This window comes from Bradyrhizobium sp. sGM-13, from assembly GCF_018398875.1.
Taxonomy (GTDB): domain Bacteria; phylum Pseudomonadota; class Alphaproteobacteria; order Rhizobiales; family Xanthobacteraceae; genus Bradyrhizobium.
The window spans coordinates 1-114957 of sequence record NZ_JAGWDK010000016.1; the positions used below are offsets into that span (position 1 = coordinate 1).

Sequence of the window (114957 nt, forward strand, 5' to 3'; positions counted from 1 at the left end):
TGCAAGGCCAGCTCGTCGGGCTGCCCAACCATAAGTCCGCGTTTTTACACAGCCTGGGTCACAAGCGGCGGTCGAAGGATCGCTGATGCCAAGTCAGGATTGCCCTCAAATTCGGACTCATGCGGCGCAGCAAATTGGCTCGAGCCCTTCGACCACGACTTCGCTGGTTTCACGGTAAGATCAAGGTTTGGCGGGTCTTCTGACCTCAACCTTCTCTCCGACATCGATCACCATCAGATCTTCACCAAGTTCCACTGGGCCCGAGTAGGTCCTCCGCGTTGGGGGAATCAGATCTTGCTCGGTGGCGTTTGGCAACACGACGTGTGAATACACCGCCAGCTTGGGCCTTGTCCGAGCAAAGACCTCGCCCGCTTGCTCCGGCGTGGTGTGGTGGGCGATGATGTTTGCTGCCTGCGCCGGCGGAACTCCAATGCGCTGGAATGTCTCTGGCGAGACAACGTTGTGAACCAACAGATCAGCGTTCTGGGCGTGCCGAATGAGATTTTCAGAGATGCGCGTGTCTCCGGAAAGCACAACGGACCGGCCGGAGTAATCAATCCGAAAGCCGAACGCAGGCTTTACCGGCGTGTGGTCCACCTCGAACGCGGTGATCTTCACGCCGTTGTTCTCATATACGACACCCTCGGTAATGTCCTCGGCGAGAATGACCACGCCGTTTGGTGGTGCTCGGTCGTCGTCTAATCGAATCCGGATATCGTACTCAAATGCTTGCGCGAGGAACGACATCATGCGCTGGGTTCCTGTTGGCCCCCGCACCGGCAGTGGTCGATCCCGGCCTGGCCGCCCCACAAGCCAACCGGTCAGCCACAGATCCGGAAAGCCGACCACGTGATCCGAGTGCAGGTGAGTGAGAAAGACGGCATCTATTCCCTGCCAGGGCACCTTGATCTGATTGAGTCGCTGGAGGGCGCCTCGGCCTGCGTCAAAAATGAACTTCTGCTCACCCGCCTCGACGAGGGTGCTCGGCCCGAACCGGTTCATAACGGCGGGGGGACATCCTGTGCCTAAGAGGGTAATTTTGATGTCTTGCCCCTGGGCGACCGCCGGGAAGATGAGAGCAAATAGGGCGATTCCAAAAAAGCTGAAAACTGAACGACTTGACGCCGCGAAGAAGACTGAGCGGATCATGGATGCGCCTTCTCGTTACAATTTGGTGATCGGCTGCCCAGAAGCTGTCGCTATCCCAAGCCGCCGCATGATGCGGTACAATTGACCTTGCGTCCTGAAAGTTTGCCGAAATTTTCGGAAAGAGACCTGTAAGAGGTCGGCCTTGCTTGAGTCATCGCAGCATTCAATCGTTCTCAGCGAGCGGACCATTGACCTCGGCCGTGAGCTGTTGATCGATGGGCGCGGCGACATCGTACCCTTGCGGCCTCGGGCCTGGCTATTACTTCGGCTTCTCGCGACGCGAGCCGGGCGTTTGGTCGGCAAAGATGAAATCATGGATGAGGTCTGGCCGGACTGTGAGGTCACGGAAGACTCTCTCGTCCATGCCGTAGGCGACGTCAGGCGTGCCTTGGGAGATGTGGATCGATCCGCCTTGAGGACCTTGCCGCGCCGCGGCTACATGCTGGCAATCAGCGGAAATCAGGTTGCCGGGCCCAGCCGTTCGATCGACGTGACGCTCGAACCCGCCGACCCTGGAGAACCGTCGCCTCCATCTGCGATGCCGCACCTGTCTATCGTCGTTCTACCGTTCGCAAATCTCGGCGGCGATCCTGAGCAAGAGTATTTCGCTGATGGTGTAACCGACAGTCTTACAACGGACTTGTCGCGCATCGCCGGCGCATTCGTCATCGGCCGTAACACCGCGTTCACCTTCAAGGGAAAAGCGGTAGACGCGAGGGAGATCGGCCGTGAGCTGAACGTCCGTTACGTGCTGGAGGGGTCGGTGCAGCGCGGGGGCAATCGCTTTCGCCTAAACGTCCAGTTAACCGACACGCAAACCAGAACCCATGTGTGGGCCGAGCGGTTCGACAAGTCGGCTGCCGACTTGTTGGATATGCAAGACGAAATCGTGTCCCGGCTCGCAAATACGTTGAACGCCGAACTCATTAAGGCCGAAGCACGGCGCGCAGAACGGATGCTCCGGCCGGACGCCATGGATTTATACTTTCAGGGCAAGGCTTTCCTGAATAAGGGCGTGACGCCCGCGTTTTTGGCACGAGCGAAGGACTTCTTCGTGCGTGCTGTGGCGCTTGACCACGACAACATCGAAGCGGCAGTTGCCGCAGCTCAGGTCGATGTATCAATGGGTTCATCCTTTATGACCGATGACGGATCAGTGCATTTCAAGGCCGCAGAGAACGCGCTCAACTGCGCGTTGTTGCGTGCGCCGAATCATCCCAGAGCTCACATGCTCCTTGGTGCAGTTCACATTCGGACGTGCCGCGCTGCCAAAGGTATCGCTGAATGCCACCAGGCGCTGAGGCTGGATCGGAATCTAGCCGATGCACATGGGTTCATCGGGCTTGGAAAGTATGTGCTGGAGCGCAGCGAGGAGGTCGAGGGGCACATTCAAGATGCGCTGCGAGTGTCCCCGCGCGATACGCGTTCCTTTCTTTGGTTCATGTTTGTCGGGATGGCCAAGTTGATGACCAAAACCGACATTGAAGCGATCGGCTGGCTGCGCCGAAGCATCGAGGCCAATCCCAATCACGCGCTTTCTCATTTTCATTTCGCCGGTGCACTGGCGATGATGGGAGACCTGAAGGAGGCACGATACAGTGCAGAGACCGGCCTGGCGCTGGATAGCAGCTTCACCATCCGCCGATACCGCTTCAATGTCTTCCGGTTCAACAATCCAGACTGGATGGCGAGGCTTGAGCAATTGTATGAGGGAATGCGCGCGGCCGGGATACCAGACGGGTAATGTTAGCTTTGGGTCACGCGGTCGGGGATCGCGGAGGCGAAGTCCGGACTGCCCTCAATACCAGACTAGCCCAGAGCGAGGAAGGGTGGTCGGCTTGGGGCCAGAAGCTGACCTCAGCGGCGCTGGCTCTAGACGTCTCTAAGCTCCAAGGGCGATGCGCCGACCCATGCCCCCGCGTGCAATGCGGCGTAACAATCGGCGCGATGCTAGGGAACCGTGTGCCGCGGGCAACAGTTACCCCCGCGACGAAGCGGAGTGGCGCCGTCGGACGTTGATAGTTCAGGACGGGGCGGTGTATCTTTACTTTCTAGACCGAACGATCGGCAGACTTGAGGGCGAAGGAAAGGTCATGCGCGCCTTGATCCTAGCATTGTGTATCCTAGCGATCGTCGACAGCGCGCACTTTGCTAAGGCTGGTCTGAGCAGCACGCCTCGCGAAACGTTGGCACCCGCCGAAACGACAATAGCTACCGACGAAGCGACTCAGGAGACCGAGGAACAGATCGGCCTCACCAAGGCAAAGCGTCGTGGAGTGCAACGTGGGCTAACCAAGCTCGGGTTCAAGACCAAGGTCAATGGGAAGTTCGACGAATCGACTCGCGCCGTCATCGCGCGCTGGCAGGAGGAGCACGGCTACCCTACGACTGGCTTCCTCAACGCCGCCCAGCACAGGGTACTAACGAACGCCGCGGCAGAGGCTAGCAAATCTGGCCATCAAGACCGTCGTCGCGCTGGGAGCCGTACTCGCCATTCGCGTGGTGTCGGCGGTCCAATCGGCGCGATCGGCGGCGCGGTGCACGGTGTTGTGGGGGGTGTGGTGGGCGGACTATTCCGCAGGTGACTCGTCCAGCCTCAAGATAGTTCGAAATACGCCTAAGCAGCCTAGCACTTTGTTGGACGGCTGTGACGATCGAATCGCCTAGGGCGAACTCAGGGCATGCGCGTGGCTAGAGGCCGGAGGGTGATGTCGGAGATGGGGCAAGAACGACAAAGCTCAGGGTGAGCATAATAGGTCCGCTTTCGGGTGCATAGCGTCCGACCCGCTCCTTGGCGGGCCACATTGAGCCGGATTGTCTTGCCGTGATTCAAGCCCCTTATCGCCTTCGTCCAGCTCGCATCCATCCGGCTATGGCTGGCTGCGCGTAGTGGGTCCACGCTCTAGAACATCCCCTCACGATCCGCGCGCTTCTTCTTTTTCGAGCGCTGCCAGACCACGCCGGGATATCCCTTCAGCGGCACCAGCGGTTCGCCGGTATAGGCCCACTCCTGCAATTCCTCGATCGCGATGTGATAGAGCGGCTGGCGGCCGGTGCGGCCTGAGAACAGCGCGCGAGGAATGTTGACCATATGGGGCGAGCGCGGACGCTCATAGACGACAGGCGTGCCGCAATTGGAGCAAAAACTCCGTACCGTCTTGGTGGCCTCGTCTTCGTATCGTGTGAGACTGGCCTTGCCCTTGGTAATGCGAAAGCGCTTGCGCCAGCTTCCGACATAGGTCGCGTAGGCCGCGCCATGGGCGCGGCGACTGGCCGGCGAATGATCGTGCCAAGCCCAGCGCGCCGGCACGTCGATCTCGAAGGCAACCTTGCCGCACAAGCATTGGCCCGCGGCAGGTTTGCCGAGGGATACGGCCTTGGTTTTCTTTTGCTCCAGCTCGCCTTCAGGAAACATTTTTCGGGTCCTGCTCTCACACTCCGTCATTGCGAGGAGCGAAGCGACGACACTCCGTCATTCCGGGATGGTCCGAAGGACCAGACCCGGAATCTCGAGATTCTCCGATGCGCAATTGCGCATCGTAGTTCGATGCTTCGCATCGCCCCGGAATGACGGGTTCACTTTCTACGATTTCGCAATGACGCCTGTGGTTCACGCCTGCTCCAGCTCGGTATGCTCCGGATAATCGGTATAGCCTGTCACATCGCCGCCGTAGAACGTCGCGCGGTTATAGGGCGTCAGCGGGAAGCCGCGCTGCAGCCTGCGCGGCAGGTCCGGATTCGAAATGAAGATGCGGCCGAAAGCGACCGCGTCGGCATGGCCATCCCTGATCGCCGCATCGGCGGTCTCGCCGGTGAAGCCGCCGGCCGTGATCAGCACGCCCTTCCAGATCGGGCGGAATAGCACCATCGCCGACGGCACATTCTGGTGGTTTACCTCGGCGCGGCCGGCGCCGGAGGAGCGCGGCTCGATGAAATGCAGGTAGGCGAGGCCGAGCGGATTGAGCTGTTCGACGGCATATGTGTAGAGCGGCATCGGGTCCGGCTCGCCGCTGCCGTTGGCGACACCATAGGGCGACAGCCGCACGCCGACGCGGTCGGCTCCCCATACTTCGACCACAGCCTTGGTCACCTCCATCAGGAAGCGCACGCGGTTCGGGATCGAGCCGCCATACCGATCGGTGCGCAGGTTGGTGCGCGACTGCAGGAACTGCTCGATCAGATAGCCATTGGCGCCGTGCACCTCGACGCCGTCGAAGCCGGCGGCAAGCGCGTTCTTCGCGGCCTGACGGTAGGCGTCGATCACGCCGGGAATTTCCGACGTCTCAAGCGCGCGCGGCGTCTCGTAGGGCACCGCCTTGCCGTCTGCCGTGCCCGTCTTCAGGTCGGCGATCGGCACCGCCGATGGCGCGACCGGCAACACGCCGCCCGGCTGGAAGGAGGAATGCGAGACGCGCCCGACATGCCAGAGCTGCAGGAAGATGATTCCGCCCCTGGCATGAACCGCATCGACCACCTCGCGCCAGCCGTCGATCTGCGCTTCCGTATAGATTCCGGGAACGCCGGGGCTGCCGAAGCCCGTCGCTATCACGGGCGAGGCTTCGGCGATGAGCAATCCGCCCGGCGTCGCGCGCTGCGCATAATACTCCGCATTCAGCGGCCGCGGCGCGAGGCTCGGCTTCGCCGCTCGCATCCGCGTCAACGGCGCCAACGCGAGACGATGATTGAGCCTGTAGGGGCCGACCTTGAGTGGCGAAAACAACCATGGATAATTCATGTCTCTTCCAGAACTCCGTGTTGATACGGTCATGTAACTGCTTCAGCTTGTTCGTAAAAGGTTCAGGACAACGGCGGCCGAAGCCGCCGCCATCGCATCCACCGATCTGAAGCGTCTTAGGCCGTCTTGATCCAGACCGCCTTGACGTTGAGATATTCCTCGACGTGCTGCTTGCCGGACTCGCGGCCATAGCCGCTCATCTTGTAGCCGCCGAACGGCACTGCCGGATCCATCGCCTGATAGCAGTTGACCCAGACCGAGCCGGCGCGCAGCGCCTTCGCGACCTGGTGCGCCTTGCTGACATTGGTGGTCCAGACACCGCTGCCCAAGCCGAAGGTGGTGGCATTGGCGCGCTTGACCAGCTCGTCGGTATCCTTGAAGGAGATTGCCGAGATCACGGGGCCGAAGATTTCCTCCTGCGCGATCCGCATATTGTCCTGCACGTTGGCGAACACCGTCGGCTGCACGAAGAAGCCCTTCGAGAGCGCGCCTTCGGTCAGGCGGCCGCCGCCGGCCACCGCTTTGGCGCCTTCCTTCTGGCCGATGTCGAGGTAACCAGCGACGCGGTCCATCTGCTGCTGCGAGACCAACGGCCCGATCTGCGTGCCCGGATCGAGGCCGTTGCCGACCTGCAGCTTCTTGCCGAATTCGGCGACGCGGCCGACGAATTCGTCATAGACATTCTCTTCGACGAACAGCCGCGTACCGGCGCTGCAGATCTGCCCGGAATTGGCAAACACCGCCATTGCGGCGCCCGGCACCGCCGCGTCGAGGTCGGCATCGGCAAACACGATGTCGGGCGACTTGCCGCCGAGTTCGAGCGACACGCGCTTGAGGTTGCCGGCGGAGGCGCGGATGATCGATTGCCCCGTGACGTGCGAGCCGGTGAAGGCGACCTTGTCGACATCGGGATGCGACGCCAGCGCCGCGCCGGCGGTCTCGCCATAGCCGGGCACGATGTTGACGACGCCAGGCGGGACGCCGGCTTCCATGCAGAGCTCGGCAAGCCGCAGCGAGGTCAGCGGCGCTTCCTCGGCGGGCTTCAACACGACGGTGCAGCCGGTTGCGATCGCGGGACCGATCTTCCAGACGGTCGCAGCGAGCGGGCCGTTCCAGGGGATGATCGCCCCGACCACCCCGACCGGCTCCTTCAACGTGTAAGAAAAGATATCGCCGGGCAACGAGTTCTCGATGGTCTCGCCGTGCAGCGCCGTCGCCTGCCCGGCGTAATAGCGGAGCATGCCGAGCACGCGCAGCTTGTTGCCGCGGGTGCGGCTGATCGGCGCGCCCATGTCCATCGTATCGAGCTGCGACAGCTCCTCGAAATTCTTCTCGACGAGATCGGCGAGCTTCAGCAACAGGCCTTGCCGCTCATACGGCTTGACCTTGCTCCAGGGTCCCTCGAAGGCGCGGCGGGCCGCCGCCACGGCGCGGTTGATGTCCTCCGCGTCACCCTCGGCGACGGTCGCGAGCAATTCGCCGGTCGCCGGATTGTGGGTCTCGAACTCTTTGCCGGAGGCGGCGTCGACCCACTGGCCGTCGATCAGCATCCTCTTGTAGGAACCATCCGCGTAAGGATGGCGCGTGATCGGAATCGCCTGCGTGACTGCCATGTCTACACTCCCTTGAAGTCGGTTGGTTGCCGCTATGCTTGCACACATATAACCGTGGCATGAACCGTAATGCGGCCGAAGGCTTGCGGAAAGCAGCCGATGCGAAAACCTCCCATGCCCGTTCGTACATGGTAGTCTTTCGTACATGGTAGTCTAAGGCGTCGGCCCCGCGAATACATACCTTAACTGTCCGGAGAATGACGATGCCCCATCCCGCGATGTCGCCAAATCATGTTGCCGTGATCACCGGGGGCGCCTCCGGCATCGGGCTCGCCGCCGCGATGCGTTTCGCCGGCTTCGGCATGAAGGTGTGCATCGCCGACATCAGCGCCGAGCGCCTCGCCGAGGCCGCGGCCAGACTGGCAGCCGTCGCCAGGGGCGGCGCGGACGACATCATGACGGCATCGGTCGACGTCAGCCGCTTCGATGAGGTTGCGGGCCTGGAAGCCGCGGTGCAAAAACGGTTCGGCGGCACCGACATCCTGATGAACAATGCCGGCATTGGCCCCGACAGCAACAGTTTTGGTCCGCTGGAGAACTGGCAGCGCATTCTCGCGGTGAACCTGTGGGGCGTCATTCACGGCACGCAAGTTTTCGTACCTCACATGGTCGAACGCGGGCGGCCCGGTCTCGTGATCAACACCGGCTCCAAGCAAGGCATCACGACGCCGCCCGGCAACCCCGCCTACAACGTCTCGAAGGCCGGCATCAAAGCGCAGACAGAAGCGCTGCAGCACGAGTTGCGGAACCTGCCGGGCTGCAAGATCAGCGCGCATCTGATGATCCCCGGCCACGTCTTCACTCCCCTGACCGCGCGCGGCCGCACCGAGAAGCCGCCCGGCGCCTGGACGCCGGAGCAAACGATCGATTTCATGATCGAACGCATCGACGCCGGCGACTTCTACATCCTCTGTCCGGACAACGACGTACCGCGGCAACTCGACGAGCGGCGCATGTTGTGGGCGATCGGCGACATCGTGGAGAACCGCCCCGCGCTGTCGCGCTGGCATCCGGATTATGCGGAGGCGTTCGCCAGATTTGTGAAGGGGGAGTAGCCGGACGGTGGAATCGTAGGGTGGGCAAAGCCAACGGGTCGCGCAACGCGCGCCCGATGACAGGCTCCGCGTGCCCTCCATCGCGAGCGCGGCATTAAAATGGTGGGCACGTCGCTATGCTCCTTTGCTCACCCTACAACCGAGCGCTACAGCGTTACCTGCTTGTCGCCGCATTGCTTGCAGGCGTATTTGACGCGGGTCGCGCCCTTCTCGGCCTGGACGCGGTTCGGCGCGCCGCATTTGCCGCAAACCGCCTCGATCCTGGTGTTGCCCTGCTTGATGACGAGGGCCTTCTTTTCCATCGTCTCGCGGATCAGCCGCTCTGCCTCTTCACGCATCGCTTGCTTCGACATCATCCTGCCCTGTCATGAACCGCTACGGGGCGCGGTCTTATCACAGTCAAAACCCATTTCGTAGGTCGGGCGCGAAAAATCGTAAGACAAAAATTGCGTGACCGAACGTCAGACTGTTTCCGGCGTCAGCGACAGCAGGCGCCGCACCAAAGCGAGCGCGGTTTCGGTAGCCGGATCGGCCGAGATGACGGGAACCGCCAGCGCAATGACGTCGAGCGGATCGTGCGACAGGACGATGAGGTGCGTCGCGCTGTTCGCCTTCATCAGTGACATGACGCGCTCGACGGCGGGATCGGCTGCAACAAGCCCCCATGGCGCGTCGGGGCGGCGCAGCACCCGCCGGTTCGACAGGAAATCGCGCAGCAGCGCAGGATCGTAGGCCGCAAGTTCGCTCTCCCGATAACGCCGGGCACTCTCGAAGATCGGATGATGCGCGAGTTCCGCGATCAGCGCGTCGCGCGTTCTGGCTGGCGAGGCCGCGACGGAGTTGAGAACACCGGGCACCTGGGATTCGAAGTGGGCGCGCAGCGCGTCCACCATCAGCCCGATGGTGAGAACGCCCGCGATCGCAATCGCGCAAAATCGCATGACCTGCGCCGCATCGGCGTCCGGTGCGACAAACGCCGCGGCAATACCGAGAAGCGCCGAACTCGATAGCCGCAGTGCCGTCATCATCAACGCCTGACGCTGCGTCGCCGCGCCGTGTTCCGCGATCAGGATCGCGGTAACGACGAGCAGCGCGCCCAATGCCCCGAGCCTGACCGGGATACCCGGAAACAGCACCCTGAAATCGGTGACGATGAAAGGGATGACCAGGATGGCGCCGACGGCGAGACGGCCGACGATGCGATTCTCGGACGCTATCAGCATTCCTCGGTCGCGGGTTGCCAGCAGCCAGGCACAGATGGCGAAGCCACCAAGCTGGAACAGCACGAGCAGGACGGCGGCAGGCGTGGCGAGGGCCTCCAACCCGGCAGCGCCGGCAAGACCGAGCGCGATGCCGCCGCCGAGAAGCGCGATCTTGGCCGGGCGCGGGGCATGACGCCGCAGGATACCTTCGGTGACGATCAATGCGCCGAGCGGGATCAGCGCGGCCGGAATTGCCGACAGGTTGTTGAGCACCGCGCTGCCGCTCCACCACGCGGTGCCACGCACCTGGAACAGCAGCGCGATAATACCGAGCGCGACCAAAAGACGCCGTGTCAGCGGGCCCTTGGGATCGCGCCGGTGCAGCGTGATCATGGCGACGCCAAGCCCGATCGCGCCGCAGAGATTGACGATGGAATCGGCGATCATGCCAGATGTCATTTCACCCGGTGTCATCGGCCGTTCCCTCGCCAACGCCGCAAGCTGCCGAACGGACGCGTATCGTCGAGCCAGTAAACCACCGGCAGTATCAGCCGCTGCAACGCCAGCACGGCGGAGGCCGCGAGCAGCGCCGGCAATGAACCGGCCGGCACATCCCGCTGGACGTAGCGGCGGGCACCGGCGAGGTCGATGCGGCCGAGCTGAAGGACGTCGTCGCCCCTAGCGTAGTCGAGCTCGCGCGCGCACCAGGCGTTATACTGCTCGTCGCGATGTTTGGGCGCGGCTTCGAACGTTTTCTTCAGCGCGTCCGATCCGCCGGTATAGGCATTGGTGATGACAAAGCGCGCCTCGTCGAACCCGGCATCCTCACCCACGCCGAACACGGCGCGATGACGAGACATGATGCCGCGCGCCAGTTGTAGGTGCGCAAAGCTCTGGCGCGAGCCCGGATGCGGCGACGGAAAGACATCCGAAAAGGTCTGGCTGACCGTGCCGACGACCGATGGCACCTGGGTGACGTTCGAGATCCATTTCGGACGCAGGCCGTCACGGGCAAACAGAACGAGCGCCGTCAGGCCATACAGCACCCAGGAGAGCCCTTGCCCCCGCTCATCCGGATCGACCATCACGAGGCCGAGATGCGTGACCTCCACCGGCTCGCCGTCGAGCTCGACCTTCATGATCGACAGCGCGTTGAAGGCAATCGGCCGGCCCGTTGCTTCCTCTGAGATCAGCGTGACGATGGCGCGCGACAGCCGTTCGCGCTCGCCGGAGAAGATGCCGTAGGTGAGGCTCTCCTTCGGCAGTGTCTTGGCCGCCACGACGCGCAGTTGCGAGACCAACTCGTCGAGTTCAGCTTCGGAAAGCGACAGGCCGGGGGCTTCGACAATTCGCGTGACCAGCCGGGTATGGGTGCGCAGGGTGAGATCGATGGTGGGCTGGCGCAGCGCCTTCAGCCAGAAGGCGGCGTAACCGCGCAGCCGGCCGGCGGTGGACCCGACCTGCATCAGACCGCGACGTATCGCCGAATTATCGCTCCAGAAAGACGCCATGCGATCCGCCTGCACCGGGGCCGGACTTGTGCGCCCCGCCCGTTAAGGACCCATGATTGCGGCGCATCGCGGTTGCGGCAAGGTAAACGATGTGTTGAACGCTTCGAACGCCCAACATGATATGCAAACGGCGGATACCAAAGCATCCGCCGCCTGCCTTCGCCAGTACCACGCCACAGGGTACGATGCCTGAATTCCATTTGTGCGACTGCTTGGGATTTCTGCGCTAGCGCCAGTTAATGACCTATGAGTTATGCAGTCTTAGGTTGCTGCAGGGTAAACGATGCATTTAGCGGCCGCATTAAATGATCCATGATGGGGAACGGCTGACGTTGCGGGGTCAGGTCGTCCGGCTGCGACGGTGCGCGAGCAGCGAGCACGCACCTGTATTGAGCGCCCCGATGACTGCAATCGGAATCAGCGTGTGGAGCGGCGTCATCTGGCCCCCCAGTTGGGCTGCCAAGAAAAGAACGAGACCGACGGCAACGGCCGCCCCGATGATCGCGGTCAAAGGCGCCCTCAAGGAGATAGGCACAACCCAAGCCAGAACTCCATCAACGGGGCCGGCGATCGCACATACAACCAGACTGAACAAAAACGCTATCGGGACGCCGTAAAGGTCGGCGACGTACCCCCGGATCGCAATGGCCACCACTGAAAAGGCTATGAGCACTCCGAGGGCCGGACCCAGCAACACGAACACGAGCGCTCTTCGCAGCGAAGTCGGATGCCGACGGCCATCATTATTTTCAGGAGGAGGCACGGACATTCCCTTTCAGTTTTGCTTTGCCTGGTAGCGAGTTGCTGCTTCTGGTGAGAGCGAAGGCGGACGAGCGAACGGCGGATGCCGAAACATCCGCCGTCGCCCTCGCCAGCACCGCGCCACAGGTCACGCGGCTTTGGAAACTTCCATTAGCAGCCGCTCGGCCTTGGCGTCCTCAATGCGGTTCACCAGCTTGCCGCTCTCGTGCATGTCGCGCACGGTCTTGGTCAGGGTGACGCAGGACTGCACCAGCATCACAATGCCCATTGCGAGATAGCCCTTGATCCAGAGATCGAGCGGCAGGAAGAACACGCCGACAGCGACCATGAAGGCCGAGGCGGCAAACGAAATGTAGGTGAAGGTAACCCAGGCACCGCTGTGGGGTTGGACGTTCTGGTTCATGATAATCTCCTGTTGATATGGGTTTAATCGATCGGGTTCAGTTTCAGGCAGCTTTTGTGCGTTTGGCGTTCAACCGCGCGAGCACGTCGTCCGCGGTTGATTTCAGGCGTGGCCCAAAGCCCTGTTCGGCGAGCTTTTCGGCGGTCGCCAGCGGGCCGCTGGCGGCATCGAGTTCGATCAGGGCGTCGGCGGCGGCCTGGGCCTCGATCTGCCGTTCGCGCAGACGCTTCAGCGTATTCTCCGCTTCCGGCAGCGTGGATTCGTAAGGGCATGCGGCTTCGACCCCGCCCCTTCGCAGCGCGCGCACTGCTTCTGACGCGCGACGCGCGGACGCTGTTTGCGTCTGAAATCACACGCATGAAGCGCCAGGTTGCCAGCCGAGGCGCGGATTACCGAGCTTGATCGCGGCCGTCGCATCGCTCATCGCGGTCGGCCTCGAGATTGGCGATTGCCTGCGCCGCTTCGCGGGCGAGATCTTCCCTTCCGCCATCAAGCGCGGCGGTGGCGCGGACTTCGAGGTCGGCGATACGGGCGTTGGTGGCGTCGAGACGGCGACCCTCCTGCTGGTCGCCCGCGATCGCCAGCGCCAGCGAGCGCTTGGAACGTTCGACCGCCGCGGCGGCATCGCGCATCTGCTGATCGAGAATGAGCAGCGCCGCACGGTCTTCCAGTTCTTCTCCCGCGGCAGCCACACTGCCCCGGAAAAGCGTCAAAACAGTTTTGAACATCGGTAGCTCCCTGTGTTATGAGCACTGCTCATGAAAGGGTTGTAGCAACACCGTGAGCGCTGCTCAAGAATTATTTTGAGCGGCGCTCAAGATCGGGAAATGATGTCTAAGGCACTGGAAAGACGGGCCAAACTCCGGGAATCCCTGATCGAAGCGGCGGAGCGACGGATTGCCGCAGGGGGTCTGGCGGGCCTGAAAACGCGCGATCTGGCGCGGGACATCAGCATCGCCAATGGCGCGGTCTACAATCTCGTCGAAGACGTGGACGAACTGATCCTGCGCGTGGGGTCGCACACGCTGGCGCGGCTCGACGCCACGCTCACGTCTGCCGAAGCCGAAGGGCCGCCCTCCCCTCGTGAGACGCTGGTCCGCATCGCGGTCGCCTATTGCGATTTCGCCGCCGAAAATCTCGAACTGTGGCGCGCGCTGTTCGAGCATCGCATGGCCCCGGGCAAGCCGGTGCCGGAATGGGCCATCAGCGAACAGATGAATCTATTCCGACACATCTATCAGCCGCTGGCCACGCTGTTTCCAGAACGAACGCAGGGCGAACTAGGCGTGACGGCACGCAGTCTTTTTTCGGCCGTGCACGGCATGGTGCTGCTCGGGCTCGAGCAGAAGCTGATCGCGGTGCCGGTCGAAGCATTGCGAAAGGAGATTGCGACCATCGTGGGTGCGATGATCGATGGGCTCACACTTCCCGTCGTCCCGGGCAAGCGAAGCGCGACCCAGGACCCATAACCACCGATGTCAGACCTGTGGCGCGATGAGGCCACAGCTCGGTCCGTCGCCGGCAGCGTAGGTCCCGGCTCAAGGCCGGGACGACGTGGTGGGAGTTATGCCTGCGAACCGTGGTAGGCAATCTACGTCTCGATGATGACGTAGCTATCCTCGACACGGACCGGAAACGTCTCGGCCACGTATGGCCCCTTCTGCAGTTCTTCGCCGCTTTCGACCGCGACCGGATAGGAGCGCACCTTCACCCGTTTCGGATCGAACCAGGACTGGCCGTTGCGCATGTCGAATTCCCAGCCGTGCCACGGGCAGCGCAAGAGCTCGCCGACGCGGGAGCGCTGGTAGACGCCGGGTTCCGGCGAGGTCAGCCGCGCGACGCAGGCAGCCTTTTCCAACGGCGCGCCCTCGTGCGGGCAGCGATTGAGCAGCGCGAAGAACTCGCCATTGACGTGGAATACGACGATGTCGCGGCCCTCGATGCCGAACACCTTGTTGCCGCCGGGCGGGATATCGGACGTGCGGGCGACGATGTGGCGGGCCATGTGATCCTGTCGTTAATTAGAGCTTGTAGAGGGCGCGCGCGTTGCCATTAAAAATCTTGCGGCGCTCGGTCTCGGTGAGCGGCGTCTTGAACGCATAACGCGGATCATCGAAATCCCAGTGCGGGTAGTCCGACGAGAACAGCAGGCGATCGGCGCCGACCCATTCGATCAGCGAGCGCAGATGTTTTGCTTCGTCCGGCTCGTCGATCGGCTGCGTCGTGAACCAGAAATGCTCCTTCACATATTCGGACGGACGGCGCTTGAGATGCGGCACCTCGCTGCGGAACGCTTCAAAGTGCCGGTCCATGCGCTAGGTGGCAGATGGAATCCAGCCGAAGCCGCCCTCGATGAAGACGATCTTCAAGTTTGGGAAGCGCTCTGGCACGCCTTCGAGCACGAGGCTCGTGAGCTGCGCGGCCATGGTATGCGCGTTCGACTGGTGTTCCTCGACGTAATACGACGGCCAGCCGCCGCCGGTCGGCGCATGCCCGCCATAGCCGCCGACATGAATGCCGAGCGGCAGGCCGAGCTCCTGCGCGCGGGCATAGATCGGCCAATAGCGGCGGCGGCCGAGCGGCTCGTTGGCGCGCGGGCAGACGTTGATCTGCACATAGCGGCCGATTTTCGCGCAGCGCTCGATCTCGGCGATCGCGAACTCTGTGTCGTCCTGGCCGGCGAGGATCGAAGCCTTCAGCCGTGGATCACGGTCGGACCAAAGGGCGAGTTGCCAGTCGTTGATGGCGCGCTGAATCGCGGCGCCGAATTCCAGATTCTGCTGCGAGAAGATGAATAGATCGAGCACCTGCAGGATGCCGTACTCGATGTCGAGCGGATCGAGGTGCTGCTTGCGCATGAAATCGAGATCGGATCCCGGAGGCCCGCCGGTCGGCGGCCAGGCATCGCGGCGCGCGATCAGCGGCGAGGAACGCGGATAGGGCGTGGTGCCGATATAGGGCGTGCGCAGATGACTGCCGTAGGTCCGCAAATGCTCCTGCCAGCACTTCGGCATGAATTGTTCGATGTCCGAATGCGCATGAATGCTCGGATGCACGTCGCAATCAATGATGCGCAGCCGGCTTTGCGCGGCGGCTTCCTCGCCGAGGATGGGGCGGTCGATGACGTCACTCATGCGATCCTCCGTGCGTAGACTCTTTGTTTGAGCATGATCTTTCGGAAAACCAGTACCCACTTTTCCGGATCATGCTGTATTCACGCGGCGAGCTTCAGCCGCGGAAAGGTCTCCAGCGGATTGTCGGCACACATACGCGAGACGATGCTATCAGGCAGATGCGGCGGCATCGGATCGTCGCCGTCGAACTGCCAGTGCGGATAATCGGATGCGAACAGGAACATCTTGTCGGAGCCGATCTGCTCGATGACATCGGCCACGCCGGCCGCATCGGGCGGACCGTCGAACGGCTGCATGGTGACGCGGACATGGTCGCGGATGATTGAAGCCGGCTCGCGCTCGACCCAGGGCACCTCGACACGGACGCCGCGCTAGGTCTTATTGGCGCGCCACATGAAGGCCGGCAGCCAGCTCACGCCCGACTCCATCAGCACCACCTTGAGATCGGGAAACTTGCCGAACACGCCCTCATAGATCAGGCTCAGCACCTGGGCCTGAAACGCCTGCGCTTCGGCCAGATAATATTCGTAGCGATAGGACGGCCAGCCGATCGAACTCGGCGCCGTGCGATAGGCGCTGCCGGCGTGGATCGCGACTGGAAGTTTGTGTTTTGCGGCCGCTTGCCAGACCGGCCAGTAGTGCCGGCGTCCGAGCAGCGTTTCGCCCTGCGCCAGCACCAGCACGGAGACGAAGCGATTGTCGCTGGCTCTGCGCTCGATTTCTTCCACCGCCAGATCCGGCGCCTGCAAGGGCAACACGATCGAGGCGCTCAGCCTTGAATCCTTCGAAAGCCATTCGGCCGCGGTCCAGTCGTTGATCGCCCTGCAGAAACCGGCCGCCATGTAGGAATCGAACACCGCCTGTGCGCCGTAGACCACGTTGCAGATCGCATGACTTGAACCGAGCTGGTCGAACGCGCCGCGCTGCACCATCTTGAGATCGCTGCCCGGCTTGCCATTGGCCGGCCGCCAGTCGGCGCGGCCGGAGAACGGCATGTTGGGGGGATAGGAGTTGAGATCGAGGCCGTCGATGGCGCGGCTGACGACCTGCTCTTTCCAGTGATCGTCGAGATAGGGCAAGAGCGTGGTGCGGGTGCCGCCCACCGCGGGATGGATGTCGCAGTCGATCCGCGTGGCCGCCATCAGGGTTCCTCGGATACTGGTTCTTGACGAATTCTTGGCGATCTTGATGTCGCACCGGCAAATGTGCCGCCGATGCAGGGGCCGCGCAAGCGCTTAACTTGGGGGGCCGCCCTTCCCTGGATGCACGGCGGCGCGCGTTTTCCTTTTCCCTTGTGGGAGAAGGGAGAAACGCCCGCGATTGACAGGCCAATCGATCCCAACCCAAATGTCTGCCCAAGAAACGGAAACGAGGCGGAGCGCGTGGCTGGCAACGAACAAGAGAATTACGAATGCGACGCGCTGGTGGTGGGCTCCGGCTGTGCCGGGATGTCGGCAGCGGTCACCGCGGGGCATCACGGGCTCAACGTTCTCATCGTCGAAAAGGAGCCGCGCTTCGGCGGCACTACCGCCCGCTCCGGCGGCTGGCTATGGATTCCCGGCACTTCGCTGGCGAAAGCGTGGGGCATCGAGGAAAGCCCGGATCAGGCACGGACCTATCTGCGCCACGAGGCCGGCAACAGTTTTGACGCCGCGCGCGTCGATGCGTTTCTCTCCGCCGGTCCCGAGGCGGTGGACTTTTTCACCAGCAAGACGGCCGTGCAGTTCGACATGCCGCTGACCTTTCCGGATTACCACGCGGAATCCCCTGGCGGCGCGCAGGGCGGTCGCTCGATGGTGACGCGGCCGTTCGATGGCCGCGAGCTGGGCCAGCATATCAAGGATCTCGGCAATCCCCTCCCCGAACTCACCGTGTTCGGCATGATGCTGGGCTCCGGCAAGGAGATTATCCATTTCATGCGGGCGACCAAATCGCTGACTTCGGCGGTCTACGTCGCAAAACGCCTGTCGAAGCATTTGATGGACGTGATGCGCCACGGCCGCGGCATGACCTTGACCAACGGCAATGCGCTGGCCGGGCGGCTGGCGAAATCCGCGTTCGACCTGAAAATTCCGCTGTGGCTGTCCTCGCCGGTTCACGAGCTGATCGTCGAGGATGGCGCGGTGCGCGGCGCGATCGTCGAGCGCCATGGCAAGCTGGTGCGCATCATCGCCAAGCGCGGCGTGGTGCTCGCCTGCGGCGGCTTTCCGCATGATACAGCGAGGCGCAAGACGATGTTTGCGCACGCGCCCACCGGGGCCGAGCATTTTTCGCCGGGCCCCGTCGGCAACACCGGCGACGGATTGCGGCTGGCAGAGACCGCCGGCGGCCGCATCGAGGATACGCTGCCGAACGCGGCTGCCTGGGTGCCGGTCTCGATCACCGAACGCAAGGACGGCTCCAAGGGCGTGATGCCGCATTTCATCGATCGCGCGAAACCGGGCGTCATTGCGGTGATGCGCGACGGCAGGCGCTTTGCCAATGAAGGCAATTCCTATCATGACTTCGTGCAGGCAATGGTGAAGGCTGCAAAACCCGGCGAGGAGATCACTGCGTTCCTGCTGTGCGATCACCGCGCGCTGCGAAAATACGGCCTCGGCTGCGTGCCGCCGTTTCCGATGCCGCTGCGCCATCATCTCGCCACCGGCTACCTCAAGCGCGGCGCAACACTGGCTGAACTGGCTGATAGAACCGGCATCGACCGACAGGGGCTCGAAGCGACGATCGCCGAGTTCAACGCCTCGGCCGAGGAAGGGCGCGATCCCGCATTTGGCAAGGGATCACGCGCCTATAACCGCTACCAGGGCGATGCGCTGCACGGGCCGAACCCCTGCGTCGCGCCGATCAAGGACGGACCGTATTATGCGATCAAGCTGGTGGTCGGCGATCTCGGCACCTATGCCGGCATCAAGACCGATGCGCATGCCCGCGCGCTCGACGAACACGGCCAGCCGATCGCCGGCCTCTACGCCGCCGGCAACGACATGGCGAGCATCATGGGCGGCAACTATCCCGGCGCCGGTATCACGCTGGGCCCCGCGCTGACGTTTGGATACATCGCCGGCAAGCATCTTGCGGGCGGGGCTGCGCACTAGAAATGTCCGGAGCTGGAACGAACCTCGATGGAATCGATTGTCTCGAATCGAACCGGAGACCGTTCCATGCGTCTGCTACACCTTTGCGCTGCCATCGTCGCTTGGAGCTTCGTTCCCATCCTCGCCTTTGCCGGCGACGCCGAATGGCGGCGATACGTGATCGCGAGCACCGGGACCAGCGTCGACATGCCGGTCTCGATCTTCACCGTCGACGCCGGACCGCCGGAAGGCGGCACCGGACGGCGCTTTTTCACCGACGACCGCCGCGCCGACCTGACGGTGCAGTCCGTTCCCAACCCCGACAACGATTCGCCCGCCACGTTCCTGGCCAAGATGCGGTCGCCTGCCGGCATCATCTATAAACGGATCACATCTGATTTCTTCGTTGTGTCCAGCACTCGCAAGGACCGGATCTGGTACAACCGCTGCAACCGCGGCAACGGTACCCTGAACTGCGTCATGATCAATTATCCCGTCTCCGAAAAACGCCAGTGGGACAACGTGGTCACGCGGATAAGCCATACGCTGCGAAGCTAGCGCGCTCGTGACCGGATCTTAGGCAATCGGGAAAAAATAGCAGTTCTATTCTGGCGCGGGGAACCGTCCGATATGCACTGCGTTGCCGATGGTCCGCATCAGTAACCGCGAGGTTGTTTCGTGAATCGCAGGGATTTCCTCGCTGTTTCCGCATTACCTTTGGCAACCGGCGTAGCGCCCGGGTTTTTGTCCGCCGCCCGCGCCCAGCCTGCGCCGTTCGATCGATCCATCGTCCGGCAAATGGCGCGCGACCTCGCAAGCAAAGCCTACAAGGCGCCAAGCGAGAAGCTGCCCGACAATCTCACCAATCTCGATTACGACCGGTATCGGGCGATCCGGTTCTTGCCGGACCGCGCGCTATGGCGCGGCGAAAAGTTACCGTTCGAGGTGCAGTTTTTCCATCGCGGATTTTTCTACAAGAACCGCGTCGACATCTTCGAGGTGAAGGACGGCCAGGCGGCACCAATCGCCTACCGGCCCGACCTGTTTTCATTCGGCGAGCTGGCGCCGCCCGGCCCGGCCGTCGATCTCGGCTTTGCCGGTTTTCGGCTGCATGCGCCAATCAACAAGCCGGACTATTATGATGAGGTTTGCGTCTTTCTCGGCGCAAGCTATTTCCGCGCCGTTGCCAAGGGACAATTGTACGGCCTTTCGGCGCGGGGGCTCGCCATCAACACCGGCGAAGCCAAGGGCGAGGAATTTCCGTTCTTCAAGACCTTCTGGATCGAGAAGCCGGCGCCGGGCGCCAACTCCATCGTCGTGCACGCGTTGCTCGATAGCGAGAGCGCCGCCGCGGCCTATCGCTTCACCATCCGCCCGGGCGACACCACCGTGTTCGACGTCGAAATGGCGATCTATCCGCGCGTCGATCTGCAACAAGCCGGCCTCGCGCCGATGACCAGCATGTTCTTCTTTGGGCCGAACGACCGCAAGGACGTCGAAGACTTCCGTCCGTCGGTCCATGATTCAGACGGCTTGGCGGTTTTCAACGGCCGCGGCGAGGAACTTTGGCGGCCGCTTCACAACCCGCGCGACCTTCAGGTCTCTTCGTTTGCCGATCTCAACCCACGCGGCTTCGGCCTGATGCAGCGTCAGAAGGATTTTGCCGCCTACCAGGACCTGGAATCGAATTTCGAGCGCCGGCCAAGCCTGTGGGCGGAGCCGATCGGCGATTGGGGCGAAGGCGAAGTGAAGCTGCTGGAAATCCCGACCAAGGAAGAGATTCACGACAACATCGCATTATTCTGGCGCCCCAAAGCGGCGTTGCCGGCCAAAGGCGAGCACACCTACACTTACCGTTTGCACTGGGGGCCGGATGCTCCAAAGTCGACGTCACTGGCACGATTTTCCCGGACAGGGATCGGCACACGAGGCGACAACGCTACGCTCTTCGTGCTCGACGTGACCGGCGAGCGGCTGAAATCGGTCGATCCGAAAAGCTTGCGCGGTGTCGTGACGGCCGAGAAGGCGAAAATCCAGAACATCGTTACCCAGCCAAACCCGGCGACAGGCGGCTGGCGATTGAGCTTTGAGTTGTTGAAGGAAAAGACCCCGGTCGAACTCCGCGCATCGCTCGTGCAGAACGAGGAGGCGGTATCGGAGGTCTGGGTTTATCGATGGACACCTTGACGAAGGCCGGCGGTTCGCCTGGAAAGCGGGACATCCCGCTGACCGATTTCCTTCCTCCGGAATCGCCGACGGATATGACGGTGCAGGCGTTGCGGCGGTTCCAGCCGCCGCCGGCGTCCGATTTTGCGCCGATGTGGATCCGGCGCGCCTTCGTTCTGACCGGCACCGCGATGCTGACCGCGGCAGGCTGTTATGAGATGTACCGGGTGCTCCGGGTCGGAGGTGTCACGGTCCTGGAGTCGATCATCCTTGCGCTGTTCGTGCTGCTGTTTGCATGGATCGCCTTCTCCTTCATGTCGGCGCTTGGCGGTTTCTTCGTGCTGCTGATGAGAAGGAAGGATGAGCTAGGCATCGACGCCAGTGCGCCTCTGCCCGCGATCCACAGCCGCACCGCGATGCTGCTGCCGACCTATAATGAGGATCCCTATCGCGTGCTGGCGAGGTTGCGCGCGATCTACGAATCGGTGGAGCAGACCGGACACGGTGCGCAATTCGATTGGTTCGTGCTTAGCGACACCACCGACACCGCGATCTGGATCGCCGAGGAAAAATGTTTCCTCAAGCTTCGGCAGGACGTCGGCAGCGCCGCCGCGATCTTCTATCGCCACCGCCCTGAGAATACCGCGCGCAAGTCGGGCAATATCGAGGAGTGGGTCAGGCGGTTCGGCTCCAAATATGAATGCATGCTGATCCTGGACGCCGACAGTTTGATGACGGGCGACAGCATCGTTCGGCTCGTTGCCGCGATGGAGGCGCATCCGAAGGTGGCACTGATTCAGACGCTACCCGTCATCGTCAATGCAAGATCGCTGTTCGCGCGCTGGCAGCAATTCGCAGGCCGCCTGTACGGTCCGATGCTGGCCGCGGGGATCGCCTGGTGGCATGGCTCGGAAGGCAATTACTGGGGCCACAACGCCATCATTCGCGTCCGCGCCTTTGCGCAGCATGCAGGGCTACCCGAACTCAGCGGACGCAAGCCGTTCGGCGGGCATATCATGAGCCATGACTTCATCGAAGCGGCGCTGATGCGACGCGGCGGCTGGGCCATCCACATGGCGCCGACGCTCCGCGGCAGTTACGAGGAATCTCCGCCCACGCTTTCAGATTTTGCCGCGCGTGACCGTCGCTGGTGCCAGGGCAATCTGCAGCACCTGGCGCTGCTGCCAACCCGCGGCTTTCACTGGGTCTCGCGGCTTCATCTGCTGACGGGGATCGGGTCGTACCTCACCGCGCCGCTCTGGCTGATCTTTCTTGTTTTCGGAATCCTGGTCTCGTTGCAAGCACAGTTCGTACGGCCCGAGTATTTTCCGAAAGGATATTCGTTGTTTCCGCAATGGCCGGCGCAGGATCCTGTCCTGGCAGCATGGGTATTTGCAGGCACGATGGGAATGCTGATCGTGCCGAAGCTGCTGGCCTTCATCGTGCTCCTTGCCGATCGCGACACGCGCAGGAAGTTCGGCGGCGGCCTGCTGGTGCTTGCCGGCATCGGTGCCGAGACAATCCTTTCCGGTCTGACTGCGCCTGTCATGATGATCTTCCAGTCGTCCGCTGTCGGCGAAATCCTGTTCGGCCGCGACGCAGGATGGCAGGTTCAGCGCCGGGACGACGGCGCAGTCGCGCAGCGCGACATCCTCGGCACCTATTCAGTGCCGACACTGATTGGCATCGCCATGGCCATCAGCGCCTATGCCGTGTCGCTGTCGTTGCTGCTGTGGATGACGCCGGTGATCCTCGGGCTGCTGCTTTCCATTCCGATCGCAATGCTGTCGTCGTCGCCGGGTGCAAACCGCCGGTCCGGATTGTTCAGGACCCCCGAGCAGACGGCGCCGCCGCCGGTGCTGGCGCGCGCCAATGAGCTCGCGGGCGCGCCGCATTCGTCGCTCCCCTGCCCGCTGCGCGAATTGCTCGACGATGCTCGCCTGCTCGAAGCACACCTGAACAACCTCTCCGGGCAAAAGCCGCGGAAGCGCGGCGACGTCGATCCGCATCTCGCGATCGCGCGCGCGAAGATCGAAGATGCCGAAACGTTCGAGGAGGCGGCAGGGTTTCTGAGCCCGCGCGAGAAGTTCGCGGTGCTCAATGCGCCGACGGTTCTTGCAGGCTTGTTGGCGTTGCCCGATCATCGAGCGTGAGACGAGCTCCTTCGAAGTTTTACCTCATAATTGCAATCTAGAGTGGGTGATCGACTGGGATGAGGCTGGCGGCCGTCCAGTCTTGGCCGGCACGGCAAATCTGCTAGACTGCCTGCCAGCGAGGCGCAAAATGGAAACGCCTGGACCCGAGCGAAGGCTCGCAGCAATCCTTGCCGCCGACATGGTCGGCTTTAGCCGGCTGATGGAGGTCGACGAGGCAGGGACACTCGCACGCCTGAAGACCCACCGGCTTGAACTCATTGATCCGGCCATCGCCAAGAATCGCGGTCACATTATCAAGACGACCGGCGATGGCCTGCTGGTCGAATTCCAGAGTGTTGCCGACGCAGTGCTGTGCGCCGCCGAAGTCCAGCGCAGGATGATGCGGCGCAATGCCGACGTGTCGCCGGCGCGGTGGATTCAGTTCCGCATCGGCATCAATCTGGGCGACGTCATCATCGAGGAAAACGACATTTTTGGCGACGGCGTCAATGTCGCGGCGCGGCTCGAGGTGCTCGCCGAGCCGGGCGGCATATGCGTCTCGGGGGCGGTGCGCGATCAAGTCGGTGATCGGCTCGACGAGATCGCATTTGAGGATCTCGGCGAGCAGAACGTCAAGAATATCAGCCGCCCGATCCACGTCTTTCGGGTGCGGCTTGAGCCAGCAACCGCAGCGACCGAGAGTGGCAAGGATAGCTCTGCCGCGACGTCCGTTACCAGAAAGCCGTCCATCGCTGTGCTTCCGCTGGTCAACATGAGCGGTGATCCGGAGCAGGAATTCTTTGCCGACGGCCTCACCGAGGACATCATTACCGAACTGTCGCGCTTCCGCGACCTTCTCGTCATCTCGCGGAACTCGACCTTCGTGCATAAGGGCAAAGCCGTAAAGGTGCAGGAGGTCGCACGCGAACTCGACGTCGAATATGTCCTGGAGGGCAGCGTACGCAAGGTCGGCGATCGCGTCCGTGTCACCGTGCAGTTGATCGACGCGCAAACCGACCGGCATGTCTGGGCCGAACGTTATGATCGCAAGCTCGAGGATATCTTCGCCATCCAGGACGAGGTGACCGGGGCGATCGTTGCCACGCTTCCCGGCCGCGTCGAGGCCGCCACGCAGGAACGGGCGAACCGCAAGCGGCCGGACAGCATGGCCGCCTATGAATGCGTGCTCGCCGCCAAAGTCCTGCACCACCGCTCACGGCGTGAAGACAATGCGCAGGCCCAGATCCTGCTCGACCGCGCCATCGCGCTCGATCCGAATTATGCGCACGCCCACGCCTGGAAGGCGTGCGTGCTGGGTCAGACCTGGGTCTACGGTTGGTGCGAAGATCGCGACGCCACCTTCCAGCAGGTGGCTGACGAGTTGCAGATCGCGCTGGCGCTCGATGACAATGACAGCGACGTTCACCGCATCCTGGCCGCGGTGAACCTGACGCGCAACGATCATGACAGGGCGGTCTACCATCAGGAGCGGGCACTCGCACTCAATCCCAACTACGATATCGTCGTGGTGCAGCAGGGCGAGCTTCTGACATGGCTGGGGCGGCCGGAAGAAGGGATCGACTGGATCAAGAAAGCAATGCGCCTCAACCCGTTCCACCCCGAGCGCTTCTGGAGCCACCTCGGTCGCGCGTATTATTGCGCGGAGAAATTTGCCGAAGCCGCAGAGGCGTTCGCGCGGATCACGCGGCCTGATTTCACCCATCACGCCTTCCTCGCCGCCATCTTCGCGCAGATGGGCGACGCCGTTGCGGCCGGCGCGCATGCCGCAGAGGTCATCAAGCTTGAGCCGGGTTTCTCGGTAGCCGGCTATCTCGCGACCCAGCACTACAAGCACGAGGCCGACCGGGCACGCCACGAGGCCGGCCTGCTCAAGGCCGGGTTACCGGCGTGAGTTTGGCGGCGATCAGGTCACATGGTGATAGCGGAGTTATTGACGATTCGGAGAAAGCTGACGACTCTTAGAGCTTGCTCGCGGTTGGCGGCAGTCCGTCTTCGCTTTCACTTCGTTCAAGCTACGCCGGACACGCTTCGCCCTGAAGGTCTCCACGTGGCTGTGCAACGCGTAGCCCGTCAGGGCGAAGCGTGGTGGGCGCGACAGGGATCGAACCTGTGACCCCTACCATGTCAAGGTAGTGCTCTCCCGCTGAGCTACGCGCCCCAGAATGGGATGACCTGTCATCCCGCTCCAGCCTTGTTCGTATTGGGTGGGGTCCGTATATCGGCTCCAAAGCCCCCGGGCAAGGATGCTCGGGACTAATTTCTGGTGCCTTTTCGAACGAAATAGCCGCCGAATCAGGCCGCCAGCATCTTGTTGACTTCGCTGACCAGTTCGCGGAGGTGAACGGGCTTGGCCAGCACCTTGGCGTTCTTGGGTGCCTCCGAATCGGAGTTCAGGGCGACCGCGGCAAAGCCGGTGATGAACATGATTTTGATGTCTGGGTCGAGTTCCGAGGCGCGGCGCGCCAGCTCGATGCCATCCATTTCGGGCATCACGATATCGGTCAGCAGCATCTCGAACGGCTCCTCGCGCAGCCGCTGATAGGCCGACATGCCGTTGTCGTGGGGCGAGACCTGAAACCCGGCGTTTTCCAGCGCCTTGACCAGGAAACGTCGCATGTCGTTGTCGTCTTCGGCGAGGAGGATCTTGTGCATGGCGGTCAGTCGTCGAACCTGGCTTGGAGGATCATTGCGCCCACTAAGCCTGACAGAGGGTAAATTTCGGGTGAAAGGTAACGGCTTCTTGGCGGCAGCGGGCGGCGCTATTTTTGTAGCGGCGCGCATCTGGATCGATCAAGGCGGCGCTTTTCAGGCGCTTACGACATCTTCCAGGAGAACCGTGGCTTTTTTCGCTTGGCAGAATGATTACGATTACGGACAATGCATCCTTACAATACCCGCCCTTCCGGTAGAATCGGTCGCATGACCGGCCGGCCAAAGGGAAATGCGGACATTCAAGGGACGGCGCCCGACGATGACCCAGTTTGATGGCGAACTGTCGCCTCCCTTCGAGATCGTGGAGCCGCAGCGCTGGCGGGCGCCGATCATCTTCAACTCGCCCCATTCCGGTTCGGTCTACCCGTCCGAATTCCTCAACGCCTCCCGGATTGACCTCGCGGCGCTGCGCCGCTCCGAGGATTCGTTCATGGATGAATTGATCGGTGGTCTGAGCGACCAGGGCTTTCCGACGGTGCGGGTCAATTTCCCCCGTTCCTATGTCGACGTGAACCGCGAGCCCTATGAACTCGATCCACGGATGTTCACCGGCCGCCTGCCGAGTTTTGCCAATACCCGCTCGATGCGGGTGGCCGGCGGCCTCGGCACCATCCCGCGCGTGGTCGGCGACGGGCAGGAAATCTATCGCGAGCGGCTTTCCGTCGATGACGCGCTGGGGCGGATCGAGGCGCTCTACAAGCCGTACCACCGCGCGCTGCGGCGGCTGATCAACAAGGCCCATCAGGCGTTCGGGACCGTGATCCTGGTCGATTGCCACTCGATGCCGTCGGTCGGCGTGTCCAGAGACGAGCCGCGGCGGCCCGATATCGTGATCGGCGATCGCTACGGCACCAGTTGCGCGAGCCTCTTGCCCGATGTTGTCGAGCACATCATGAGCGGGCTCGGCTATTCGATCGGCCGCAACAAGCCCTATGCCGGCGGCTTCATTACCGAGCACTACGGTAATCCTGCGAGCGGCCTGCATACTGTGCAGCTCGAACTCAACCGCGCGATCTACATGGATGAGCGGCGCAGGGAGCGCAGCCCGCGCTTTGCCCAGGTGGTGACTGATTTCGCGATGCTGGCGGACGCGCTGGCACAGGTGCCGCTCGGCGACCTCGGCCCGTTCCAGGCGGCGGCGGAGTGACGCTTCGTCATTCCGGGGCACGCGAAGCGTGAACTATGGTGCGCAATTGCGCACCTGAGAATCTCGAGATTCCGGATCGCCGCTGCGCGACGTCCGGAATGACGTCTACCCCCAAAGAAAAAAGGGCCGCTTGAATGAACAAGCGGCCCAAGTCTAGGGAGGAAACGCCCAAGGAGGGCAGCGATAGCGCGAGGCGCTACCGCACCGCAACAATATGCGACCGCGCTGCACAAAAGGCAAGTGTTTTCGGATCTCTTTCGGTGCAAACCGGGTCACTCCGGCAAATCGGCAACACCGGCAGGTCTGGCCTTTTAGTTCAACTAAATCAAATACTTATGTATTTGACCGCGTCAGTTCCGTGCCTACTGCAGTGCTGGTATGCCAAAACTCGCGACTTCGTGATGGCCGGGCTAACCAAAAATCCACGCCTGAAACGAAGCCTTTCCGAAAGCGATTCGAAAGTCTGTTCGCAAGACGAATGGGAATAACGTGCCGTTAGCGATGCGCGGCAGCCCGGATTGGGCTAGGCAAGAGACGGCATTTCTAATGCGGTAAGGGACAGCCGTGACGGTCATCGATTTTACAGCGTTTATCGGGCGCCTTGCTACCGCTTCGGGCGAGACCATCCTGCCGTTCTTCCGAACCTCACTCTCGATCGACAACAAGAGCGCCAGCGATTTCGATCCGGTCACCGAGGCCGACCGCGCCGCCGAGGCGGTCATGCGCCGTCTGATCAAAGCCAATTTCCCCCAGCACGGCATCGTCGGCGAGGAATTCGGCAACGAGCGCGAGAACGCCGATTATGTCTGGGTGCTCGATCCGATCGACGGCACCAAATCCTTCATCGCGGGATTTCCGATCTGGGGCACCCTGATCGCGCTCTTGCACAAGGGCACGCCGGTGTTCGGCATGATGCACCAGCCCTATATCGGCGAGCGCTTTTCCGGCGATAGCGGCTCGGCCCACTATTCCGGGCCATCCGGCGAGCGCCGGCTCACAGTGCGCCGCTGCGCGTCGCTAAAGGAGGCGACCTCCTTCACCACCAGTCCACTGCTGATGAATGCCGCCGACCGCGAGATCTTTGGCCGGGTCGAAAATGCGGTGAAGCTGTCGCGCTATGGCGGCGACTGCTATTCCTATTGCATGCTGGCGGCCGGCCATCTCGACCTCGTGGTCGAGACCGAACTCAAGCCCTACGACATCGCGGCGTTAATCCCGATCGTCACCGGCGCCGGCGGTGTCGTCACCAATTGGGAGGGCGGACCCGCCCAGCGCGGCGGCCGCATCGTCGCCGCCGGCGACGCCCGCGTGCACGAGGCGGCGATGAAGCTGCTGAATGGCTAGCAGCACAGGACCCTAGAGCCCGATGGACGCATTGATCGTTGTCGATATGCAGGTCGGGCTTCTCAATGGGAAACCGAAGCACGATCTGAGCGGCATCATCGAGCGCATCAACCGGCTCGCCGCCAGCGTCCGCGAACGGTCAGGCGTGGTGATTTTCGTGCAGCATTGCAGCGGCGCGGAAGACGATTTCGTGCCGGGCACGTCGGGCTGGGCGCTTCTGCCGGAGTTGAATCGCGCGGCTGCCGACATCGTGATTCGCAAGACCCTGAACGACCCCTTCGCCGAGACCGATCTCGCCGCGCGCCTGAAGGAAATCGCGCCCGACCGGATCCTCATCACGGGGTGGGCAACCGATCTTTGCGTCGATGCAACGGTCCGATCGGCCGTTTCGAACCATTACGACGTTGTGGTGGTGACCGACGGCCACACTGTGAACGACCGGCCCCATCTCGACGCCGCGAGCGTCATTCGTCACCACAACTGGGTCTGGAGTCACTTGATCTCGCAGCGATCGGTCAGGCTCGCACGTACAGACGAACTCCTGCTTTGACGAGACTCGGCTTCCCCTGCAACCGACGGGACCTTGCATAGCACTGTCCATCGCGTACGATGCCCCGAACGCGCACGTTAGATGCGGGATCGGGGAGCACTCATGAGACCGCTGAGCAAGTTGCTTGCTGGATTGATGCTGCTCGTATTGCCGGCGCTAGCCTCGGCGCAGGATTTCCCGAGCAAACCGATCAAGCTGATCGTGCCGTTCCCGGCCGGCGGCCCCAACGACATCATTGCGCGGCTGGTCGGCCAGCGCATGTCGGAAATCACAAGGCAGCCGATCGTGATCGACAATCGCGGCGGCCAGGGCGGCGTGCTCGGCACGGATGCGGTCGCAAAGGCGGCGCGCGACGGCTACACCATCGGAATCGTGAGCGCGAGTGCGCTGGTCATCAACCCGGCGATGGAAAAGGTGCCCTACGACGTGGCGAAGGATTTCGCGCCGGTCACGCTGGTCACGACAGTGCCGGAGATGCTGGTCGTCGCCAGCAACGTGCCCGCCGGCGACATGAAGGAACTGATCGCGCTCGCCAAGGCACAGCCCGGGAAACTCAATTTTGCATCCGCCGGTGTCGGCGGCATGCCGCACCTTGCCGGTGAACTGCTCAAACAGACGGCCGGAATTGACATCGTGCACGTGCCATACCGGGGCGCTGCACCCGCCATCAACGATCTGCTCGGCCAGCAGGTGCAGATGGCGTTCCTCGATCTGCCGGTGCTGCTGCCGCATATCAAGGCAGGCAGCCTGCGCCCGATTGCCCTTGGCGCGCCCAAACGTGCGCCCACCTCACCTGACGTGCCGACCACCGCGGAAGTCGGCATGCCGGATCTCCTGATCGAAAACTGGTACGGCATGATCGCGCCGGCCGGAGTGCCCGGGGCGATCGTCGCCACCCTGAACCGCATCGCCAACGAGGCGATGAACGATCCGCAGGTGAAGCAGAGGCTTGCAGATCAAGGCCTGACGGTTGCCGGCAACACGCCGGGGCATTTTCGCGACTACATCGGAACTGAGGCCCAAAGGTGGGCGCGCGTCATCAAGGCTGCCGGCCTCGCCACCGGCAAGTAACGCCGGGCTTTCCCAGACCGTCAGCATTCGCGCTGCCTCACATGCTCAACGTGGCGCAGATTTGCGCAGGTGCTCGGCCAATTGCTGCGCGGGCTTGGGCAGCGCCCGAAAGCTCCGCGCGCAGATCACGAGCCGCCGGTTGGCCCAGGCGTCCCTGATCCTGATGACATTGATCTTCATCGATCTCGCGCATCGCTTTGCCGCGACTTCAGGCATCACGCCAATCCCGATGCCGGCGGCGACCATCTGACCAATCGCATCGAAATTGTTCAGCCGCGCACGAAAGCGCAGCCGCGCGCCGAGACGCGCGGCGTGTCCGCTCACATGGGCGTGCAGCGCGATCGAACTGATCAAGCCGACGAAATCGCGCTCGACCACTTCGGCGAAATCGACCTGCCGCCGATTAGCCAGTTCGTCGTTGCGCGCGGCAACCAGCACCAGCCGATCCTCGCTGAACGGCATCCGCTCGATACTGTCTGCAAGCGCGTGTTCTGCCGCAAGCCCGAGATCGGCGGCACCGATGACGATGGCGCGGGCAATGTCGCTGCTTTCGCGTTCCTCGACGTCGATTGAAATGTTGGGATGTGCGGCCAGAAAGGCAGCCAACGTCTTCGGCAGATATTCCGAAAGCCCCGACGTGTTGGCGAGGAAGCGGACGGTGGCTTTCATGCCGTGGGCAAAGTCGGCGAGGTCGCCGCGCATGGTCTCGATGTTGTGGAGCACGATCCTGGCATGGTCGAGCAGGCTTTCGCCGGCCGGCGTCAACTCGACGCCGCGGCGGCCGCGCGTGAGCAGCGAAACGCCGAGCGCTTCTTCCAGGCCCTTGATCCGCTCACTCGCCGACGCCAGCGCGAGATGGACCCGCTGCGCGCCATTGGTGATGCTGCGGGTCTCGGCCACGGCGACGAAGAGCTGAAGATCGACCAGATCAAAACGCATGGGGATTCCCTGTGGAGCCCGTCATTGCGAGCGCAGCGAAGCAATCCATTCTTTCTTAGCGCCCGAGATGGATTGCTTCGCCTTGCTCGCAATGACGGAGAATAACATCGGCCTTCGATATAGCCGAAGGCTGTCTCCGTAATCTCCAGATTGTGCCTGATACGCCGATAGGTCAATGTCCGCCCATGTTCGATTCCTTGCTCATTCTCATCGCGGCGGCGTTCCTGCTGGCCGGCTTCATCAAGGGCGTGATCGGGCTCGGCCTGCCGACGGTATCGATGGGCCTGCTCGCGGTGACGATGCCGCCGGCGCAAGCGATTGCGATCATGATCGTGCCGGCGATCGTCACCAATATCTGGCAGACCTTCAGCGGCCCGTATTTGCGCGACATCATGCGGCGGCTGTGGCCGCTGATGGCCGGCACCGTCGCCGGCATCTGGCTGAACGCGGGACTGTTGACCGGCCCCTACGCGCCCTATGGCACCGTCGTTCTCGGCACGCTGCTGGTGATCTACGCGATCCTCGGCCTCAGCAAGCTCCACTTCAAGGTCGCACGCCGCGACGAGAGATGGATCGGCGGTATCGTCGGCCTGATTACCGGCGTCGTGTCGGCCGCAACCGGTGTTCAGGTGATCCCGTCGATGCCTTATCTGCAGGCGATCGGCATGGAGAAGGACGAGCTGGTGCAGGCGCTCGGCGTGTTCTTTACCGTCGCCACAGTGGCGCTCGCCTTCAATCTCACCACCGCGGGCCTGCTGACGGCGGCAACCGCGCTGCCCGGCGCCGTCGCGATGGTGGCGTCCTTTACCGGCATGTTCATCGGACAGGCGGTACGCAATCGCATGCAGCCGGACGTGTTCCGCCGCTGGTTCCTGATCGCCATGATCTTGCTCGGCCTCTATCTTGCCGGCAGCGCCTTCGTGAAAATCCACGGCTGAAGCATCAGCGCGCCTCCAGCATCCCCACGCGGATACCGAGATAGACGAACAGCCCGCCGAGCGCGCGGTTGATCCAGGCTACCGCGCCGGCCGATTGCCGGATACGGCTCGCGGCCCGGGCCGCGAAGGCGGCGATGCAAAAACACCACAACGTCCCGCTGGTGATGAAGATCAGGCCGAGCACCAGAAACGCCAGCGTCTTGTGGGCCGACTCCGCCGCCACGAACTGCGGCAGGAACGCCAGAAAGAACAGCGCCACCTTCGGATTGAGCGCGTTGGTCAGGGCGCCCTGCCAGAACACGCGGGCAAGCGAAGTCTCGCTGCCTGCCGAGCCATTGGCTGCCACCCCGGCCTCCGCCAAGCGGGCGCGAACGCGACAGCAGCATCTGGACACCCGTAAACAGCAGGTAGGCGGCCCCGACCCATTTCAGGACCGCAAAGGCGGCAGATGACGTCATCAAGAGCGCCGACAGGCCGATGGCGGCGCCGAACACGTGAACGAGGCAGCCGGCACTGATCCCGGTCGCCGCCGCCGCCCCGCCGCGCCATCCGAACTGGATGCTACGGCCGATAATGTAGGCCGTGTCCGGCCCCGGGGTGATATTGAGCAGCAGGCCCGAGAGGATGAATAGCCAGAGTTGGTGAATGCCGAGCATCTCTATCATCATTTGATGGTTCCCTTGGCCCAGCAGCCCTATTGCGCACATGCCAATCCCTTAGGGATTGCAGTACTATCATGAGCAAATCGGGCTTCCACCAGATTGCGCATATTTTATAAACATTGGAATTGGTTGGCTGACCGCGTAGTGGTTATCCTGCCCGCTCGGGTGTCATTGGGGATATAGTGGGGATATGGAAAGACGCCTGGCAGCCATCGTCTGCGCTGACGTCGCCGGCTACTCCCGAATGATGGGAGCCGACGAGGCGGGGACGCATGCCACGTTCAAGGCCCATAGAAGCGCGATCTATCCGATCATCCTCAATCACGGCGGCCGTCTGGTGAAGAACACCGGCGACGGCTTCCTCCTCGAATTTCCCTCTATCGTCGGCGCCATCGAGGCCGCGGTCGCGATGCAGATGGTGATGGCGGAGCGTAACGAGCACCTGCCCGCCGATCGCGCCATGCAGTTTCGCATGGGCATCCACATGGGCGACGTGATGGCCGACGAGGACGAGGTGTTCGGCGATGATGTCAACATCGCGGTCCGCCTCGAATCGGTTGCTGCTCCCGGCGGCGTGGCGGTGTCGGGCAAGGCCTGTCATGAAGCGGGCAAGCGCCTCAGCGTCACATTCGTCGACGCCGGTCCCTACCGGTTCAAGAACATCGAGGAGCCGATCCATGTCTGGACCTGGCAGCCCGGGGGGGTCGATAGCAGCCCGGCCCGTAAAGCCGAGTCCGAGACATCGGCTACCAACCTGCCAGCCCAATATCGCACCGCGATCGTGGGCGTGCTGCCGTTCACGAACTTGAGCGAAAGCGCGGACGAGTATTTTTCCGACGGGCTGACCGAGGACCTTATCCACGCGCTATCACTGCAATCGTTCTATCGGGTACTGAGCCGCAACTCGACGTTCTCGTTCAAGGGCAAGAACGTGAGCACGCGCCTGATCGCGCGCGAGATCGATGCCAGCTACCTGATCCAGGGCTCGGTGCGCCGCGCCGCCAACAAGATCCGCGTCACCGCCGACTTGATCGCGCCCGAAACCGGCGAGCAATTATGGACCGGCCGGTTCGACCGCGACATGGGCGACCTGTTCGCGATGCAGGACGAGCTCACCACCAGCCTGTCGGCGGCGATCGCGGCCGAAATCTACCGGGCGGAAGCCTCCGCCCCGCCCCGCTCCTCGTCGAACGACATCACCGCTTGGGATCGTTTCCTCAAGGGGCTGTCGTACTACTACCTGCACAGCAAGGCTGACTACGAAACCGCGATCAGCCTGTTCAAGGAAGCCATCGCACTCGATCCGACGCTGTCGATCGCGCGCGCCTATCTCGCCACCATTCTGACTCAGGGTGTCCACTTCGGATGGATCAAGAGCACGCGCGAATTGTGGGACTCCGCGATGGAACTCGCAGTGAGCAGCGTCCGACTCGATCCCCGTTCGTCCTTTGCGTTTCAGATTCTGGGCTATCTGCACGCGCAGGAGGGTCACTTCGAGGCGGCGATGGATGCCGCCAAGCGGGCGGTAGGGCTTAACCCATACGATATGGGCGCCCGTGGCGTGCTCGGCGTATGTCATCTCGTGAACGGAGAACACCGGCAGGCGATCGAACTGTTTACGATGGCGGCGCAGCAGGGCAACAACGACCCCAGATATCAATGGGCGGCAGTGAACGCATTCAGCCATTATATGCTCGGACAATATGATGCTTCGCTGTCGTGGGCGCGCGAGGCCTTGTACACCAATCCCAATCACCTTCAGGCACTCGCGATCCGGGCTGCGGCTCTGGCACAATTGGGCAGGACTGCGGAAGCAGCAAACGCTGCCGAAGTTTTGCTGAGCAACTATCCCGGCCTGACCGTCGACCGGCACTTGCGCAATTTCCGCTGGAAGCTGCCGGCCGATATTGCCCATTACCGCGACGGCCTTGTGAAGGCCGGCATCCCCTTCACCAGATTGACCCTTGTCGAATCCTCGCCAAGGCTTGCCGCAGATTCCTGAGCGTCTGTGAGCCGGTCGGTTGACACAGCGTCGAATTCCGCCAAAACTTGCCACACCCTGAAGTAGCGCCCCGCCGAATTTCCTTTTCAAAACCGTCATCCGCTCCGCGTCGGTGACAGGCCATTTTTCATATTCGGCGCCTTTGAGGATTTGAGCCATGTCAGACCACCACATTGCCACCGCCCCGGGCGCTGCGCCTGCCGGGCAGTTTCCCGTTTCGCCCGATAATCCCTGCCCCTTCCTGCGAGCCTTGGTCGCCAACGGTTATGTCGGCGGCCACGTCGTGCCGCTCTCGCAACTCTCCGAAATGATCGGATTGGCAAGCGGCGAAACCGGCTCGGCCCAAAAAGAGGTGCGGCGGAAAGCCTGGATGGTCGCCGTCATTGCCAACGGCCTTGGGCCGCTGCGCGTATTCAAGAGCGCAACGTCCGGCGCCGTGCTCGACGAGCTGCGCAACGGCCCGCTCGACAAGCATGGCGGCGGTTCACGCATTCTCGACGCCGAAGCAAACGTCCACGAAGACCAAATCGAACGGCTCGCCAGCTTCGGCAAGGACTGCAAAGATCTCGCTGGAGCCATCGAGATCGGGCTGACAGCACAGGAGATCGAGGCCTTCATGGCAGACAATATCAAGCGCGACGGCGATGCCGCGCGTTGGTATTATCCGATCCTGATGAAGGGTGAATGGCCGGTCCTATTGAAGATCCTCGGCAAGGGCGAAGGCGAGGCACGTTACCTCAGCGTCACCGAGGTCAGGACGCTGTTCGTCGAGCGGCGGCTGCCGGAACGAATTACGGCACGGCTGCCGAAGCCGGCGGCTGCCAAGATCTGAGCTCTCGTGTCCCGGACGCGGGTGCAGCGTGTAACGCTGCTCCGCAGCGGCGGGACCTACTTATGGACCCCGGATCAGCAGCGCACCACGCCGCTTGCGCGACGCGCTGCGCAGCATCCGGGGCACCCCGGCGCGTACTTGCGCAATCACTTGAACAGCGGCGTGCCTGGCACGAACGCATCGAACGCAGCCCAGAATTGCGCGCGATAGCGGTCCTGCTCCTGCAGGATCTCGTGCTTGGAGCCTGCGATCACCAAATGCGAGCCGGCGCGTAAGTGATAGGCGAATTCCTCGATCGCCGCCGTTGAAACGATGGTGTCGTTGCTGGCGGCAAGCATCAGGATCGGTTGGCGGATTTCGGACGGGTAGTTCATGCCGCGAAAGGTATTCATTGCCCTGAACGCGGTATCGGCCCAAGCGACCGTCGGCGAGCCGATGCCCAGCGTCGGGTCTTCTTCCAGGATCGCGGCGTTGCGGGCGTAGCGCACGGGATCGCTGGTGAAGGGGTTGTTGATGAAAGATTCCGTTCCGGTCAGCGCATCGCTGCCGCCGGGCACGTAGCGGCCGCCCTGCCCCATCAGCCGCATGATCCGGAGCAGCGCCCGGGTCGGAAACGATGTCGTGCGCCCCGGCAGGTCGATCATCGGCGCCGACAGCACCATGCGGTCGAACCAGCGTTTTCCCGCGTGCGCCACCCGCAGCATGACCGCGCCGCCCATCGAATGCGCCAGCGCGAAATACGGCGGCGGGCAATCCGGCAGCACCACCTGCTGCACGAAGGTTTCGACGTCCACCTCGAAATCGGAGAAGTCGCGGACATAGCCTTTGCGCGGATCGCGCAGGCGGCGCGAGGAATGCCCCTGGCCGCGCCAGTCGATCATCGCCACCGCAAAGCCGCGATCGCGCAAGTCGCGAACCGTCTCGAAATATTTCTCGATCTGCTCGCTGCGCCCGGTGAAGACGCAGACCGTGCCCTTGCGGCCAGCCGGCGGGGCCCAGCGTGCAAACCTCAGTTCCGCGCCATCGGGTGTCTTGATGGTGCCCGAGACGACGTCCTCCGGAACCGGATTGGCAGGGATGGAGACGAGCGTCATGACGGGAACCGGCCAGGTGAAAAGGGCTGAAAATCAAGGCGGGAGCGTGAAAAAGGGCCTGTTTCGCCCCTCTTGAACGCCGTTTCACCCCTCCCATATCACTTCTGTGCAGGCCACTACCAGTGTTTCGGAACCACAGCCAAGGCTCCAAAACTGAGGCTGCACGGGACTAATCCCGGCCCGATGGCGGGCGGGTTAATTGCAACAGTCGCTCAATGGAGGACTATCCTATGCGTACCTACGATCTCACTCCGTTTTATCGTTCCACCGTCGGCTTCGACCGTTTCTTCAACCTGCTCGATCAGGTGACCTCCGACGGCAGCCCCGGTTATCCGCCCTACAACATCGAGCGCACCGGTGAGAACGCCTACCGCATCAGCGTTGCGGTTTCCGGCTTCTCGCATGGCGAGCTTTCGATCGTCGCGAAGGAAAACACGCTGACGATCAAGGGCGAGAAAACCGCCAACGAGAACGACAAGGACAAATCCGAAGTGCTCTACCGCGGCATCGCCGCACGCGCCTTCGAGCGCGTCTTCCAGCTTGCCGATTTCGTGCAGGTGAAGAACGCCTCGCTCGAGAACGGCCTGCTCCACGTCGATCTCGTCCGCGAGATCCCCGAGGCCAAGAAGCCGCGCAGCATTCCGATCAATTCGGGCGCGCAGGCCCCGCAGGTGGTCGACGCTTCCGTCGCCGCGTAACACGGTGGGTTCAGCCGGTATTGGCTGAACGCGAAAACGCCCCGGGCAACCGGGGCGTTTTTTTGTGCGCGCACGGCGCAATCCGGCTGCGCTCATTAACAGCGAATTTAAATGATGTCTGCTTCTGCGACCACTACTTGACCGCGCGACCCCGATATCGGCGGCACCTAGACGCGTAACATTTGAAGTTCGGCGACGTACTCACTTTGCACCTAGCACTTCAACAGACATATCCAATCAGGAGAGATCGATGGCGAAGTTACAGATTGTTGCGGCGCTCGCCGCCAGTGTGTTTGCAGGCCTGTTCGGCGCACTCCCCACGCCGGCGCAGGCCGCGGCACCGGTCAAGGTAAAAAATGTCGTGCTGGTGCACGGCGCCTGGGCCGACGGATCGAGCTGGTCGAAGGTCATTCCGCGGCTGCAGGCGGCGGGACTTCACGTCACGGCGGTCCAGAATCCGCTGACGTCGCTGGAAGATTCCGTAGCCGCGACACGCCGCGCGCTGGCCCAACAGGACGGTCCGACCGTACTGGTGGCGCATTCCTGGGGCGGCACCGTCATCAGTGAAGTCGGCACCGACCCGAAGGTCACGGGGCTGGTCTATATCGCGGCGCGCGCGCCCGATGCGGGCGAGGACTTCGTCGCGCTCTCGCAGAAATTTCCAGCGGGGCCGGCGCGCGCGGGCGTTCAGGAACATGACGGCTTCACCCAATTGTCCGAGGACGCGTTCCTGAAACATTTCGCCAATGGCGTCGACCGGAAGGCGGCGGAAGTCCTCTACGCCGTACAGGAGCCGACCGCGGCATCCCTGTTCGCCGGCCGCACCACCGCTGCCGCCTGGCGCAGCAAGCCGAGCTGGTACGCCGTGTCGAAGCAGGACTACACCATCAATCCCGATCTCGAACGGTATCTCGCCAAGCGGATGAATGCCACGACGGTCGAACTGGAGGCCGGCCACCTGTCGCTGGTCTCTCAGGCCGACAAGGTCGCCGATCTGATCCTGGCCGCCGCCGGACAGCACGAATAACTCATCGCAATGAAAAACGCCCCGGGAGACCGGGGCGTCTTTTTATTGCTGTCGTCCTTGCGAACGCAGGGACCCATACCGCGTGATCTGTCAACTACGCGATATGGCAGATGCCGTTCGCAAAACGACCGCTGGTAGTTATGGGTCCCCTAAGTTCACAGGGACGACGATAGAGTTACTCCAGAGAGTTACTCCAGCCCCTGCACGTCAGGCATCGCCTGCGTCGGCGCGAGCTGCGGCGCGGGCTTGACCGGGACCGAACCCGTCACCGCCGGCGACGCTGCGGCCTGAGCTTCGGTCGGCTTCGGCGCGGGCGCTGCAGCCTGCTTGACCGGCGCCGGTGCAGGTTTGGCGGCGACCTGACTGGCCTTCGGCATCGGCACCGTGCGGCTCGCGACATGGGAGGTCGGCCGCGGCGGCCGCGGCGCGGCCTGGACATTGGCCGAGGTGGCCGGCGCATGGGCCAGCGGCGGCGGAGCTCCCGGAATTGCCGGAAGCGCGCTGTGCTCCTCGTAGAAATTGTCGCCCATCCGGTCGGACGGCACGAAGCGGATGATCCGGCCGTTGCGTGCGTCGATCACCAGCCGGCCATCCTCGCCGCCGCGGTCGAGCGCCGCAATCGTGTAAACGAAGCCGCGCAGCCTCGGGATACCGAGCGGCGAGAATCCGTTATCGCGCAGCACGGAATAGACTTCCGTCGACGGCAACAGTCCCGGACCGTATCCATACTGCGGCGCGGCTCCGTAGCGCGGCCCGGGCTCGTCGTACGGCCCGGGAACCGGTTGCGGTGCCACCGCATAGGGAGCGTCGAAATCCGAGGCCGCCCTGTATGGCGAGCGCCCGATCTCATAAGGCCCGGGCACCTGCGCCTGCGCGCCGCCCACAAGAAGGACCAGTCCCGCCGCCAAAGATCCCGTGAACAACTTCATCACCGAAAGCTCCTGTAAGCCCCGCAGCCTCCGGACCGTAGCCGGAGCATTTTGCTCACTCGCCGACGGCCCAGGGCGAATTTCATTGCGAAATCCGGCGGTCCTTGGGCCGGATCGGGGCGCCGCTGCCGAAAACTCCAGCGGGCGGCTTTTCCCCCAGGCCGCCAAGCCCTGATCTGCATGCGGGCGAGGACTTTCACGCGCTTGTGTGATAAAGAAAAGTTTGGCATGGTCGAAGTTAGGACAGTATCACTGTCTCAATTGCGGAGCCGTCCCGGCACAGGGATTGCAACGAAACCGTGGCGACACGAGCTCCAGGGCAGTGCAGGCAAGGCCGTTCCTCAGGGACGTTGAACGCCCAAGCCTGAATTTAAGAAATTGCGGCTCGCGGCGGACGAGCGGTGGCCCGGTGGGTGCCGCAAGCGTCCAAGGTGCGCCGACGATGCGGTGAGGCCCTTAGCCTTTTTGAGAGGAATGAGATGAGCGGGTCGGAATTCGAGCGCGAAAACATCGTGACAGAAACCCTGTCGGCGACCGCGGCTTCGAAACGGGCCGACATTGCGCGCGAGCATGACTGGCGCCCGCCGGCCGAGGGCCTGTACGACCTCGGCATGGAGAAGGACTCCTGCGGCGTCGGCTTCATCGCCAACATCAAGGGCCGCAAGTCGCATCAGATCGTCTCCGACGCGATCAGCATTCTCTGCAACCTCGAACATCGCGGCGCGGTCGGCGCCGATCCGCGCGCCGGCGACGGTGCCGGCATTCTGGTGCAGATTCCGCACGCGTTCTTTGCGCGCAAGACCGCCGAGCTCGGCTTCAAGCTGCCGGAGCCCGGCCACTACGCGATCGGCGCGCTGTTCATGCCGAAGGAGACGGCGTGGCGAAAGGTGATCCAGAGCATCATCGCCGAACAGATCAAGGAAGAGGGCCTCGTGCTGCTCGGCTGGCGCGATGTGCCGTCCGACAACGCTTCGCTCGGCGAAACCGTCAAGCCGACCGAACCCTACCACATTCAGGTCTTCATCGGCCGCAACGGCACGGCGAAGACCGAGGAGGAGTTCGAGCGCAGGCTCTACATCCTGCGCAAGTCGATCTCGCAGGCGATCTACCAGCGCCGCGACCGCGGGCTCGCCGGCTATTACCCGGTCTCGCTGTCGTGCCGCACCGTGATCTACAAGGGCATGTTCCTCGCCGACCAGCTCGGCAAGTACTATCCCGATCTGCACGAAGAGGATTTCGAGAGCGCGCTGGCGCTGGTGCATCAGCGCTTCTCGACCAACACCTTCCCGACCTGGTCGCTGGCGCATCCGTACCGGATGATCGCCCATAACGGCGAAATCAACACGCTGCGCGGCAACGTCAACTGGATGGCGGCGCGGCAGGCTTCCGTTCACTCGAAGCTCTACGGCAAGGACATCAGCCGCCTCTGGCCGATCTCCTACGAAGGCCAGAGCGACACCGCCTGCTTCGACAACGCACTCGAATTCCTGGTGCAGGGCGGCTACTCGCTGCCGCACGCGGTCATGATGATGATTCCGGAAGCTTGGGCCGGCAATCCCCTGATGGATGAGCAGCGCCGCGCCTTCTACGAATATCACGCCGCGCTGATGGAGCCGTGGGACGGCCCTGCCGCGATCGCGTTCACCGACGGCCGCCAGATCGGCGCCACGCTCGACCGCAACGGGCTCCGTCCCGCGCGCTATCTCGTTACCAAGGACGACCGCATCGTGATGGCGTCCGAAATGGGCGTGCTGAAGATCCCGGAGGATGAGATCGTCACCAAGTGGCGGCTGCAGCCGGGCAAGATGCTTTTGGTCGACCTCGAACAGGGACGCCTGATTCCCGACGACGAGATCAAGGCGACGCTGGCCAAAAGCCACCCCTACAGCGACTGGCTGCATCGAACCCAGCTCGTGCTGGAGGAATTGCCCGATGCGCCCGTCAAGGGCATGCGTTCGAACCTGCCGCTGCTCGACCGGCAGCAGGCGTTCGGCTATTCGCAGGAAGACATCAACATCCTGATGACGCCGATGGCGGCGACCGGCGAGGAAGCCGCCGGCTCTATGGGCAACGATACGCCGATCTCGGCGCTGTCGGACCGGCCGAAGCCGCTGTTCACCTATTTCAAGCAGAACTTCGCGCAGGTCACCAACCCGCCGATCGACCCGATCCGCGAGGAACTCGTCATGAGCCTCGTCTCGATCATCGGGCCGCGGCCGAACCTGTTCGACCTGCAGGGCATGGCCTCGACCAAGCGGCTCGAGGTGCGCCAGCCGATCCTCACCGATGCGGATCTGGAAAAGATCCGCTCGATCTCCGACGTCGCTGATACCCATTTCAAGTCACGCACGCTCGACACCACATTCCATGCCGGCTTCGGCGCGGCGGGGATGGAGCAGGTGCTCGACGAACTCTGCGCACGCGCCGAAGGCGCGGTGCGCGAAGGCGTCAACATCATCATCCTGTCCGACCGCATGGCGGGCACGGACCGGATTCCGATCCCCTCGCTGCTCGCCTGCGCCGCCGTGCATCACCATCTGATCCGCACCGGCTTGCGCACCTCGGTCGGCATCGTCGTCGAATCCGGCGAGCCGCGCGAGGTTCATCATTTCGCATGCCTGGCCGGCTACGGCGCCGAGGCGATCAATCCGTATCTGGCATTCGAAACCATCATCGCGATGAAGGACCGCCTGCCGGGCGCGCTCGACGACCATGAAATCGTCAAGCGCTACATCAAGTCGATCGGCAAGGGCCTGCTCAAGGTGATGTCCAAGATGGGCATCTCGACTTACCAGTCCTATTGCGGCGCGCAAATCTTCGACGCCGTCGGGCTGAAGGCCGATTTCGTCGCGAAGTATTTTGCCGGCACGCACACCCGCATCGAGGGCGTGGGCCTGGTCGAAATCGCCGAGGAAACGGTGCGGCGCCATACCGACGCGTTCGGAGACGCGCAGGTCTACAAGACCGCGCTCGATGTCGGCGGCGAATACGCCTACCGCACTCGCGGCGAGGACCACGCCTGGACGGCCGAGTCCGTCTCAGCGCTGCAGCATGCCGTGCGCGGCAACTCGCAGGACCGCTATCGCGCGTTCGCAAAAATCCTCAACGAGCAATCGGAGCGGCTGTTAACGCTGCGCGGCCTGTTCCGGATCAAGACCGCCGAGGACGAGAAGCGCAAGCCGGTGAAGCTCGACCAGGTCGAGCCGGCCTCCGAAATCGTCAAGCGTTTCGCCACGGGCGCGATGAGCTTCGGCTCGATCTCGCGCGAGGCGCATACCACGCTCGCGATCGCGATGAACCGGATCGGCGGCAAGTCGAACACCGGCGAAGGCGGCGAAGAGGCCGATCGCTTCAAGCCGATGCCGAACGGCGATTCAATGCGCTCAGCGATCAAGCAGGTCGCCTCGGGCCGCTTCGGCGTGACGACGGAATATCTCGTCAACTCCGACATGATGCAGATCAAGATGGCCCAGGGCGCCAAGCCCGGTGAAGGCGGCCAATTGCCTGGTCACAAGGTCGACGCGACGATCGCGCGTGTGCGGCATTCGACCCCCGGCGTCGGCCTGATCTCGCCGCCGCCGCATCACGACATCTATTCGATCGAGGATCTGGCGCAGCTCATCTACGACCTCAAGAACGTCAATCCGGACGGTCAGGTCTCGGTCAAGCTGGTTTCCGAGATCGGCGTCGGCACGGTGGCCGCGGGCGTAGCGAAAGCGCGCGCCGACCACGTCACCATTGCGGGCTTCGAGGGCGGCACCGGCGCCTCCCCGCTTACCTCGATCAAGCATGCCGGCAGCCCGTGGGAGATCGGCCTTGCCGAGACCCACCAGACGCTGGTGCGTGAGCGGCTGCGCAGCCGGATCGTGGTCCAGGTCGACGGCGGCTTCCGCACCGGACGTGACGTCGTGATCGGCGCGCTTCTCGGCGCCGACGAGTTCGGTTTCGCCACTGCGCCGCTGATCGCGGCCGGCTGCATCATGATGCGCAAGTGCCATCTCAACACCTGCCCGGTCGGCGTCGCGACCCAGGACCCGGTGCTGCGCAAGCGCTTCACCGGCCAGCCCGAGCACGTCATCAACTACTTCTTCTTCGTCGCCGAGGAAGTGCGCGAGATCATGGCGCAGCTCGGCTACAGGAAGTTCGACGAAATGGTCGGCCAGACCCAGATGCTCGACCAGTCCACGCTGGTGGCGCACTGGAAGGCCAAGGGGCTCGACTTCTCAAAACTCTTCGTCCGCCAGAAGGAAGAGAAGGGCCAGAAGATCTATCACGCCGAAGCCCAGAACCATCATCTGGAGAAGGTGCTCGACCGCCGCCTGATCGAGAAGGCGCAGGCCGCGCTCGACCGCGGCGCGCCGGTCAAAATCGAGGAAGAGATCAATAACACCGACCGCTCCGCCGGTGCGATGCTGTCCGGAGCCGTGGCGAAGATCTACGGCCATGCCGGGCTGCCGCATGACACCATTCATGTCAGCCTGAAGGGCACGGCAGGCCAGGCGTTCGGCGCGTGGCTGGCCAAGGGCGTCACCTTCGAGCTCGAAGGCGAAGGCAACGATTATGTCGGCAAGGGCCTGTCGGGCGGCCGCATTGTCGTCAAGCCGCCGCGGAATTCCGGCATTGTGCCGGAAGAATCCATCATCGTCGGCAACACGGTGATGTACGGCGCGATCGAGGGCGAATGCTACTTCCGCGGCATCGCCGGCGAACGATTTGCAGTGCGCAACTCCGGCGCTATCGCGGTCGTCGAAGGCGCCGGCGATCATTGCTGCGAATACATGACCGGCGGCATCGTCGTGGTGCTGGGCAAGACGGGCCGCAACTTCGCAGCCGGCATGTCCGGCGGCATCGCCTATGTGCTCGACGAGGCCGGCGACTTCGCAAGGCTCTGCAACATGGCGATGGTCGAACTGGAGCCGGTGCTCTCGGAAGAGATGATCAACCAGAACACCTATCACCATACCGGCGATCTCGAAGCGCATGGCCGGGTCGACGTGTTCCAGAACCTGCTCGACTCCGACGTGGAGCGGCTGCACGTGCTGATCACGCGTCACGCCAAGCTGACCGGCTCTAAGCGGGCCGCCGAGATCCTCGCGAACTGGAAGGCCTGGCTGCCGAAATTCCGCAAGGTGATGCCGGTGGAATACCGCCGCGCGCTGAAGGAATTGAAGGTCGATGCCGACGCCGAGCCGAAAATCGCGATCGGGGCTTAGTTACACCAGCCCGTCATTGCGAGCGCAGCGAAGCAATCCATAGCGCCACAAGCCGAATTATGGATCGCTTCGCGGCTCACGCTCCTCGCAATGACGGAGGGTGACGGAAACAGACAGATGCGAACGAGAGATGCAGGGGCATCAGGTTTAATGGGCAAGATCACAGGTTTTCTCGAGATCGACCGGAACGAACGCAAGTATGCGCCGGTCGCCGAGCGGTTGCAGCATTATCGCGAATTCGTCATTCCCTTGAGCGAGAAGGACACCCGCGACCAGGCCGCGCGGTGCATGAACTGCGGCATCCCCTATTGCCACGGCACCGGCTCGGTGGCGCCGGGCACGCCGGGCTGCCCGGTCAATAACCAGATCCCCGATTTCAATGACCTCGTCTACCAGGGCAACTGGGAAGAAGCCTCGCGCAACCTGCACTCGACCAACAATTTCCCGGAGTTCACCGGCCGCATCTGCCCGGCGCCGTGCGAGGCATCCTGCACGCTCAACATCGACGACAACCCGGTCACCATCAAGACGATCGAATGCGCGATCGTCGACCGCGCTTGGGACAATGGCTGGCTGAAGCCGGAAGTCGCGCCGGCCAAGACCGGCAAGAAGGTCGCGATCGTCGGCTCCGGCCCTGCAGGCCTTGCGGCCGCACAGCAGCTCGCGCGCGCCGGCCATGACGTCCACGTCTACGAGAAGTTCGCCAAAGCCGGCGGATTGCTTCGTTACGGCATTCCCGACTTCAAGATGGAAAAGCACATCATCGACCGCCGCGTGGCGCAAATGGAGGCCGAGGGCGTGACGTTCCACTACGGCGTCCATATCGGCGGCACTTCACAAGGCGCGATCGATCCGCGCGAGCTGCTCAACCAGTACGACGCGGTAGCCTTGACCGGCGGCGCCGAAGCCGGCCGCGATCTGCCGATCCCCGGCCGCGATCTCGACGGCATCCATTTTGCGATGGACTTCCTGCCGCAGCAGAACCGCCGCGTCTCCTCCGAGCCGCTCGGCGACGTCCATATCCTGGCCGGCGGCAAGCATGTTGTCGTGATCGGCGGTGGCGACACCGGGTCCGACTGCATCGGAACTTCGTTCCGGCAGGGTGCGAAGTCCGTGACTCAACTCGAAATCATGCCGGCGCCGCCCGAGCACGAGAACAAGGGCGTGACCTGGCCGAACTGGCCCTTGAAGATGCGGACCTCGTCGAGCCAAGCCGAAGGCGCGAGCCGCGAATACGCGGTGCTGACGCAAAAATTCTCGGGCGTCGACGGCAAGGTTCAGAAGCTGCACTGCGTGAAGGTCGACGACAAGTTCAAGCCGATTGCGGGCACCGAATTCGAGCTCGAAGCGCAGCTCGTGCTGCTCGCCATGGGCTTCGTGCATCCGGTGCACGAAGGCATGCTGAAGACGCTGGGCGTCGACCTCGACCAGCGCGGCAACGTCCGCGCCAACACGGCCGACTACAAGACCTCGCTGCCGAACGTTTTCTCCGCAGGAGACATGCGCCGCGGGCAGTCGTTGGTGGTGTGGGCAATCCGCGAGGGCCGGCTGTGCGCGCGAGCGATCGATCAGTACCTGATGGGGACGACGACGCTGCCGAGGTAATCCCCCTTCCACGGCTGTCATCGCCCGCGAAGGCGGGCGATCCAGTATCCCAGAGACGTTTGCCGTAAATCCGATAAGCCGCAGCGTACTGGATACCCCGCTTTCGCGGGGTATGACAGTTTCCTTGTGGCCCCTCAATTCTGCAATCTCACGCCCAGCATCACCACCGTCGACGCCGTGCTATTCCCCGCCAGGTTCGAATCCAGCCAGTCGCGCCGCAGGGTGCCCCTGAGCCAGACGTTGCGGGTCATCTTGTAGATGGCTTCGCCCGATACCGCGTAGATCTTGTCGCGCCTGGGATTGCCCTGATAGTCGAGCGAGCCCCAGGTGAATTTTCCGATCGCGGTCAGCCAGCGGCGGAAGTCGTGGTCGACTTCGACGGTGTAGACATGCGTCAGGACGCCCGACGTGCCTGGCAGCGTGGTCTCGGTCATCGTGGTGTCGGAATAGAATTTTGCCGTCGTCAGCGGCGTCGCGGTCCAGACCAGCGAGGACGAGACGAGCAGGCCTTCCAGGCGATCGAGCCTCGGATCGACATAGTCGCGCGCGGCGTAGCCGACGGCGATTTCGCCGGTCAGTAGCCGCGAGAATTCGAAGCTGGAGCCGACCTTGACATAGCCGCCACTGGAATCGCGCGCAAATCCGCTGCGGTCGAGCCTGACGTCATGCACGCGGCTGTCGCCCTGCACTTCCACGAACGGCTTTATGCCCGGCTTCAAATCATAGCTGACGCGACCGACGCCGCCGTACTGGCTGAAGTTGCGGTCGTCGTTGGTCGTTGAAGTGCCGTCGGTGAGCTTTGAATTGGTATAGTCGGTGCGGTCGACGGTGGCGCCGGCGGAAACCTGCAGCCGGTTGAAGCTCTGGTCGACGCCGATAGTGGTGCCTACCGTGGTGAGGATCGGATATCTGGCGAGGCCGGCCTGCACGTTCGGGCTGCCGGGATTGTCCGTCGAAACGAACAAGCGTCCCTGCGCGGTCAGCCTCGTGTCGCGGCTGACATCGAGCCGGCCGTCGACATGGCCGATGAAGTTGGGCCGGTCGACATCGAGCGGCGCCGACAGCGGCGTGCCGTCCGCGTTCGGCGCGAGATGGCTGCCGTAGCCGGTGAAGGAGCCGCGGAGATCGGCCACCAGCGCATGACGCTCCCAGTCGGAGACCACCAAAAATTCCGGCGCGATCACATAGAACGGCTTGCCTTGCGCCGGGGCGAGCCGGCCGGGATTGGTGTCGTAGCCGCCCGAGAATTCGACCGCGGACTTGATCAGGAAACTGCCGGCGTAATCGCCGACCGCGCCGAACGGATCGTCATCGATCCTGAGACGCTTGCGCGGCGGCTGTCCCACCACCGTGCCCGCCATCGCCGGCGGGATCGGGGTTTTGTGCGCTGATTCCGATGGGGCAATCGACAGCCGCAGCCGCGTGTTCGACCCAATCGGCGGCGGCGGACTGCCGGGTCCGACCGGCGGCTTCGGCTTCGCCTGCCCCGGATAGTATTTCGGCTTCTTGCGCTTGCGGTTGAGCGAATCGTAGCCGATCTCGGCAGCGCCGCTCGCGGCCGGCAGACCGTATTTCGGGATCTGTCCGATCCGCGACGGCGCGGGCTTGTCGCTCTCTTGCAGCTTCGGGCTGTTGAGGGGATCGTTCACCTCTGCCGCCGTCCGGCGCAGCGGCGAATCCGGCGGCAGCATCTGACTGGCCCGCCTTGCGCTGAACAGGTCCGACGTGAGGGTTTGCGCTCGCGCTCCGGTGCCGGTCAGGGCGATCAGCGCAAGGCACGGCAAGGCTGCGCGGAAGAGGCGCGCGCGGCCGTTCCGGCCCGATGCTGGCCCCGCCATCACGATAAATATACCCCAACAAAAACAGATACTTGGTGGACGAACGCTGAACGGTCGCGGAACACGTCGTTAATGGAGTTAAAACAATTATGGTTAATGAGCCGTTGAGGGCGGCAGCCCCGCGTCGCCTCGCCGGACGGCCCATGCTATGCAGGGATTCGGGGCGCGAAGCCCTCCTTCCCTGGGACAGACATGGCCAACCCGAATCCGCTGATGGTAGAATCATCCGGCTCTGAACTCGCTGATACTGCCGTCCAATCGGCGCTGCGCACGCTCGATGCCGAAGGCAGCGGTATCGGCGCGATCGCGGCAGCGCTGCAGTCCGACCTTCGCGCACCGTTTGTCGCCGCCGTCGATCTGATCCGGAACGCCAAGGGACGGCTGATCGTCACCGGGCTCGGCAAGTCGGGCCATATCGGCCGCAAGATCGCCGCGACCTTCGCCTCCACCGGCACGCCCGCCTTCTTCGTCCATGCGGCCGAAGCGAGCCATGGCGACCTCGGCATGATCACGCCGGACGATGTCATCCTGGCGCTATCGTGGTCCGGCGAGCAGCCGGAAATGAAGAATCTGATCACCTACGCCAAGCGCTTCCGCATTCCCGTGATCGCCATGACGGCGGAGCGCGAATCTTCCCTCGCCAAGGCGGCCGGCATCGCGCTGACGCTGCCGAAGGCGCGCGAGGCCTGCCCGCACAATCTCGCGCCGACCACCTCCTCGCTGATGATGCTGGCGCTCGGCGACACGCTGGCGATCGCATTGCTGGAAGGCCGCGGCTTTACCTCGGTCGATTTCAGCGTGCTGCATCCCGGCGGCAAGCTCGGCGCGCTCCTGAAATACACCCGCGACCTCATGCACACCGGCGACGCTGTGCCGCTGAAGCCGCTCGGCACCAGCATGTCCGAGGCGCTGGTCGAGATGACGTCCAAGGGCTTTGGCTGTGTCGGTATTGTCGACGCCCGCGGACACATCGTCGGCATCGTCACCGACGGCGACCTGCGCCGCCATATGGGGCCGCAGCTCATGTCGGCCACCGTCGACGAAGTGATGACGAGGAATCCGAAGACGATCGACCGCGACGTGCTGGCCGGCGAGGCGCTGGAGATTCTCAACTCCTCGAAGATCACGACGCTGATCGTGACCGACGCCAATAAGCCGATCGGCATCGTGCACCTGCACGATTTCCTGCGCGCGGGTGTGGCGTAACTCTCAGTCGTTCCGGGGCACGCGAAGCGTGAACCTCAGATGCGCAATTGCGCATCGGGGAACCTCGAGATTCTCAGATGCGCAATTGCGCATCATAGTTCGATGCTTCGCATCGCCCTGGAATGACGGTCAGAGCGGAAACCGCGCCACCTTCTCCTCCAGCGGCAGCGCCAGTCCGTTCGCGAGATACGAGACGGTGCGGTAGAATCCGCACAGCAGGATGATCTCGAGTATTTTCGCCTCGTCGTAATGCGCCGACAGCGCCGCGAATTCGGCGTCATCAAGCGTGGCGCGCTCGTGCAGCGAATCGACGGCGGCGATCAGAGCCTGCTCTGCCGGCGACCAGCATGCGTCGGTGGCGGCGCCGAGCACGGTGGCGCGGACCTGCGCTTCCGTCAGATGCGCCGCTTCTCCGAACGTCGTGACATGCACGCCCCATTCGTACTCGCAGCCTGTTCGCGCGCAGGTACGGTCGATGACGATCTCGCGCTCCCGCAAACTAAGCGGCCCGCGATCCAGCAGGCTGCCGGCGCGGAATTTCTCCCAGGCGCGCGCATTGCCCGCCATGACGCGAAACAGCACGAGGGGCGGCGCGCCGCGCATGATGCGGTCGAACTGCTCGGCAACGTCAGGTGCATAAGGCGGCTCAAGTGGCGCGATGCGCGGCACGGTTTGTGACATGGTCAACTTTCTTGCTACTAATACAGTAGCAAAGCTACATTTTTTGTAGCATAGTGCAAGGGGATGATGGAAAGTTAAGCCACCGCCACCGTCAGGCTGGCGCCATCGGCCTGCACCACCTTGACCCGGCTGCCGGCCGGCGCGTCAGGGCCGGCGACACGCCAGATCGTGTCGTCGATCCGCACGGTGCCGGTGCCGCCGACGATCGGCTTTTCCAGCGTGAATTCCCGGCCGATCAGCGCCTTGGTCCGGTTGTTGAGAAACGGGTTACTCAGGCTACGGCTGCCCTCGCTGCGCGCAAAGTGCCGCCACGCCGGCACCGCGGCGACCGCGAACACTGCAAACATCAGGAGTTGCGTCTGCCAGGACGGGCTGATCGCAAACGACACGAGCCCGACCAATAGCGCCGCGAGCCCGAGCCAGAACATGAAGACCCCCGGCGCGAGCAATTCCAGCGCCATCAGGACGAAGCCGAAGATCAGCCAGTTCCAGGTGCCTAACGTCGAAAATATGTCAGTCATGACACGAACCTCTAATCGATCTTCCAGATCAAGCTCCTACCGCGGCGGCGTAACCGGAGGCGGGGTCGGGCCAGCGTTCGGCACCGACGATGTCCGCCGTGCGGCGGCCGCAGCGGAAGCTACGCTCTCACCAAACGTCGCCTTGGCGATCTCGCCGATGCCGGCGAGCGAGGACAGCACGCTAGTTGCTTCCAGCGGGATCATCAGGATCTTCTGGTTCGGCGAATCCGCGAACTGTCCGAACGCCTTGATATACTTGTCGGCGATAAAATAGTTCAACGCGGCGACATCGCCCTTGGCGATCGATTCGGAGACCATCTGCGTCGCCTTGGCTTCCGCCTCCGCCAGGCGCTCGCGCGCCTCGGCGTCGCGGAATGCGGCTTCGCGGCGACCTTCGGCCTGCAAAATCTGACCCTGTTTGGCGCCTTCCGCGCGCAAAATTTCCGACTGGCGCTGGCCCTCGGCCTGCAGAATGTCGGCACGCTTGACGCGCTCGGCCTTCATCTGCCGGCCCATCGCTTCCACCAGATCGGCCGGCGGCACGATGTCCTTGATCTCGATGCGGTTGACCTTGAGCCCCCATGGCGAGACGGCTGCATCGACCACGCGCAGCAACCGCTCGTTGATCTCGTCGCGATGCGACAGCACCTGGTCGAGATCCATCGAGCCCATCACCGAGCGGATGTTGGTCATGGTCAAGACGATGATGGCCTGCTCGAGATTGGCGACCTCGTAGCTCGCTTTCGCGGCGTCGAACACCTGGAAGAACGCGACGCCATCCACCGTCACGGTGGCGTTGTCCTTGGTGATCACCTCCTGCTCGGGAATGTTGATCACCTGCTCCATCATGTTCATCTTGCGGCCGACGCGGTCGAAGTAGGGAATGATAAGGTTCAGCCCGGGCGACAGCGTGCGGGTGTATTTGCCGAACCGCTCGATGGTCCAATCATAGCCCTGCGGCACCGTTTTGACGCCCGCGAACAATGTGGCAATGACAAGTAGAACAAAGGCAATCGCGAAAATGTCGAAGCCACTCATAAAGTCCCTCCAAAGCCGGTAAGGTGCGTTGCTCGGCGCGATCTCTCATTTGTCTGCAACGGCGTAGGCCCGGTTCAGCCGGCTATTCTCAGTTTACGGTTATATAGCTAGGGAATCGTTTGCGGGCCACCAGATGTTCTTGGGCTCCGAACGGCGAGTTGGTTGTTGAGGTGGTTAAATCCAGCCTTGAAGCTCGCGCAAAACGAGTTGGCGGATCACGTCCATGCCGGGCTCACTGTCGTTCAGGCAGGGAATTGCGGAAAATTGCTCGCCGCCGTTGTGCTTGAAAATCTCGGCGTTTTCCTGCGCGATCTCCTCCAGCGTCTCCAGGCAATCGGCGGAGAAGCCGGGCGTCACCACCACAATGCGTTTCACGCCATCTCTCGCCAATTTTTCGATGGTTTTGTCGGTGTAGGGCTGCAGCCACTCGTCGGTGCCGAAGCGCGATTGAAACGTCAGGACCAGCTTGGAGGGATCAAGGCCCAGCCGCTTGCGCAAGCTTTCTGTTGTTGCGACGCACTGCGCGTAATAGGGATCGCCCTTGTCGACATATTTCTGCGGCATGCCGTGAAACGACGCCACGATCAGTTCAGGCTGGAATGGCAGAGCCGCCAGATGTTCTGACATCGAGACGGCGAGCGCTTCGATGTAATCGGGATTGTCATAATAAGGCGGGCTCACCCGCAGCGTCGGCTGCGCCCGCATGTCGGCGAGCGCGCGAAACACCTCGTCGCAGACCGTCGCCGAGGTCGCCGCGGAATACTGCGGATAGAGCGGCACCACCAGCAGGCGATCGCAGCCTTGCGCAGCCAGGGCATCGATGCGCGAGCGGATCGACGGATTGCCGTAGCGCATCGCCCAATCGACCACGACATGCTCGCGATCGGCAATCGCCGCCGCGAGCTTTTCGGCCTGCGACCGGGTGATGGTCTTGAGCGGGGATTCGCCTCTCTCGGCGTTCCAGATCTTCTGGTAGTCGCGCGCCTTTCGACTGGGACGCACCCGCAGGATGATGCCGTTGAGGATCGCTTTCCAGACGAGGCCCTGATCCTCGATCACGCGGGGGTCGGAGAGGAATTCCTTCAGATAGACCCGCACCCCCTGGGCATCGGCGGTATCGGGCGTACCGAGATTGACCAGCAGCACGCCGACGCGTTGCTCCAGGGCTGCCGGCGCCGTTGCATTTCTGGGGGGAACGACCGCGGTCATGATTTCGATGGCTTCGCGCGTTGCACCATCCTTGTCAAGATAACCGCCGGTTCGCTACGCTTCCCAACTGGCGGCTGGGCGCGCGTGCGCGGGGAGGAACCATGACGATCGCCGAATGGTGCGTTTTCGGAACGGTGCTGCTGTATCTGCTGACGATCGCATCGGTCAAATGGGCCGCCTACGGCCGTTTCGACAATGCCAAGCCGCGCGATCCCGCCTTCTACCAGGACCCGATCCGCGCCCGCGCCCTTGGCGCGCATCAAAACGGCATCGAGGCCTTTCCGTTCTTCGCAGTCGCCGTGCTGCTGGCGGAATTTCGGCTCGGGCCGCAGCGCCTGATCGATGAACTCGCGATTCTGTTTGTGATCGTGCGGATCGCCTATGTCTTCACCTATCTCGGCAACCGCCCGACGCTGCGCTCGATCCTCTGGAGCATCGGCTTCGCGATCAATATCACGATCTTCTTTCTGCCGGCGATCAAGGATTATTTGCCGGTGTGAGGTTGGCGCCCCGTCGTCCCTGCGAACGCAGGGAGCCATAGCCACCGCTGCTAATCGTTAAGGGAAAGTCGTCGACCATCCCCGCAATACAACATCCGCCGCGGCGTATCGGTCCCTGCGTTCGCAGGGACGATGGGGATGGAGATAGCCGTCATGCAAAATACGACCCTCGCGTTAAGCGAAATATTCTTGATTCCTGGGCTTGACGCGATTTCTGAAAATCAGAAGTGATCTGCCCATCGTTGCCTTGCCGCAGTTCGTAGGGTGCGCAAAGCGCAGCGTGCCCACCACCAAGCAGCACAGTCGGAGATAGTGGGCACGTCGCTAGTGCGCCCCTACGATGTCTCTATGTCGACGACGACTTGGCTCAGCCCAAATGCCGCTCCCGCGTCGCGATCAAATCCCGGATCTCCTTCGATATGGGGACCGGGCGATGGGTCTGCTGATCGGTGTTGACCCAGACGATCTCGCCGGTCACGAGCGGGTCACTCTCACCCTTCTGGAAGATCGCGAGTTCGAAGGTCATGCTCGAATTGCCGATCCGCGCCACCCGCGCTCCGACATCGAGCTCCCAGTCGAACCGGACCGGCGCCTTGTATTCGATGACGGATTTCACGACGTGGAAATCGACGCCGGATTTCTTGGCGTCGGCATATTGGTCATAGCCGAGCGCGCGAAAATATTCAGTGATGGTGGTGTCGAAATAGGTCAGATAATGCGCGTTGAAGACGACGCCCTGGCCATCGATCTCGGAGTAGCGCACCCGGAACGGGTGGAAGAACCAGAATTGCTCGCGTGACATGGGGATTCCCGGCTTTGCATGTTCGGGCCGCCTGCATAGCGCACCGGAGGTGTTTCATAAAGCCGGGCAAATTGGGTTACCGAAATAGAGCTGCAGAATCTATCGCGGTAGATTGTCGTCCCTGCGAACGCAGGGACCCATACGCCGTGCCGCAAGTTTTGAGAGACTCTGTTCGACGGCTTTCGTCTACCAACTTAATCCTGTTGTTATGGGTCCCTGCGTTCGCAGGGACGACAGTTCGTCGCGTGGATCGACGACAGTTCGTCACGTGCCTCACAAACACGTCGCGCGTTCGGCGGCGAGATAGCCGAACAACAGGCCCAAGCCGAACAAGAGCACCAGGCCGGCGGCGCCGAATTCGATGCCGCGCATGACCAGCGCGCCGCCGCCCTCGTGCCCGGCGCTCAGCCGCTTTGCCAGGCCCTTCGCCGATACGGCGATCACGGCGATAGCGGCGACCGTGATCGCAGTGCCGAGGCCCATCACGAAGGTCGCGGCGATGCCGGCCAGGAACAGGCCCTGCGCCAGCGAGAATACCAGCACCAGGATGGCACCCGAGCAGGGCCGCATGCCCACGGCAAAGATCGTCCCCAAGCCGCGCCGCCAGCCGCCGGGACCGGCGAGTTGGTCCGGTGTCGGCCCGTGCGAATGGCCGCAATGCTCGTCATGAACATGGTCATGACCATGGCCGTGATGATCGCCGTGATCATGATGATGGTGATGGGCATGGTCATGATCATGACCGTGATGATGAGCCGTGGCCGATGCCATCGCCAGCTCCGGCTTCGCCTGTAGCGCGCGCATAAAACCGCCGCCCTTGGTCCAGACCAGCCGGGCGCCCAGCGCCGCGATCAGCGCGTAGCTGACGATCTCGATCGCCTTCTCCGCGCTGCACATCGTCTTGGCCGTGGAAGAGAGCAGCCAGGCGAAGACGGCCACGATCGCGACCGCCACCAACGCCTGCAGGAACGCCGAGGCGAACGACAGCACGATGCCGCGCCGCGCGGTTTCCTCATTGGCGACGAGATAGGACGAGATCACTGCCTTGCCGTGGCCGGGGCCGGCGGCATGAAAAATGCCGTAAGCAAACGAGATTCCAAGCAGCGTCCAGACCGCGCTGCCGTCCGATTTCGCCGCGCGGATGGTGGCGGACATTTCGCGGTAGAATTCGGATTGCTTGGCCAAAATCCATCCGATCACGCCGCCGACCTGCGGTTCGGCCGCGGGACGAGGACCGCCGAACGGATTCTGCGCCATCAGCGCATGCAAGGCAGCATCGAAAATCACAACGGCCGCGATCGCCGCGGCCGTCATTGCGATACCTCGCGCGAGGCTCGTGGGGAGGATCCGCCTCATGGGCAGTTCACCGTGATCTTGTTGGCGAACATCGCGCCGTAATTGGAATTGTCGCCGTTCAAGAAATTCTGCTCGTTCAGGCGCTGGGTGTTGGCGGTCTCATCGTTCGGCCGCTGGAATTGCATCTGGCAGGCGGCGGGCGCGCCGATCAGCTTGATGGGATCTTTGTCTTCGAACTTGAAGTCGATGAAGTAGGAGGGGTCGAACACCTCCAGCGCCAACTGCTTCGAGGTCGCCGGCGCCTTCAGCGGCAGCACGAAATGCAAAGTCAGCGCGCTGTCCTTGTATTCGAGGTAATAGTCGACCGGCTCCTCGAACTTCGCCTTCTTGCCGTCGGCCTTGGCGAAGGTGAAATAGGCGAAGTCCTTCAGCGACTCGACATTGGTCTGTGCCAGCGGCGCCAGTTCCTCGCGGGTGTAGACGCCCTTGGTCTTGGTCGCGACACCCTGCAGCGCGTAGGTCGAGAACATGTCATCGAACGTCCAGGCGTGACGCACACCCGTCATCGCGCCGTCGGGCGCGTAGACCACCTCGCTCCTGGCGGTGATCCAGACGTGGGGATGGGCCTGCGCGGACGATGCGCCGGCTGACCACGCGACGATCAGGCTCAACAATCCGAACAGGGCACGCAAAATGTCGTCCCTGCGAACGCCGGGACCCATACGCCGTGTCGCTCGTTTTTGGCAGTGTGGCAAAAGTTTTTCCCTCACAATGAACACCAGGGGTTATGGGTCCCTGCGTTCGCAGGGACGACGAGGAAGCGGCGCCGACTATCAGGCCGCTGGCGTTGCTTCGAGCAGGCCGCGACGGCGCAACAGCGCGTCGGCCTCCGGCTCGCGGCCGCGGAAGGCGACATAGGCGTCCTCGGGGTTACGCGAGCCGCCCGACGAATAGATGTCGTCGTGCAGGCGTTTTGCCACCGCGGGATCGAAGATGTCGCCGGCCTCCTCGAACGCGCCGAAGGCGTCGGCGTCCATCACTTCCGACCACATGTAGCTGTAATAGCCCGATGCGTAATGATCGCCGGAGAAGATGTGGCCGAATTGGGTCGGCCGGTGCCGCAGCGCGATTTCGGCGGGCATGCCGATCTTCTCCAGCTCCGCCTTTTCGAACGCCGCCACGTCGCGGCTGGCAGCGGCCGGCTGGGTATGGAATTCGAGATCGACCAGCGCCGAGGAGACGAACTCCACGGTGGCAAAGCCCTGGTTGAATTTTCGCGCGGCGAGGAAGCGCTGCAGCAGGTCGTCCGGCAGCGGCTCGCCGGTCTGGTAGTGCTTGGCGAACTGCCGCAGCACCTGCGGCTGCTCCTGCCAATGCTCGTAGAGCTGCGAAGGCAGCTCGACGAAATCGGTGAACACGGATGTCCCCGACAGCGAAGGATAAGTCACATTGGACAGCATGCCGTGCAGGCCGTGGCCGAACTCGTGGAACAGGGTGCGCGCGTCGTCCGGCGACAGCAGCGATGGCTGGCCGTCCGCGCCCTTGGCGAAATTGCAGACATTGATGATCAGCGGGGCGACGTCGATGTCGAGCTTCTGCTGGTCGCGCAGCGAGGTCATCCAGGCGCCGGAACGCTTCGAGGGTCTCGCGAAATAATCGCCATAGAACAGCGCCTTGTGCTTGCCGGCGGCGTCCTTGACCTCCCAGACCCGGACGTCCGGATGCCAGACCGGAATGTCATTGCGCTCGGAGAAGGTGATCCCGAACAGGCGGGTGGCGCAGTCGAAGGCGGCCTCGATCATGTGGTCGAGCACCAGATAGGGCTTTATCGCCGCGTCGTCGAAATCGGCCCGCCGCTGCCGCAGCTTTTCGGCGTAGTAGCGCCAGTCCCACGGGGCGAGCGCGAAGTTGCCGCCCTCCTCCGCGATCAGCGCCTGCAGCGCGTCGCGGTCGGCGAGCGCCTGGGCCCGGGCCGGCTTCCAGACCCGCTCCAGGAGGCTGCGCACCGCCTCCGGCGTCTTGGCCATGGAATCCTCCAGCCGGTAGGCGGCGTAGGTCGGAAAGCCCATGATCTTGGCGGCCTCCTCGCGGAGCGCGAGGATCTCGACGATGGTGGCGTTGTTGTCGTTGGCGTTGCCATTGTCGCCGCGCGCGGTGAAGGCCTTGAAGACCTTCTCGCGCAGGTCGCGGCGGGAGGAGCTCTTCAGGAACGGCTCGACCGAGGAGCGCGACAGCGTCACGATTGCCTTGCCCGCCATCCCGCGCTCTTCAGCGGCGGCCTTGGCTGCGGCAATAAAGGCTTCCGGAAGGCCGTCGCGGTCATCCTCGCCGAGCTCCATGAACCAGTCCTGCTCGTCGCCGAGCAGATGGTGGCTGAACGCGGTGCCGAGCTGGGCCAGCCGCTCATTGATCTCGGCCCGGCGCTTCTTGGCGACCTCGTCGAGGCCGGCGCCGGCGCGGTAGAAGTTGGTGTACGTGCGCTCCAGGAGCCGCATCTGTTCGCCGGTCAGGCCGAGCGTGGCGCGGTTCTCGTGCAGCAACGCAATGCGGCCGAACAGCACCGCGTTCATCATGATCGGGTTCCAGTGCCGCGCCATCCGCAAGGAGACTTCCTTGTCGATCTCCAGGATCGCCGGATTGGAGTGCGCCGAGACCAGGTCGTAGAACACGGCAGAGACTTTCGCGAGCAGCTTGCCCGAGCGCTCCAGCGCCGTGATGGTGTTGGCGAAGTCCGGCACCGAGGGATCGTGGGTGATCGCCGCGATCTCGGCGGCGTGATCGGCAAAGGCCTGCTCGAAGGCGGGCAGGAAGTGTTCCGGCTGGATCTCGCTGAAGGGCGGTGTCTCGAACGGCGTCTGCCACGGCCGGAGCAGCGGGTTTTCGCCAGCTTCCGAAGGGGCCGCCGTCTGCAGGGTTTCTGACATCACAATTCCCGTTTTTGCCTCGTTTTCGTGGCTCGTTTTCTTGGGCTGAAACCGGCACCGATTTCGCTCGAAAACGCTCCAGAAGATGCGGCAATCTATAGCACGCGATGCGGCATTTTTGGGCCTTTTGCGCTTGATAGATGGGGCCTTTTCGGAGAGATTGCGCCCCCAAGAACAGGACCTTTTTCATGAGCCCACAGCCCGCCTCCACATCCTCCCGCCAGATCGTCTGGCCGAGCGTCATCACCGTCATTTCGGCTGCGATCCTGATCGGCGCGGAAGTGTTCGGCGCGGCGTTTGCCGGCGGCTGGGCGCTCGCGATCCTGTTCGGCCTCGACGACACCAGCGCGCACATCCTCCAGGCGGTGCTGTTCGGCATCGGCGTGCTGATCATGGTGGCGTTCATCCGCGGCGCGCAGCGCATCGAGCCGTTCTTCAAGCGCGCCTGACGCGCATTCAAGAAAGCGCTGCGGCACAGGCGCTAAAGCGTTCATCGCCTGTCTAAAAAAATCTTAACTTCCATTCATGTTTGTCGTGAGCCGTGCGCGCCGCGAACGCTTTCGTAAGCACACGTCGGGGAAATTTGTCCCCACCCTAAAAAAATTCTTGCGAAGCCGATTCAAAAGACTTATTTCCAGCCTTGCCCAATTTCGCACGTGCCTGTGGTCGTGTGTCAGTCGGTAGGTATCCGGACAAGAGGCCGGACAGCCGCCAAGGGATGAAGAACCGAGGGTCGTTTTTCGAAGCGGCCAGCATCTCTCTCAAGAGATGCCGTTGAAGGTCTCTCCATCCTTTGCAACCGTGACTGGCAGCCGGAGGCGAACCGGCGCACCCCGCTCTCAACGGGGGACGCGACTTAAAGCAACGACGGATCGGGCTTTTTTGGTCTCTACCGGCATTCCACCGCCGGCGCGGGCTACTGAAAAGGCTTGTCCTTCATTGCCAGGTGAGCGGGCGGGAAAATTCCCAACCAATCCACGGCAGCACAATTCGGTTCTTGAGTTCGAGGCTTCGTCGCGTCTCCATCGTGCGACAACGCCAAAGCACTCACGTCCGAGATCAAATTTGAACGGGACCCGTCGCTGGGCCGTTTGGAGGGTGCTATGACCGAACGTATTCAGGAATTCCTGCGTAACCGCCGCAGCGAGGGCCAGGACACCGAGCCGTGCCTCGTCGTCGACCTCGAAGTCGTGCGCGACAATTACCAGACCTTTGCCAAGGCGCTGCCCGACAGCCGCGTGTTCTACGCGGTGAAGGCCAATCCTGCGCCCGAAGTGCTGTCGCTGCTCGCCTCCATGGGCTCCTGCTTCGACACTGCAACCGTTGCCGAAATCGAAATGGCGATGGCTGCCGGTGCGACGCCGGACCGCATCTCCTATGGCAACACGATCAAGAAGGAGCGCGACATCGCGCGCGCCTTCGCGCTCGGCATTCGCCTGTTTGCGGTCGACTGCGCCGCCGAAGTCGAGAAGATCGCGCGCGCCGCTCCCGGCGCAAAAGTGTTCTGCCGCATCCTCTATGACTGCGCCGGCGCTGAATGGCCGCTGTCGCGGAAGTTCGGCTGCGACCCGGAGATGGCGGTCGAGGTGCTCGACCTCGCCAAGCGTCTTGGGCTGGAGCCGGTCGGCATCTCGTTCCATGTCGGCTCGCAGCAGCGCAAGGTGAAGGCGTGGGACCGCGCGCTGGCGATGGCCTCGACGGTGTTCCGGGACTGCGCGGAGCGCGGGATCAACCTGTCCATGGTCAACATGGGCGGCGGTTTCCCGACCAAGTACCTCAAGGACGTTCCCCCGGTCGTGCAGTACGGCCGGTCGATCTTCCGTGCGCTGCGCAAGCACTTCGGCAACCAGATCCCGGAGACCATCATCGAGCCGGGCCGCGGCATGGTCGGCAACGCCGGCATCATCGAGACCGAAGTCGTCCTGATCTCCAGGAAGAGCGACGAGGACGAGGTGCGCTGGGTGTATCTCGACATCGGCAAGTTCGGCGGCCTCGCCGAGACGATGGACGAGTCGATCCGCTACGCCATCCGCACGCCGCATGACGGCGCGGAAATGACGCCGTGCGTGCTCGCAGGCCCCACCTGCGATAGCGCCGACGTGCTGTACGAGAAGATGCCGTACCCGCTTCCGGTAACGCTCGAGATCGGCGACAAGCTGTTGATCGAAGGCACCGGGGCCTACACGTCGACCTACTCGTCGGTGGCGTTCAACGGCATCCCGCCGCTGCGGACCTACCACATCTGACGCCTCGTTAGAGGCTCGAATAACGGGAGCCGGTGCGCCGGCTCCCTCCCTTCATTGCCGATTTTCTGACAACGCTTCGCGCGGCCTGCCTGCCGTGGAAGCGGGGACTGACGTGCCATGACTGCTTTGCGGAAGACCACTGCCGTCCTCATCTCCGATGCCGCTCCGTTTGCGATCCGCAGCGAGCGGGCCTCGGACGTCGCCGCGCGCGAGGCGCTGCTGGATGCCTGCTTTGGCGACAACCGCCATATGCGCACCTGCCAGCGCCTGCGCGACGGACGCACGCCCGCCGAAGGCCTCAGCCTTTCGGCCGTGAGCAAGGGCCGGCTGGTCGGTACGTTGCGGTTGTGGCACGTCAGCGCCGGGGGCATCCCGGCGCTCATGCTCGGCCCGCTGGCGGTGGAGGCATCCTCCCGCCAGCTCGGGGTCGGGGCTGCGCTGATGGACCACGCGCTCGCGGCGGCGAAGGCGCGTGGCCATCGCGCGGTAGTTCTGCTGGGCGATGCGCCGTACTACGCCCGCTTCGGCTTCTCGACCGCGAAGACCGGCGAGCTATCGCTACCGGGCGCCTTCGAGCGCGACCGCCTGCTCGGCCTGGAGTTTTGCGAAGGCGCGCTCGACGGCGCCTGCGGCATGATCGTTCCAACCGGTGCACGCTTGCCGAAAACAAAGGCAGTGCGGGCCAGGAAGACTAAGACCTTGCTCCTGCCGCGCGTGGCCTGATCGTCGACGACATTCTCGTGCGTCGCCGGCGCGCCGCCGGCCTCTGACTTCACCCGGCATTCCCGGTGACGTCGCCAGGGGTTGCGCGCGCCGAGGAAAAGCCCTTAAACCGCGCCCATCCCGCCGCCGGATCATTCCCAGGATCGTTCCCAAGATCGAGGTTCCGATGCCCCGCCGCCTGATTTCCACCGGCTCGCCGTTCGAGAAGACCGCCGGCTACAGCCGTGCCGTCATCGACGGCGATTTCGCCTTCGTCGCCGGCACCACCGGCTACGACTACGCCACGATGGTCATACCAGCCGATGTCACAAGCCAGGCACGTAACTGCTTTAGGAACATCGAGGCGGCGCTCAAGGAAGGCGGCTTCGCGATGGCCGACATCGTCCGCGCCACCTACTACATCACCGACATTGCCGATGCGGACGCCTTCTTTGCGGTCTGCGGCGAAGTCTTCGGCGAGATCCGTCCGGCCACAACCCTGCTGGTGGTCGCCGGCCTCTACAAGCCCGAGATGAAGATCGAGATCGAAGTCACGGCCAAGCGCCGCACCGCCTAATCCCTCCATTCCCACGAATTTCTGTTTCCGGAGACCAACTGATGAACGCACTCGCAAAAATTCACGCGAAAGTCACTGGCCCCATCGTGATGATCGGCTTCGGTTCGATCGGCAAGGGCACGCTGCCCTTGATCGAGCGCCATTTCGACTATGACAAGTCGCGCTTCGTCATCATCGATCCGCATGAGGATGGCGAGCTCGCCAAGAAACACGGCGTGCGCTTCATCAAGCAAGCCGTGACCCGCGACAATTATCGCGAATTCCTGATCCCGCTGCTCACCGAAGGCGGCGGCCAGGGATTCTGCGTCAACCTCTCCGTCGACACCTCCTCGGTCGACATCATGACCATGTGCCGGGAGATCGGCGCGCTCTACATCGATACCGTGGTGGAGCCCTGGGCGGGTTTCTATTTCGACAAGAACATCGGTCCCGAAAAGCGCTCCAACTACGCCCTGCGCGAGACCTTGCTCGCCGCAAAGCACAAGAGTCCGGGCGGCACCACCGCCGTCTCCACCTGCGGTGCCAATCCCGGCATGGTATCCTGGTTCGTCAAGCAGGCGCTGCTCGATATCGCCCGCGACACCAACACGCCCTTCAACGAGCCGAAGAGCCGCGAGGGTTGGGGCCAGCTCGCGCAGAAGCTCGGCGTCAAAGGCATCCACATCGCCGAGCGCGACACCCAGCGCTCCAGGAATCCGAAGCCGATGAATGTGTTCGTCAACACCTGGTCGGTGGAAGGGTTCGTGTCCGAGGGCATGCAGCCGGCCGAGCTCGGCTGGGGCACCCATGAGAAATGGATGCCGGACAACGGCCGGCAGCACACCGAAGGCTGCGGGGCTGCGATCTATCTGTTGCAGCCCGGCGCCAACACGCGCGTCCGTTCCTGGTGCCCGACGCCGGGCGCGCAATACGGCTTCCTCGTCACCCATAACGAGTCGATCTCGATTGCTGACTATTTTACGGTGCGCGATGGGACGAAGGTGGTCTACCGCCCGACCTGCCATTACGCCTACCACCCGGCTAATGACGCCGTGCTGTCGCTGCACGAGATGTTCGGCGCGACCGGCAAGATGCAGTCGTCGTGGCACATCCTCGACGAGAACGAGGTCGTCGACGGCATCGATGAACTCGGCGTGCTGCTCTACGGCCACGGCAAGAACGCCTATTGGTACGGCTCGCAACTCTCGATCGAGGAGACCCGCCTCGTCGCGCCCTACCAGAACGCCACCGGCATGCAGGTGTCGTCGGCGGTGCTCGCCGGCATGGTGTGGGCGCTGGAAAACCCCGAGGCCGGCATCGTCGAGGCCGACGAGATGGACTTCCGCCGCTGCCTGGAAATCCAGATGCCGTATCTCGGCCCGGTGAAAGGCTTTTACACCGACTGGACGCCGCTGTCGGACCGGCCCGGCCTGTTCCCGGAGGATATCGACACTTCGGATCCCTGGCAGTTCAGGAACGTGCTGGTGCGCTGAGCGCGCCGGCGCGAGGAGGGCTGGAAGCGCGGCGCGCCAGCCATTGCGGGAATCGAAGTGCGGCTGATGGGGGTGCACAACCATAACGTGACACCACCACAGCCGTGCCGGTGACCAATGAGCGGAAATTCAGCCCTCGTCCCTTTCTCAACGCTGATATCTGCCCGCGTCGCGATTGCCCTGATATTCCTGCAGCTCTGCCTGGGACCTGCTTTCGCCGCCGGGGACGGATGCATGGCCAGTTACTACCGTGCCAAATCACCGGCCTGCGTTGACGACACGCGGGCGCAACTCCGGCAAATGGCCGCGAACAGGCAGGCTGAACCCAACACTATTATCGGCTTCCTTGCCGAGTTGTTCAGGAATTCTCCGCAGGAGCGCGAGCGTGTTCTGAGCGCCGAGCCCTCAAACTATATGAAGTCGGTGGATGTCATCAGCCTGTATCGGGCCGGCCTGCCGGTCGAGGCGCAAAAATTTGCCGCCGCCAACAATCTTTCCGGCCTGTCCGACAAATTGCGCGCAGTGCGGATTGCGCCGCTGGACGCGGTAAAGCCATCCTCGATTCCGAGCGACAACGACCTCCTGATCGGCGCGTACATGGGGTCAGGCGACACGACGCTGATCCGAAGAATTCTCGACAACTATGCCACCGCTGACGACGCAATGGCGAATGACGGTTTGCGCGTCGGATTCATGATGAGCAAATTCGGGCCGGGCCTCGCTCCGAAGGGGCGTGACAGTGTAATGGCAAAGGTCCTCTGTGAAAAATACGACTGCAAGGTGGATCAGACGAAATTCCTTCGGGTCATGACATTGGGAATGGCGATGTGGTCGCTGCAATCGCTGTCGGCGCAGGACGACGGCATCAAGAAGACGTTGTCCGACTTCTTTTCCCGCGATGCGCGCCTCAAGAACCTTTTTGCAGCCGAGCAGGCCGCTTTCGGAAACTACATGACCGCAATCATACTCGTTTCGACTTTCCAGAAGGATCGCACCGGAGCGGACCAGGACCGGACCTACGAGCTGATGAACAAGTCCGCTTCGATCTACGAGAATCTTGGGTCCGGCAAGGAGGCTTTTGAGCCCTTCCAGAATCTCAACAAGAAGTAACGCGATACTCGCGACAACGCGGCGCAGGCCTAGTTTCCTGCTGCAGTGCACAGTGCTCTGTTCGATTCCGGCGCCAAAACGGCGCCCGGGTGCCTGGCCATCGTAACCCTCGATTAATTCAATCGCGCGATCCTGAAGAGTAATTTTCTGCGAGGGCCAAGACCGTCGCCGCAGTTTTTGAGCGACGGCTCCGGTTGGAGCCACCAACATGCGCGTCATCATTGCCATCGTTCTGGCGGCCGCGGCGCTGGCTGCGTGCACGCCCGAGAGCGGCAGCCATGCCGAGGTGACGGGCTCGATCGACAATTGCGCGCGCAAGCTCTACAGCCAGTACAATCCGAAGGACAAGAAGCAGTGCGTCGCGGTGTGCATCGCCTGCGAGCGCGGCGTGGTGACGACCTGCTCGACCGCCTGCACGCTCCGGGGCGCGATCTGATCGTACGGTGGCTCGCCCTTCACTTCGCCATGTAATCGAACGCGACCGTTCCGAGGCCGAGTGTCAGATCGGCCTTGAAATGCAGCGCGGAGACCACTTCGCGCACCGGGAGCCGCGCGACGTCGGCGAGCGCATGCGGGAAAAGGCCGAGCGCCGCGGGGCCGGTCCAGGCCTCCTTCAGCGTAATGTCTTCGAGATAATAGCGCACCAGCTCGCAAATCCGTGGGCGCCCGTCGACATGCGGGATGATCTTGAGCATGAAGTTCGGCGCCTTCATCGCTTTCAGCACCGCATCGTGATCGACCGGGCGGTGCTTGTAGCCCATGGTGGCGGAGGCGCACAGCACCGAGCCGTAATGCAGCGTGCCGACCAGCACATCGCTCTCGACGGCGATCTTCGGCGACGCCAGCTTTTTCGGAAAGCCCCAGAGCTCGCGGCCGCCGGCGATCGGCCCCTCGTCGTCCAGATACATCGAATGAACGTAGATGCCCTCCTCGCCCTTGAAACGGACCGGGATAACCTGGCCGGTCTCGGTGTAATCGCCGAAGCCGGTCGAGTCAGGCATGCGGATGAATTCGTATTTGACGACGGCCTCCGCGACTTCGAGCGGCTCGGGCACCACGGCGGCAAGCGCCTCAGGGTCGGTACGATAGGTGATGACGAAAAATTCGCGGTTGAAGAAACGGTACGGTCCCGGCGGGAACGACGGGTTGGTCAGCGGCATCGAATAGGCGGTTCGCCTGACGTCATCGATCTTCATCGCTTGCCCCTTTTGTCATCTGCACTGAGATTATGGAGCAGACGATGGCAGCGAGCGAGGCTGAAGAATCGGCACAACGTCACGATGCCGTCATAACAGTCAGACGACGCCGCCGAGATAGAGCCGCTTGACGATATCGTTGGCTTTCAATTCATCGACCGACTGCGCAGCCACCGCGATCTCGCCGTGGACGATGATGTAGCCGCGATCGGCGATGCGGATCGCCTGGTTGAAATTCTGCTCCGCCATCAGCACGGTCAGGCCGGCGCGCTGCTTGAGCTCGCCGATCTTCGCAATGGTCTGCGACACGAGTAACGGCGACAGCCCGACCGACGGCTCGTCGATCAAGAGCAGCCGCGGCGACGACATCAGCGCGCGCGCAATCGCCAGCATCTGCTGCTGTCCGCCGGACATGGTGCCGGCGAGCTGGCTGCGCCGCTCCTTCAGCACCGGAAAGGTGTCGAAGACGAGCGCGAGATTCTGCTGGATGGCGCTGCGGGCCATTTTCCTGAACGCGCCGAGCATCAGGTTTTCCGTCACCGTCAGCTTGGGAAACAGCCGCCGCCCCTCCGGCACCAGCGCCACGCCGAGATCGACGATCGCCTCGGGCGAGAGCTTTGTGAGGTCATGCGCCACGCCGTCGATCGACAGCGCGAGCCGGCCGCTATCCGGGCGCACCAGGCCCATGACGCATTTCATGAGCGTGCTCTTGCCGTTGCCGTTGGTGCCGAGCAAGGCCACCGTCTCGCCGGCCTCGACATGCAGCGTGACGCCGCGCAGCGCCTTGACGGCCCCGTAGCCAGCATCGAGGCCTTCGATGGCAAGGCTAAGTGCCAAGATAGGCCTCCTGCACCCGCTTGTTGGCCATCACCTCGGCTGGCGCGCCGAGCGCGATGATTTTTCCGGCGTCGAGACACATCACCCGTTCCGAAAAGCGCATCACCGCCTGCATGATGTGCTCGATCATAATGATGGTGATGTCTTCCTCGCCAAGGCTGATCAGGAGATCCAGCACCTCGTCGACTTCGGAAGACGACAACCCGGCCATCGCTTCATCCGAAATCAAAAGCTTCGGACGAACCGCCATCGCGCGCGCGAGCTCCATCTTGCGCAGCTCCACCTGGCTCAGCGTATCGCTCGCGGCGCCGGCTTTTGAGGCGAGCCCCATCCGCGTCAGAATCGACATCGCAACTTCTTCCTCCGCCGCGGCTGAACCAGCGGCGGCGAAGTCGAGCCCGACCATGAGGTTTTCCAGCACCGTCATGCTCCTGAACGGCCGCGGAATCTGGAAGCTGCGGGCGATGCCGCGGCGCGCGCGTAAGTGCGGTGGCAATTGCGTGATGTCCTCGCCGCAGAACACCACGCTGCCGACCTGCGGCTTCAACGCGCCGGAGATGCAGTTGATCAGCGTGGTCTTGCCCGAACCGTTCGGGCCGATCAGGCCGAACCGTTCGCCCTTTCGGATATCGACGCTTATATTGTCGAGCGCTGTGAAGCCGCCGAAGGTCCTTGTCAGAGTCCCCACCTGCAGCAGGGGTGCGTCGGCGGCTGCTGTATTCATTGCTTGCCCCCCGCGCGCAGACGGTAGCGCGGCCGCAATAGCCCAATGATGCCCTTCGGCGCGCCGACTACGAACAGCACCAGCATGATGCCGAGCACCAGCACGTTAACTTCCGAGGAGATGGTCACGGCCAGGAGCTGTTGCGTCGAGCCGAGCAGGATGGCCCCTAACACCGGGCCGATCCAGTGCGCGGTGCCGCCGATCAGCGCCATCGCCAACGCCGAGACCGAGTAGCTCAGGTTGAACGCCGAGGACGGATCGGCATATTGCAGGTACATGGCAGCGGGGGCGCCGGCCGCGGAGATCAGCGCGCCCGAGATCATGCAGGCGATCAGTTTCAGCCTCAGCGTCGGCACGCCGGTGCATTCGGCCGCGAGTTCGTCGTCCCTGAGCGCCTGCAGGCCGCGGCCGATCCGGGAATTCTGGATGTAGCGCGCGATCGCAATGGCGATGACGACCAGGACGGCCTGCACGAAAAACAGCATCTTCACATAGCTGTCGAACGGCGCCGTCACCGGCGGCCGCTGGATCTGGATGCCGGCCGCGCCGCCGACGAACCGCCAGTTCATCACAAAGGTCTCGATGATGATCGCTAGCGCAATCGTCGCGATCGAGAAGAAGATGCCGCGCATCCGCAAAGTGAGGAGGCCAACGCCAAAGCCGAGCGTCATGCCGACGACGGCGGCGGCTGCGATCTGCACCACGAGCGGCGCGCCTGTCGCGTTGAACAGCGCTACCGCTGTGTAGACGCCGACGCCGAAAAAGGCGTTGGTGCCGAAATTGACGTAACCGGCGTAGCCGCCGAGGATGCTCCAGGCAACCGCAAGCGCGATGAACTGCAGGATGACGTAGCCGGCAAAAAACGGATATTCGTTGCGGACGATCTGTGTCATCGACAGCACGGCGACCAGGAAGACGGCGACGGCGGCCCAGAATGCAATGCTGTGGCTGCGCTTGTTCATCGGCCGAGCAGACCTTGCGGCCGGACGGCGAGCACACCGAGCAGCATTGCGAACGAGATTGCCGGCGCCCAGGAGGCGCCGAACAACGTCAGCACGATGGATTCAGCGACTCCGAGGATGATGGCGGCGATCAGCGTGCCGCTGATGCTGCCGAGCCCGGCCATGACGACGACGCAGAAGGTCCGCCCGATATAGGCGCGATCGAGCGTCGGCTCGACCGGCGCCACGATGATCAGGAGCGCGCCGGCGATGCCGAGCACGGCGGTGGCGATGCCGAAGGCAAATTGCTTGATGCGGACCGGATTGGCGCCCATCAGCCGCAGCGCCTCCTCGTCCTGCGCGACCGCGCGGATCGCGCGGCCCATGAAGGTTTTCGACAGATACACGGCAAGGAGCACCGTCAGCGCCAACGCCACCGCGAACGCCACCAGTTGCCGGATCGGTATCCGAAACTCGCCGAACCGCCACGACTTGCCGATATAGGTCGCGGAAACCGAGCGCTGGTCGACGCCGAATTGCAGGATGATCAGCACCTCGATGATGAAGGCGATGCCGAAGAAGAACGCAATGCCGCGGACGGCCGCATCGCTACCGCGCCGCTCGAAGGTCTCGTAGTAGATGCGGTAGGCCAGCAGGCCGAACAGGAAAAACAGCGGCGTGATGGCGAGGCCCGCCAGCAACGGGTCGATGTCATAGCTCTCGTTGAGCTGGTACACGCCATAAGACGCCAGCACCAGGAATGCCGGATGCGCGACATGGGGAACGTCGAGCAATCCGAACGAGACGGACAAGCCGACACTGACGGCTGCATAGAAACAGCCGAGCAGCACGCCGAGCACGACTGCCCCAAGCAGCAGGTCCATCGAAAACAATTCAAGTCCCCCCTTGGCCCTGAGCCGGAAAAGCCATGAGGCCTAGTTTCGGGCAGCCTCGAAGGGAGCGATGAGCTCTCCGGTTTTCAATTTATCAGGAAATAGAATCACCTGCTTGCCGGAGGAGCGGAACTGTTCGATATCCTTGTCCTTAACACCGCGGAACTGGGCCTGCAGTGTCGCGGTTTCCTTGCGCTCGCCATCCGCAGAAAAAGCGATCGGGCCGACGATGGTCTTGTGTTCGTTCTCGCGCAGGTATTTCGCGATGCCCTTTTGGTCGAGCGACTTGGTCGCGCCGACCGCCGCCTCGATCATCTGGCCCATCGCATAGCCGAACGGCGCCAGATAATAGCCGAGCGGATCGACCTTGGCCTCGACGGCGCGCTTGGTGTACTTGTCGAAGAACTCCTTGGTGCCGTCGAAATACATACTCTTTTCCGGCAGCCAGGTATTGTAGTTCACGACGCCGTTGAGCAGCGAGCCGAGGTTCGACATTACAGCGGCAAATTGCAGGCCGACCATGCCGCCGCCGAAAATCTTGACGCTGTCGCCGATCCCGATCTCGTTCACGGCACGCAGGATGCCGGCCGAATCCGGCGGGTAGGACGCGACATAGACGATGTCGGGCTTGGCCGCCTTCAACGCGCGAATGATGGACGAAAATTCAACCGTGTTCGGCGGGTAGACCTGGTCGAAAACGATCGGGATATTGCGCTTCTTGGCGACATCCCGTGCCGTGAGCGCGAGGTTTTGCGCGAATTCCTGATCCGCCGTTAACAGCGCCATGTTCTTGCCGCCGGCCTTTTGCGCCAAGTCGAGGAACGAAGCCGCCCAGCTATCGGCCGGCCCCCAGGGTGCATTGTTGAACCACATGTCGTGGCCGACTTTACTGTTCACCTGGAACGAGAAATTCCCCATCAGCAAAAGGCCGCGCTGCTTGACGAACGGCATGATCGGCGCGGTCGGTACCGTTGCATAGGGCGCGAACAGCAGGTCGACCTTGTCGACATCGACCAGCTTGGCGTAGATCGCGGGCGTCTCCGATGCACTCGACTTGTCGTCATAGACGACCAGTTCGACCTTGCGGCCGAGCAGCCCACCCTTGGCATTGACGTCGTCGCGCCAGATCTCGATGCCAAGCAGCGACGCCTTGCCGCCGCCGGCGAGGCCGCCGGTCTGCGGCATCGACATGCCGATCTTGATCGGCGGCTGCTGGGCAAGCGCGCTCGACCCGTGCCCTACCACCGCGACGGCCATTGCGCCGCCCAGGAATGTTCTGCGTTTCATCGATTCCCCCTTATGTCGTTGTATTTCTGCGTCCGCCGGATCTTCGCCCGGCTGCGGTGAAGTGGATCGCGTCAGTTCCGGGCTAGCCGCCGGCACCCGCCGGGGTCGGTTCGCTTTTGGCTTGTTTCATGATCGCCGACGGATCGGCGCCGACGCGCCCGCTGGTCTTGTCGGCGGCGCTTTCGCGCGACAACCGCATGTCGAAGCGGATGCTCGGCATGCCCTTGATCGGGCAGTCCGGATCATTGGCCACGACGTCGACAGCAAGATCGCCGGATGAGCCGAACACGACATCATCGGCCAGATGAGGATCGTCACGCAGATAGAGCGCGGTGACGAGTTCGCGATAGCCAGGCGCGTCGACCAGGAAATGAATATGCGCCGGTCGCATGCCATGTCGCGCCTGCGCCTTCACCATCGCGCCGACCGGGCCATCCATTGGGATCGAATAGCCGAGTGGCTTGACGGTGCGCAGCACATAGAGGCCATCCGCGTCTGTCGTGAACACGCCGCGGTAGTCGACCGAGGTCGCGCTGGCCTGGATGTCATAGAGGCCATCAGCGCCGGTCTGCCAGATCGAGACGGTGGCGCCCGCGACCGGTTTGCCCGCGGCATCGGTGACGCGGCCATACAACGCGCACTCGCTGCCGGGCTTCGGATTCTTGGCGATCGAACTGCCGGCTGCAAGCGTCGGCGTGGCCTCGCGGTAGAACGGGCCGAGCAGGCTGGTGTGGGTGGCTTCCTCGAGCGCGGTCGCGTCGTGCAGTCCGTTCACGAGCGCCGAGAGGCCGAGCGTGTCGGATAGCAGGATGAATTCCTGCCGTTCCGGCGAACACATCTTGCCGGCGGCAGTCATGAATTCGATGCCCTTGATCCATTCCGCGGGCGTCAGGTTGACCTCGCGGGCGAAGGCATGGAGATGTGTTACCGCCGACGCCATGATCTCCTTCAGGCGAGGGTCGGGCGTCGTCGCCATCTGGTCGAGCACGGCGTCCGTGATCGTTTCCGGCGTTAACTCACGCATGCGTCACTCCCTGAGCTGCCGGCTGTTGTTCGACCTGCCAGCTGTTTTGCAGCAAGCCTAACCGCTTGTTGGGGATCAACACAAGGCGTTCGAAGGCGAGGGCCGGCGCCCTCTCCTGCGAATTGATACGGGCGAATAGGTCGCATGGCCCACACATTCGCGCATCAAACGAGCGCGGCAGGGCCTCAGCCCACGATTTTGCGATTGCGCAATCGGCGCAACGGCAGTGGGATCATTTTTCCTTTTCGCGGATCGGTGGCGCGGTCTTCTCTGCCGGCGCCGGCGGCAGCGCGGGCTGAGCGCCCGATTTCTGCGCATCCGGGTCAGGACGGGCCGGCTGCGGCGGAATGTCTGATGGCCTTTGCCCGGTCGTGCCGGGTTCGGACGGCGCGGCGGGCGCGGACGGCTTCGTTTCCGCGTCGGGCGTCGATTGCGTCGGCGGTGTCGCCTGCGCGACGTGCTGTGAATCGCGCGCCACGATCTCGGTCAGCGACAGCGCCGAAATGATTAGCCCGACCGCGATCAACGTGGACGCGCCCAGCATTTCCCTTCGGTATTTGCGTAGACGGGCATCAGCCGGCATATCGTTCGACCCACAAATGGTTCGTGGGCCCAACGGCCGGCAAGGCGCATAGTTCCGCGGGGAACCTGCTTCGTCACCTCTCCGAGACCCCTAAAATTCCAGCATCCCGGCGTCGCCGTCCTCGGTGCCGAAGGCCAGCAACGTGCCCTTCGCGTTCCAGGTCAGCGCCGAGACCGGCTCGCTGCCGTTGCGACGCACCAGAATTTCTGCGCCGTCCTCGAGCCGCACGATCAGCACGGTGCCGTCACTATAGCCTGCGGCCATGATGTCCTGCTTCGGATGACAGGCGACCATGGAAACGCGCGCCTGCAGCGGCGCCAGCATAGCAGGCTCCTTGCCCATCGGACCGTCCTTGCTGGCGAACGGCCAGATGATCACGCTGTCCGCACCCGACGTGGCGAGCCCCTTGCCGCCCGCGCTCCACGACATCGAGCGGACGCGGCCGGGATAGCCGCTCATCCGCATGTGCCTGTTATCGGCGAGCCGCCAGCCATGCAGCGCCGGCTCGTGCATCGCGGTGACCAGGAACTTGTTGTCGGGGCTGAAGGTGACGGCCAGATGCGAGCCGGCCCATTCCAAAAATTCCGGATTCGCCGCCATGTTGGGAAACCACAGCGTCACGCCGTTGTAATGGGCGACCGCCACGCGCAGGCCTTTTGGCGCGAAGGCGAGGCCGCCGACGGTCGACGGCGCGTCAAAAGTCCTCTCCTCGCCCTTGCCACTGCGGACGAACGCCGTCTTGCCAGCCGACCAGGCAACCGCGCCATCGGAATGCAGCGCGACATTGTCGATCCAGCGCCGTTTGGCGTCGGTCGCAAGCACCGACGTCTCTCCCTTTGCATTCAATGCAACCAGCTTGCCGTCGTCGCCACCGGTGACGACGCGCTTGCCATCGGACGTGGTGCAGAGGATGGCGCCGCCGTGCACGACCACATGGGAGATTTCTCCGGTGGCATCGGCAATTGCGACTTTTTCCTCGGCACAGACGAAGGTGGCGCGCTCGCCGAGGAAATGCACGGCGGAGACGGGAGCACCGACCGCGACGGATTTCACGCGGTCGGTCAGGGATGCAATGGTGAGTTGTTCGGAAGACATGGTTTCCGTCTCACGCAGCAATGCAGCTTTCGAAACCTTCGCGGATCGTCTTTTCCGGCAACTCGCGGCCGATGAAGACGACGCGACTTTCGCGCGGCTCGCCTTCCTTCCACTTCCGCTGATGATCGCCTTCCAGCATCATGTGCACACCCTGGAACACATAACGGTCGTCGTCGTCGGTGAAGGAGAGGACGCCCTTCGAGCGCAGGATCTTCTGGCCCTCGGTGGCGACGAGGTTTTGCAGCCACGGCATGAATTTGGTCGGGTCAAGCGGCTTGTCCGACCGCAGCGACAGCGATTGCATCTCCTCGTCGTGGTAGTGCTTCAGCCCGCCGTGGCTGTGGCTGTGATCGTGATGGTCATGGGCATGATGATGATCATGATCGTGATGGTGATGATCGTCGCCGGCGTCGAGGAATTCCGGCTCGATCTCCAGAATGCGATCGAGGTCGAACGCGCCGCGTTCCAGCACGTCTGATAGCGCGACCTTGCATCGCTCCGTACGGTGCAGCTTTGCATATGGATTGATGCCGCGAATTCGGGCCTCGACTTCGGCCAATTCCGGTTTGGAGACGAGGTCGGTCTTGTTCAGCACGATGACGTCGGCAAACGCGATCTGGTTCTTGGCTTCCGGCGCGTCCTTGAGACGATCGCTCAGCCATTTGGCGTCCGCCACGGTGACCACTGCGTCGAGCCGCGCGTTCTTCTGCACATCTTCGTCGACGAAGAAGGTCTGCGCCACCGGCGCCGGATCGGCCAGCCCCGTGGTCTCGACGATGATGGCGTCGAACTTGCCCTTACGCTTCATCAGGCCATCCATGATGCGGACGAGGTCGCCGCGCACGGTGCAGCAGATGCAGCCATTGTTCATCTCGAACACTTCCTCATCGGCGCCGATGATGAGGTCGTTGTCGATGCCGATCTCGCCGAATTCATTGACAATGACGGCGTACTTCTTGCCGTGGTTTTCCGACAGGATGCGGTTGAGCAGCGTGGTCTTGCCGGCGCCGAGATAGCCCGTCAGCACGGTCACTGGAATTTTTTGGGACGAAAGTTCAGACATAATGGCTCCGGAGCGGAAATGGTTTTGCGCACCGGCAGCAGGGAGGCCCCTGCCCTATGGGCTCAGCGCGCTGGTCAGGGCCTTTATATTGTGCCTGACCATCGCAATGTAAGTGGGAGAATCGCCCTTTTCGCCGGTCAAGCTGTCGGAATAGAGCGTTCCGCCGACTCTGGCGCCGGTCTCGGCCGATATCCGGCCCATCAGGCGGGGATCGCTGATATTTTCGAGAAAAACTGCCGGTATTTTGGTCGCCCTGATCTGGGTGATGATCTTTGCGACATCGCGGGCACTGGCCTCGGATTCGGTCGATACGCCGACCGGCGCAATGAATTCGATGCCATAGGCGGCGGCGAAATAACCGAACGCGCCGTGGGTCGATATCACCTTGCGGCGGCCGTCAGGAATTTTGGCGACCGTCTCGCGCACCTCGCGGTCCAATGCGTCGAGTTGCGCCAGATAGGCGCTGGCGTTGGACTTGAAGGTTTCGGCACTGGCGGAATCGGCGGCCACCAGCGCGTCGCGGATATTGGCCACGTAGATCTTGGCGTTGGCGACTGATTGCCAGGCATGAGGATCAGCTACCGAGCCGAGCTTGAGCGGTGTAATGCCGGTAGTCGTGGTTACGACGGTCGCCTTTCCGCCGGCGGATTTGACGAGCCGCGACAACCAGCCCTCGAACCCAAGACCATTGACGAACACCAGCTTTGCACCCGCAACCCGTTTGGCGTCCGAGGGCGCCGGCACATAAACATGCGCATCGCCGTCGGGCCCGACCAGCGTCGTGAGCTCGACGCGATCGCCGCCGACCTGGCGAACGAAATCGCCGATGATTGAGAAGCTCGCAACGACGTTGAGGCGATCCGCGGCGCGGGCCGGGCCTGCGACCGCGAGCATGGCGAGAACGATAGGCCAGTACCGGATCATGACTACGCCTCGAGATGACGGCCGGGAAACATCTGCCGGACCAGACCGCTAACAGGGCCGAACAACAGCGATGCGACATACAGCACCGCCGCGATCAGGATGACCGCGGGGCCTGAAGGAATTTTGGTCTGAAACGACAGCACCAGTCCGGCATAGCCCGAGACAATTGCGCTTGCGACCGCGATGCAGATCATGCCGGTGATGTCGCGCGACCAGAACCGGGCGATGCCGGCGGGCAGGATCATCAGTCCGACGCCGAGAAGCGTGCCGAGCGCGTGAAAGCCGTTGACCAGGTTGATGACGACCAGCGCCAGGAACGCCAGATGCGCGGGCGCGCCGGCGCGCGAGACGGTGCGCAGGAACACCGGATCGACGCATTCGATCACGAGGGGGCGGTAGATTACGGCCATCACCAAGAGTGTAATCGTGGCGTTGAAGGCGATCACCAGCAGCGTCTGGTCGTCCATCGCGAGGATGTTGCCGAACAGAACGTGCAGCAAGTCGATATTGGTGCCCTTGATGGAAACGATGGTAACGCCGAGCGCCAGCGACACCAGATAGAAGGTCGCGAGCGAAGCGTCTTCCTTCAGCTCCGTGTTGCGCGCGACGAGGCCGGCAAGCAGCGCGACCGTAAAGCCGGCGATCAATCCGCCCGTCGTCATCGCGAATAGATTCAACCCCGAGACCAGGAAACCGATCGCGGCGCCCGGCAGGATCGCATGCGCCATGGCGTCGCCGACAAGGCTCATCCGCCGCAGCATCAGGAACACGCCGATCGGCGCGGCGCCGAGCGCAAGCGCGATCACGGCGGCGAGCGCGCGCCGCATGAACTCGAATTCGATGAAGGGCGCGAACAGCGCGTCGTACAGCATCAGGCTGCCCGCGATGGCATATCGGCGGCGCAAGCTGCGGCGCTGTCGTCGAAGGCTTCGCACATCTTCATCGCGACCAGCAGGTTTTCCGGTGTCAGCACTTCGGCGGTCGGCCCCCACGCAACCGGCCCGCGCGCCAGCAGCAGGGTTTCGGGGAAGTGGCTTCGCACCATCTCCAAATCGTGCAGCGCCGCCAGCACGGTGCGCCCCTCGCCATGCCAGCGCCTGACCAGCGCGATCAGATCCGCCGACGTTTTTGCATCGATGGCGTTAAACGGTTCATCCAAAACGATGAGGCGCGAATCCTGCAGCAGCACCCGCGCAAACAGCATGCGCTGCATCTGCCCGCCGGACAGCGTGCCGATCGCGCGGTTTTCGAAACCGTTGAGCCCGACCGCGGCGAGCGCCGCCAGGATCTTCTCGCGCGCGACCTTGCCGATGCCGCCGAACGGACCCGTCGAACGCCATAAGCCGCTGCCGACGAAATCAAACACCGAGATCGGAAAGCTGCGGTCGATGTCGACGCTCTGCGGCAGATAGGCGATGTCCCTGCTATCGAGACCGCCGAGACCAATCGCGCCGGACAGCGGCTTGAGGATGCCGGCCACTCCCCGGAACAGGGTCGACTTGCCGGCGCCGTTCGGCCCGATCACCGCCATCAGCGCGCCCGGCGCGACCTCGCCGTTGAGGTGATGCACCGCCGGGTGGCGATCGTAGCCGAGCGTGACGTTTCGAAACTTTATCTGCGCGGTCATGCTCACCTCATCGCCACCAGGACAACGGCCCACAGAGCGACGCTGACGGCGAGCGCTGCGGCAAGGCGGGCTGACACGGTCATCCGCAGGATCGACCAGGGCGCGGCCTGCGCGGGATGCGGCGTCGCCGGACCGTGGCTGTGGGCGTGAGCGTGATGCGCGTGGTCGTGGGAGTGAGGCATAGGTTGACGTTATAATATAACATTACGGGAGTCCACGAGGTGGCCTGACCAAGGACCGATATTCTCCAATGCCCCTACCCGTCATATCCCGCGAGATGGGCATCCAGAGCCCAATCCTGGTTCAAGGCCTCACGGCTTGCCGATCACCATCGCGATCGCGGCCGCCAGAAACGGAAACGGCACTGAGACTGCGGCGCGAAACCAGACGAAGCGGGCCGGCATGAAGGGAATTTCCCAGAGGATCATGCGCTGGAAGGCGAACAGCGCCCAGGCGACGACATAGGCGATCACCTGCGGCGTGCCGCCGCCGACTTTCAGCGCCACCGCGCCGATCGAAAAGCCGACCACGGGGCCTCCGGGCGTCGCCGCCCCCGCAATCACCGCGGTCAGCACGCCGAACCAGCCGCTGTCGGGGCCGAGCCATCCGGTGATGACTTCCGGCGGGATGACAGCGGCGATGTAGCCCGAGCCGATCACGCCGAGTGCAATGCGCGGCACGATGTTGATGAAGTCCATCGAGCCTTCGCGCACCGACGACACCAGCACGACGCGGCCGCGCCGCCAGGCCATGAACCCGAGAATGGCGACCGAGCCCCACAGCGTGATATCGATGATCAGCGCAGACGCCGTCACGACGGCTCGCCCTTCGGGTACATCCGCACGAAGACGCCACGGCCGAGCCAGCCTGCCAGCACCGGGATCGGCAGCGAGATCACGATCCGCCACAGCGTGAAGTCGGTGCCGAGAATCGGCAGCTCCCAGGCAACCGCGCGGCCGTAACCGATCAGCGTCCAGCTCACGACCATGGCGATGGTGGCGCCGAAATCGGCGCCGACTGTCAGGAGCGCCGCCGCCACCGGATAGGCGGTGAACGGGCCGCCCGGCAGGATCGCGCCGAATGCCGTTCCGATCAACAGTCCTTTCAGGCCCGATTCGGGCCCGAGCGATCGCGAGACTTTGTCGTGCGGCAGAATTTCCGCGATGAATCCGCCGAGCAGGCAGCCGGCCAGCACGCGCGGGATGATTTCGCCGAACAGCCAGAGGTCATGCGCGAGAATATTGAGCACGCCGTCGATGCCGTCGCGCCGCCACACCAGCGCAACGCAGATCGCGACGAGCACGCCGATCACGATCATCGACCAGCCGACCGGCTTGCGGGCACGCCGTGGTTTTGGCTCGGCCTCGTCGGCTGGCGCCGGGTCTGTTGGCGGAGGTTCTGACAAGGCCGTGGGGTTTGGCGGGTGAAGCTAGTCCATCCTGCTTAGTCCCGCGCGTGGGGCGAAGCAAACGGAAGCTCGCGCGATACCCATGCGCTTCTCAGGGACGCCCATGCGAGGACATCGCGCGGCCCGTTCGTATGGCGGTTGGCTCAGGTGAACTGCCGCACCAGTGCCAGACCGCCGAACAGCCCGGCAATCGAAAGCATGACGGAGCCAATCACGTAAAGCGCCGCGAGCCCAAGCTCGCCGCGCTCGTAGAGCAGCGCCGCATCGAGCGAATAGGCCGAGAACGTGGTGTAGCCGCCGAGGACGCCGGTCATCAAAAACAGCCGCCAGGGCTGCGAGACCTCGCCCTTGAAGGCGAGATAACCCGCGATCAGTCCCATCGCGGTCGAGCCTGATATGTTGATGATGAAGGTGCCCCAGGGAAAGCTGGTGCCGAGCCAGCGGGCGCAGGTGAGATTGATGAGATGACGCAGCGTCGCGCCAAGGCCGCCGCCGAAAAAGACCAACAGATAGCTCATCGCAGCAATTTTCCACGTCAGCGAAGTCACCGGCATGCCGCTAGTGCCGGAGGCAAGCGCTCTGCGCAAGGATTGCAGCGGCTCAAATGAAAGGCGGCAGTGGGATGCTGCCGCCTCACGTATGTCATTCCGGACCGCGAAGCGAACTATGATATGCACTTCCACATCTGAGAATCTCGAGATTCTCAGATGCGCAATTGCGCACCATAGTTCGATGCTTTCGCATCGCCCCGGAATGACTGTGTTTACGCTCCGGCCTTGCCGAACAGCTCGTCAACGTAGTCCCAGTTGATCAGGTTATCGCAGAACGCCTTGAGATAGTCGGGACGGCGGTTGCGATAGTCGATGTAGTAGGAGTGCTCCCAGACGTCGCAGCCGAGAATCGGCGTCGCGCCGTAGACCAGCGGGCTCTCGCCATTCGCGGTCTTGGAGATTTCGAGCTTGCCGTTCTTGACCGACAGCCAGCACCAGCCGGAGCCGAACTGGCCGACGCCGGCGGCGGCGAAATCGGCCTTGAACTTCTCGAGGCCGCCGAGGTCTTCGGTGATCTTCTTTTCCAGACGACCGGGCAGCTTGCTGCCGCCGCCATTCGGTTTCATCCAGTTCCAGAAATGGAGGTGGTTGTAATGCTGGCCGGCATTGTTGAACACGGCCGGATTCTTGCCGAACGAACCTTTGACGATCTCCTCCAGGGACTTGCCTTCGAATTCAGTCCCCTTGATCGCGTTGTTTCCGTTGGTCACGTAAGCCTGGTGATGCTTGTCGTGGTGGTATTCCAGCGTTTCCTTGGACATGTGGGGCGCAAGGGCGTCGTGGGAATAGGGAAGATTGGGCAGCGTGAAGGTCATGGGGTGATGTCCGAACTGATGGGAGACGTGGTGGTCTAACGGGAACTCTTATAGAAGGTTCCATTGCGCATAAACATCGCAATTTGGCAAGAACGGGAAGCTTCCGGCAACGCCGCGTCCCGCGTCCAGGGTATGACAGGCATGGCAGTCGCAAGCATCGGCGCGGTATGGTGATGAAATGAGCATCGAGATCGATGTCCTGAACGGGGACTCCTCATGGCCGCGCGCCGAACCGCTGATGCAGGCGGTATGGCCGCGCCATGTCGTCGAAAAATTGTCCTGGGGTCACGTCAAATGGGCCAATGCCGATCTGCGCGTGCTGATTGACGCACCCGAGGACGCGGAGAGGCCGGGGCTGGCCTGCCATGTCGGCATCTATTTCCGCACCGCGACCTGGGACGGTCGCAAGGTCCAGATCGGCGGCATCGGCGGCGTCTCGACGCGGGAGGATTGCCGGGGGCGCGGCTATGCCACGCTGGCGCTCAACGCAGCGATCAGGACCCTGCGCGACCACGAAGCGGTGCGGTTTGCGATGCTGTTCTGCGAGCCGCACAATGAAACGTTCTATCAGGCGCGGGGCTGGCATGCGTTCAACGGCGAGGTCTATGCCGAGCAGCCGGAGGGAAGAATTCGCTTCGAGGCCATGGCACCATACGTGTTCGATTTCACCCGCAAGCCGCGCGATGGAATAATCGACCTATGCGGCCTGCCGTGGTGACCCCTGCACCAGCGCGGGTGGCTTGCGCCGGTCAAGGCCAATAATATGTCATCCATAATCTATTCGATTTGGATCAGCGGTGACGCATGACCATTGACGCCCCGCTCGACATGCGTCCCGCTGCCGCCGTTCCGCCCGCGCCGGCCAACGGCCTGCTCACCTCGCCGATCCTGCCGACGTTGCTGACACTTGCGCTACCCAACGCGATCGCCATGGTCGGCACGACGCTGGTTGCGGTCGCCGAGACCTTGTATATCGGTCGGCTCGGCACCGAGCCGCTCGCCGGGATCGCGCTGGTATTTCCTTTTGTCATGCTGACGCAGATGATGTCGGCGGGCGCGATGGGCGGCGGCGTTTCCTCCGCCATCAGCCGCGCGCTCGGCGCCGGCGACCGCGACCGTGCGGCGACATTGGCCCTGCATGCGGCGATGATCGGCGCCTGTGCCGGGCTCTTTTTCACGGCGATGATGCTGGCCTTCGGCCACGCGTTTTACGCGCTGCTCGGCGGGCGCGGCGGCGTGCTCGAACAGGCCATGCAATATTCGAACGTGCTGTTCTCCGGCGCGATCGCGATCTGGCTGGTCAACACGCTGGCTTCCGTAGTGCGCGGCACCGGCGATATGCGGATTCCATCGATAACGCTGATCGGCATCGCGCTGGTGCAGATCGCCGTTGGCGGCGCGCTGGGCCTTGGGCTGTTCGGACTGCCAGGACTCGGCATGCGTGGCGTTGCCGCAGGCCAGCTCGCCGCTTTTGCGCTGGGGGCTATCTTCCTCGTCTGGCACCTCGTCAGCGGCCGCAGCCGGCTGACGCTGAACTTCAACGGCTTCAAATTCCAGCGCGACATGTTCTTCGACATTCTCAAGGTCGGCGCGGTGTCCTGCCTGTCGCCGCTGCAAACCGTGCTGACGGTGTTGATCTTCACCAAAATCCTGGCCGGCTATGGCACCGAGACGCTGGCCGGCTATGGCATGGGCTCGCGGCTGGAATTTCTGCTGACGCCGATCGCCTTCGCATTCGGCGTCGCCTCGGTGCCGATGGTCGGCATGGCCATTGGCGCGGGCCTCGTGACGCGCGCCCGGCAAGTGGCGTGGACCGCGGGCGCTGCGGCCGGCATTACCGTCGGCGCCATCGGACTGATTGTCGCGGCAAAACCGTCGCTCTGGGTTTCGATGTTCACCGGCGACCCCGGCGTCACCGCCGCCGCCAACGTGTATTTCACCTGGGCAGGTCCGGCATTCGCGTTTTTCGGGATCGGCGTCAGTCTCTATTTCTCTTCGCAAGGTGCTGCGAAGGTCGGCGGTCCCGTGATGGCCGGCACCGCAAGGTTGCTGATCGTCGGGGGCGGCGGCTGGTGGCTGGCCTCCATGGGCGCGCCGGCATCGGCCTTGTTCGCACTGGTCGGCGCCGCGATGGTCGTTTACGGCCTCGGCACGGCGCTGTCGATCCGACTGACCCCCTGGGGCAAATGATAACGGCAAGTTGCCTTCAATCCGACGTTGCACAAAGCTGATTTGTTGCTATGCAGGCCTGCTTTTTCGTAAGGAATGATTCATGGCTTGCAGAACGGCTTTCATCATCGCGATCTCGGCGGCATTGCTGGCCGCGCCATCCGCCTTCGCGCAAGGCGCTGAGCCGACCGGCGTCTGGCTGACCCAGGCGGGCGATGCCAGGGTGAAAATCAGCAAATGCGGCGGTGGAATTTGCGGCGTGATCGTCGGGCTGAAGGAGCCGATCGATCAGGCCACCGGCAAGCCTCAGGTCGATGACAAAAATCCGAACCCGGCCCTGAAGCAGCGGCCGATGATCGGCCTTCCCCTGTTCAGCGGCATGAGCCCCAGCGGTCCCAACAAATGGTCGGGCCAGATCTACAATGCCGATGACGGCGGCACCTACGCCAGCAGCGTCTCGGTAACAGGCGCAGACACGCTAAAGATCGAAGGCTGCGTCGGCGCGCTCTGCGGCGGCGAGAACTGGACGCGCGTGGGGCGGTAAGCCGGATTCATCGATCTACTGCCGATGCGGCGCGAGCCCCCACCCTAGCCCTCCCCCGCAAGTGCGGGAGAGGGAATGCACCTTCTCTGCGTCGAACGCTCTCTCCAAGCAACTGCTAGGACTCTCTCCCGCTTGCGGGGGAGGGTTGGGGTGGGGGTGCTTCCGCATATTCGATCGCAGATGGCGCGCGATTCCCCTACGCCGCCATCGCCTTCAACGCTGACGCCGCCGACGCGTAGCCGCCGCGGGCGCCGTCGATGAAGTGGACGTGATCGCTGCGCATCACCGAGGGCGCGAAGCAGGTCATCATCGCAGCGTCCTGCCGGTGCAGGCCGTAGCGCACGATCTTGCTGGAAGCCGCCTTTGCCAGAATCTCCGTCAGCGCCCCCTCAAGCTCGACCGTGCAATCGAGGATCATCCGCAGGCCGTCGTCATATTTGCGGAAGTCGGAATTCTCCACCACCTGCTGCACATAGTTCTTCGGCACGAAATTGCCGATCTTGATGCCGAACCGCATCACCACATAGGCCCAGAGCGTGACGGCGAGCACGACGGTGCGTCGCTTCAACAGCGGCCCGCCGCGCGCGGCGCGCGCCTCATATTCGACACCGGCCGGCGGCCAGCGCAGCGGTGGCCCATCCGGCGGCACCGGCCGGCCCGCATCCGGGCTCTGCTCGACCAGCTTGATGACGTCCTCGATCACCTTGCGGAAGCGTTGCGGATCGGCGCCTTTGGCCGGCACCACCAGCACCGACAGAATGAGCCCGCGGCTCGAAGGAATTTCCTCGAACCGGCACGACAGCCCGGACAGATCTGGCTGCGTTCCCGGCTTCGCCGGCGCGACGGCGAATTCGCCCCGCTTCATCGCGGCATCCGCCCATCCCAGCCCGCCGCCGGAAAACATCGCATAGGACAGATTGGACGACGGCCCGAAGCGGGCGACTTTGATATCGAGGCCCTGCGCGCGAATGTCCCTCACCGGCACCAACGCCACCCGCATCATCAGATCGAGATCGGCCCGGACCCAGGCCGCGGTCGCCGCCAACGCCTCGCGCGCGCGCGAAAGATCGGCCGGCGACACCGCAAAGCTTGCACCGTCGCCGCCGAACACGAACGGAAACTCGCGACCATCAAGCGCATTGGTCACAGCCGCGATCACGGCGGCGCCAGCCATGTTGACTGCCTTGTAGCGCTGATTGGCGATCGCCTTGGTCGACTCGACGATGTCGGCGACACCGACGGTCCAGTCGTCCGGCAACGGCGTATACAGCGCCGGGTCCATCAGGCTGCCGAAGCCGCGAAAGACCGGGATCGCGCCATAGAAAATGTCGGTACCGTCAGACGTCGTCATGGCAATCTGCGCTACCCCGCGTTCGCACCCTTCCTAGCAGATACGGCCAGTCCTGGAATTCGGTTCAAACAGGCGACCGAATGTCCTATCCCTTTGCGATCCCCCGCAGCACCAACTGGTTCAGCCGGTTGGCAAACGCCGCCGGATCTTCCGGCAATTCGCCGTCAAGGATCTGCGCCTGCTCCAACAGCAGGAACGACAGGTCCCTGGCCGCATCCTTGTCGCCGGCAATCGCCGCGACCAAGGGATGGCGCATGTTGATCTCGAGGATCGGCTTGGTGGTCGGCCCCTTGTTCTGCATTGCGAGCAGCCGCTCGAGCATGCGGTCCTGTGCGCCGCCGCCGGCGACGAGGCACGACGCGCTTGAGGTCAACCGCTGCGAGGCGCGCACGTCAGAGACGCGCTCGCCGAGCGCATCCTTGATCAGCGCGATCGTCGTGGCTTCATCGGCGCCGCCTTCGTCCTTCTTGTCCTCGGCCTTTTCATCCAACAGCGGGATCAGTCCGAAATCGATATCCCCCTGGCTTAAGGATTTTAGCGGCTTGCCGCCGAAATCGAGCGACGCGGAGGTCCAGAACGCGTCGACCGGATCGATCAGCAGCAGCACCTCGATGCCGCGGGCGGTTGCGGATTCGAGCTTCGGATTCGACTTCAGCCGTTCGACGCTCTCGCCGGTGAGATAATAGATGTCGGTCTGGTTCGGCTTGAGGTCCTCGACATATTGCTTCAGCGAACGCTCCTCGCCCTTTGTCGTGGTGAAGCGCGACAATGCGAGCAGCTTCTCGCGGCGCTCAAAGTCCTCCCAGATGCCTTCCTTGATCACAGGGCCGAACGCATCCCAGATTTTTGCGAACGCTTCCGGCTCCTTTTCGCCGAGGCTTTCCAGCTCCGATATCACGCGGCCGGTAACGGCCTTTCGGATCTGCGCGAGCTGCGGATTGTTCTGCAGCATCTCGCGCGAGATGTTGAGCGGCAGGTCTTCGCTGTCGATCACGCCGCGGATGAAGCGCAGATAGGCCGGCAAGAGATCGGCGTCGTCGGCGATGAAGACGCGGCGGACATAGAGCTTGACCTTGCCCTTGCGTGCCTGGTCGAACAAGTCGAACGGCTTTGTCGACGGCGCAAACAGCAGCACCGCGTAAGACTGCCGGCCTTCGGCGCGATAATGCAGCGTCATCGCCGGTTCGTCGAATGCGCCGGCAACCTGCTGATAGGCCTGCTTGTAGTCTTCCGGCTTGAGCTCCGATTTCGGCCGCTGCCATAGCGCGCTGGCCGAATTGATCTGGCGCGGCTCGCCCTCCTCCGGCACCAGTTCGATCGGAAACTGGATGTTGTCGGACCAGGCGCGGACGACACGTTCGATCTCGTAGGTCTCGAGATATTTTGATGCCTCTTTCTTCAGGTGCAGCACGATCTCGGTGCCGCGGGTGACGCGCATGGCGTCTTCGTCGCTGGCTTGCGCGATTTCAAATCCGCTGCCGCCGGAGGACGACCAGACGAAGACCTGATCGGAACCGGCGCGGCGGCTGGTGACGACGATGCGCTCGGCGACCATGAACGCGGCATAGAAGCCGACACCGAACTGGCCGATCAGGTTGGCGCCGTCTTTGGCCTCGGTGAGGCGCGAAAGAAACGACTTTGTGCCGGAGCGCGCGATGGTGCCGAGATTGTCGATCAGCTCCTGCCGGTCCATGCCGATGCCGCTGTCGACGACGCTAAGCGTATTGGCCTTCTTGTTCGGCGCGATACGGATCTTGGGCGGCGCGCCGTCGGCGATCAGCTCAGGCGCTGATATCGCCTCATATCGCAGCTTATCGCAGGCGTCGGATGCATTCGAGATCAGCTCGCGCAGGAAGATTTCGGTCTCCGAATAGACCGAGTGCACCATCAGGTTCAGAAGCTCGGCGACCTCGGCCTGGAACGGCTGGGATTCGGGGGCAGTGGTGGTGGTCGTCATACGGGGCTCGCAATGCAAACAGAGCAGGACGGGAAGCCCTGATATAACAATGCCATCTGGGGTGGCAAGATTTGCGACGACGCGCCAACAGCCTGTTTGCCCCCTTACCGCTCGACGAAAGCGCGCTGGAACTGATCCAGGATCGGCTTGAAAAGGTAGCTGAGCATGGTCCGGCTGCCGGTCTGCATGAATACTTCCGCTGGCATGCCCGAGACGAGCTGCAGCCCGGCGAGCAGCCGGCGCTCCTCTTCCGGCAGCATGATCCGGACCGTGAAATAGGACGTGCCGGTCTGCTGGTCGCGAGTGGTGTCGGGCGAGACATACGACACCTGACCGATCAGTTGCGGCGTAACCCGCTGGTTGAAGGCGGAGAAGCGCACGAAAGCCTGCTGGCCTTTCCGCACCTGATCGATATCGTTCGGCTGCAACCGAGCCTCGATCTGCAGATCGTCCGAATCAGGCACCACCTCCATGATGGTGTCGCCGGGGCGAATGACGCCGCCGATGGTGTGCGCGTTGAGCTGATGGATCACGCCCGACGTCGGCGCGCGCATCTCGATGCGCTCGAGCACGTCGCGCGCGGCGACGGCGCGCTCGCTGAGTTCGGCTTCCTTGCCTTGCGCCTCGCCGAGCTCCTTGACGACTTCCGTCCGTACGTCCTGGTCGAGCCTGACCATCTGAAGCTTCGCCTCGTCAACCTTGGTTTTGGTCTCGGCGATCGTGGAGAGCAACTGGCCGCGTTCGCCTTCGATTCTGGCACTCTCGCGCTGCAGGGCCGTGAGTCGCGCGATCGGCACGAGACGCTTGTCGAACAGCTCCTGCACTCCCGTGAGCTCACCGGTGATCAGCTCCAGTTGCTTGGCCTTGGACGCGACCTGCGCTTCGAGGCCGATGATCTCTTCGCCAAGCTGCGACACCTTGCTCTGCAACAGCTCCCTTTGGCTCTCGCGTGCGGTCACCCGAGCCCTGAACAGCGAGGCTTCGGAGGCCAGCACTGTTTTGACGTTGCCGTCGTCCAGCCGGGTCGATAGTTCGGGCGGTATGGCCGGTTTGGGCAGACCGTCGCGCTCGGCGACCAGCCGCGAGATTTTCGCCCGCACCTCATCGAGCTGCTTGCTCACGACCTGAAGGCTGGCCTGCGCCTGTGTCGAGTCCAGCCGCAGCAAGAGATCGCCGGCGTTGACCCGCATGCCATTATTGACCGCGATCTGCGCGACCACACCGCCGGTCGGATGCTGGATGGTCTTGACGTTGGACTGCACCACCAGATTACCCGGCACCACGACGGCGCCCGACAAGGGCGCGAACGCCATCCACCCGCCTGCCAGTCCGCCGACGACGAGCAGCACCCGCAGCCCGGTGCGCAACTCGTTCTCGTAGGCGCGCGCCGCCCGCAGCACAATGCTCTCGCCGGGCGCGGCCGCCACATCCGCCGATGCATCGCGATTGGCAAGGAATGCAACGCCTGCGGTCACGCCGTTGCGGACCACCCGCGTCACCGAACGCTCGCGCGGCACGGCGCCCGCAGGGGCCGGCGGCGCCAATTGGGGAGCCTCGATGCGAGGCGGCTCCCGCCGCTCGTCGATCTGCAAAAGCTCCGGTCTCGACCTCGGCATGTTCATGAGCGACGGATCGTCCGGCGCGATGATCGGACCGCGCGCCTGCCGTTCATTCGGACCCGAATTGACCGCCCGGCCGCGGGGGCTGGCCGTCCGCGGCGGCGGCGTAAACTGCGGCTCACGCGCCGCGCGTCCACTGCGCACCGGCGGCGGCTCGGCATCGCGGCTGTCAGACTGCGATCCAAAAGGGCCGAGCCAAGCATCGAGCACGCGACTCATCTTGCCCTTTTTCAGCCGCTTCGGCCGGGCCGGACGCCGCGCGCCCTGACGCGGTTCGTCATTCGCCGGACGACGAAGCGGCGGCCGCTGCTGCTGATTGTCTTGTTCGAATGCCTGCCGCAATCGCTGCAGTTCGAGAATCAACGCCTGGCCTTGCGGCGCAGCGGCCTCGGCATCCGTTCCTTCGAACCGGCTCCGCACCACTCTTTCGTCGGCATGGACGTGATCAAAATTCTTCATGACGAAACACTCTCGGCAAGTGATGCGCGCTGCTCTGCCTTGGCCTGTGGCGCGGGCTGCGACGGCGCGCCCTTGCCGTTGGCGTTGCGGACGCGCGCGAACACCTCTTCGCTCGGGCCGAACGCGATCGCCTTGCCTTCGTAGAGCACCATCGTCATATCAAGCGCGGAAAGCGCGCTTGGGCGGTGCGATATGACGACGACGATGGATTTGTTCTGGCGCATGATGGCGATGGCGCGGGTCAAGGCGTTCTCACCGTCGGCATCCAGATTGGCGTTGGGCTCGTCGAGAACGATCAGAAACGGATCGCCGAATACCGCCCGCGCCAGGCCAACGCGCTGCTTCTGTCCAGCCGACAGCGAGATGCCGCCCGCCCCTATTCGCGTCGCATAACCCTCCGGCAGGCGCAGGATTATGTCATGGACGCCGGCGATCTGGGCGGCCTTGAGGATGGCGTCGGAAGTTGCGTGTTCGTCGAAACGGCAGATGTTCTCCGCTACCGTGCCGTCAAACAAGCCGACGTCCTGCGGCAGATAGCCGACGTGTCGGCCGAGATCCTCGTTACGCCATTGATCGAGGGAGGCGCCGTCAAGCCGCACCGCGCCGCGATGCGCCGGCCAGATTCCAACCAACGCCTTGGAAAGCGAGGTCTTGCCCGACGCGCTGGCGCCGAGCAGCGCCAGCCCCGCGCCGGCCTTGAGCGAAAACGTAACGCCAGACACGATCGGCATGTCGAAACCGGGCGCTGCCACCGCGAGATTTTGCACGGACAATTCGCGGCAGGGACGCGGCAGCATGACCGGCGGTGCCGGAGGCGGTGCGGTCGCCTTGCATATGTCGCGCAGACGGGCGAGGCCCTGGCGGGCGGCGGCCAGTTGCTTCCAGGTGCCGAGCGCGATTTCAACCGGTGCGAGCGCGCGCCCCATCAGGATTGACGACGCGATCATAACGCCACCCGACGCCTTGTCGACCACGACGAGATAGGCGCCGATACCGAGCATTCCCGATTGCAGAATGTAGCGCAGCACCTTCGCGGCCGAGCCGAGATTGGCATAGACGTCGGTGGCGCGGATGTTTTCCTGCAGGTAGCGCTCGTTGGCCTGCGACCAGCGCGCCGTCAACCGGTCCGTCATGCCGAGCGCGCGGACGATTTCCGCGTTGCGCTGCGTCGCATCCGCCAGCACCTGGCGCTGCGCGTTCATATCCATCGCCGCCTTGGCCGAATTGCGCGAGATCCGCTCGGTCAGCAAGGTCATCGCAATGATCGCCGCAGTACCCAGCAGCGCCGTGAAGCCGATCGCGGGGTGAAACAAAAACAGTCCGATCAGAAAGACCGGAATCCATGGCATGTCCAGGAATGCCGTCGGCCCCATGCCCGACATGAAGGTGCGCACCTGGTCGAGATCGCGCAGCGGCTGCTGCATCAGCACCGGCTTGACGCCGCGCAGCGGCAGGGTGGCGAGCGCCGAATGGATCGAGCCTTGCAGGCCGGCATCGAACAGCGTTGCGACCCGGCACAGCATCCGCGATCGCATCGCGTCGAAATATCCCTGCACCAGATAGGCGAACAGCACCATCAGGGACAGGCCGAACAGGGTCGCGAGGTTACGGCTCGGAATCACCCGATCGTACACCTGCAACATATAGAGTGGGCCCGACAGCATCAGGATGTTGATGACGCCGCTGAATACGGCGACGCCGATCATGCGGCGCGCACTGGCGCGCAGCGCGTTGGTGACGGGATCCTCGCCGGCCAGCGTCGAACGCAGGCCCGAGACCGCGCGGGGCACTGCCCGCGCTCGGTCCTGCGTCTGCCCCTGAGCGATACTCATTGAACTGCCCTACGACCCACTCGTTCGGGTCTCCCTGCAGGTCTCCTTGACGCGCGATGCGGACCATTTTTCGGCAACAATGCGACGAATGCCGATTGTTCAAGTTCGCTCGTGGGTAGAACGGTGGCAAACGCTCGGTGGTTGCCGAAACGGCGTGCACACCTTCGGCGAAGATGCCGGCACCGAAGACCCGGCGCGTCAGACAAGGGCTGCGATGTCCTTCTCGCGTGCGCTTCATTCGCCGTTTTCCCGCACGGCGTGCGTCATGGATTTGTCCGTCTATCACCTTGCTTCGGCGCTCATTGGTCGCTGTGTCGGCCGAATGACGCCATCAAGCTAAATGATCCTTCACCATGCGCGACGTCCCGCCCCCTGGCGGATGGCCGCGCCTATGCATCAATGGATTTGACTGGACAGCAGGGGACGAACAATGGCTCGCTTGGCTCATGGGGATCAGCCCGACGCTGACCTCGATCTCCCGATCGATGAAGTCGCCAACCCGCCAGTCGCTCCGGCTTCCCCGTCCACGACACCGCTCGAAGAACCGCCGCCGGCCAGTCAAACGATGTCACGGCCTGTCGGTTCGAATTTCTCCGATCTCGGCTCAACCTTCAACGGCATGGCTCGGGCGCCGGTGGATACGCCGCAACAAAACGCGCTCGGCTACGGCCCCCAACCAGCCGGCAGCATCGCAAGCCACACCAACGATCTCACCGCGGTGCAGAACAATCTGCTGGCCGAGCTCAATACAGGCCAGTTTTCCGGCGCCGCGCTCGGCCATGTTCAGGCGATGCTGTCCGACATCACCAGCGCCATTTCGGCGGCCAACGCCTCGGTGAGCGCGGGAGGCTCGTTCGGCAACGCCGCCGGCGCAGAACAAGCGCTTCGCGTCAGCCAACTCAGCGTCATCAATGCCGTCAGTACCGATCCCGTGCTGGTTAATCCGGCGCCGCCCGCGCCGCTGCCCACTGCCCCCGCCGCCACGGCGCCTCACAATCTCGCGGAGATCGGCGCGATCTTCGAGGACGTGGCCAGTCAGATCCTTGGCGGGGTCAATGACGGTAACCGGGCGCAGATCACCGATGACATCAATGCCGTGATATCGGACATGCAGGCGCTGATGACCGCCAACCCGGAGTTGTTCGACGGGCTAACCGGCGTCCATGCCGATGAGATCGTGCAGCAACTCCAACTCGAACTCGTCTATATCAACGATCCCTCGATAAGCCCCAATGCAGCACAGGCGAGCGTCGACAACATCCTCGACATCATCGACATCATCCAGAGCGATGCCAATCTGGCTGATATGGCAACGCAAGACGGCATCGGCGGCCTTTCGCCGCTTCCGGATGACACCTCGCCGGCTCCGAAATATCTCGACAATGACGTGCAGACGGCGTTCGTGGCCAATTTCATTGCGCAGTCAAATTCGCTTGGAAAGCAAGCCGTCGACCTCGTGGGAAGCCAAGACGGCGAGGCGATCGCCGCGCTGATCGATGATCTCAGAGCATTCGAGAAGAGCGTCACCGATTTCGACGCGGACCTGGGCGGCATCCTAGGCGCCGAGATTGCCGCGATGATCAAGGGATTGCAGACCGGCAACGCGACGCTGGTCGTAGCTGCAGCGGACCAGATGCACGGCAATGCGGCCGATGCCGGCGGCAACAATATCCCTGTTACCGGCGGCACCTACAATCCGGACGGCTTGACGGTCGCCGAGGTGCTGGGCATGCCGGTCGCGGAGACGCCGGCAGCCGAAACGCCGGCGGCGCTGGCCGCGGCGGCTAGCGTGCAACAAGTCGCAGCCCCCACCATCAGCGGCGAGCCGGTGATGGTTGCGACTGCCGACGTAGAGATCGGGGGCGCGGACCAAGCCAATTCGGACATGCCCGAACTGGCGCATCATTTACATCATATGTGGGGATAGCGGCGCGCGGCGCGACCTCTGGCGCCCCCGGTTACGTCGGGGACGCTGGAGGCCGATACATCAAAGCAAGAAACGCGTTCGCCGATTCGGCTCACGCGGCGGGCGCAAAAGAGCTCTTCACCGGCCTGGCCCGCAAAGAACAATCTGGACGATGGTCTCACCGACGGTTTTGAGCACCATCACTAGTGCGGCAGCGACATCGGCGGTTGGTGGGACGGCGCCAACAGTTGCTGCTCGGTAGATGAAGTAGCGGGGCGTATGTGTGAGGCAGCGTAAGACGGACTATGGGACCATCATTCTACACTGGACGTTCGTGGCCGCATTCGCCGTTGCGCTCGTCACCGGCTTACGCATTGCGACGGAAACGCCTGACCGGACCTGGATCAACTGGTTCGACGCCGTGTTGCCGCGCGACAGCGTATGGATCGCCCATATGCAGGCGGCCGTCGTCCTGGTCGCCGTGGCGATCGGCTACGTCGTCTACATGCTGCGCTCCGGTCTTGGACGCCGCGTCCAGCTCGACAAGGTTCGCCTGCGCGGTTTATTCGGCCGCGGGCAGGCCAGGTTGAGCGCCGTGATTGCCCTGATGTACTGGATTTTCTTCGTCACGATGTTCGGTTTGCTGGTTAGCGGCGGCGCACTCTACTTCGGCTTCTACTCCGGCTACGACGTGGCGATGCTGCATTGGGTGGGGACCTGGGTGATCCTCGCCTTTGTCGCCCTTCATGTCCTGACCCAATACAAGAGCGGCGGCATCTCGCAACTGCTGCGCATTTTTCGTCCCGCCCCATTGCCGGCACCGCCGCCACGGCTCGACGCCGTCGAGCTCTTGGGGCTGCTGGCCGAGCGATCGGCGCGGGCGCCGGAATCCGACGGCCCGCCGCCCGAGGTTGCATCGCATCCACTGCAGCCCGGCGCAGAGGCGCGCCGCGATCGGGCGCGTGAGCCGGATCCGGCGCCGCGATCTCATGCCGGGCCATCGAGATCGCGAAACCCGACTCTGCAGGCCAATCCGTTCCTCGTGGCGGCCGCCGCTGCGATCACCGGCGCTTCGCTCCTCGTGGCTACCGATCGGCTGGCGGTGGACAGTGTTCAGATTCGCCGCATCAATCCCGCCGACGCGCCGGTCCTCGACGGCGACACGTCCGATCGGGCCTGGCGCGGCGTCAGGCCGTTCTCGCTATTGACCGGAGAAGGCGGAAATTTCGACGGCAAGGGTGAGACCAGAATCGAAATTCGCGCGGTGCATGACGGCACCTATGCCTATTTCCTCTTCACCTGGGAAGATTCGACGCGCTCGCTAAAACACCTGCCGCTCGTCAAGCAGGCCGATGGATGGCACCTGCTTCATTCCGGCTTCCAGCTTGGCGACGAGCATCAGTACAACGAAGACAAGTTTTCGGTGCTGCTGACCACGTCGGATGTCACGCTGGCGGGCGGACGAACCTTTCATCCCGGGCCGCAGCCGGTCGCCGGCGCGCCGGCCACCATGAGCGGCCGCGGACTGCATTACACGGCATCCGGCTATGCCGACGTCTGGCAGTGGAAGGCCACGAGCGGCGCGAGCGGTTGGATGGACGACACGCATTTCGGGCCGCCGCTCGACCCGACCCCGATGCAGGCGGCAAACGTCGTTCCGTACAAGGGCGGCTTCGCGCCCGACCCGGGCACGGCAAACTACCGGGACAATTTCACTGTCGAGGCCGACGCGTCAGGCGGTTCGCGCCGGAGCCGGCTGATCGCTCCGCTGCGCCTGCCCAAAGTCGTCGCCGACACGGCGAACGCGATGGGGGATATCGACCTCGATCCCAATCACGGCGAAAGCGACGGCGCGCGATGGTTCATGACCGAGCAGGATTCCGTGCCGTATTCGACCAACGTCGACACCCGCATCCCGACGGGGACCGTGATCCCGGGCGTCATCCTGGGCGGCGAATTTTCAGGCGACCGCGCCGACATCAGAAGCGCAGCCCGTTGGGCTTCCGGCCACTGGGCGCTCGAGGTGAAGCGTCGGCTCGACACCACAAGCCAGTTCGACGTGCCGATCAAGACCGGCATCTTCATGCGGGTCGCCGCTTTCGACCACAGTCAGATCAGACATACACGGCACGTCCGTCCTATTCGTATCGAGGTGGAATAAATGTCAAGGATTTGCAAAGTCACTGTCAACAACGAGCCGTATTTGGCCAATCGCGGCGAGCTTCTGCTCGACTGGGCGTTGATGAACGGGGTCGATCTTCCGCATGATTGCCGTTCCGGAATTTGCGGCGCCTGCCGCGTGCGGCTCGTCGACGGCCAGGTATTCGGCGGCCATAGCCGGGGCGACGACATGATCCACGCCTGCCAGGCCCGAATCGTCTCCGATCTCGAAATCGCGATTGAGGCGGCTCCCGAGCCGGTGGCGCTGTCGGCGGAAGTGGCGCAGACCGTTCAGCTCGCGCCCGACGTGGTGGGTGTCGACATCGAGCTGCCGAAGCCGCTCGACTATCTCCCCGGTCAGTACTGCAAGCTGCAGTTTCAAGGATTCCCGGCAAGGTCCTACAGCCCGACCTATCCGCTGGAAGGCCGGCCCCACGATCGCATCCTGCACTTTCACATCCGAAAGGTCGCGGACGGCCTGGTATCCTCGGCGCTGGGCCACGACATCCGCGCCGGACGCCGCGTCAAGCTGACGGGGCCGTACGGTCGCGCCTTTTTCAGGCAAGGCCATTCGGGCCGCATCGTTCTCGTTGCCAGCGGCACCGGTTTCGCCCCGATGTGGTCGGTCGCGGTCGCCGCGATCATGGAGCAGCCGCAGCGCGAAATGGTCTTCGTGGTGGCGGCCCGGAGCATCCGTTCGCTCTATATGCACGCGGCGCTGTGCCGGCTGGCGCTGTTTCCCAACGTCACGCTGATTCCGATGGTATCGGAGCCGCAAAATATCTCGCATGCCGTTCGCAGCGGTCGGCCGACCGATCATTTGCCAAAACTCACGCCTGACGACGTGGTCTACACCGCGGGCGCGCCGGCCATGACCGATGCGGTGGCACGGATTGCAAAGGCCGCGGGCGCCCGATGCTACACCGATCCCTTCGTGCAGGAGCCGCGGGCGGTCGAGCAGGCCGGCCTGATGTCGCGCCTCACCGGCTGGCTCAGCGAGCCGAAGTGCGGCATCCCGTTGCAGCCGGCGCAACGCGAGGCGCCGATGCCCCGCGGCGTATCCGCCGTTGGTGCGGGCAACCGCTAACCGATGCCTGAGATGGCCGCGATATATCGCTGAACGGACATTTCGAACGCCGCCTTTGCATTGTCGGCGATGTTGCGGCCCCACCACGCGCCATGGATGCGGTCGAACGTCAGCGGCTCAACCGCGCGTGCGATCCGGCGCACGGCTGCTGCATTGAGCGGGATGTAATTCGGATAGCTGTACATGAAGCTGAGGGAGCGGCGGTCCATCGCGACCATTGCGACATCCCCGGTGAGCAATGCGCCCTTCCCTTGTACACCGGTGCGCCAATGCAGGACCGTGGCACCCGCAAAATGTCCGCCGGTTCGCACCAGCAGGATATCGTCCGAGATCCGGTGGCTGTCGCCGGTCCATGGCACGATTGTTCGATGCGGCCGAGTGACGAAAGCGCGGTCGTCGCCGTGCAGATAGACCGGCACGCCGCCGAACGCCTCACTCCAGTCCGCGACCGCGCCGTAGTAGTGCGGGTGAGAGACGGCAATCGCCTTCAGGCCACCGAGCGAACGGACGTAGTCGATCGCCTCGGGCGTGGCTAACGGCACGCAATCCCACATCACGCAGCCGTCCGTTTCGCGCACGAGTAGCGCGCGCTGTCCGATCGCAAAGCTCGGCTTGAGTCCGATGCCGGGAATGCCGAGATCGTCACGCCAGACGAGCGTGTGACGTTGCGCCAGTTCCTCGCGGGTGAGCCACGCCTGTCCCTTCCAGTTCACATACTGCCGCTCGTCCTCGCAGACCGGGCACGCGGCCGGCGGCGCAGTACTTTCGGGAAACTGGGCGCCACATTGTTCGCAGGTCCATAGCGGCATCGGCACACTCCTGTCGGAAGGAGTGGTAACGCATAGCGGCACGGCTAGCCAATATGAGGCTCGGATCAACAATTAGTAACCGATCGCCGCGCCATCGCTGCGCGGATCGGAACCGCCGCTCAGCATGCCGTTCCGCCGATCGATGGTAATGCCATGCGCATGGCCTGCCATTTCGTTCCAGGTGTCCCAGCGGTTGATGTTATGGCCGCGCTGTGCGAGCGCATCGATCGTATCTGTAGGGAACCGTCCCTCGATATGCAGCGTGTCGCGCGCCTCGCCGAGCGCGAAACGGCCGGACAGGAATCGCGGCATCTCGATCGCTTCCTGGATGTCGAGACCGAAATCGACCATGGCGGAATAAAGCTGGAGCTGGATCTGCGGCTGGCCATCCGCGCCCATGCAGCCGAGCACGCTCCAGAGCTTGCCGTCGCGTTTGGCCATCGAGGCGATCAGCGTATGCAGCGGGACCTTGCCGGGCTCGAGGCGATTGGGATGATTGCGATCCAGCGAGAAGTACGCGCCGCGATTTTGCAGGATGACGCCGGTGTTTCCCGCGACCACGCAGGCGCCGAACGCGCCATACAGGCTTTGAATCAGCGACGCTGCGTTGCCTTCGCGGTCGACAGCGGCGACATAGACCGTGTCGCCGGCGAGGCTGCCGAAGGACGGCACCATGTCCCATTTCAATGCCGACCTCCCGTCGATCAGCCGGCCCCGCAGGTGCGCGTATTCCTTCGATATCAGCCGCTCGACCGGCACCTCGACAAAGGAAGGATCGGCGAGCATCTGATCGCGGTCGTGATAGGCAATCTGCTTGGCCTGTACCATAAGATGCAGATGGTCGGGCCCGAGAAAATCCTTCCGGTGCAGTTCGTGCGGCTCGAGGAGGTTGAGCATTTCGAGCACGGTAAAACCCTGCGTCGGCGGCGGCGTGTTGAAGACAGTGACGTCGCGGTACTGGCCAGCAAGCGGCTCGCCCCAGACAGCCCTCTGCCGGCCGAAATCGGCCAGCCGAAACAGGCCGCCCTTCTCTTCCGAAAAGCGCGCCATTTCAGCCGCGACTTCCCCTTGATAAAAGCCGGACCATCCACCATCCGCGATCGATTGAAGCGTGCGGGCAAGGTTTGCATTGGTGAGCTTTGCGCCTGGCCGCGCTGCCGCCCCTTGCGGAAAGAACAGCACGGCGGCCTCGCGATCCCCAAGCAGATCATCGCGCATCATCTCGATAAAGCTTGCAAGACGGCCGGTGACCGGAAAGCCATCGCGCGCATAGCCGATGGCGCTCTCGAGCACGCTCCGCAGAGGCAATCGCCCATGGACATTGTGCGCCTCGATCCAGCTCGCCACGGCGCCCGGCACCGTGAGCGTCGCCGGCACGATTCCCCGCAGCGGGATTTCCTTCAACCCTCGCTGTTCGATCGACGAAAGCGTAGCAGTGGCTACCGCCTTGCCACCGCCATTGAGGTAGCGGATCTCGTCGGTGGCGCCGTCATGAATGAGCCAGAACGCGTCGCCACCGAGACCGGTCATGTGCGGATAGACGACAGCGAGCACCGCGCTCGTCGCAATCGCGGCATCGATGGCGGAGCCGCCGGCGCGGAGCACGTCGATGCCGGCCGCAGATGCCAGCGAATGCGGCGACGTCACCATGCCGCTCGAGGCAAGCGTCACCGGTCGGCCGGTACGAATGTCCAATTCAAGCCCCTGGAATATGCCGAGCCGTCAGGCGCAAATTCGCCTGATCGTGTACCTGCGATTCATGGTCAGGTCTCCTTGCTTGATGAAAAGAAAGAGCTCACCTGCGGACGTCAGCCGCAGCACGAATCCTTGTCACGGTTGTCCCGGCTCGCAGAGTTCCGGTCGGGCGGCAGGTCCATCGCCGGATTCTCGGCAAAGAAGCCGTTCGGCTTCAGCGTGAAGCCGACATATTCGACCGGCATTACCGGAAAATCCTCGGGCCTGCAGACATGCGTCGCCCCAAAACTATGCCAGACCACGATATCCTGGTTTTCGATGGTGCGGTTCTGGGCGATATATTTCGGCAGACCGTCGCCGCCGGCATGCTGGTTCGGAAACTCGCCGCTCGCGTAGCGTTCGTCGGGGGCGTAGCGCGTCACCCAGACGTGCTTGGTCGCAAAGCCGCCGCGCGAGGTCATGTAGCAGCCCTCCTGCGCCAGCATTGCGGGCGCACTGTGCACCATCAGCTTATACGCCGTCGGACCGCCAACGCTATTCGTTCTGTTGGGGTTGCTAATCTTCCAGTACCGCCCGGTCCGCCCGTCGGCTTCTCGGGCCGCGTCGCGCTCGCGCGAGAGCGTTCGGGCCGTGACATCGAACACGTTGCCGTATGGGTTGTCCGTACCCCACGGCCGCGGGCGGAATTCGTGTTCGGTGACGGTGTTGCCCTCGCCGTCGAGCATCATGTGCAGGCGGGCATTGAAGAAGTGCTGATGGGTTGGGCCGCCGAGATTCTCGGCGACCATGCCGCCCCACGGGTAGTCCTTGCCTGCGGCGATCGCCGCGGTCTGGATGATGCCGGTCAGTTTGACTTCGAGCTGGATCGTGCCGTCCTGATAAAAATACCAGAAGAAGCCGTAATCGTAGTTTCCGACTGTGGTGAAGAAGGAGATGACGAGGCGGCGCGACCGCCGCACCTCGAACGTTTCGTTACGGAACTCGTAATGCTTCCAGAGGATCCCGTAGTCCTCTTCATGCAGGCAGATCGCGTTCTTCATGATGCTGGGCTTGCCGTAGTCGTCGGCGACCGGCACGTCGAAATAATTGATATGGCCGAGGCAGTCGCAGCCGAGCTCGAGCGCGTTGGCGAGCTTGCCCAGTCCATACTCGCCGGCATCGAAGGCGCATTTCCAGAAATGGTTGGCGGTCGGATCGGCATAGGGCACGATCATGTCGGTGACGCTGGCTCGATAAATGATCGGCCGTTCGAGCGCACCGTCGCGGAACGATATCTGGTGCAGCACGAGGCCCTCGCGCGCGGTCCAGCCGACCCGGAACGACCAGTTCTGCCAACCGACCTTCCAGCCCTCGACCGTAAAGCTCGGGCCGTCCTTCTGCACGATGTCGAGCGGCTTGACGTCCTTGCGCGTTTGCGGGATCGACGCCCGATCGTAATTGCGCGACTTTTTCGGGATGGGGATGATGTCGGGCTCGTCGACCAGATGGACGATCCTGTTCTCGATCAGGTCGACCAGCGCGACGACGCCCTCGATCGGATGCGCATAGCCGTTGTCCTTGAGATCCCTACGCCAATAGGACACGGCGCTGACCAGCCTGCGGCCCTTCTCCACCTCGCGGTCGAAATAGCCGGCCGAGAACGGATCGACCTGAACCAGCTCGATGTCCTTGTCATCGAGACCGCGCCGCTTCATCGCGCGCCGCCAGTCCGCATCGGCCTTGACGATGTCGCCGACCTTGAACACCTCCTCGATGGTGATCGGCGGCTGGCCGTAAGGATGGGCCTTGGTCGAATACTCCTGCCACGCCGTCACGGACTCTGACTCAAGGTCCACGGTGGCGACATGCGTCGCGCCGGTCTTGCAGTCGAACAGGGTGGCGGCGGCCCGCCGTGGCAGCCCAACGCCCGGCTTCCAGCTGAGGACGTCGGACTTGGCCGGCTCTTCGAGCTGCACATGAGTAAATCGCGCATGTGGACCGAGTCGCTTTTCTTTCTTCAATATTTCGGACGCCAGCGCGACTTCGGCCTCGCTGAGCGGGTCGAGCGGGTGATCGGCACTTGTGCCGACAGATGGCTTTGTAGGTATCATATCGGACCGAATTCCCATGGACCGGCCGCAGGTTACGGCCGTCCGACACGGCGCGTCTTGAATGAACCTGCCACCTCCGGCGCTGGCGGTCCTTGCCAGAGCCACCAATCCTGCGCGACGCTGGGGGTTCATCAACCGGATGTCGTCACGCGATGCCGATCAGCGTCTCCACCGACCCGATCCGTCCGACGGAGCGTCAGGCCTTCTGGACCGAGGCGATCTGCCGGTCTTTCGCCAACATCGAGACCAAGCCGCTCGGCTCCACCCTCGTCAGCGGCCACTTCGAGTTCGTCGAGATCGGCGATGCCAAGCTCGTGCGCTTCGATAGCAGCCCGCAATGCTATACCCGTGATGCCAGGCTGGTGAGCCGGGCCGGCTCGGACGAATTCATGTTCGATTTTCAGCGGCGCGGCCGCAGCGCGATGGTGCAAGCCGGCAACGAGGGCACGATCGATCCGGGATATGGCGTGCTCTATGACGCGCGCCGTCCGTTCGAGGATCGGCTATTCGGCTCCGAACAGCGCGCGGAACTGCTGATCGCAACCGTCCCCGCTGCGCCGCTGTTGCGGTCCGTTCCCGGCGCGGAACGATTATGCGCCAAGCCTGTGCCGCTGTCCGGGACTATTGCGCGTTCGATTGCCGCGATGGTTCGCAATGAGATTTCCTTGCCCGATACGCCGGGGCGACAGGAGGAGCCAGACATCGTCGCCTTCCTGTCGGCTCTGCTGCGTCTTGCCGCAGGCGCCAGTCATCAACTCAGCCGTCCCAACCTGTTTTGCCTGATCGATACCTACCTGAGGGCCAATATCGCCGCTGTCCGGCCAGTGCCGGCGCTCGCCGCCGAATTCGGCATCTCGGAGCGGACCTTCCATCGCATCTTCGCCGACCGCGACACGACGTTCGAACGACATGTCCTACATTTGCGGGTCGAGCTGTTACGCAACCTGCTGCGGCAGACTTCGCTGGCCAACATTTCGATCGCGAGATTGGCGCATCAGTGCGGATTTGCCGATGCCGCTCACGCTGCACGCGCGTTCAAGAACAAGCATGGCACCACGCCGCGAGACTTTCGCGCAGGCGTCCTGGTTCGGTTCTAGGATGCGGCTATCGCCTGGCTAGTTTCGTGGTAGCTGCGATACCAGGCCGCGAACCGCTGGATGCCGTCCTCGATCGGGGTTGCCGGGCGAAAGCCGACGTCGCGCACGAGGTCATCGACATCGGCATAGGTGGTCGGCACGTCGCCCGGCTGCATCGGCAGCAGTTCCTTGTTGGCCTTGCGCCCCAGCTCCCGCTCGAGGATATCGAGTACGAGCATCAATTCCTGCGGCTTGTTGTTGCCGACATTGTAGATGCGCCAAGGGGCGATGCTCGATCCCGGGTCCTGAATTCCGTCCAGCCCAGGCGCGGGCTGCCCGACCTGCGGCGCGCGATCGATCAGGCGGACCAGAGCCTCTGTCACGTCATCGATATAGGTGAAGTCGCGAAGCATCCGGCCGCCATTGAACAACTTGACCGGATCGCCGCGGACGATCGCGTCCGCAAACACGAACAGCGCCATATCGGGCCGATACCACGGGCCGTACACCGTGAAAAAGCGCAAGCCGGTGCACGGAATTCCGTAAAGATGGCTGTACGAGTGGGCCATCAATTCATTGGCCTTCTTGCTCGCGGCATAAAGGCTGATCGGATGATCGACATTGTCATGCACCGAGAAGGGCAACTTCCTGTTCGCCCCGTACACGGACGACGAGGATGCGAACAACAAATGACGGCAGCCATGATGCCGGCATCCCTCCAGGACATTGGTGAAGCCGACCAGATTGGCGTCGACATAAGCGTGCGGATCCTGCAGCGAGTAGCGCACGCCTGCTTGCGCAGCCAGATGGATGACGACGGGAAACCGATGGCGCGCAAACAGCGCCGGTATCGCGACGCGATCCGCCACATCCAACTCTTCAAACTGAAAACGCGGATCGTTGCGCAGGATCGCGAGCCGGGCCGCTTTCAGTTGCGGATCGTAGTATGAATTGAGGTTGTCGAGCCCGACCACACGATGGCCCGACTGCAGCAACCGTTGCGCCACGTGAAATCCGATGAAGCCCGCGGCTCCCGTTACCAGAATTGCCTGATCCGGCATCATGCGTGCATCCTCCACCAGCCGATGTCATGACGGCTCATGCTTGTCAGTACGCCACCGATTTCGGCCGCCCCACGCCGCAGTACAGAAAACCGTTCCGCCTCACCTCCTCCGGAGAGTAGATGTTGCGCAGATCGACAATCACGGGACAGGCCATGATGGTGGACAATTCTTTGAGATCCAGCGCCCGGAACTGCTCCCATTCCGTGACGATGACGAGCGCGTGGCATCCTTTCGCGCAACGATAGGCGTTGTCGCAGAAGGTGACGTTCTCGAACACCTTCTTCGCCTGCTCCATCCCGACGGGATCGAAAACGCGCACCTCGGCTCCCATGTCCTGCAGCGCGGTGATCAGCGGAATCGACGGCGCATCGCGCATGTCGTCGGTATCCGGCTTGAACGTCACGCCGAGCACCGCAATGGATTTGCCCCGGATGTTGCCGCCGAATGCATTCGCGACCTTGCGTGCCATCGCCCGCTTGCGCTGGTCGTTGACGGCGACCACTGTTTCGACGATACGCACCGGCGCTTCGTTGTCCTGGCCGGTCTTGATCAGCGCCATCGCGTCCTTTGGAAAGCAGGAGCCGCCGAAGCCTGGCCCCGCATGCAGGAATTTCTGGCCGATCCGGTTATCGAGGCCGATCCCGCGCGCGACTTCCTGCACATTGGCGCCGACCTTTTCGGCGAGATCGGCAATCTCGTTGATGAAGGCGATCTTGGTAGCGAGAAAGGAGTTGGCGGCGTATTTCGTCAATTCGGCGGTGCGGCGATCGGTATAGAGGATTGGGGAAGCGTTGAGGTGAAGCGGCCGGTACACCTCGGCCATCACGCTGCGGGCGCGCGCATCGTCCGTTCCGATCACGATCCGGTCGGGATGCTTGAAGTCGCGGATCGCCGCCCCTTCGCGCAGGAATTCGGGATTGGAAACGATGGCAACTTTGGCGTCGGGATTTTCTTCGCGGATGATGCGCTCGACCTCATCACCGGTGCCGACCGGGACCGTCGACTTGGTTACTACCACCGCCTGGTCAGGAAGTACGCCGGCGATCTCGCGCGCCGCCGCATAGACATAGGAAAGATCGGCATGGCCATCGCCGCGGCGCGACGGCGTGCCCACCGCGATGAACACCACTTTCGCACCGCTGACGGCCGATTTCAGATCGCTCGAAAATGAAAGGCGGCCTTGGCCAACGTTCCGCGCCACCAATTCGGCCAGTCCGGGTTCGTGGATCGGCATCTCCCCGTTGTTGAGGCTCGCAACCTTCTCCGCATTGCTGTCGATACAGACGACCTGATGGCCAAAATCGGAAAAGCACGCCCCTGACACCAGCCCGACATAGCCGGCGCCAATCATCGCTATATGCATTACGGTTCCTGTCTGAAAAGCCGCGCGGCCCAAGGCCGCGCCGGCGGGAAGGCGGTGAAACGACGAGCTAGCTGCTCAATATCGATTCGCCGTCGAGATGACGGGGAAAGAAAAAGAAGTTGTTGACGTAGAACTGCCCGTTCTTGCGGCCGCCGTCCGGCCGCAGCGCATCGGCGTCCTGAAGCTTTCGGGAATCGAACTGTTCCACTCCAATCACGTCGTTGTCCTTCAGGAAGAAACCCCGATAGGATTTGTTCCGAAAGAATTCGAACACCAGGCGTGTCGCCTCGGCGCGGTGGCGGTCCTCGGCCTCGACCAGGAATACCGGCTGGCAGCGCTCCAGAAGCTCGACGGCGCCGTTCAGCACATTCAACTCGTGGCCTTCGACGTCGATCTTTACGAACGCCACGTCCTGGTCGATGACAGCGTCGAGCCGCGCGATCGGCACATGAGCGGAAACGAGCTTCGCCGAAGAACCGGCTCGCGCCTCCAGCGAGGCAAGGCCGTACACCAAGCCATCTTCGCCTTGCGGGATGAACAGCTCGGCATCGCCGTCATGATCCGACAGCGCGATCTCGTGAACGCTCACATTGCGCGCCGAGGTTCGGCGCAACAACCTCGCCATCTGCTGCGAAGGCTCGAAGGCGTGGACCTGCCGGGAAAGCCGCGCCAGCCGCCGCGTGTAGAGGCCGCAGTTTGCGCCGACGTCGACCGTCACCGCGTCGCCGGGAATGACCTTGTCGAGATAGGACAGTTCCCGCTCCGCCGATTTGGGGCGTTTCATGAAGTGCCATTGCAACCATATCGAGGGAAACGCATCCTTCACCAGCTCCTTGACGTGTTGTTTTGTGTTCATTGCTGCCTCCCTTGACGTAGCGCGCACGCCTCGTTGCGGCGTGCCTCGCCCTCGATGCGGATGCTGCCTCCCACCCCACCACACCTCAAACGCGGTCATAGATATCCTGCACGCGGACGATGTCGTCCTCCCCGAGATAGGCGCCCGACTGGACCTCGATCAGGTTGAGGGGAACCTTTCCAGGGTTCTCCAGACGATGCATGCATCCCAAGGGTACGAAGATCGACTCGTTCTCGCGCAGCAGGATTTCCTCGTCGTCGCGCGTAACGATCGCGGTGCCGTTCACCACGACCCAATGTTCGGCGCGATGATAATGTTTCTGCAGCGACAGCTTGGCGCCGGGATTGACGGTGATGCGCTTGACCTGAAACCGCTCTCCGGCATGGATCGATTGATAGTATCCCCAGGGGCGATGGACGCTGTGGGTCTGGGTTGCCGAGCGATGGCCGTTTGCCTTCAGCCGCTCGACCAATTTTCCGACGTCCTGGTCGCGTTTCCGGCTGGTCACCAGCACCACGTCCGGCGACGTGGCGATGACGAGATCCTCGACGCCGAGCGCCGCGACCAGTTGCCCGTCGCCCCGCACGTAGCAACCCGAAGCATCTTCCACTACCGCATCGCCAATCACGACATTGCCAGACGTATCCTTCTCCGCCATCGACCACAGGGCCGACCAGCTTCCGACATCGCTCCAGTCGAACGTGGCGGGAACCACCACTGCATTGTCGGTCTTCTCCATGATCGCGTAGTCCATCGAGATGCTCGGACAGGCCTCGAAAGCGCGCTCATCAAGCCGGAGAAAATCAAGGTCGCGGGTTGCGCCGGTCAGCGCCTTGCGACAGGCGGCCAGGACCTCGGGTGCCCGGTGCGCCAATTCGTCGATGAACTGACGCGCCGGCAGCAGAAATATCCCGCTATTCCAGACATGCTCGTCGCAGGCCAGCAGACGCTCGACAGTCACCAGATCCGGCTTCTCGACGAAGCTGGCGACGTTACGAATCGGAGAAGCGGCGTCCAGCTCATCGCCCATTCGGATATAGCCGAATCCGGTCGCTGCCGACGAAGGCCGCACGCCGAACAGGACGAATCGGCCGTAGCGCGCGGCCGTGATGCCGGTCGATATGGCGGCGCGAAACGCGGCGTGATCCCGCACCCAGTGGTCGACCGGCATCGCCAGTATCACCGCGTCGGGATCGGCTTCGCCGGCGAGCAGGGCTGCAACCGCCACCGCTGGAGCGGTGTTTCTTCCGAACGGCTCGAGCACGATGGTCGGACGATCGACGCCGACCGCGCGCAACTGCTCGCCGATCGCAAAACGGTGCTCGGCGTTTGCGATCACCATCGGGTCGGTAAACAGCGAGCGATCGTCGACCCGTAGCGCCGTTTGCTGCAGCAGTGTGTTCTCGCCGAGCAGCGAGAGCAGTTGCTTGGGATAAGTTTCGCGCGAAAGCGGCCACAGCCGCGAGCCGGCGCCACCGGACAGGAGAACGGGTACGATACGGCCGCGCGGCTCGATCATCGACATTGCATGGTCCTTCGATATTGCGACGGTGGTCGGTCAGAATCCGCTTCCGGACAGGAATTCTTTGCGGATCGTGCGGATGATAATCATGATGTCCATGCGCAGCGACCACCTCTCGATATAAACGAGATCGTAATCGATCCGCGAAACCGCAGGACCGAACTCGGCCGTGCTTCCCCTGCAGCCGCTGACTTGTGCGAGCCCGGTAATGCCCGGCCGCGCCGTATGCCGCTGAAAATAATAAGGCACGAGGTGTTCATAGGGCAGATCCGCCGCCAGCATTCCCGGCACATGCGGCCGCGGCCCAACCAGTGACATATCGCCTTTGATCACATTGATCAGTTGCGGAATTTCGTCGAGGCTGGTCTTGCGCAGAATTCGCCCCACCGGCGTCACGCGCGCGTCGCCCTGAACGGTCTGCTTTACACCGCGCACATCGCCCGCATCCGCGCGCATGGTACGGAACTTGTAGATCTTGAAGCGGCGGTTGCGATAGCCGTATCGATACTGGAAGAACAGCACCGGGCCCGGCGACGTCAGCTTTATCGCAACTGCGATGACGATCAGGAGTGGCGCGAAGAACAGCAATGCGCCGCTTGCCGCAGCAATATCGAACACGCGCTTTGCAATCGACGAGGATGGCTCGTTTCGCGCCCTTCGGCGCGAGCGCCGGCGGGCTCGATACGCGCTATGCGCACCGCCGCCGGCAAATTCGACAGGACGGACTGATATCTCGGTTCGCTCTCTTCGAATCGGCGCAACGTTGCTCCTCGGCGCAACGTCGCTCCGATCGAAGTTGGCTGTCACGATGGAGGCCATGATTCTCCTCTCTCTGCGGGAACCGGACTGTGAATCAAGCGCGTGGAGTTACTCGACAGCGAGCGCGACGATTTCGCAGCAGCGAACGTCCGCACTTCGCGGTCGCTAAGACTTTCCAGAATCTTGAGCGAAGTTTGGCGCAAATGCGAAAGCGGTGCCGCATCACCGCGGAACTGACTCGTTAACGAGATTTGTGCGACGCGATATTCCGATTTGTTCGGAGATGCTTAGTCTCGATTTGCCTGGTTAATGAGCTGCGCGTGACTCGAGGCTGCCATGCATAATCGAAAAGCGCGGAACAAAATCCATTGTTCGTTTCTCGATCAATGTGGCGTCGCTGCACGGGCAACAAATGCCTGTCTCGTCGTTGGTTTGTTAGTCGAAAGCCAAGCGATCCTCTGCAACCTGATGACTGGTAGTGATTAAGGCGCACGGCTGGTGCGGTGGTCGCAACGTTTGGAAAGAAAACAGAGACGGCAGCCATTCGCGAGCCGTCCACCTTGCGGAACGCTTCCAGGGAGGCGCCCATGATGGCCGAACGTCTGCACAGCCGTGCACTGGTGCCGCACGGCACATTGTCGCCCGATCGCAGGCTGAGGAACCGCATCATCATCGCGAACGCGGTTGCGTGGATTGCGATCGTGATCCTGATCTGCCTGCTCGTTTTCTAATCTATTACTTGTGGCTGCGTCTCGGCGTATGGTGTCATGGATTGACCGCCGCGCGGTTCCATGATCGACATCGCACACCATGCACCGAACGTCTGCGGGACCTTCACGCTGCGTTAACGCTTCAACGCCTGCCGATACACGCATCTATGCCGTCGGCGATATCCACGGCTGCGCCGATCTGCTGAGTGAGATTATTGCGCGCATAGACGAGGACATAAGGCGGAGACCGATCGCGCGCGTAATCGAAATCTATCTCGGCGATTACGTTGATCGCGGGCCACACTCCAAGACGGTGATCGACCTGCTCGCGGTCAGACTCGTTAACAACCACGCGGTATGTCTGCGCGGCAACCACGAAGCGGTGATGGAAGGGTTTCTTCAGGATCCGGCCATCCTGCAGTATTGGCTGCAACTAGGCGGCATGCAGACGCTTGCATCGTATGGCGTTGAACTGCATGACGAAACTGCGACGGCGAACGAAGTGCATCGCCGCTTTCTCGACACGTTTCCGCGTACGCACCAACTATTCATGCAGTGCTTGCGCAATCAGTTCAGGTGCGGCGATTTCCTGTTCGTGCACGCCGGCATTCGTCCGGATGTCCCGATCGAGCATCAGGATCCCAACGATCTGATTTGGATTCGCGATGCGTTCCTCGACTCCACGCGAGATCACGAACAATTCATCGTGCACGGCCATACGCCTGTGCCGCATCCGGATATCAGACATAACCGAATCAACATCGATACCGCCGCGTGGCGGACGGGAACGTTGACCTGCATTGCGCTTGAAGGATCAGCGATCCTCTTCCTGTGACTCGCATGCAACGTTTCGTTAACGCGTGCGCGCATATTGGGCACATGGAACTCCGTCATCACATTCTTTCGCCGTTTTTGCTTCCCTATCATCCGCGGCTGTTACGTGCATTCATGGAGATGCAGCTATGCAGCAACGGTCGTCCAGCGCCGGCCCAACCCTTCCCTCTCTTCTCTTCGTCCTTGTAATTGCCGGCATCAGTGCCGGATTTTCAATTCGTGCTTCAGCACAGACGCCACCTTCCGCATCGTCCGCGGACCGTTACGTTCTCGGTCCGAACGATCGAATCAGGCTGAAGGTCTACGGCGAACCTGACATCACCGGCGAGTATGAGATCGACAACGGCGGTCAAGTTTCGATTCCGCTCGCCGGTCACATCAAGGCTGCAGGCGCCACGACGCGGCAGCTCGAGAAAGCGATAGCATCCGCGCTTGCAAAGGGAATCGTGCGCGATCCGCGCGTCAACGTCGAGATCGCGCAGTATCGCCCGTACTACATCCTCGGCGAGGTGAAGAAGAGCGGCGAATATCCATACCGCAATGGGTTGACGGTCATGGACGCGATCGCAAGCGCCGGCGGATTCACGTACCGCGCCAACGAAAGCAAGGTCTATCTCCGCCGTGCAGGTGCCGGTGCGGAAGAGACCCACCCTCTCGACGCTCCCGTTCCGGTCTATCCCGGCGACAACATCAGGGTTCCGGAGCGCTACTTCTAGCGTTTCGGAACTGCAGATGAGGTGATGCCGCTCATGAGCGGATGATGGCGCGTGTTGCGCCGTTGTCACAGTTCGCATTTTGCAGATGCGAAATATTTTGCGACGCGAGGAAAACTTTTTCCGGCAAGGCGCGTTGCAAGCGAGCGCATCACTTCAATCTCACAACTCAAAACCTTGCGCCCGCGCACCGAGTATGAGGCCTGCCGTTCTTATGCGCAGTCGACGATCATTATTTGAGCGATGGGCCTCGCCCGATAAGTGTTCGCCGTCTTCGCGTTCCCGCAAGGGATGGGTGATGGGATTCGAGTCTGCATCGCAGAATATGTCTGAGCGACGCGGAGAGCGATCGCATTCCATAGGCGTGCCCGGCCGCTTCAGCTTCAACCTGTTGCCCGCTCCGGCGGCAGCCATCCTGCTCGGTCTCGGATCGGCCGCGAATGCACAGGCCATTCCGTGGACCAGCGGAGAGTTCGCTTCACCTTGGAACGCGCAGAAAATTTTTGAACCGTCATCGCTGCCCGACAGGACCGATCCGGACAATCGCGAAGAGATACCGCCCGAGGACATGCCGGTGAAGAAGCGACAACAGCCAGGCTATGAGCCCGTCGGTATTCGCTCCGGCTCCTGGATGTTCAACCCGTCGCTGACCGCCGGTACTTTTTACGACAGCAACGTCTTTGCGTCGAACACCGCGCCGCGTTCCGATATCGCGGCAGTGATCGAGCCGACGCTGCGCGCGCATTCGCTATGGGGGCGGCATGGCGTCGACCTGAAGCTAAATGCACAGTCGACGGCCTATAGCCAGTATTCGAGCCTGAACCAGACCAATGCCAGCCTGAAGGGCAATGGCTGGCTGGACATTACGAAGGACACGATGCTGCTGGGCAGCTTTCAGATCGCACATCTGAACGAAGGCGTCGGTACGCTCACTTCCCCCGCTAACGCCATATCGCCGACGCCATACGATCTGATGTCCGGCGACGTCACGCTACGCAAGGAATTCAACCGGCTCACGACCTCGGTCGGCTTCCGTACCGATTCCTACGACTACGGATCGACGCGCGCGCAGGACGGCACCGTCATCAACCAGGACGCCCGCGACGGACAAATCTACGCGCTGCACAGCCGGATCGACTATGCGATTTCTTCCACGCTCGGCTGGTTCGGCGGCGTGGAAGGCAATCATCGCGACATCAGGGGGACGCCAGGCCACACGCTGGACTCGCAAGGCTATCGCGCGCTGACCGGCGTCACGGTCGGCTTGAGCAATCTGGTGACCGGCGAGTTCGGCGCCGGCTATGTCCAGCAGCGCTTCGACGATCCGTCGATCGGCAACATCGAGGGTCCTTCCTACCGCGCGCGGCTGACGTGGCGGCCCACCCGTCTGCTCGACGTGCATTTCAATGCCGAGCAGCTCGTGACGCAGACCACCGACACCAGCGCCACCGGCGTGCTGGCGAATGCGGTTCAACTCGGCGTCGACTATGAACTGCGGCGCAACGTGATCGTATCGCTCGCGGGCGGTTACGAGAACGACCGGTTCTTCGGCCAGGTCCGCAAGGACAACGTGCTGACATCAGACACGCGGGTCAAATATCTCGTCAACCGCTTCGGCGCCGTTTCCGCCTACTACCGCTACACCAAGCGCGACAGCGACATTCCCGTCTTCAGCTTCGACAAACACCTGGTAGGAATGAATGTTACAGCGCAATTCTGACCTGCCCTATGTCGTCCCCGACGAACCTCCGGTTCGCCCTGCGGAAAGCTGGCAGTATCCGACCGTCGATCTGCGCGAGATGGGCCGCATCTTGCGCCGTCGCTACAGGCTGGTTGTATTACCGGTCGCCGTCCTGCTCGGGTTGGCGCTGACCTATCTGATGCTCGCGACTACTTTATATACGGCGACGTCGACCGTGCTGGTCGATCCGCGCCGCGCCAATGTCGTCGAGACCAACCAGTCCGTGCTGTCGAATTTCGGCACCGACGATGCAACGATCGAAAGCCAGACGCTGCTGATTCAGTCGGTTGCGATCCTGGTACGCGTCGTCGGCAAGCTGAAGCTGACGGAGGATGCGGAATTCAAGCCCAAACCCGGCCTCCTCGATCCGATCAAGCGGCTGTTCAGCATGTTCAGCAGCAGCGGGCCGAGCGACGGTGCAAGCGCCGAAGATGCCGCCAGGGCGCGATCGGTCGAGATCCTTCAGAGACGGATGAAGGTAACAAGGCAGGGCACCACCTTCCTCGTCGACATCGCCGTCAGTTCGGAATCGCCGCAGAAGGCCGCAACCATCGCAAATGCGGTTGCGGACGCCTATTTCGACGAGCAGGTCCGCGCCAAACACGACGCCACGCGTATTGCCGCGAATTGGCTCAACGGCCAGATCGACGAGTTGAAGTCGCGAGTCGTTGCGTCCGAGAAAGCGGTCGAGGATTATCGCTCGGCCAATAACCTGATGGTCTCGCAGGGCGTAACCCTCAACGACCAGCAACTCACCGACCTCAACAACAAGCTGATCGCGGCGCGCGTGCAAACGGCGGAGGCGCGGGCAAAGTACGAGCAGGTCCAGGACATCGCGAAATCAGGCGGCGATCCCGGCGGCATCAACGCAGCGATTTCCTCGGAGATGATCACCAAGCTGCGCACGCAGTATGCCGACATTGCCAAGAACGAGGCGGATCTGTCGAGCAAATACGGAGCGCGTCATCCCCTCGTCGCCAATGTGCGGGCGCAGCGGCGTGACACCCAAAAACTGATCAACGACGAAATCCGGCGAATACTGGACAGCACGAAGCACGACTATGACGTCGCACGTTCTCGCGAAACGTCCCTGCAGCAGAACCTGGACCAGCTCCAGGGCGTGTCCACTTCCTCCGGCCAGGCGCAGGTACGCTTACGCGAACTGCAGCGCGAGGCCGAAGCCAGCCGCACGCTCTACGAATCCTATCTGGCGCGCTCCAAGGAAACCACCGCGCAAGAGAGCCTGGAGATGCCGGATTCCCGGATCGTGACCAAGGCCAGCATCCCGATCAGGCCGTCGTCTCCCAAGACGATGCTGATCCTGGGGCTTGCCCTGATGCTCGGGCTCGGGGCGGGCACCGTGCTGGCCTTCCTCACCGACTATCTTGACGGCCGCGTCAAGACACTCGAACAGGCCGAATCCATTGCGGGTGTCCCGGCCCTTGCCGCGGTTCCATTGATCGGCACGCGAGAGCTGGCCCGTCTTGCGCGGCGCGGACGCAGCGAACTGGACAGCTACGATCCAAAGACCACGCAACTGCTGCCGCCGGCGTTGCAGCCGCCTTTGACGCGTTACGCGATCGACGAACCTGGCACGTTCTTCGCGGAGGCGATCCGCGCGGTCCGCCTGTCGCTGCAACGGACGATGCGGTCGCAGCCGGTGAAAGTCGTGCAGGTCACCTCGGCACTCGACAGCGAGGGCAAAACCACGCTTGCCATCAACCTGGCGCAGTCGCTGGCAACCCTTGGCATCCGAACGCTGCTTATCGATGGGGACCTCCGCAATCCACAAGTGACCCGTTCCCTGTGTCCGCGCGCCGAGGCCGGACTGCTGGAAGTCGCGATCGGACACGTCGCCCCGGAACACGCCGTCCTCGTGGATCAAAGCACCGGGCTCTCTGTGTTGCCATCGACCAGGATCAAGCAGGTCGAGTTCATCACCGAACTGATGTTCTCCGACCGGATCGTCGACGTGCTCGATTATTTCCGCCACCGCTACGAATTGATCGTGATCGACTCGCCGCCGCTGGTGCCCCTGGTCGATGGCCGCGCGCTCGCCGAACTGTCCGATCGCATCATCCTGGCGCTGGCGTGGGACCAGACCCCTCGCGAAGTGCTGTCCCATGCCATGGACCTGCTGTCCCCAGTCAGTGACCGGATCATGGGAACGGTGCTGACCCGCGTCGATCTCAGCCGCCTGCAATTCTATGACTATTACCGCAGCTCGGCATACCTGAAGCCGTACGGCACCGCAGGCCTGCATGCCGGAGCAGCGCGGTGAGAGCGCGCGGACCGCTAAATGGATCGGCCGGAGTCGCGCGGGTGCATCCTCGCCACCCTGCATCACCTGCGGTGCGGGCAGCTTACCCTATGGGTGGGCGCGCCGCGAATGCCGACGCATTCATCGAACGGATCGCGACCAGCTTGATGCTGCTGGCCGTCATGGCGACCTTCACGCTCTCGTCCTCCGTGCTGACCAACTGGAAGATCCACTATTTGACGGCGGGCGGAAATTTTTACGAAAAGCTGCACCCGGCGACTTATTTCACGTTGCTGGCATTCTCCATGCTGCTGATGCGCAGCCGCGGACCGGTCGGCGAGATCAACCGGATGTTTTCCGAGTCGAAGCTGCTGCTGGCCTATCTGCTCTGTTGGCTGTTTCTGCTGGTCCAGGTCATCGTGCTCGAACGCCCGTTCACCGTCATCATCGACACGTTTCTGTTGCCGATCCTGATCGCGATGGTGATGTGGCAGTTGTCGCCCGCGCAAAGGCGCCCGCTGGCCTGGGCCATTCACCTGACGATCCTGCTGAACGTCGTGCTCGGATACTATGAATATTTCTCCGGCCACCGGCTGATCCCGCTGACGCTCGGCGACGTCGTGGTGATGGGCGAATGGCGCTCTGCGGCGCTGCTGGGTCACCCGCTCACGGCATCCGGTATCGTCGGCGGCTACGTGCTGGCGCTGGCGCTTCGCCCGGCGATTTGTCCGCCGATCCTGCTGCGGCTGCCCTTGATCGCGTTCTGCCTGGGATCGCTGATGGCGTTCGGCGGCCGAACGGCGCTGGTCACGGTACTGGGAGTCCTCGGGCTGATCGGAGCCTTCGAGATGGTGCGCCTGATACAGGGAAAGCGAACGCAGCTTCCCGCGGCCATTCTCGCCATCTGCGTGCTGTTTGCGGCCGGCGCCATCGTCTTTGCCGCGCTCGACCTCGGCATTTTCGACAAGATGCTGCTGCGCTTCTCTTCTGATAAGGGCAGCGCGCTGGCGCGCTTCGCCACCTTCAACCTGCTCTCGCATTTCGATTGGAACGAACTGATCCTCGGTCCCAACCCGGTCCGGGTGAATGCGTTGCAGTCGCAGCTCGGTCTCAACTACGGCATCGAGAACTTCTGGATTTCCGCGATCGTCCAGTTCGGCCTCATCCATACCGTCGTTCTGACGATCGGACTGATCTGCTTCTTCGTCGAATTGCTGCGCCGTTCGAGCGCCGCGGTATGGGCGATCGTGCTGCTGATCATCGTCATTGCCGCGAGTTCAGTAAGCTTCTCGTCGAAGAACATTCAGCTCGCGCAGTTCGTTATCCTCATTTCGGTCCTGCTGCCGCGCGAGCAGCGGCGCATCGCCGCGTCCCCACAAGTCCGCGCGCCCGTCACCTACCGGTCCGCTCCGGCATAACTTTAGGATTCCCTTTCGTATGGCCATCTACGTCGACAACACCCACCTCGGACGTCACGTCACCGGTCTCGAACGCATTACGCTGGAGCTGTTCTCCGCCGCAGCGCTCGCACCGCTCGACGTCGTGCCGGTGACGGCGAAGGGTCTTCGGCAGATGTTGACGACGCAGACCCTGGGCCTGCCGATGCGGCTCGCTGCTTCGTCCTCGATCCTGCTCTGTCCCGGCTTTCCGCCCAGCCCGCTGCTGCGGCCGTTCGCATCGCGGGTGCTACCCTATATCCACGATGATTTCCTGATCACGCGGCGCGCCGAGCTCAACATGCGGGCGCGTCTTTATATGGCCGGCCCCTTCAGGCTCGCGCTGCGCCACTATCCGCGCTTTCTGGCCAACTCCGGCGACACCAGGCGCAAACTTACCGCGCATTGCCGGTCCGATGCCGAAGTGACGCTCTATCGTCCCGCGGTGCGCAATGTGTTTGGCCTTGACCCCGGACAGCGCGGCGAACGGAGCGCGCGTCCCCAACCGCTGCGGCTGATCGCGCTGGGCACGGTAGAGCCGCGCAAGAATTTTGCAGCGGCGGCGAGAATCCTCGATGCATTGCGCATGCAGGGATTTCCCGACGCTACACTGGATATCGTCGGAAGGCCGGGATGGGGTAACGACTGGCAAGCCCTCGAGAAGCAGCCGGGCGTTACGCTGCACGGATATCAGTCCGCCGACCGCGTCAATCAATTGCTTGACGCCGCCGATCTGTTCATCTGCACCTCCCATGACGAAGGCCTGGGATTGCCGCTGCTGGAGGCGCAATACGCCGGCCTGCCGATCATCGCCCCCGATGCTTCCATCTTTCGCGAGGTGCTCGGCGAGTCCGGCATCTACATCGATACCGCAGATCCTGCTTCGGCGGCCGCGCGGATCGCGGCTGCGCTCTCGAACGAAGATTGGCGCGCTCGATACGTGGCGCAGGCACTACGAAATCTGGCACGCTGGAACGATTTGGCCCGCGGCGACCGCGAGAACGTCATCAGCCTGATCGCCCACCTTGCTCACCTTCAGGGAAGCGCCACTCCGGAGTACCGCCGCCTTGCATGACACCAGCGCCACAAGGCACCAGGATGGATTGCGGATCATCGCGGCCGGCGCCGTGGTGATCCTTCACTATTCCGATTACTTCAAGGACTTGCCCGTCGGCCGCTTCATGGTCGCGCACACCTGGCATTTCAATCTGTTCGTGGACCTGTTCTTTGTGGTCTCCGGCTTTGTCATCGCCCGTCAATACTTTGGCCGCGTCGATGATGCCGCATCGATCGGCCGCTTCCTGTGGCGTCGCCTCGCCCGCATCTATCCGCTGCATCTCGCCACGCTCGCCTTCTATGTGGCGCTTGCCGGCGCGCTCCATTTCGGCGCTGCCCGGACCGACAACCCGGCCCGCTATCCGCTTTCCGACCTGCCCGCGCAGTTCCTGCTGCTTCACGCGTTCATTGGCGAGCGCCTGACGTTCAACTTCCCGAGTTGGTCGCTCTCGGCGGAGATGTTTTGCTATCTGCTTTTTCCGCTGATCGCGCTGATTGCGCAACGCCGCAAGGAGGCGGTTGTTGCGCTCGTGGTCCTTGCCGCGCTCGCCAATTCCCTTTGGGCATCGGCTGCCGGAACGGTGCCGTGGGCCGACTGGATCAATCAGGGCGGCGCCTTCAGGGCGGTGCCTGCCTTCAACCTCGGTATGGCCTGCTATCTGTTTCGCGACCGGATCGCGCGTTGGCCCGCGATGCCCGGCGCGCTGGCAGCGTCGCTAGCGGCGTTCATCCTGTTCGGCTCCCTGCTGCCGACGATGACCGCGCTGTTTGCGATCTACGCGATCGCGATGCTTGCGATACAAGCGGACTGCGCCGGGCGTGAGACGCTGCTGTCGCGGCTCGGCTTCGATCGCTGGTCGCCGCTGACCTATTCCTGTTACATGCTGCACATCCCGGTTGCGACCATCGTCATCACCCTTGGATCGCGCCTGCTTTCTTTATCGGAGCATGAACGACTGATTCTGGCGCCGGTGGCGATCATCGTTCTTGCATTTGCGAGCGTCGTCTCGCTGCGCACGTTCGAAACGCCGCTGCGGCGATATCTGACCGAGGCTTACGACCGCCGCGCCCTCAAA

At 63.0% G+C, this 114957-nt stretch carries 97 protein-coding genes, 1 tRNA gene and 5 pseudogenes (1 of these 103 only partly in view); 44 read left to right on the forward strand and 59 right to left on the reverse strand.

The features are described from left to right. Positions 1–180: 180 nt before the first annotated feature. On the reverse strand, positions 181–1149 hold the full coding sequence (locus tag KJQ96_RS23330) for an MBL fold metallo-hydrolase (protein ID WP_249734424.1): 969 nt from the start codon (positions 1147–1149) through the stop codon (positions 181–183). 142 nt (positions 1150–1291) lie between these two features. Here KJQ96_RS23330 and KJQ96_RS23335 point away from each other — a divergent pair, with 142 nt between their 5' ends. Together KJQ96_RS23335 and KJQ96_RS23340 are read left to right on the forward strand one after the other, a co-directional pair. Then, on the forward strand, positions 1292–2893 hold the full coding sequence (locus tag KJQ96_RS23335) for a winged helix-turn-helix domain-containing protein (RefSeq protein WP_213288866.1): 1602 nt from the start codon (positions 1292–1294) through the stop codon (positions 2891–2893). A gap of 349 nt (positions 2894–3242) precedes the next feature. Next, entirely contained in the window at positions 3243–3734 is a 492-nt protein-coding gene (locus KJQ96_RS23340) for a peptidoglycan-binding domain-containing protein (RefSeq protein WP_213288867.1), read from the forward strand. A 317-nt stretch (positions 3735–4051) separates the two neighbouring features. Here KJQ96_RS23340 and KJQ96_RS23345 read toward each other — a convergent pair whose 3' ends face one another. From KJQ96_RS23345 to KJQ96_RS23355, 3 genes are all read right to left on the reverse strand, one after another. Then, entirely contained in the window at positions 4052–4564 is a 513-nt protein-coding gene (locus tag KJQ96_RS23345; protein WP_213288868.1) for a GFA family protein, read from the reverse strand. A gap of 195 nt (positions 4565–4759) precedes the next feature. After that, positions 4760–5884, reverse strand: a complete 1125-nt coding sequence (locus tag KJQ96_RS23350; RefSeq protein WP_213288869.1) for an alkene reductase — start codon at positions 5882–5884, stop codon at positions 4760–4762. A gap of 116 nt (positions 5885–6000) precedes the next feature. Next, entirely contained in the window at positions 6001–7497 is a 1497-nt protein-coding gene (locus tag KJQ96_RS23355; RefSeq protein WP_213288870.1) for an aldehyde dehydrogenase family protein, read from the reverse strand. Positions 7498–7700: 203 nt separating this feature from the next. Between KJQ96_RS23355 and KJQ96_RS23360 the strand changes: the two genes are divergently transcribed. Continuing rightward, a complete protein-coding gene (locus tag KJQ96_RS23360; protein WP_213288871.1) occupies positions 7701–8552 on the forward strand; it encodes an SDR family oxidoreductase in 852 nt (283 codons plus the stop codon). Positions 8553–8698: 146 nt separating this feature from the next. Here the strand turns inward: KJQ96_RS23360 and KJQ96_RS23365 are convergent, their stop codons facing one another. The 7 genes and pseudogenes from KJQ96_RS23365 to KJQ96_RS42075 form a co-directional block, all read right to left on the reverse strand. Then, entirely contained in the window at positions 8699–8905 is a 207-nt protein-coding gene (locus KJQ96_RS23365) for a hypothetical protein (RefSeq protein WP_213288995.1), read from the reverse strand. A 108-nt stretch (positions 8906–9013) separates the two neighbouring features. Further along, positions 9014–10213 carry a hypothetical protein gene (locus KJQ96_RS23370; RefSeq protein WP_213288996.1) on the reverse strand — a complete coding sequence of 400 codons (1200 nt, stop codon included), beginning with the start codon at positions 10211–10213 and terminating at the stop codon, positions 9014–9016. Between the two features lie 11 nt (positions 10214–10224). After that, positions 10225–11220, reverse strand: coding sequence for a hypothetical protein (locus tag KJQ96_RS23375; protein WP_213288997.1), 996 nt, complete (start codon positions 11218–11220; stop codon positions 10225–10227). A gap of 385 nt (positions 11221–11605) precedes the next feature. Then, entirely contained in the window at positions 11606–11968 is a 363-nt protein-coding gene (locus KJQ96_RS23380) for a hypothetical protein (RefSeq protein ID WP_213288872.1), read from the reverse strand. A gap of 186 nt (positions 11969–12154) precedes the next feature. Beyond that, on the reverse strand, positions 12155–12430 hold the full coding sequence (locus tag KJQ96_RS23385) for a YiaA/YiaB family inner membrane protein (RefSeq protein WP_028350439.1): 276 nt from the start codon (positions 12428–12430) through the stop codon (positions 12155–12157). 43 nt (positions 12431–12473) lie between these two features. Then, positions 12474–12758, reverse strand: a pseudogene (locus KJQ96_RS42070) (PspA/IM30 family protein); the annotation flags it as partial. A 79-nt stretch (positions 12759–12837) separates the two neighbouring features. Then, positions 12838–13158: pseudogene (locus KJQ96_RS42075) on the reverse strand (PspA/IM30 family protein); the annotation flags it as partial. A 102-nt stretch (positions 13159–13260) separates the two neighbouring features. On the opposite strand from KJQ96_RS42075, the gene KJQ96_RS23395 reads away from it, so the two are divergent. Next, positions 13261–13899: a TetR/AcrR family transcriptional regulator gene (locus KJQ96_RS23395; protein ID WP_213288998.1), complete on the forward strand. Its 639-nt coding sequence runs from the start codon at positions 13261–13263 to the stop codon at positions 13897–13899. 122 nt (positions 13900–14021) lie between these two features. On the opposite strand, the gene KJQ96_RS23400 is transcribed toward KJQ96_RS23395, so the two are convergent. The 3 genes and pseudogenes from KJQ96_RS23400 to KJQ96_RS23410 form a co-directional block, all read right to left on the reverse strand. Beyond that, a complete protein-coding gene (locus KJQ96_RS23400; RefSeq protein WP_213288873.1) occupies positions 14022–14435 on the reverse strand; it encodes a Rieske (2Fe-2S) protein in 414 nt (137 codons plus the stop codon). A gap of 16 nt (positions 14436–14451) precedes the next feature. Beyond that, positions 14452–15564, reverse strand: a pseudogene (locus KJQ96_RS23405) (amidohydrolase family protein). Between the two features lie 80 nt (positions 15565–15644). After that, positions 15645–16706: pseudogene (locus KJQ96_RS23410) on the reverse strand (amidohydrolase family protein). A 240-nt stretch (positions 16707–16946) separates the two neighbouring features. Between KJQ96_RS23410 and KJQ96_RS23415 the strand changes: the two are divergent. The 5 genes from KJQ96_RS23415 to KJQ96_RS23435 all read left to right on the forward strand — a co-directional run bounded on the left by KJQ96_RS23415 (position 16947) and on the right by KJQ96_RS23435 (position 24851). Then, positions 16947–18659, forward strand: coding sequence for an FAD-dependent oxidoreductase (locus tag KJQ96_RS23415; protein WP_309142458.1), 1713 nt, complete (start codon positions 16947–16949; stop codon positions 18657–18659). A 66-nt stretch (positions 18660–18725) separates the two neighbouring features. Further along, entirely contained in the window at positions 18726–19196 is a 471-nt protein-coding gene (locus tag KJQ96_RS23420; protein WP_213288874.1) for a hypothetical protein, read from the forward strand. Between the two features lie 120 nt (positions 19197–19316). Continuing rightward, the gene (locus KJQ96_RS23425) at positions 19317–20825 is read left to right on the forward strand and encodes a glucan biosynthesis protein G (protein WP_213288875.1); all 1509 of its coding nucleotides are present in this window, start codon (positions 19317–19319) and stop codon (positions 20823–20825) included. Beyond that, entirely contained in the window at positions 20813–22957 is a 2145-nt protein-coding gene (gene mdoH, locus KJQ96_RS23430; protein ID WP_213288876.1) for a glucans biosynthesis glucosyltransferase MdoH, read from the forward strand. Before KJQ96_RS23425 ends, mdoH begins: the two co-directional genes overlap by 13 nt. Before the next feature lie 130 nt (positions 22958–23087). Further along, positions 23088–24851, forward strand: a complete 1764-nt coding sequence (locus KJQ96_RS23435) for an adenylate/guanylate cyclase domain-containing protein (protein WP_213288877.1) — start codon at positions 23088–23090, stop codon at positions 24849–24851. A gap of 192 nt (positions 24852–25043) precedes the next feature. Here KJQ96_RS23435 and KJQ96_RS23440 read toward each other — a convergent pair. Both KJQ96_RS23440 and cpdR read right to left on the reverse strand, forming a co-directional pair. Continuing rightward, positions 25044–25118: transfer RNA gene (locus KJQ96_RS23440), tRNA-Val, on the reverse strand. 134 nt (positions 25119–25252) lie between these two features. Further along, entirely contained in the window at positions 25253–25612 is a 360-nt protein-coding gene (cpdR, locus tag KJQ96_RS23445) for a cell cycle two-component system response regulator CpdR (protein WP_027539837.1), read from the reverse strand. Between the two features lie 319 nt (positions 25613–25931). On the opposite strand from cpdR, the gene KJQ96_RS23450 reads away from it, so the two are divergent. From KJQ96_RS23450 to KJQ96_RS23465, 4 genes are all read left to right on the forward strand, one after another. Then, positions 25932–26819, forward strand: coding sequence for an N-formylglutamate amidohydrolase (locus KJQ96_RS23450; protein WP_213288878.1), 888 nt, complete (start codon positions 25932–25934; stop codon positions 26817–26819). Positions 26820–27383: 564 nt separating this feature from the next. Beyond that, on the forward strand, positions 27384–28163 hold the full coding sequence (gene hisN / locus KJQ96_RS23455) for a histidinol-phosphatase (RefSeq protein ID WP_213288879.1): 780 nt from the start codon (positions 27384–27386) through the stop codon (positions 28161–28163). Positions 28164–28185: 22 nt separating this feature from the next. Further along, positions 28186–28713 carry an isochorismatase family protein gene (locus tag KJQ96_RS23460; protein WP_213288880.1) on the forward strand — a complete coding sequence of 176 codons (528 nt, stop codon included), beginning with the start codon at positions 28186–28188 and terminating at the stop codon, positions 28711–28713. A 102-nt stretch (positions 28714–28815) separates the two neighbouring features. Further along, positions 28816–29784, forward strand: coding sequence for a tripartite tricarboxylate transporter substrate binding protein (locus tag KJQ96_RS23465; RefSeq protein WP_213288881.1), 969 nt, complete (start codon positions 28816–28818; stop codon positions 29782–29784). Between the two features lie 45 nt (positions 29785–29829). On the opposite strand, the gene KJQ96_RS23470 is transcribed toward KJQ96_RS23465, so the two are convergent. Continuing rightward, the gene (locus KJQ96_RS23470) at positions 29830–30723 is read right to left on the reverse strand and encodes a LysR substrate-binding domain-containing protein (RefSeq protein ID WP_213288882.1); all 894 of its coding nucleotides are present in this window, start codon (positions 30721–30723) and stop codon (positions 29830–29832) included. A gap of 185 nt (positions 30724–30908) precedes the next feature. Here KJQ96_RS23470 and KJQ96_RS23475 point away from each other — a divergent pair, with 185 nt between their 5' ends. Then, on the forward strand, positions 30909–31661 hold the full coding sequence (locus KJQ96_RS23475; RefSeq protein WP_213288883.1) for a sulfite exporter TauE/SafE family protein: 753 nt from the start codon (positions 30909–30911) through the stop codon (positions 31659–31661). Between the two features lie 4 nt (positions 31662–31665). On the opposite strand, the pseudogene KJQ96_RS23480 reads toward KJQ96_RS23475, so the two are convergent. Then, a pseudogene (locus KJQ96_RS23480) lies at positions 31666–32317 on the reverse strand (LysE family translocator). Between the two features lie 196 nt (positions 32318–32513). Here KJQ96_RS23480 and KJQ96_RS23485 point away from each other — a divergent pair. After that, positions 32514–34325 (forward strand): tetratricopeptide repeat protein, encoded by a 1812-nt coding sequence (locus KJQ96_RS23485; protein ID WP_213288884.1) that lies wholly within the window; start codon positions 32514–32516, stop codon positions 34323–34325. Between the two features lie 157 nt (positions 34326–34482). Then, complete coding sequence (locus KJQ96_RS23490) at positions 34483–35157, forward strand: hypothetical protein (protein WP_213288885.1); 675 nt, start codon at positions 34483–34485, stop codon at positions 35155–35157. A 146-nt stretch (positions 35158–35303) separates the two neighbouring features. Here KJQ96_RS23490 and KJQ96_RS23495 read toward each other — a convergent pair whose 3' ends face one another. After that, positions 35304–36251: an alpha/beta fold hydrolase gene (locus tag KJQ96_RS23495; protein ID WP_213288886.1), complete on the reverse strand. Its 948-nt coding sequence runs from the start codon at positions 36249–36251 to the stop codon at positions 35304–35306. Positions 36252–36481: 230 nt separating this feature from the next. Between KJQ96_RS23495 and KJQ96_RS23500 the strand changes: the two genes are divergently transcribed. Both KJQ96_RS23500 and KJQ96_RS23505 read left to right on the forward strand, forming a co-directional pair. Beyond that, a complete protein-coding gene (locus KJQ96_RS23500) occupies positions 36482–36949 on the forward strand; it encodes an Hsp20 family protein (RefSeq protein WP_213288887.1) in 468 nt (155 codons plus the stop codon). Positions 36950–37199: 250 nt separating this feature from the next. Then, on the forward strand, positions 37200–37976 hold the full coding sequence (locus KJQ96_RS23505; protein WP_213288888.1) for an alpha/beta fold hydrolase: 777 nt from the start codon (positions 37200–37202) through the stop codon (positions 37974–37976). Positions 37977–38164: 188 nt separating this feature from the next. Here KJQ96_RS23505 and KJQ96_RS23510 read toward each other — a convergent pair whose 3' ends face one another. Continuing rightward, positions 38165–38905, reverse strand: coding sequence for a hypothetical protein (locus KJQ96_RS23510; RefSeq protein ID WP_213289000.1), 741 nt, complete (start codon positions 38903–38905; stop codon positions 38165–38167). 479 nt (positions 38906–39384) lie between these two features. Between KJQ96_RS23510 and gltB the strand changes: the two genes are divergently transcribed. Both gltB and KJQ96_RS23520 read left to right on the forward strand, forming a co-directional pair. Beyond that, on the forward strand, positions 39385–44118 hold the full coding sequence (gltB, locus tag KJQ96_RS23515; protein WP_213288889.1) for a glutamate synthase large subunit: 4734 nt from the start codon (positions 39385–39387) through the stop codon (positions 44116–44118). 150 nt (positions 44119–44268) lie between these two features. Continuing rightward, a complete protein-coding gene (locus KJQ96_RS23520; protein ID WP_213288890.1) occupies positions 44269–45723 on the forward strand; it encodes a glutamate synthase subunit beta in 1455 nt (484 codons plus the stop codon). Between the two features lie 134 nt (positions 45724–45857). On the opposite strand, the gene KJQ96_RS23525 is transcribed toward KJQ96_RS23520, so the two are convergent. Further along, positions 45858–47561, reverse strand: coding sequence for an outer membrane beta-barrel protein (locus tag KJQ96_RS23525; protein WP_249734430.1), 1704 nt, complete (start codon positions 47559–47561; stop codon positions 45858–45860). A 192-nt stretch (positions 47562–47753) separates the two neighbouring features. Between KJQ96_RS23525 and KJQ96_RS23530 the strand changes: the two genes are divergently transcribed. Further along, positions 47754–48767 (forward strand): SIS domain-containing protein, encoded by a 1014-nt coding sequence (locus KJQ96_RS23530; RefSeq protein WP_213288892.1) that lies wholly within the window; start codon positions 47754–47756, stop codon positions 48765–48767. A 129-nt stretch (positions 48768–48896) separates the two neighbouring features. Here the strand turns inward: KJQ96_RS23530 and KJQ96_RS23535 are convergent, their stop codons facing one another. The 4 genes from KJQ96_RS23535 to hemH all read right to left on the reverse strand — a co-directional run bounded on the left by KJQ96_RS23535 (position 48897) and on the right by hemH (position 52216). After that, positions 48897–49448 (reverse strand): carboxymuconolactone decarboxylase family protein, encoded by a 552-nt coding sequence (locus tag KJQ96_RS23535; RefSeq protein WP_213288893.1) that lies wholly within the window; start codon positions 49446–49448, stop codon positions 48897–48899. A gap of 74 nt (positions 49449–49522) precedes the next feature. After that, positions 49523–49969 (reverse strand): NfeD family protein, encoded by a 447-nt coding sequence (locus tag KJQ96_RS23540; protein ID WP_213288894.1) that lies wholly within the window; start codon positions 49967–49969, stop codon positions 49523–49525. Positions 49970–50005: 36 nt separating this feature from the next. Further along, on the reverse strand, positions 50006–51007 hold the full coding sequence (locus KJQ96_RS23545) for an SPFH domain-containing protein (RefSeq protein WP_213288895.1): 1002 nt from the start codon (positions 51005–51007) through the stop codon (positions 50006–50008). A 174-nt stretch (positions 51008–51181) separates the two neighbouring features. After that, positions 51182–52216 carry a ferrochelatase gene (hemH, locus tag KJQ96_RS23550; RefSeq protein ID WP_213288896.1) on the reverse strand — a complete coding sequence of 345 codons (1035 nt, stop codon included), beginning with the start codon at positions 52214–52216 and terminating at the stop codon, positions 51182–51184. 101 nt (positions 52217–52317) lie between these two features. On the opposite strand from hemH, the gene KJQ96_RS23555 reads away from it, so the two are divergent. Next, complete coding sequence (locus KJQ96_RS23555; RefSeq protein WP_213288897.1) at positions 52318–52716, forward strand: MAPEG family protein; 399 nt, start codon at positions 52318–52320, stop codon at positions 52714–52716. Between the two features lie 367 nt (positions 52717–53083). Here the strand turns inward: KJQ96_RS23555 and KJQ96_RS23560 are convergent, their stop codons facing one another. The 4 genes from KJQ96_RS23560 to KJQ96_RS23575 all read right to left on the reverse strand — a co-directional run bounded on the left by KJQ96_RS23560 (position 53084) and on the right by KJQ96_RS23575 (position 57738). Next, complete coding sequence (locus KJQ96_RS23560) at positions 53084–53518, reverse strand: thioesterase family protein (protein ID WP_213288898.1); 435 nt, start codon at positions 53516–53518, stop codon at positions 53084–53086. 273 nt (positions 53519–53791) lie between these two features. Further along, positions 53792–54832, reverse strand: coding sequence for a nickel/cobalt transporter (locus tag KJQ96_RS23565; RefSeq protein ID WP_375293200.1), 1041 nt, complete (start codon positions 54830–54832; stop codon positions 53792–53794). Between the two features lie 38 nt (positions 54833–54870). Next, entirely contained in the window at positions 54871–55536 is a 666-nt protein-coding gene (locus tag KJQ96_RS23570) for a DUF1007 family protein (RefSeq protein WP_213288900.1), read from the reverse strand. A gap of 111 nt (positions 55537–55647) precedes the next feature. Continuing rightward, positions 55648–57738 (reverse strand): M3 family metallopeptidase, encoded by a 2091-nt coding sequence (locus KJQ96_RS23575; RefSeq protein ID WP_213288901.1) that lies wholly within the window; start codon positions 57736–57738, stop codon positions 55648–55650. 188 nt (positions 57739–57926) lie between these two features. Here KJQ96_RS23575 and KJQ96_RS23580 point away from each other — a divergent pair, with 188 nt between their 5' ends. The 7 genes from KJQ96_RS23580 (at position 57927) to KJQ96_RS23610 (ending at position 64281) form a co-directional block, all read left to right on the forward strand. Beyond that, positions 57927–58187 (forward strand): hypothetical protein, encoded by a 261-nt coding sequence (locus KJQ96_RS23580; RefSeq protein WP_213288902.1) that lies wholly within the window; start codon positions 57927–57929, stop codon positions 58185–58187. A 654-nt stretch (positions 58188–58841) separates the two neighbouring features. After that, complete coding sequence (locus tag KJQ96_RS23585; RefSeq protein ID WP_213288903.1) at positions 58842–59984, forward strand: type III PLP-dependent enzyme; 1143 nt, start codon at positions 58842–58844, stop codon at positions 59982–59984. Positions 59985–60101: 117 nt separating this feature from the next. Further along, positions 60102–60707, forward strand: a complete 606-nt coding sequence (locus tag KJQ96_RS23590; protein WP_213288904.1) for a GNAT family N-acetyltransferase — start codon at positions 60102–60104, stop codon at positions 60705–60707. Positions 60708–60873: 166 nt separating this feature from the next. After that, positions 60874–61263, forward strand: coding sequence for a RidA family protein (locus KJQ96_RS23595; protein ID WP_213288905.1), 390 nt, complete (start codon positions 60874–60876; stop codon positions 61261–61263). A 41-nt stretch (positions 61264–61304) separates the two neighbouring features. Further along, entirely contained in the window at positions 61305–62735 is a 1431-nt protein-coding gene (locus tag KJQ96_RS23600; RefSeq protein WP_213288906.1) for a homospermidine synthase, read from the forward strand. Between the two features lie 234 nt (positions 62736–62969). Further along, entirely contained in the window at positions 62970–63845 is an 876-nt protein-coding gene (locus KJQ96_RS23605; protein WP_213288907.1) for a hypothetical protein, read from the forward strand. Between the two features lie 208 nt (positions 63846–64053). Next, entirely contained in the window at positions 64054–64281 is a 228-nt protein-coding gene (locus tag KJQ96_RS23610) for a hypothetical protein (protein ID WP_213288908.1), read from the forward strand. 19 nt (positions 64282–64300) lie between these two features. On the opposite strand, the gene KJQ96_RS23615 is transcribed toward KJQ96_RS23610, so the two are convergent. The 18 genes from KJQ96_RS23615 to KJQ96_RS23695 all read right to left on the reverse strand — a co-directional run bounded on the left by KJQ96_RS23615 (position 64301) and on the right by KJQ96_RS23695 (position 78813). Then, positions 64301–65041 carry an acetoacetate decarboxylase gene (locus tag KJQ96_RS23615; RefSeq protein WP_213288909.1) on the reverse strand — a complete coding sequence of 247 codons (741 nt, stop codon included), beginning with the start codon at positions 65039–65041 and terminating at the stop codon, positions 64301–64303. Positions 65042–65140: 99 nt separating this feature from the next. Further along, entirely contained in the window at positions 65141–65878 is a 738-nt protein-coding gene (locus KJQ96_RS23620) for an ABC transporter ATP-binding protein (RefSeq protein ID WP_213288910.1), read from the reverse strand. Further along, positions 65868–66602: an ABC transporter ATP-binding protein gene (locus KJQ96_RS23625; RefSeq protein WP_213288911.1), complete on the reverse strand. Its 735-nt coding sequence runs from the start codon at positions 66600–66602 to the stop codon at positions 65868–65870. The genes KJQ96_RS23620 and KJQ96_RS23625 overlap by 11 nt, the downstream gene beginning before the upstream one ends. Then, positions 66599–67564: a branched-chain amino acid ABC transporter permease gene (locus KJQ96_RS23630; protein WP_213288912.1), complete on the reverse strand. Its 966-nt coding sequence runs from the start codon at positions 67562–67564 to the stop codon at positions 66599–66601. The genes KJQ96_RS23625 and KJQ96_RS23630 overlap by 4 nt, the downstream gene beginning before the upstream one ends. After that, a complete protein-coding gene (locus KJQ96_RS23635; RefSeq protein WP_249734431.1) occupies positions 67561–68427 on the reverse strand; it encodes a branched-chain amino acid ABC transporter permease in 867 nt (288 codons plus the stop codon). Before KJQ96_RS23635 ends, KJQ96_RS23630 begins: the two co-directional genes overlap by 4 nt. A gap of 51 nt (positions 68428–68478) precedes the next feature. After that, entirely contained in the window at positions 68479–69723 is a 1245-nt protein-coding gene (locus tag KJQ96_RS23640) for an amino acid ABC transporter substrate-binding protein (RefSeq protein WP_213288914.1), read from the reverse strand. Positions 69724–69805: 82 nt separating this feature from the next. Then, a complete protein-coding gene (locus KJQ96_RS23645; protein WP_213288915.1) occupies positions 69806–70747 on the reverse strand; it encodes a dioxygenase in 942 nt (313 codons plus the stop codon). 232 nt (positions 70748–70979) lie between these two features. Next, a complete protein-coding gene (locus KJQ96_RS23650; RefSeq protein ID WP_309142459.1) occupies positions 70980–71291 on the reverse strand; it encodes a hypothetical protein in 312 nt (103 codons plus the stop codon). A gap of 129 nt (positions 71292–71420) precedes the next feature. Further along, positions 71421–72425 carry a WD40 repeat domain-containing protein gene (locus tag KJQ96_RS23655; RefSeq protein WP_213288917.1) on the reverse strand — a complete coding sequence of 335 codons (1005 nt, stop codon included), beginning with the start codon at positions 72423–72425 and terminating at the stop codon, positions 71421–71423. 10 nt (positions 72426–72435) lie between these two features. Next, positions 72436–73488, reverse strand: coding sequence for a GTP-binding protein (locus KJQ96_RS23660; RefSeq protein ID WP_213288918.1), 1053 nt, complete (start codon positions 73486–73488; stop codon positions 72436–72438). A 54-nt stretch (positions 73489–73542) separates the two neighbouring features. Next, entirely contained in the window at positions 73543–74412 is an 870-nt protein-coding gene (locus KJQ96_RS23665; protein ID WP_213288919.1) for a metal ABC transporter substrate-binding protein, read from the reverse strand. 2 nt (positions 74413–74414) lie between these two features. Continuing rightward, positions 74415–75284, reverse strand: coding sequence for a metal ABC transporter permease (locus tag KJQ96_RS23670; protein WP_213289001.1), 870 nt, complete (start codon positions 75282–75284; stop codon positions 74415–74417). Beyond that, entirely contained in the window at positions 75284–76039 is a 756-nt protein-coding gene (locus KJQ96_RS23675) for a metal ABC transporter ATP-binding protein (RefSeq protein ID WP_213288920.1), read from the reverse strand. Before KJQ96_RS23675 ends, KJQ96_RS23670 begins: the two co-directional genes overlap by 1 nt. Positions 76040–76041: 2 nt before the next feature. Then, on the reverse strand, positions 76042–76221 hold the full coding sequence (locus tag KJQ96_RS40340) for a hypothetical protein (RefSeq protein ID WP_249734433.1): 180 nt from the start codon (positions 76219–76221) through the stop codon (positions 76042–76044). A gap of 129 nt (positions 76222–76350) precedes the next feature. Beyond that, entirely contained in the window at positions 76351–76791 is a 441-nt protein-coding gene (locus tag KJQ96_RS23680; RefSeq protein ID WP_051379708.1) for a hypothetical protein, read from the reverse strand. Between the two features lie 59 nt (positions 76792–76850). Next, positions 76851–77444 (reverse strand): permease, encoded by a 594-nt coding sequence (locus tag KJQ96_RS23685; RefSeq protein ID WP_213288921.1) that lies wholly within the window; start codon positions 77442–77444, stop codon positions 76851–76853. Positions 77445–77590: 146 nt separating this feature from the next. Next, positions 77591–77965 carry a fluoride efflux transporter CrcB gene (crcB, locus tag KJQ96_RS23690; protein WP_213288922.1) on the reverse strand — a complete coding sequence of 125 codons (375 nt, stop codon included), beginning with the start codon at positions 77963–77965 and terminating at the stop codon, positions 77591–77593. A 245-nt stretch (positions 77966–78210) separates the two neighbouring features. Beyond that, the gene (locus tag KJQ96_RS23695; RefSeq protein ID WP_065743750.1) at positions 78211–78813 is read right to left on the reverse strand and encodes a superoxide dismutase; all 603 of its coding nucleotides are present in this window, start codon (positions 78811–78813) and stop codon (positions 78211–78213) included. A gap of 178 nt (positions 78814–78991) precedes the next feature. Here KJQ96_RS23695 and KJQ96_RS23700 point away from each other — a divergent pair, with 178 nt between their 5' ends. The 3 genes from KJQ96_RS23700 (at position 78992) to KJQ96_RS23710 (ending at position 81526) form a co-directional block, all read left to right on the forward strand. After that, positions 78992–79531 (forward strand): GNAT family N-acetyltransferase, encoded by a 540-nt coding sequence (locus tag KJQ96_RS23700; RefSeq protein ID WP_213288923.1) that lies wholly within the window; start codon positions 78992–78994, stop codon positions 79529–79531. Between the two features lie 86 nt (positions 79532–79617). Further along, positions 79618–81003, forward strand: coding sequence for an MATE family efflux transporter (locus KJQ96_RS23705; RefSeq protein ID WP_213288924.1), 1386 nt, complete (start codon positions 79618–79620; stop codon positions 81001–81003). An 82-nt stretch (positions 81004–81085) separates the two neighbouring features. Beyond that, positions 81086–81526: a DUF2147 domain-containing protein gene (locus KJQ96_RS23710; protein WP_213288925.1), complete on the forward strand. Its 441-nt coding sequence runs from the start codon at positions 81086–81088 to the stop codon at positions 81524–81526. 196 nt (positions 81527–81722) lie between these two features. On the opposite strand, the gene KJQ96_RS23715 is transcribed toward KJQ96_RS23710, so the two are convergent. The 4 genes from KJQ96_RS23715 to KJQ96_RS23730 form a co-directional block, all read right to left on the reverse strand. Continuing rightward, on the reverse strand, positions 81723–82877 hold the full coding sequence (locus tag KJQ96_RS23715; protein ID WP_213288926.1) for a DUF3095 domain-containing protein: 1155 nt from the start codon (positions 82875–82877) through the stop codon (positions 81723–81725). Positions 82878–82962: 85 nt separating this feature from the next. After that, the gene (gene htpG, locus KJQ96_RS23720; RefSeq protein ID WP_213288927.1) at positions 82963–84834 is read right to left on the reverse strand and encodes a molecular chaperone HtpG; all 1872 of its coding nucleotides are present in this window, start codon (positions 84832–84834) and stop codon (positions 82963–82965) included. Positions 84835–84938: 104 nt separating this feature from the next. Then, a complete protein-coding gene (locus KJQ96_RS23725; protein ID WP_213288928.1) occupies positions 84939–86912 on the reverse strand; it encodes an HlyD family type I secretion periplasmic adaptor subunit in 1974 nt (657 codons plus the stop codon). Continuing rightward, positions 86909–88618 (reverse strand): type I secretion system permease/ATPase, encoded by a 1710-nt coding sequence (locus KJQ96_RS23730; protein ID WP_213289002.1) that lies wholly within the window; start codon positions 88616–88618, stop codon positions 86909–86911. Before KJQ96_RS23730 ends, KJQ96_RS23725 begins: the two co-directional genes overlap by 4 nt. Positions 88619–89174: 556 nt before the next feature. Between KJQ96_RS23730 and KJQ96_RS23735 the strand changes: the two genes are divergently transcribed. From KJQ96_RS23735 to KJQ96_RS23745, 3 genes are all read left to right on the forward strand, one after another. Further along, the gene (locus tag KJQ96_RS23735; protein ID WP_213288929.1) at positions 89175–90671 is read left to right on the forward strand and encodes a hypothetical protein; all 1497 of its coding nucleotides are present in this window, start codon (positions 89175–89177) and stop codon (positions 90669–90671) included. A 262-nt stretch (positions 90672–90933) separates the two neighbouring features. Continuing rightward, positions 90934–92811, forward strand: a complete 1878-nt coding sequence (locus tag KJQ96_RS40350; protein WP_213288930.1) for an ethylbenzene dehydrogenase-related protein — start codon at positions 90934–90936, stop codon at positions 92809–92811. Continuing rightward, positions 92812–93897, forward strand: a complete 1086-nt coding sequence (locus KJQ96_RS23745) for a 2Fe-2S iron-sulfur cluster-binding protein (protein ID WP_213288931.1) — start codon at positions 92812–92814, stop codon at positions 93895–93897. Here the strand turns inward: KJQ96_RS23745 and KJQ96_RS23750 are convergent. From KJQ96_RS23750 to KJQ96_RS23760, 3 genes are all read right to left on the reverse strand, one after another. Next, positions 93894–94706, reverse strand: coding sequence for an MBL fold metallo-hydrolase (locus tag KJQ96_RS23750; RefSeq protein WP_213288932.1), 813 nt, complete (start codon positions 94704–94706; stop codon positions 93894–93896). The genes KJQ96_RS23745 and KJQ96_RS23750 overlap by 4 nt on opposite strands. 72 nt (positions 94707–94778) lie before the next feature. Further along, positions 94779–96401 carry a gamma-glutamyltransferase gene (ggt, locus tag KJQ96_RS23755; protein WP_213288933.1) on the reverse strand — a complete coding sequence of 541 codons (1623 nt, stop codon included), beginning with the start codon at positions 96399–96401 and terminating at the stop codon, positions 94779–94781. A 113-nt stretch (positions 96402–96514) separates the two neighbouring features. After that, a complete protein-coding gene (locus KJQ96_RS23760; RefSeq protein WP_213288934.1) occupies positions 96515–98491 on the reverse strand; it encodes a primary-amine oxidase in 1977 nt (658 codons plus the stop codon). A gap of 152 nt (positions 98492–98643) precedes the next feature. Here KJQ96_RS23760 and KJQ96_RS23765 point away from each other — a divergent pair, with 152 nt between their 5' ends. Continuing rightward, entirely contained in the window at positions 98644–99588 is a 945-nt protein-coding gene (locus KJQ96_RS23765; protein ID WP_213288936.1) for a helix-turn-helix domain-containing protein, read from the forward strand. Here KJQ96_RS23765 and KJQ96_RS23770 read toward each other — a convergent pair. From KJQ96_RS23770 to KJQ96_RS23790, 5 genes are all read right to left on the reverse strand, one after another. Further along, positions 99585–100628 carry an NAD-dependent epimerase gene (locus KJQ96_RS23770; RefSeq protein WP_213289003.1) on the reverse strand — a complete coding sequence of 348 codons (1044 nt, stop codon included), beginning with the start codon at positions 100626–100628 and terminating at the stop codon, positions 99585–99587. The genes KJQ96_RS23765 and KJQ96_RS23770 overlap by 4 nt on opposite strands. 46 nt (positions 100629–100674) lie before the next feature. Next, on the reverse strand, positions 100675–101994 hold the full coding sequence (locus KJQ96_RS23775; protein WP_213288937.1) for a UDP-glucose/GDP-mannose dehydrogenase family protein: 1320 nt from the start codon (positions 101992–101994) through the stop codon (positions 100675–100677). A 67-nt stretch (positions 101995–102061) separates the two neighbouring features. After that, positions 102062–102850 (reverse strand): FkbM family methyltransferase, encoded by a 789-nt coding sequence (locus tag KJQ96_RS23780; RefSeq protein ID WP_213288938.1) that lies wholly within the window; start codon positions 102848–102850, stop codon positions 102062–102064. An 85-nt stretch (positions 102851–102935) separates the two neighbouring features. After that, a complete protein-coding gene (locus KJQ96_RS23785) occupies positions 102936–104369 on the reverse strand; it encodes a mannose-1-phosphate guanylyltransferase/mannose-6-phosphate isomerase (protein ID WP_213289004.1) in 1434 nt (477 codons plus the stop codon). Positions 104370–104408: 39 nt separating this feature from the next. Continuing rightward, a complete protein-coding gene (locus KJQ96_RS23790) occupies positions 104409–104990 on the reverse strand; it encodes a sugar transferase (protein ID WP_235782730.1) in 582 nt (193 codons plus the stop codon). A gap of 728 nt (positions 104991–105718) precedes the next feature. On the opposite strand from KJQ96_RS23790, the gene KJQ96_RS23795 reads away from it, so the two are divergent. The 8 genes from KJQ96_RS23795 to KJQ96_RS23830 form a co-directional block, all read left to right on the forward strand. Beyond that, entirely contained in the window at positions 105719–105862 is a 144-nt protein-coding gene (locus KJQ96_RS23795) for a hypothetical protein (protein WP_213288940.1), read from the forward strand. A 79-nt stretch (positions 105863–105941) separates the two neighbouring features. Further along, positions 105942–106676, forward strand: coding sequence for a metallophosphoesterase family protein (locus KJQ96_RS23800; RefSeq protein ID WP_213288941.1), 735 nt, complete (start codon positions 105942–105944; stop codon positions 106674–106676). 127 nt (positions 106677–106803) lie between these two features. Then, a complete protein-coding gene (locus tag KJQ96_RS23805) occupies positions 106804–107391 on the forward strand; it encodes a polysaccharide biosynthesis/export family protein (RefSeq protein WP_213288942.1) in 588 nt (195 codons plus the stop codon). 322 nt (positions 107392–107713) lie between these two features. Continuing rightward, entirely contained in the window at positions 107714–109108 is a 1395-nt protein-coding gene (locus KJQ96_RS23810) for an outer membrane beta-barrel protein (protein WP_213288943.1), read from the forward strand. Further along, positions 109089–111410, forward strand: a complete 2322-nt coding sequence (locus KJQ96_RS23815) for an AAA family ATPase (RefSeq protein ID WP_213288944.1) — start codon at positions 109089–109091, stop codon at positions 111408–111410. Before KJQ96_RS23810 ends, KJQ96_RS23815 begins: the two co-directional genes overlap by 20 nt. An 89-nt stretch (positions 111411–111499) precedes the next feature. Next, positions 111500–112807 (forward strand): VpsF family polysaccharide biosynthesis protein, encoded by a 1308-nt coding sequence (locus KJQ96_RS23820; RefSeq protein ID WP_213288945.1) that lies wholly within the window; start codon positions 111500–111502, stop codon positions 112805–112807. Positions 112808–112826: 19 nt separating this feature from the next. Further along, entirely contained in the window at positions 112827–113900 is a 1074-nt protein-coding gene (locus KJQ96_RS23825) for a glycosyltransferase (RefSeq protein ID WP_213288946.1), read from the forward strand. Continuing rightward, positions 113893–114957, forward strand: the 5' portion of a protein-coding gene (locus KJQ96_RS23830) for an acyltransferase (RefSeq protein WP_213288947.1). The gene runs 42 nt beyond the window's last position; only the first 1065 of its 1107 coding nucleotides appear in the window; it begins with the start codon at positions 113893–113895; the stop codon falls past the right edge of the window. The genes KJQ96_RS23825 and KJQ96_RS23830 overlap by 8 nt, the downstream gene beginning before the upstream one ends.

Excerpts from the sequence above, each read along its gene's own strand:
- KJQ96_RS40340 (WP_249734433.1), bottom strand. The coding sequence starts at position 76,221 with ATGCCTCACTCCCACGACCACGCGCATCACGCTCACGCCCACAGCCAC.
- KJQ96_RS23785 (WP_213289004.1), bottom strand. The coding sequence starts at position 104,369 with ATGATCGAGCCGCGCGGCCGTATCGTACCCGTTCTCCTGTCCGGTGGC.
- KJQ96_RS23605 (WP_213288907.1), top strand. The coding sequence starts at position 62,970 with ATGGCCAGTTACTACCGTGCCAAATCACCGGCCTGCGTTGACGACACG.
- KJQ96_RS23805 (WP_213288942.1), top strand. The coding sequence starts at position 106,804 with ATGCAGCAACGGTCGTCCAGCGCCGGCCCAACCCTTCCCTCTCTTCTC.
- KJQ96_RS23400 (WP_213288873.1), bottom strand. The coding sequence starts at position 14,435 with ATGGCCCGCCACATCGTCGCCCGCACGTCCGATATCCCGCCCGGCGGC.
- KJQ96_RS23350 (WP_213288869.1), bottom strand. The coding sequence starts at position 5,884 with ATGAATTATCCATGGTTGTTTTCGCCACTCAAGGTCGGCCCCTACAGG.
- KJQ96_RS23355 (WP_213288870.1), bottom strand. The coding sequence starts at position 7,497 with ATGGCAGTCACGCAGGCGATTCCGATCACGCGCCATCCTTACGCGGAT.
- KJQ96_RS23730 (WP_213289002.1), bottom strand. The coding sequence starts at position 88,618 with ATGATCGGCGTCGCCGTATTCAGCGGCGTCATCAACATCCTGATGCTG.
- KJQ96_RS23610 (WP_213288908.1), top strand. The coding sequence starts at position 64,054 with ATGCGCGTCATCATTGCCATCGTTCTGGCGGCCGCGGCGCTGGCTGCG.
- KJQ96_RS23555 (WP_213288897.1), top strand. The coding sequence starts at position 52,318 with ATGACGATCGCCGAATGGTGCGTTTTCGGAACGGTGCTGCTGTATCTG.
- KJQ96_RS23760 (WP_213288934.1), bottom strand. The coding sequence starts at position 98,491 with ATGATACCTACAAAGCCATCTGTCGGCACAAGTGCCGATCACCCGCTC.
- KJQ96_RS23655 (WP_213288917.1), bottom strand. The coding sequence starts at position 72,425 with ATGTCTTCCGAACAACTCACCATTGCATCCCTGACCGACCGCGTGAAA.
- KJQ96_RS23475 (WP_213288883.1), top strand. The coding sequence starts at position 30,909 with ATGTTCGATTCCTTGCTCATTCTCATCGCGGCGGCGTTCCTGCTGGCC.
- KJQ96_RS23365 (WP_213288995.1), bottom strand. The coding sequence starts at position 8,905 with ATGTCGAAGCAAGCGATGCGTGAAGAGGCAGAGCGGCTGATCCGCGAG.
- KJQ96_RS23710 (WP_213288925.1), top strand. The coding sequence starts at position 81,086 with ATGGCTTGCAGAACGGCTTTCATCATCGCGATCTCGGCGGCATTGCTG.
- KJQ96_RS23360 (WP_213288871.1), top strand. The coding sequence starts at position 7,701 with ATGCCCCATCCCGCGATGTCGCCAAATCATGTTGCCGTGATCACCGGG.
- KJQ96_RS23650 (WP_309142459.1), bottom strand. The coding sequence starts at position 71,291 with ATGCTGGGCGCGTCCACGTTGATCGCGGTCGGGCTAATCATTTCGGCG.
- KJQ96_RS23420 (WP_213288874.1), top strand. The coding sequence starts at position 18,726 with ATGCGTCTGCTACACCTTTGCGCTGCCATCGTCGCTTGGAGCTTCGTT.
- KJQ96_RS23535 (WP_213288893.1), bottom strand. The coding sequence starts at position 49,448 with ATGTCACAAACCGTGCCGCGCATCGCGCCACTTGAGCCGCCTTATGCA.
- KJQ96_RS23585 (WP_213288903.1), top strand. The coding sequence starts at position 58,842 with ATGACCGAACGTATTCAGGAATTCCTGCGTAACCGCCGCAGCGAGGGC.
- KJQ96_RS23715 (WP_213288926.1), bottom strand. The coding sequence starts at position 82,877 with ATGACGACGTCTGACGGTACCGACATTTTCTATGGCGCGATCCCGGTC.
- htpG (WP_213288927.1), bottom strand. The coding sequence starts at position 84,834 with ATGACGACCACCACCACTGCCCCCGAATCCCAGCCGTTCCAGGCCGAG.
- KJQ96_RS23675 (WP_213288920.1), bottom strand. The coding sequence starts at position 76,039 with ATGACCGCGCAGATAAAGTTTCGAAACGTCACGCTCGGCTACGATCGC.
- KJQ96_RS23560 (WP_213288898.1), bottom strand. The coding sequence starts at position 53,518 with ATGTCACGCGAGCAATTCTGGTTCTTCCACCCGTTCCGGGTGCGCTAC.
- KJQ96_RS23800 (WP_213288941.1), top strand. The coding sequence starts at position 105,942 with ATGCACCGAACGTCTGCGGGACCTTCACGCTGCGTTAACGCTTCAACG.
- KJQ96_RS23345 (WP_213288868.1), bottom strand. The coding sequence starts at position 4,564 with ATGTTTCCTGAAGGCGAGCTGGAGCAAAAGAAAACCAAGGCCGTATCC.
- KJQ96_RS23735 (WP_213288929.1), top strand. The coding sequence starts at position 89,175 with ATGGCTCGCTTGGCTCATGGGGATCAGCCCGACGCTGACCTCGATCTC.
- KJQ96_RS23695 (WP_065743750.1), bottom strand. The coding sequence starts at position 78,813 with ATGACCTTCACGCTGCCCAATCTTCCCTATTCCCACGACGCCCTTGCG.
- KJQ96_RS23575 (WP_213288901.1), bottom strand. The coding sequence starts at position 57,738 with ATGTCAGAAACCCTGCAGACGGCGGCCCCTTCGGAAGCTGGCGAAAAC.
- KJQ96_RS23630 (WP_213288912.1), bottom strand. The coding sequence starts at position 67,564 with ATGAACAAGCGCAGCCACAGCATTGCATTCTGGGCCGCCGTCGCCGTC.
- KJQ96_RS23600 (WP_213288906.1), top strand. The coding sequence starts at position 61,305 with ATGAACGCACTCGCAAAAATTCACGCGAAAGTCACTGGCCCCATCGTG.
- KJQ96_RS23460 (WP_213288880.1), top strand. The coding sequence starts at position 28,186 with ATGGACGCATTGATCGTTGTCGATATGCAGGTCGGGCTTCTCAATGGG.
- KJQ96_RS23590 (WP_213288904.1), top strand. The coding sequence starts at position 60,102 with ATGACTGCTTTGCGGAAGACCACTGCCGTCCTCATCTCCGATGCCGCT.
- KJQ96_RS23580 (WP_213288902.1), top strand. The coding sequence starts at position 57,927 with ATGAGCCCACAGCCCGCCTCCACATCCTCCCGCCAGATCGTCTGGCCG.
- KJQ96_RS23595 (WP_213288905.1), top strand. The coding sequence starts at position 60,874 with ATGCCCCGCCGCCTGATTTCCACCGGCTCGCCGTTCGAGAAGACCGCC.
- KJQ96_RS23745 (WP_213288931.1), top strand. The coding sequence starts at position 92,812 with ATGTCAAGGATTTGCAAAGTCACTGTCAACAACGAGCCGTATTTGGCC.
- KJQ96_RS23470 (WP_213288882.1), bottom strand. The coding sequence starts at position 30,723 with ATGCGTTTTGATCTGGTCGATCTTCAGCTCTTCGTCGCCGTGGCCGAG.
- KJQ96_RS23450 (WP_213288878.1), top strand. The coding sequence starts at position 25,932 with ATGACCCAGTTTGATGGCGAACTGTCGCCTCCCTTCGAGATCGTGGAG.
- KJQ96_RS23670 (WP_213289001.1), bottom strand. The coding sequence starts at position 75,284 with ATGCTGTACGACGCGCTGTTCGCGCCCTTCATCGAATTCGAGTTCATG.
- KJQ96_RS23635 (WP_249734431.1), bottom strand. The coding sequence starts at position 68,427 with ATGGACCTGCTGCTTGGGGCAGTCGTGCTCGGCGTGCTGCTCGGCTGT.
- KJQ96_RS23520 (WP_213288890.1), top strand. The coding sequence starts at position 44,269 with ATGGGCAAGATCACAGGTTTTCTCGAGATCGACCGGAACGAACGCAAG.
- KJQ96_RS23680 (WP_051379708.1), bottom strand. The coding sequence starts at position 76,791 with ATGGCCTGGCGGCGCGGCCGCGTCGTGCTGGTGTCGTCGGTGCGCGAA.
- KJQ96_RS23665 (WP_213288919.1), bottom strand. The coding sequence starts at position 74,412 with ATGATCCGGTACTGGCCTATCGTTCTCGCCATGCTCGCGGTCGCAGGC.
- hemH (WP_213288896.1), bottom strand. The coding sequence starts at position 52,216 with ATGACCGCGGTCGTTCCCCCCAGAAATGCAACGGCGCCGGCAGCCCTG.
- KJQ96_RS23705 (WP_213288924.1), top strand. The coding sequence starts at position 79,618 with ATGACCATTGACGCCCCGCTCGACATGCGTCCCGCTGCCGCCGTTCCG.
- cpdR (WP_027539837.1), bottom strand. The coding sequence starts at position 25,612 with ATGCACAAGATCCTCCTCGCCGAAGACGACAACGACATGCGACGTTTC.
- KJQ96_RS23780 (WP_213288938.1), bottom strand. The coding sequence starts at position 102,850 with ATGAACACAAAACAACACGTCAAGGAGCTGGTGAAGGATGCGTTTCCC.
- KJQ96_RS23495 (WP_213288886.1), bottom strand. The coding sequence starts at position 36,251 with ATGACGCTCGTCTCCATCCCTGCCAATCCGGTTCCGGAGGACGTCGTC.
- KJQ96_RS23370 (WP_213288996.1), bottom strand. The coding sequence starts at position 10,213 with ATGACATCTGGCATGATCGCCGATTCCATCGTCAATCTCTGCGGCGCG.
- KJQ96_RS23540 (WP_213288894.1), bottom strand. The coding sequence starts at position 49,969 with ATGACTGACATATTTTCGACGTTAGGCACCTGGAACTGGCTGATCTTC.
- KJQ96_RS23435 (WP_213288877.1), top strand. The coding sequence starts at position 23,088 with ATGGAAACGCCTGGACCCGAGCGAAGGCTCGCAGCAATCCTTGCCGCC.
- KJQ96_RS23795 (WP_213288940.1), top strand. The coding sequence starts at position 105,719 with ATGATGGCCGAACGTCTGCACAGCCGTGCACTGGTGCCGCACGGCACA.
- gltB (WP_213288889.1), top strand. The coding sequence starts at position 39,385 with ATGAGCGGGTCGGAATTCGAGCGCGAAAACATCGTGACAGAAACCCTG.
- KJQ96_RS23825 (WP_213288946.1), top strand. The coding sequence starts at position 112,827 with ATGGCCATCTACGTCGACAACACCCACCTCGGACGTCACGTCACCGGT.
- KJQ96_RS23395 (WP_213288998.1), top strand. The coding sequence starts at position 13,261 with ATGTCTAAGGCACTGGAAAGACGGGCCAAACTCCGGGAATCCCTGATC.
- KJQ96_RS23810 (WP_213288943.1), top strand. The coding sequence starts at position 107,714 with ATGTCTGAGCGACGCGGAGAGCGATCGCATTCCATAGGCGTGCCCGGC.
- KJQ96_RS23485 (WP_213288884.1), top strand. The coding sequence starts at position 32,514 with ATGGAAAGACGCCTGGCAGCCATCGTCTGCGCTGACGTCGCCGGCTAC.
- KJQ96_RS23700 (WP_213288923.1), top strand. The coding sequence starts at position 78,992 with ATGAGCATCGAGATCGATGTCCTGAACGGGGACTCCTCATGGCCGCGC.
- KJQ96_RS23465 (WP_213288881.1), top strand. The coding sequence starts at position 28,816 with ATGAGACCGCTGAGCAAGTTGCTTGCTGGATTGATGCTGCTCGTATTG.
- KJQ96_RS23815 (WP_213288944.1), top strand. The coding sequence starts at position 109,089 with ATGTTACAGCGCAATTCTGACCTGCCCTATGTCGTCCCCGACGAACCT.
- KJQ96_RS23765 (WP_213288936.1), top strand. The coding sequence starts at position 98,644 with ATGCCGATCAGCGTCTCCACCGACCCGATCCGTCCGACGGAGCGTCAG.
- KJQ96_RS23505 (WP_213288888.1), top strand. The coding sequence starts at position 37,200 with ATGGCGAAGTTACAGATTGTTGCGGCGCTCGCCGCCAGTGTGTTTGCA.
- KJQ96_RS23385 (WP_028350439.1), bottom strand. The coding sequence starts at position 12,430 with ATGAACCAGAACGTCCAACCCCACAGCGGTGCCTGGGTTACCTTCACC.
- KJQ96_RS23340 (WP_213288867.1), top strand. The coding sequence starts at position 3,243 with ATGCGCGCCTTGATCCTAGCATTGTGTATCCTAGCGATCGTCGACAGC.
- KJQ96_RS23775 (WP_213288937.1), bottom strand. The coding sequence starts at position 101,994 with ATGCATATAGCGATGATTGGCGCCGGCTATGTCGGGCTGGTGTCAGGG.
- KJQ96_RS23375 (WP_213288997.1), bottom strand. The coding sequence starts at position 11,220 with ATGCAGGTCGGGTCCACCGCCGGCCGGCTGCGCGGTTACGCCGCCTTC.
- KJQ96_RS23645 (WP_213288915.1), bottom strand. The coding sequence starts at position 70,747 with ATGCGTGAGTTAACGCCGGAAACGATCACGGACGCCGTGCTCGACCAG.
- KJQ96_RS23330 (WP_249734424.1), bottom strand. The coding sequence starts at position 1,149 with ATGATCCGCTCAGTCTTCTTCGCGGCGTCAAGTCGTTCAGTTTTCAGC.
- mdoH (WP_213288876.1), top strand. The coding sequence starts at position 20,813 with ATGGACACCTTGACGAAGGCCGGCGGTTCGCCTGGAAAGCGGGACATC.
- KJQ96_RS23500 (WP_213288887.1), top strand. The coding sequence starts at position 36,482 with ATGCGTACCTACGATCTCACTCCGTTTTATCGTTCCACCGTCGGCTTC.
- KJQ96_RS23750 (WP_213288932.1), bottom strand. The coding sequence starts at position 94,706 with ATGCCGCTATGGACCTGCGAACAATGTGGCGCCCAGTTTCCCGAAAGT.
- crcB (WP_213288922.1), bottom strand. The coding sequence starts at position 77,965 with ATGAGCTATCTGTTGGTCTTTTTCGGCGGCGGCCTTGGCGCGACGCTG.
- KJQ96_RS23530 (WP_213288892.1), top strand. The coding sequence starts at position 47,754 with ATGGCCAACCCGAATCCGCTGATGGTAGAATCATCCGGCTCTGAACTC.
- KJQ96_RS23570 (WP_213288900.1), bottom strand. The coding sequence starts at position 55,536 with ATGGGTCCCGGCGTTCGCAGGGACGACATTTTGCGTGCCCTGTTCGGA.
- KJQ96_RS23545 (WP_213288895.1), bottom strand. The coding sequence starts at position 51,007 with ATGAGTGGCTTCGACATTTTCGCGATTGCCTTTGTTCTACTTGTCATT.
- KJQ96_RS23770 (WP_213289003.1), bottom strand. The coding sequence starts at position 100,628 with ATGCCGGATCAGGCAATTCTGGTAACGGGAGCCGCGGGCTTCATCGGA.
- KJQ96_RS23725 (WP_213288928.1), bottom strand. The coding sequence starts at position 86,912 with ATGAAGAATTTTGATCACGTCCATGCCGACGAAAGAGTGGTGCGGAGC.
- KJQ96_RS23625 (WP_213288911.1), bottom strand. The coding sequence starts at position 66,602 with ATGAATACAGCAGCCGCCGACGCACCCCTGCTGCAGGTGGGGACTCTG.
- KJQ96_RS23510 (WP_213289000.1), bottom strand. The coding sequence starts at position 38,905 with ATGAAGTTGTTCACGGGATCTTTGGCGGCGGGACTGGTCCTTCTTGTG.
- KJQ96_RS23820 (WP_213288945.1), top strand. The coding sequence starts at position 111,500 with ATGGGTGGGCGCGCCGCGAATGCCGACGCATTCATCGAACGGATCGCG.
- KJQ96_RS23660 (WP_213288918.1), bottom strand. The coding sequence starts at position 73,488 with ATGTCTGAACTTTCGTCCCAAAAAATTCCAGTGACCGTGCTGACGGGC.
- KJQ96_RS23615 (WP_213288909.1), bottom strand. The coding sequence starts at position 65,041 with ATGAAGATCGATGACGTCAGGCGAACCGCCTATTCGATGCCGCTGACC.
- KJQ96_RS23525 (WP_249734430.1), bottom strand. The coding sequence starts at position 47,561 with ATGGCGGGGCCAGCATCGGGCCGGAACGGCCGCGCGCGCCTCTTCCGC.
- KJQ96_RS23565 (WP_375293200.1), bottom strand. The coding sequence starts at position 54,832 with ATGACGGCCGCGGCGATCGCGGCCGTTGTGATTTTCGATGCTGCCTTG.
- KJQ96_RS23640 (WP_213288914.1), bottom strand. The coding sequence starts at position 69,723 with ATGAAACGCAGAACATTCCTGGGCGGCGCAATGGCCGTCGCGGTGGTA.
- KJQ96_RS23490 (WP_213288885.1), top strand. The coding sequence starts at position 34,483 with ATGTCAGACCACCACATTGCCACCGCCCCGGGCGCTGCGCCTGCCGGG.